111 protein-coding genes (2 of these 111 only partly in view) are annotated in these 111,699 nt (G+C 73.3%); 62 read left to right on the top strand and 49 right to left on the bottom strand.

Features of this window, described 5'->3' with window-relative positions; translation table 11 throughout:
• Nucleotides 1-699, top strand: partial view of a lytic polysaccharide monooxygenase auxiliary activity family 9 protein gene (locus tag ACN27D_RS21295; protein WP_421499815.1) — the 3' portion only. It extends 198 nt beyond the left edge of the window; the window shows 699 of its 897 coding nt (coding positions 199-897); its start codon lies beyond the left edge, outside the window; it ends in the stop codon at nt 697-699.
• A gap of 1 nt (nt 700) precedes the next feature.
• On the opposite strand, the gene mgrA is transcribed toward ACN27D_RS21295, so the two are convergent.
• Nucleotides 701-1,690: an L-glyceraldehyde 3-phosphate reductase gene (gene mgrA, locus ACN27D_RS21300; protein WP_421499816.1), complete on the bottom strand. Its 990-nt coding sequence runs from the start codon at nt 1,688-1,690 to the stop codon at nt 701-703.
• Between the two features lie 57 nt (nt 1,691-1,747).
• On the opposite strand from mgrA, the gene ACN27D_RS21305 reads away from it, so the two are divergent.
• From ACN27D_RS21305 to ACN27D_RS21325, 5 genes are all read left to right on the top strand, one after another.
• A complete protein-coding gene (locus ACN27D_RS21305) occupies nt 1,748-2,716 on the top strand; it encodes an aldo/keto reductase (protein WP_421499817.1) in 969 nt (322 codons plus the stop codon).
• 70 nt (nt 2,717-2,786) lie between these two features.
• Nucleotides 2,787-4,286: a magnesium chelatase gene (locus tag ACN27D_RS21310; RefSeq protein WP_421499818.1), complete on the top strand. Its 1,500-nt coding sequence runs from the start codon at nt 2,787-2,789 to the stop codon at nt 4,284-4,286.
• A 2-nt stretch (nt 4,287-4,288) separates the two neighbouring features.
• Nucleotides 4,289-6,244, top strand: coding sequence for a vWA domain-containing protein (locus ACN27D_RS21315; RefSeq protein ID WP_421499819.1), 1,956 nt, complete (start codon nt 4,289-4,291; stop codon nt 6,242-6,244).
• Nucleotides 6,245-7,264: 1,020 nt separating this feature from the next.
• The gene (locus tag ACN27D_RS21320) at nt 7,265-7,840 is read left to right on the top strand and encodes a hypothetical protein (RefSeq protein WP_409072955.1); all 576 of its coding nucleotides are present in this window, start codon (nt 7,265-7,267) and stop codon (nt 7,838-7,840) included.
• A 103-nt stretch (nt 7,841-7,943) separates the two neighbouring features.
• On the top strand, nt 7,944-8,438 hold the full coding sequence (locus ACN27D_RS21325; RefSeq protein WP_013284249.1) for a hypothetical protein: 495 nt from the start codon (nt 7,944-7,946) through the stop codon (nt 8,436-8,438).
• 31 nt (nt 8,439-8,469) lie between these two features.
• On the opposite strand, the gene ACN27D_RS21330 is transcribed toward ACN27D_RS21325, so the two are convergent.
• A complete protein-coding gene (locus ACN27D_RS21330) occupies nt 8,470-9,525 on the bottom strand; it encodes a GlxA family transcriptional regulator (protein ID WP_421499820.1) in 1,056 nt (351 codons plus the stop codon).
• Between the two features lie 70 nt (nt 9,526-9,595).
• On the opposite strand from ACN27D_RS21330, the gene ACN27D_RS21335 reads away from it, so the two are divergent.
• Nucleotides 9,596-10,894 carry an MFS transporter gene (locus tag ACN27D_RS21335; RefSeq protein ID WP_421499821.1) on the top strand — a complete coding sequence of 433 codons (1,299 nt, stop codon included), beginning with the start codon at nt 9,596-9,598 and terminating at the stop codon, nt 10,892-10,894.
• Nucleotides 10,895-10,913: 19 nt separating this feature from the next.
• On the opposite strand, the gene ACN27D_RS21340 is transcribed toward ACN27D_RS21335, so the two are convergent.
• From ACN27D_RS21340 to ACN27D_RS21350, 3 genes are read right to left on the bottom strand one after another with little or no spacing between them, the layout of a single operon-like run.
• Nucleotides 10,914-11,636 carry an RICIN domain-containing protein gene (locus tag ACN27D_RS21340; protein WP_120571487.1) on the bottom strand — a complete coding sequence of 241 codons (723 nt, stop codon included), beginning with the start codon at nt 11,634-11,636 and terminating at the stop codon, nt 10,914-10,916.
• Nucleotides 11,637-11,694: 58 nt separating this feature from the next.
• Entirely contained in the window at nt 11,695-11,979 is a 285-nt protein-coding gene (locus tag ACN27D_RS21345) for a DUF427 domain-containing protein (protein WP_121683445.1), read from the bottom strand.
• A gap of 40 nt (nt 11,980-12,019) precedes the next feature.
• The gene (locus tag ACN27D_RS21350) at nt 12,020-12,490 is read right to left on the bottom strand and encodes an aminoacyl-tRNA deacylase (protein WP_120571486.1); all 471 of its coding nucleotides are present in this window, start codon (nt 12,488-12,490) and stop codon (nt 12,020-12,022) included.
• 91 nt (nt 12,491-12,581) lie between these two features.
• Here ACN27D_RS21350 and ACN27D_RS21355 point away from each other — a divergent pair, with 91 nt between their 5' ends.
• The 8 genes from ACN27D_RS21355 (at nt 12,582) to ACN27D_RS21390 (ending at nt 19,884) form a co-directional block, all read left to right on the top strand.
• Nucleotides 12,582-13,967: an FAD-binding oxidoreductase gene (locus tag ACN27D_RS21355; RefSeq protein ID WP_120571485.1), complete on the top strand. Its 1,386-nt coding sequence runs from the start codon at nt 12,582-12,584 to the stop codon at nt 13,965-13,967.
• Entirely contained in the window at nt 13,964-15,307 is a 1,344-nt protein-coding gene (locus ACN27D_RS21360) for a class I SAM-dependent methyltransferase (protein WP_421499822.1), read from the top strand. The genes ACN27D_RS21355 and ACN27D_RS21360 overlap by 4 nt, the downstream gene beginning before the upstream one ends.
• Before the next feature lie 91 nt (nt 15,308-15,398).
• On the top strand, nt 15,399-15,959 hold the full coding sequence (locus tag ACN27D_RS21365) for a winged helix-turn-helix domain-containing protein (RefSeq protein WP_091418858.1): 561 nt from the start codon (nt 15,399-15,401) through the stop codon (nt 15,957-15,959).
• Nucleotides 15,952-16,797: an SRPBCC domain-containing protein gene (locus tag ACN27D_RS21370; protein ID WP_421499823.1), complete on the top strand. Its 846-nt coding sequence runs from the start codon at nt 15,952-15,954 to the stop codon at nt 16,795-16,797. Before ACN27D_RS21365 ends, ACN27D_RS21370 begins: the two co-directional genes overlap by 8 nt.
• Before the next feature lie 60 nt (nt 16,798-16,857).
• The gene (locus ACN27D_RS21375; RefSeq protein WP_421499824.1) at nt 16,858-17,091 is read left to right on the top strand and encodes a zinc-ribbon domain-containing protein; all 234 of its coding nucleotides are present in this window, start codon (nt 16,858-16,860) and stop codon (nt 17,089-17,091) included.
• Nucleotides 17,092-17,094: 3 nt separating this feature from the next.
• Nucleotides 17,095-17,271 (top strand): hypothetical protein, encoded by a 177-nt coding sequence (locus ACN27D_RS21380; RefSeq protein ID WP_158614778.1) that lies wholly within the window; start codon nt 17,095-17,097, stop codon nt 17,269-17,271.
• A 31-nt stretch (nt 17,272-17,302) separates the two neighbouring features.
• Nucleotides 17,303-18,382 (top strand): hypothetical protein, encoded by a 1,080-nt coding sequence (locus tag ACN27D_RS21385; protein WP_421499825.1) that lies wholly within the window; start codon nt 17,303-17,305, stop codon nt 18,380-18,382.
• Nucleotides 18,379-19,884: a hypothetical protein gene (locus tag ACN27D_RS21390; protein WP_421499826.1), complete on the top strand. Its 1,506-nt coding sequence runs from the start codon at nt 18,379-18,381 to the stop codon at nt 19,882-19,884. Before ACN27D_RS21385 ends, ACN27D_RS21390 begins: the two co-directional genes overlap by 4 nt.
• Nucleotides 19,885-19,894: 10 nt before the next feature.
• Here ACN27D_RS21390 and ACN27D_RS21395 read toward each other — a convergent pair whose 3' ends face one another.
• Nucleotides 19,895-20,848, bottom strand: coding sequence for a S41 family peptidase (locus ACN27D_RS21395; RefSeq protein ID WP_421499827.1), 954 nt, complete (start codon nt 20,846-20,848; stop codon nt 19,895-19,897).
• Between the two features lie 78 nt (nt 20,849-20,926).
• Between ACN27D_RS21395 and ACN27D_RS21400 the strand changes: the two genes are divergently transcribed.
• The 5 genes from ACN27D_RS21400 (at nt 20,927) to ACN27D_RS21420 (ending at nt 25,774) form a co-directional block, all read left to right on the top strand.
• On the top strand, nt 20,927-21,424 hold the full coding sequence (locus ACN27D_RS21400; RefSeq protein WP_120571478.1) for an ArsR/SmtB family transcription factor: 498 nt from the start codon (nt 20,927-20,929) through the stop codon (nt 21,422-21,424).
• Nucleotides 21,425-21,553: 129 nt separating this feature from the next.
• Nucleotides 21,554-23,833, top strand: coding sequence for a putative bifunctional diguanylate cyclase/phosphodiesterase (locus ACN27D_RS21405; protein WP_233585456.1), 2,280 nt, complete (start codon nt 21,554-21,556; stop codon nt 23,831-23,833).
• A 130-nt stretch (nt 23,834-23,963) separates the two neighbouring features.
• Nucleotides 23,964-24,596, top strand: a complete 633-nt coding sequence (locus ACN27D_RS21410; RefSeq protein WP_120571477.1) for a hypothetical protein — start codon at nt 23,964-23,966, stop codon at nt 24,594-24,596.
• A gap of 107 nt (nt 24,597-24,703) precedes the next feature.
• Nucleotides 24,704-25,462, top strand: coding sequence for a MerR family transcriptional regulator (locus ACN27D_RS21415; RefSeq protein WP_120571476.1), 759 nt, complete (start codon nt 24,704-24,706; stop codon nt 25,460-25,462).
• 27 nt (nt 25,463-25,489) lie between these two features.
• Nucleotides 25,490-25,774, top strand: coding sequence for a putative quinol monooxygenase (locus ACN27D_RS21420; protein WP_421499828.1), 285 nt, complete (start codon nt 25,490-25,492; stop codon nt 25,772-25,774).
• A 6-nt stretch (nt 25,775-25,780) separates the two neighbouring features.
• Here ACN27D_RS21420 and ACN27D_RS21425 read toward each other — a convergent pair whose 3' ends face one another.
• Entirely contained in the window at nt 25,781-27,292 is a 1,512-nt protein-coding gene (locus ACN27D_RS21425) for an SLC13 family permease (RefSeq protein ID WP_120571475.1), read from the bottom strand.
• Nucleotides 27,293-27,338: 46 nt separating this feature from the next.
• Nucleotides 27,339-28,880 carry a gluconokinase gene (locus tag ACN27D_RS21430; RefSeq protein WP_120571474.1) on the bottom strand — a complete coding sequence of 514 codons (1,542 nt, stop codon included), beginning with the start codon at nt 28,878-28,880 and terminating at the stop codon, nt 27,339-27,341.
• 265 nt (nt 28,881-29,145) lie between these two features.
• Here ACN27D_RS21430 and ACN27D_RS21435 point away from each other — a divergent pair, with 265 nt between their 5' ends.
• A complete protein-coding gene (locus ACN27D_RS21435; RefSeq protein ID WP_421499829.1) occupies nt 29,146-30,303 on the top strand; it encodes a hypothetical protein in 1,158 nt (385 codons plus the stop codon).
• A 6-nt stretch (nt 30,304-30,309) separates the two neighbouring features.
• Here the strand turns inward: ACN27D_RS21435 and ACN27D_RS21440 are convergent, their stop codons facing one another.
• On the bottom strand, nt 30,310-30,882 hold the full coding sequence (locus ACN27D_RS21440; protein ID WP_421499830.1) for a hypothetical protein: 573 nt from the start codon (nt 30,880-30,882) through the stop codon (nt 30,310-30,312).
• Between the two features lie 108 nt (nt 30,883-30,990).
• Here ACN27D_RS21440 and ACN27D_RS21445 point away from each other — a divergent pair, with 108 nt between their 5' ends.
• A complete protein-coding gene (locus ACN27D_RS21445) occupies nt 30,991-32,238 on the top strand; it encodes a phosphotransferase family protein (protein WP_421499831.1) in 1,248 nt (415 codons plus the stop codon).
• Here the strand turns inward: ACN27D_RS21445 and ACN27D_RS21450 are convergent.
• Nucleotides 32,235-33,095, bottom strand: coding sequence for an AraC family transcriptional regulator (locus tag ACN27D_RS21450; protein WP_421499832.1), 861 nt, complete (start codon nt 33,093-33,095; stop codon nt 32,235-32,237). The genes ACN27D_RS21445 and ACN27D_RS21450 overlap by 4 nt on opposite strands.
• A 103-nt stretch (nt 33,096-33,198) precedes the next feature.
• Between ACN27D_RS21450 and yidD the strand changes: the two genes are divergently transcribed.
• Entirely contained in the window at nt 33,199-33,588 is a 390-nt protein-coding gene (yidD, locus tag ACN27D_RS21455; protein WP_233585732.1) for a membrane protein insertion efficiency factor YidD, read from the top strand.
• 110 nt (nt 33,589-33,698) lie between these two features.
• On the opposite strand, the gene ACN27D_RS21460 is transcribed toward yidD, so the two are convergent.
• The 4 genes from ACN27D_RS21460 to ACN27D_RS21475 are packed head-to-tail and all read right to left on the bottom strand — an operon-like array spanning nt 33,699 to nt 36,195.
• Nucleotides 33,699-34,433: a YqjF family protein gene (locus ACN27D_RS21460; RefSeq protein ID WP_421499833.1), complete on the bottom strand. Its 735-nt coding sequence runs from the start codon at nt 34,431-34,433 to the stop codon at nt 33,699-33,701.
• Between the two features lie 4 nt (nt 34,434-34,437).
• The gene (locus ACN27D_RS21465) at nt 34,438-34,803 is read right to left on the bottom strand and encodes a VOC family protein (RefSeq protein ID WP_091045928.1); all 366 of its coding nucleotides are present in this window, start codon (nt 34,801-34,803) and stop codon (nt 34,438-34,440) included.
• Between the two features lie 46 nt (nt 34,804-34,849).
• Nucleotides 34,850-35,248 (bottom strand): hypothetical protein, encoded by a 399-nt coding sequence (locus tag ACN27D_RS21470; RefSeq protein ID WP_120571469.1) that lies wholly within the window; start codon nt 35,246-35,248, stop codon nt 34,850-34,852.
• The gene (locus tag ACN27D_RS21475) at nt 35,245-36,195 is read right to left on the bottom strand and encodes a hypothetical protein (RefSeq protein ID WP_421499834.1); all 951 of its coding nucleotides are present in this window, start codon (nt 36,193-36,195) and stop codon (nt 35,245-35,247) included. Before ACN27D_RS21475 ends, ACN27D_RS21470 begins: the two co-directional genes overlap by 4 nt.
• A 112-nt stretch (nt 36,196-36,307) precedes the next feature.
• On the opposite strand from ACN27D_RS21475, the gene ACN27D_RS21480 reads away from it, so the two are divergent.
• Nucleotides 36,308-38,467: an MMPL family transporter gene (locus ACN27D_RS21480; protein ID WP_121684523.1), complete on the top strand. Its 2,160-nt coding sequence runs from the start codon at nt 36,308-36,310 to the stop codon at nt 38,465-38,467.
• Between the two features lie 22 nt (nt 38,468-38,489).
• Here the strand turns inward: ACN27D_RS21480 and ACN27D_RS21485 are convergent, their stop codons facing one another.
• Together ACN27D_RS21485 and ACN27D_RS21490 are read right to left on the bottom strand one after the other, a co-directional pair.
• Nucleotides 38,490-39,152, bottom strand: a complete 663-nt coding sequence (locus ACN27D_RS21485; RefSeq protein WP_421499835.1) for a response regulator — start codon at nt 39,150-39,152, stop codon at nt 38,490-38,492.
• Nucleotides 39,149-40,366 (bottom strand): sensor histidine kinase, encoded by a 1,218-nt coding sequence (locus ACN27D_RS21490; protein WP_421499836.1) that lies wholly within the window; start codon nt 40,364-40,366, stop codon nt 39,149-39,151. The genes ACN27D_RS21485 and ACN27D_RS21490 overlap by 4 nt, the downstream gene beginning before the upstream one ends.
• 209 nt (nt 40,367-40,575) lie before the next feature.
• On the opposite strand from ACN27D_RS21490, the gene ACN27D_RS21495 reads away from it, so the two are divergent.
• Both ACN27D_RS21495 and ACN27D_RS21500 read left to right on the top strand, forming a co-directional pair.
• Nucleotides 40,576-41,091, top strand: coding sequence for a DUF1772 domain-containing protein (locus ACN27D_RS21495; RefSeq protein WP_421499837.1), 516 nt, complete (start codon nt 40,576-40,578; stop codon nt 41,089-41,091).
• A complete protein-coding gene (locus ACN27D_RS21500; protein ID WP_421499838.1) occupies nt 41,088-41,561 on the top strand; it encodes a hypothetical protein in 474 nt (157 codons plus the stop codon). Before ACN27D_RS21495 ends, ACN27D_RS21500 begins: the two co-directional genes overlap by 4 nt.
• A gap of 25 nt (nt 41,562-41,586) precedes the next feature.
• Here ACN27D_RS21500 and ACN27D_RS21505 read toward each other — a convergent pair whose 3' ends face one another.
• From ACN27D_RS21505 to ACN27D_RS21530, 6 genes are all read right to left on the bottom strand, one after another.
• Nucleotides 41,587-44,661 (bottom strand): DUF3427 domain-containing protein, encoded by a 3,075-nt coding sequence (locus tag ACN27D_RS21505; RefSeq protein WP_421499839.1) that lies wholly within the window; start codon nt 44,659-44,661, stop codon nt 41,587-41,589.
• A gap of 119 nt (nt 44,662-44,780) precedes the next feature.
• Complete coding sequence (locus ACN27D_RS21510) at nt 44,781-45,329, bottom strand: GNAT family N-acetyltransferase (protein ID WP_421499840.1); 549 nt, start codon at nt 45,327-45,329, stop codon at nt 44,781-44,783.
• 26 nt (nt 45,330-45,355) lie between these two features.
• The gene (locus tag ACN27D_RS21515) at nt 45,356-46,159 is read right to left on the bottom strand and encodes an inositol monophosphatase family protein (protein WP_421499841.1); all 804 of its coding nucleotides are present in this window, start codon (nt 46,157-46,159) and stop codon (nt 45,356-45,358) included.
• The gene (locus ACN27D_RS21520; RefSeq protein ID WP_421499842.1) at nt 46,156-46,587 is read right to left on the bottom strand and encodes a DUF5919 domain-containing protein; all 432 of its coding nucleotides are present in this window, start codon (nt 46,585-46,587) and stop codon (nt 46,156-46,158) included. Before ACN27D_RS21520 ends, ACN27D_RS21515 begins: the two co-directional genes overlap by 4 nt.
• 82 nt (nt 46,588-46,669) lie before the next feature.
• The gene (locus ACN27D_RS21525) at nt 46,670-47,449 is read right to left on the bottom strand and encodes a transposase family protein (RefSeq protein WP_421498245.1); all 780 of its coding nucleotides are present in this window, start codon (nt 47,447-47,449) and stop codon (nt 46,670-46,672) included.
• Between the two features lie 43 nt (nt 47,450-47,492).
• Nucleotides 47,493-48,050 carry a helix-turn-helix domain-containing protein gene (locus tag ACN27D_RS21530; protein ID WP_421499843.1) on the bottom strand — a complete coding sequence of 186 codons (558 nt, stop codon included), beginning with the start codon at nt 48,048-48,050 and terminating at the stop codon, nt 47,493-47,495.
• A gap of 242 nt (nt 48,051-48,292) precedes the next feature.
• Here ACN27D_RS21530 and ACN27D_RS21535 point away from each other — a divergent pair, with 242 nt between their 5' ends.
• From ACN27D_RS21535 to ACN27D_RS21575, 9 genes are all read left to right on the top strand, one after another.
• The gene (locus ACN27D_RS21535) at nt 48,293-48,523 is read left to right on the top strand and encodes a hypothetical protein (protein WP_421499844.1); all 231 of its coding nucleotides are present in this window, start codon (nt 48,293-48,295) and stop codon (nt 48,521-48,523) included.
• Nucleotides 48,520-48,762 carry a DivIVA domain-containing protein gene (locus ACN27D_RS21540; protein WP_091418926.1) on the top strand — a complete coding sequence of 81 codons (243 nt, stop codon included), beginning with the start codon at nt 48,520-48,522 and terminating at the stop codon, nt 48,760-48,762. The genes ACN27D_RS21535 and ACN27D_RS21540 overlap by 4 nt, the downstream gene beginning before the upstream one ends.
• Complete coding sequence (locus ACN27D_RS21545) at nt 48,755-49,009, top strand: hypothetical protein (protein ID WP_421499845.1); 255 nt, start codon at nt 48,755-48,757, stop codon at nt 49,007-49,009. Before ACN27D_RS21540 ends, ACN27D_RS21545 begins: the two co-directional genes overlap by 8 nt.
• Before the next feature lie 150 nt (nt 49,010-49,159).
• Nucleotides 49,160-49,987 carry an SAM-dependent methyltransferase gene (locus ACN27D_RS21550; protein ID WP_421499846.1) on the top strand — a complete coding sequence of 276 codons (828 nt, stop codon included), beginning with the start codon at nt 49,160-49,162 and terminating at the stop codon, nt 49,985-49,987.
• Nucleotides 49,988-50,108: 121 nt separating this feature from the next.
• Entirely contained in the window at nt 50,109-51,401 is a 1,293-nt protein-coding gene (locus ACN27D_RS21555; protein WP_421499847.1) for an AAA family ATPase, read from the top strand.
• 75 nt (nt 51,402-51,476) lie between these two features.
• Nucleotides 51,477-51,731: a hypothetical protein gene (locus ACN27D_RS21560; protein ID WP_120571454.1), complete on the top strand. Its 255-nt coding sequence runs from the start codon at nt 51,477-51,479 to the stop codon at nt 51,729-51,731.
• Between the two features lie 55 nt (nt 51,732-51,786).
• Complete coding sequence (locus tag ACN27D_RS21565) at nt 51,787-52,092, top strand: DUF6403 family protein (protein WP_421499848.1); 306 nt, start codon at nt 51,787-51,789, stop codon at nt 52,090-52,092.
• Nucleotides 52,089-53,438 carry a hypothetical protein gene (locus tag ACN27D_RS21570; protein WP_421499849.1) on the top strand — a complete coding sequence of 450 codons (1,350 nt, stop codon included), beginning with the start codon at nt 52,089-52,091 and terminating at the stop codon, nt 53,436-53,438. The genes ACN27D_RS21565 and ACN27D_RS21570 overlap by 4 nt, the downstream gene beginning before the upstream one ends.
• A complete protein-coding gene (locus ACN27D_RS21575; RefSeq protein WP_421499850.1) occupies nt 53,435-54,415 on the top strand; it encodes a hypothetical protein in 981 nt (326 codons plus the stop codon). Before ACN27D_RS21570 ends, ACN27D_RS21575 begins: the two co-directional genes overlap by 4 nt.
• Before the next feature lie 27 nt (nt 54,416-54,442).
• On the opposite strand, the gene ACN27D_RS21580 is transcribed toward ACN27D_RS21575, so the two are convergent.
• Together ACN27D_RS21580 and ACN27D_RS21585 are read right to left on the bottom strand one after the other, a co-directional pair.
• Complete coding sequence (locus ACN27D_RS21580; protein WP_091418947.1) at nt 54,443-55,009, bottom strand: snapalysin family zinc-dependent metalloprotease; 567 nt, start codon at nt 55,007-55,009, stop codon at nt 54,443-54,445.
• 67 nt (nt 55,010-55,076) lie between these two features.
• Nucleotides 55,077-55,847, bottom strand: a complete 771-nt coding sequence (locus ACN27D_RS21585; protein ID WP_421499851.1) for an SDR family oxidoreductase — start codon at nt 55,845-55,847, stop codon at nt 55,077-55,079.
• 99 nt (nt 55,848-55,946) lie between these two features.
• Here ACN27D_RS21585 and ACN27D_RS21590 point away from each other — a divergent pair, with 99 nt between their 5' ends.
• The 5 genes from ACN27D_RS21590 (at nt 55,947) to ACN27D_RS21610 (ending at nt 61,763) form a co-directional block, all read left to right on the top strand.
• Entirely contained in the window at nt 55,947-56,795 is an 849-nt protein-coding gene (locus tag ACN27D_RS21590) for a helix-turn-helix transcriptional regulator (RefSeq protein WP_421499852.1), read from the top strand.
• 133 nt (nt 56,796-56,928) lie between these two features.
• Nucleotides 56,929-57,642 (top strand): hypothetical protein, encoded by a 714-nt coding sequence (locus ACN27D_RS21595; RefSeq protein ID WP_421499853.1) that lies wholly within the window; start codon nt 56,929-56,931, stop codon nt 57,640-57,642.
• Between the two features lie 13 nt (nt 57,643-57,655).
• Entirely contained in the window at nt 57,656-57,916 is a 261-nt protein-coding gene (locus ACN27D_RS21600) for a hypothetical protein (protein ID WP_091418956.1), read from the top strand.
• The gene (locus ACN27D_RS21605) at nt 57,913-58,320 is read left to right on the top strand and encodes a hypothetical protein (protein WP_091418959.1); all 408 of its coding nucleotides are present in this window, start codon (nt 57,913-57,915) and stop codon (nt 58,318-58,320) included. Before ACN27D_RS21600 ends, ACN27D_RS21605 begins: the two co-directional genes overlap by 4 nt.
• A 44-nt stretch (nt 58,321-58,364) precedes the next feature.
• A complete protein-coding gene (locus tag ACN27D_RS21610) occupies nt 58,365-61,763 on the top strand; it encodes an ATP-binding protein (protein ID WP_421499854.1) in 3,399 nt (1,132 codons plus the stop codon).
• Nucleotides 61,764-61,808: 45 nt separating this feature from the next.
• Here ACN27D_RS21610 and ACN27D_RS21615 read toward each other — a convergent pair whose 3' ends face one another.
• A complete protein-coding gene (locus ACN27D_RS21615) occupies nt 61,809-62,663 on the bottom strand; it encodes an ABC transporter permease (RefSeq protein ID WP_358169704.1) in 855 nt (284 codons plus the stop codon).
• On the bottom strand, nt 62,660-63,673 hold the full coding sequence (locus ACN27D_RS21620; RefSeq protein ID WP_120571448.1) for an ATP-binding cassette domain-containing protein: 1,014 nt from the start codon (nt 63,671-63,673) through the stop codon (nt 62,660-62,662). Before ACN27D_RS21620 ends, ACN27D_RS21615 begins: the two co-directional genes overlap by 4 nt.
• Before the next feature lie 346 nt (nt 63,674-64,019).
• Between ACN27D_RS21620 and ACN27D_RS21625 the strand changes: the two genes are divergently transcribed.
• Nucleotides 64,020-65,570 carry a hypothetical protein gene (locus ACN27D_RS21625; RefSeq protein WP_421499855.1) on the top strand — a complete coding sequence of 517 codons (1,551 nt, stop codon included), beginning with the start codon at nt 64,020-64,022 and terminating at the stop codon, nt 65,568-65,570.
• A gap of 59 nt (nt 65,571-65,629) precedes the next feature.
• Here the strand turns inward: ACN27D_RS21625 and ACN27D_RS21630 are convergent, their stop codons facing one another.
• The 4 genes from ACN27D_RS21630 to ACN27D_RS21645 form a co-directional block, all read right to left on the bottom strand.
• Nucleotides 65,630-66,613, bottom strand: coding sequence for an aldo/keto reductase (locus ACN27D_RS21630; protein WP_120571446.1), 984 nt, complete (start codon nt 66,611-66,613; stop codon nt 65,630-65,632).
• A gap of 109 nt (nt 66,614-66,722) precedes the next feature.
• On the bottom strand, nt 66,723-67,577 hold the full coding sequence (locus ACN27D_RS21635) for an aldo/keto reductase (protein ID WP_121684543.1): 855 nt from the start codon (nt 67,575-67,577) through the stop codon (nt 66,723-66,725).
• 118 nt (nt 67,578-67,695) lie between these two features.
• The gene (locus ACN27D_RS21640; RefSeq protein WP_421499856.1) at nt 67,696-68,871 is read right to left on the bottom strand and encodes an endonuclease; all 1,176 of its coding nucleotides are present in this window, start codon (nt 68,869-68,871) and stop codon (nt 67,696-67,698) included.
• A gap of 40 nt (nt 68,872-68,911) precedes the next feature.
• Nucleotides 68,912-69,889 carry a LysR family transcriptional regulator gene (locus ACN27D_RS21645; protein WP_421499857.1) on the bottom strand — a complete coding sequence of 326 codons (978 nt, stop codon included), beginning with the start codon at nt 69,887-69,889 and terminating at the stop codon, nt 68,912-68,914.
• Between the two features lie 38 nt (nt 69,890-69,927).
• On the opposite strand from ACN27D_RS21645, the gene ACN27D_RS21650 reads away from it, so the two are divergent.
• Both ACN27D_RS21650 and ACN27D_RS21655 read left to right on the top strand, forming a co-directional pair.
• On the top strand, nt 69,928-70,809 hold the full coding sequence (locus ACN27D_RS21650; RefSeq protein WP_421499858.1) for a serine hydrolase: 882 nt from the start codon (nt 69,928-69,930) through the stop codon (nt 70,807-70,809).
• A 147-nt stretch (nt 70,810-70,956) separates the two neighbouring features.
• Nucleotides 70,957-71,958, top strand: coding sequence for an MBL fold metallo-hydrolase (locus ACN27D_RS21655; RefSeq protein ID WP_421499859.1), 1,002 nt, complete (start codon nt 70,957-70,959; stop codon nt 71,956-71,958).
• A gap of 9 nt (nt 71,959-71,967) precedes the next feature.
• On the opposite strand, the gene ACN27D_RS21660 is transcribed toward ACN27D_RS21655, so the two are convergent.
• Genes ACN27D_RS21660 through ACN27D_RS21670 form a run of 3 tightly spaced genes read right to left on the bottom strand, consistent with a single transcriptional unit; the run spans nt 71,968 to nt 75,264 of the window.
• The gene (locus tag ACN27D_RS21660) at nt 71,968-72,723 is read right to left on the bottom strand and encodes an FkbM family methyltransferase (protein WP_421501182.1); all 756 of its coding nucleotides are present in this window, start codon (nt 72,721-72,723) and stop codon (nt 71,968-71,970) included.
• A 13-nt stretch (nt 72,724-72,736) separates the two neighbouring features.
• The gene (locus ACN27D_RS21665; protein WP_421499860.1) at nt 72,737-74,452 is read right to left on the bottom strand and encodes a sulfatase; all 1,716 of its coding nucleotides are present in this window, start codon (nt 74,450-74,452) and stop codon (nt 72,737-72,739) included.
• The gene (locus ACN27D_RS21670; protein WP_421499861.1) at nt 74,449-75,264 is read right to left on the bottom strand and encodes a CDP-alcohol phosphatidyltransferase family protein; all 816 of its coding nucleotides are present in this window, start codon (nt 75,262-75,264) and stop codon (nt 74,449-74,451) included. The genes ACN27D_RS21665 and ACN27D_RS21670 overlap by 4 nt, the downstream gene beginning before the upstream one ends.
• A 158-nt stretch (nt 75,265-75,422) precedes the next feature.
• Here ACN27D_RS21670 and ACN27D_RS21675 point away from each other — a divergent pair, with 158 nt between their 5' ends.
• Together ACN27D_RS21675 and ACN27D_RS21680 are read left to right on the top strand one after the other, a co-directional pair.
• Nucleotides 75,423-75,935 (top strand): ArsR/SmtB family transcription factor, encoded by a 513-nt coding sequence (locus ACN27D_RS21675; protein ID WP_252449675.1) that lies wholly within the window; start codon nt 75,423-75,425, stop codon nt 75,933-75,935.
• Nucleotides 75,936-75,967: 32 nt separating this feature from the next.
• On the top strand, nt 75,968-77,059 hold the full coding sequence (locus ACN27D_RS21680) for a serine hydrolase domain-containing protein (protein WP_421499862.1): 1,092 nt from the start codon (nt 75,968-75,970) through the stop codon (nt 77,057-77,059).
• A 13-nt stretch (nt 77,060-77,072) separates the two neighbouring features.
• On the opposite strand, the gene ACN27D_RS21685 is transcribed toward ACN27D_RS21680, so the two are convergent.
• The 4 genes from ACN27D_RS21685 to ACN27D_RS21700 form a co-directional block, all read right to left on the bottom strand.
• Complete coding sequence (locus ACN27D_RS21685) at nt 77,073-78,494, bottom strand: amino acid permease (protein WP_421499863.1); 1,422 nt, start codon at nt 78,492-78,494, stop codon at nt 77,073-77,075.
• A gap of 120 nt (nt 78,495-78,614) precedes the next feature.
• Nucleotides 78,615-79,319, bottom strand: a complete 705-nt coding sequence (locus ACN27D_RS21690) for a YqeB family protein (RefSeq protein WP_120571436.1) — start codon at nt 79,317-79,319, stop codon at nt 78,615-78,617.
• 2 nt (nt 79,320-79,321) lie between these two features.
• Nucleotides 79,322-80,107, bottom strand: coding sequence for an ABC transporter permease (locus ACN27D_RS21695; RefSeq protein ID WP_421499864.1), 786 nt, complete (start codon nt 80,105-80,107; stop codon nt 79,322-79,324).
• On the bottom strand, nt 80,104-81,003 hold the full coding sequence (locus ACN27D_RS21700; RefSeq protein ID WP_121684553.1) for an ABC transporter ATP-binding protein: 900 nt from the start codon (nt 81,001-81,003) through the stop codon (nt 80,104-80,106). The genes ACN27D_RS21695 and ACN27D_RS21700 overlap by 4 nt, the downstream gene beginning before the upstream one ends.
• Before the next feature lie 132 nt (nt 81,004-81,135).
• On the opposite strand from ACN27D_RS21700, the gene ACN27D_RS21705 reads away from it, so the two are divergent.
• From ACN27D_RS21705 to ACN27D_RS21715, 3 genes are all read left to right on the top strand, one after another.
• The gene (locus ACN27D_RS21705) at nt 81,136-82,374 is read left to right on the top strand and encodes a sensor histidine kinase (protein WP_421499865.1); all 1,239 of its coding nucleotides are present in this window, start codon (nt 81,136-81,138) and stop codon (nt 82,372-82,374) included.
• Nucleotides 82,371-83,042: a response regulator gene (locus ACN27D_RS21710; RefSeq protein WP_120571433.1), complete on the top strand. Its 672-nt coding sequence runs from the start codon at nt 82,371-82,373 to the stop codon at nt 83,040-83,042. The genes ACN27D_RS21705 and ACN27D_RS21710 overlap by 4 nt, the downstream gene beginning before the upstream one ends.
• Before the next feature lie 108 nt (nt 83,043-83,150).
• A complete protein-coding gene (locus ACN27D_RS21715) occupies nt 83,151-83,669 on the top strand; it encodes a hypothetical protein (protein WP_393378402.1) in 519 nt (172 codons plus the stop codon).
• A gap of 182 nt (nt 83,670-83,851) precedes the next feature.
• On the opposite strand, the gene ACN27D_RS21720 is transcribed toward ACN27D_RS21715, so the two are convergent.
• The gene (locus ACN27D_RS21720) at nt 83,852-84,631 is read right to left on the bottom strand and encodes a D-Ala-D-Ala carboxypeptidase family metallohydrolase (RefSeq protein ID WP_120571431.1); all 780 of its coding nucleotides are present in this window, start codon (nt 84,629-84,631) and stop codon (nt 83,852-83,854) included.
• A gap of 257 nt (nt 84,632-84,888) precedes the next feature.
• Here ACN27D_RS21720 and ACN27D_RS21725 point away from each other — a divergent pair, with 257 nt between their 5' ends.
• Both ACN27D_RS21725 and ACN27D_RS21730 read left to right on the top strand, forming a co-directional pair.
• Nucleotides 84,889-85,530: a DUF6642 family protein gene (locus tag ACN27D_RS21725; protein WP_091419014.1), complete on the top strand. Its 642-nt coding sequence runs from the start codon at nt 84,889-84,891 to the stop codon at nt 85,528-85,530.
• Between the two features lie 32 nt (nt 85,531-85,562).
• Entirely contained in the window at nt 85,563-86,027 is a 465-nt protein-coding gene (locus tag ACN27D_RS21730; RefSeq protein WP_030272926.1) for a PPOX class F420-dependent oxidoreductase, read from the top strand.
• Nucleotides 86,028-86,043: 16 nt separating this feature from the next.
• On the opposite strand, the gene ACN27D_RS21735 is transcribed toward ACN27D_RS21730, so the two are convergent.
• Both ACN27D_RS21735 and ACN27D_RS21740 read right to left on the bottom strand, forming a co-directional pair.
• On the bottom strand, nt 86,044-86,685 hold the full coding sequence (locus ACN27D_RS21735) for an NAD(P)-dependent oxidoreductase (RefSeq protein WP_421499866.1): 642 nt from the start codon (nt 86,683-86,685) through the stop codon (nt 86,044-86,046).
• 55 nt (nt 86,686-86,740) lie between these two features.
• Nucleotides 86,741-87,973 carry a serine hydrolase domain-containing protein gene (locus tag ACN27D_RS21740; protein ID WP_421499867.1) on the bottom strand — a complete coding sequence of 411 codons (1,233 nt, stop codon included), beginning with the start codon at nt 87,971-87,973 and terminating at the stop codon, nt 86,741-86,743.
• A gap of 55 nt (nt 87,974-88,028) precedes the next feature.
• Here ACN27D_RS21740 and ACN27D_RS21745 point away from each other — a divergent pair, with 55 nt between their 5' ends.
• The 5 genes from ACN27D_RS21745 to ACN27D_RS21765 all read left to right on the top strand — a co-directional run bounded on the left by ACN27D_RS21745 (nt 88,029) and on the right by ACN27D_RS21765 (nt 93,048).
• Nucleotides 88,029-88,622: a pentapeptide repeat-containing protein gene (locus ACN27D_RS21745; RefSeq protein WP_121686586.1), complete on the top strand. Its 594-nt coding sequence runs from the start codon at nt 88,029-88,031 to the stop codon at nt 88,620-88,622.
• A 177-nt stretch (nt 88,623-88,799) separates the two neighbouring features.
• Complete coding sequence (locus tag ACN27D_RS21750; RefSeq protein WP_421499868.1) at nt 88,800-89,252, top strand: pyridoxamine 5'-phosphate oxidase family protein; 453 nt, start codon at nt 88,800-88,802, stop codon at nt 89,250-89,252.
• Nucleotides 89,253-90,358: 1,106 nt separating this feature from the next.
• Nucleotides 90,359-91,618 (top strand): hypothetical protein, encoded by a 1,260-nt coding sequence (locus tag ACN27D_RS21755; RefSeq protein ID WP_421499869.1) that lies wholly within the window; start codon nt 90,359-90,361, stop codon nt 91,616-91,618.
• Between the two features lie 125 nt (nt 91,619-91,743).
• Nucleotides 91,744-92,649, top strand: coding sequence for a hypothetical protein (locus tag ACN27D_RS21760; RefSeq protein ID WP_358169730.1), 906 nt, complete (start codon nt 91,744-91,746; stop codon nt 92,647-92,649).
• An 87-nt stretch (nt 92,650-92,736) separates the two neighbouring features.
• A complete protein-coding gene (locus ACN27D_RS21765) occupies nt 92,737-93,048 on the top strand; it encodes a hypothetical protein (RefSeq protein WP_421499870.1) in 312 nt (103 codons plus the stop codon).
• A gap of 21 nt (nt 93,049-93,069) precedes the next feature.
• Here ACN27D_RS21765 and dacB read toward each other — a convergent pair whose 3' ends face one another.
• Nucleotides 93,070-94,653, bottom strand: coding sequence for a D-alanyl-D-alanine carboxypeptidase/D-alanyl-D-alanine endopeptidase (gene dacB, locus ACN27D_RS21770; RefSeq protein ID WP_421499871.1), 1,584 nt, complete (start codon nt 94,651-94,653; stop codon nt 93,070-93,072).
• A 316-nt stretch (nt 94,654-94,969) separates the two neighbouring features.
• On the opposite strand from dacB, the gene ACN27D_RS21775 reads away from it, so the two are divergent.
• Nucleotides 94,970-95,251 carry an iron-sulfur cluster biosynthesis family protein gene (locus tag ACN27D_RS21775; RefSeq protein WP_013284340.1) on the top strand — a complete coding sequence of 94 codons (282 nt, stop codon included), beginning with the start codon at nt 94,970-94,972 and terminating at the stop codon, nt 95,249-95,251.
• Nucleotides 95,252-95,253: 2 nt separating this feature from the next.
• Here ACN27D_RS21775 and ACN27D_RS21780 read toward each other — a convergent pair whose 3' ends face one another.
• A complete protein-coding gene (locus ACN27D_RS21780; protein WP_421499872.1) occupies nt 95,254-96,270 on the bottom strand; it encodes a beta family protein in 1,017 nt (338 codons plus the stop codon).
• Nucleotides 96,271-96,538: 268 nt separating this feature from the next.
• Here ACN27D_RS21780 and ACN27D_RS21785 point away from each other — a divergent pair, with 268 nt between their 5' ends.
• A complete protein-coding gene (locus ACN27D_RS21785; protein ID WP_121686001.1) occupies nt 96,539-96,943 on the top strand; it encodes a hypothetical protein in 405 nt (134 codons plus the stop codon).
• Nucleotides 96,944-97,193: 250 nt separating this feature from the next.
• A complete protein-coding gene (locus ACN27D_RS21790) occupies nt 97,194-97,586 on the top strand; it encodes a cupin domain-containing protein (protein WP_013284343.1) in 393 nt (130 codons plus the stop codon).
• A 34-nt stretch (nt 97,587-97,620) separates the two neighbouring features.
• On the opposite strand, the gene ACN27D_RS21795 is transcribed toward ACN27D_RS21790, so the two are convergent.
• Together ACN27D_RS21795 and ACN27D_RS21800 are read right to left on the bottom strand one after the other, a co-directional pair.
• Entirely contained in the window at nt 97,621-98,808 is a 1,188-nt protein-coding gene (locus ACN27D_RS21795) for a threonine synthase (RefSeq protein WP_421499873.1), read from the bottom strand.
• Nucleotides 98,809-98,816: 8 nt separating this feature from the next.
• A complete protein-coding gene (locus tag ACN27D_RS21800) occupies nt 98,817-99,851 on the bottom strand; it encodes a DNA polymerase ligase N-terminal domain-containing protein (protein WP_421499874.1) in 1,035 nt (344 codons plus the stop codon).
• Nucleotides 99,852-99,929: 78 nt separating this feature from the next.
• On the opposite strand from ACN27D_RS21800, the gene ACN27D_RS21805 reads away from it, so the two are divergent.
• Nucleotides 99,930-100,712, top strand: coding sequence for an aldo/keto reductase (locus ACN27D_RS21805; RefSeq protein ID WP_358170047.1), 783 nt, complete (start codon nt 99,930-99,932; stop codon nt 100,710-100,712).
• A gap of 60 nt (nt 100,713-100,772) precedes the next feature.
• On the opposite strand, the gene ACN27D_RS21810 is transcribed toward ACN27D_RS21805, so the two are convergent.
• On the bottom strand, nt 100,773-101,903 hold the full coding sequence (locus tag ACN27D_RS21810; protein WP_421499875.1) for a GH12 family glycosyl hydrolase domain-containing protein: 1,131 nt from the start codon (nt 101,901-101,903) through the stop codon (nt 100,773-100,775).
• A 330-nt stretch (nt 101,904-102,233) separates the two neighbouring features.
• On the opposite strand from ACN27D_RS21810, the gene ACN27D_RS21815 reads away from it, so the two are divergent.
• Both ACN27D_RS21815 and ctaD read left to right on the top strand, forming a co-directional pair.
• Nucleotides 102,234-103,340, top strand: coding sequence for an FAD-dependent monooxygenase (locus tag ACN27D_RS21815; RefSeq protein WP_421499876.1), 1,107 nt, complete (start codon nt 102,234-102,236; stop codon nt 103,338-103,340).
• A 127-nt stretch (nt 103,341-103,467) separates the two neighbouring features.
• Complete coding sequence (ctaD, locus tag ACN27D_RS21820; protein WP_013284349.1) at nt 103,468-105,225, top strand: cytochrome c oxidase subunit I; 1,758 nt, start codon at nt 103,468-103,470, stop codon at nt 105,223-105,225.
• Between the two features lie 331 nt (nt 105,226-105,556).
• Here ctaD and ACN27D_RS21825 read toward each other — a convergent pair whose 3' ends face one another.
• From ACN27D_RS21825 to ACN27D_RS21840, 4 genes are read right to left on the bottom strand one after another with little or no spacing between them, the layout of a single operon-like run.
• Complete coding sequence (locus ACN27D_RS21825; protein ID WP_252454147.1) at nt 105,557-106,798, bottom strand: MFS transporter; 1,242 nt, start codon at nt 106,796-106,798, stop codon at nt 105,557-105,559.
• Nucleotides 106,799-106,837: 39 nt separating this feature from the next.
• Entirely contained in the window at nt 106,838-107,419 is a 582-nt protein-coding gene (locus ACN27D_RS21830; RefSeq protein ID WP_350814083.1) for an isochorismatase family protein, read from the bottom strand.
• A gap of 15 nt (nt 107,420-107,434) precedes the next feature.
• Nucleotides 107,435-108,721 (bottom strand): nicotinate phosphoribosyltransferase, encoded by a 1,287-nt coding sequence (locus ACN27D_RS21835; protein WP_120571413.1) that lies wholly within the window; start codon nt 108,719-108,721, stop codon nt 107,435-107,437.
• A 16-nt stretch (nt 108,722-108,737) separates the two neighbouring features.
• Complete coding sequence (locus ACN27D_RS21840) at nt 108,738-111,410, bottom strand: LuxR C-terminal-related transcriptional regulator (protein ID WP_421499877.1); 2,673 nt, start codon at nt 111,408-111,410, stop codon at nt 108,738-108,740.
• Between the two features lie 193 nt (nt 111,411-111,603).
• Here ACN27D_RS21840 and ACN27D_RS21845 point away from each other — a divergent pair, with 193 nt between their 5' ends.
• Nucleotides 111,604-111,699, top strand: the 5' portion of a protein-coding gene (locus ACN27D_RS21845) for a hypothetical protein (protein ID WP_047892372.1). The gene runs 1,446 nt beyond the window's last position; the window shows 96 of its 1,542 coding nt (coding positions 1-96); it begins with the start codon at nt 111,604-111,606; the stop codon falls past the right edge of the window.

A 111,699-nucleotide genomic window follows, 5' to 3' on the forward strand; every position in this document is an offset into this window, starting at 1 on the left:
AACATCCGGGTGGCCCGGATCGACGGGCGGGACCGGGAACGCATCCCGGACGGGGAACTGTGCAGCGGCGGGCTGTCCGCGTACCGGGGACTGGACCTGCCGCGCGCCGACTGGCCCGCCACCACGCTCACAGCCGGGGCGCGGCACACGTTCCGCTACCGCACCACCATCCCGCACCGGGGCACGTTCCGGTACTACGTCACCACCGGCTCGTACTCGCCGAAGCGTGCGCTGACCTGGGCGGACCTGGAGAAGAAGCCGTTCCTCCAGGTCACCGACCCGCCGATCCGCGCGGGCGCGTACGAGATGCGGGGACGGCTCCCAGCCGGGCGTACCGGCCGGCACCTCGTCTACGTCATCTGGCAGAACTCGGACACCCAGGACACGTACTACTCCTGCTCGGACGTGGTCTTCCGGGCGGCACGCGGTGAGTCGGACGCGTCACCGGCAGCGCCGAAGGCGAGCGCGTCGCCTCCGCGTACCCTCGCCGTGCCGGCGGCCGACGACGAGCCTGCGGTGCCGGTCGCGACGGTGACCGACGGCGGACCGCTGTCCCGGCCGCTCGTGGTCGGCGCGGCGGCGCTCGTCGTCGCGCTGCTCGCCGCGGCGGTGGTCGGACTGCGGCGGACCGGCGGGCCGCCGCCCGGGCGGCCGTGCGGTGTCCGCAACCACCGCGCCGGGCGGCGCCGCATCTGGTGACTCAGCCGAGCAGGCCCTCGATCTCGGCCAGGTCGTTCCCGGCGAGGTCGAGGTTGTCCAGCGCGGCCACGTTGCCCTCCAGCTGCGCCACGCTGCTCGCGCCGATGATGAGGCTGGTCATGCGCGGGTCGCGCAGCGCCCAGGCCAGGGCGAGCTGGGCAAGCGTCTGCCCGCGCCGCTCGGCCACCGCGGCGAGCCCCCGGACCGTCGCCATCGTCTCGTCGTCCAGGTCGCTCTCGTTCAGGAAGACGCTCGTGCGCACCCGCGAGTCGGCCGGGATGCCCTTGAGGTAACGGTCGGTGAGCAGGCCCTGGGCGAGCGGGCTGTACGCGATGCAGCCGGCGCCGACGCGCTCCAGCGTGTCCAGCAGGCCGTCCTCCTCCGTCCAGCGGTTCATCATCGAGTACGACGGCTGGTTGATCAGCAGCGGCGTACCCAGGTCGCGCAGGATCTCGGCGGCCCGCTCGGTCTGCTCCGAGTCGTAGTTGGAGATGCCCACGTAGAGCGCCTTGCCGGAGCGGACGATCGCGTCGAGCGCGCCCATCGTCTCCTCCAGCGGGGTCTCCGGGTCGAACCGGTGCGAGTAGAAGACGTCGACGTAGTCCAGCCCGAGACGGCGCAGCGACTGGTCCAGCGACGAGATCAGGTACTTGCGCGAACCCCACTCGCCGTACGGGCCGGGCCACATCAGATAACCGGCCTTGCTGGAGATCACCAGCTCGTCCCGGTACGGCTTCAGGTCGGTGGCGAGCAGCCGGCCGAAGTTCTCCTCCGCCGAACCGGGCGGCGGGCCGTAGTTGTTGGCCAGGTCGAAGTGGGTGATGCCGAGGTCGAAGGCGCGGCGGACGATGTCCCGCTGTCGCTCGAAGGGGCGGTCCGGTCCGAAGTTGTGCCACAGGCCGAGGGAGATGACAGGCAGCTTCAGCCCGCTCCGGCCGCTGCGCCGGTAGATCATCTCGTGGTAACGGTCGTCGCTGGCGAGGTATGTCACCAGGCCATTCTGTCCGCACCGGAGTGCGCACGCAGCGGCGCGGGTACGTTCGGCCTCATGCGTTACGTGCGGCTCGACACCCCCAAGCCCATTTCCAAGATCGGCCTCGGCACCTGGCAGTTCGGCTCCAAGGAGTGGGGCTACGGCCCGGAGTACGAGCGCCGGGCCGCCGAGATCGTCCGGCGGGCGCTCAACCTGGGCGTGACCCTGTTCGACACCGCCGAGTTGTACGGCTTCGGCCGCAGCGAGCGCATCCTCGGCGCGGCGCTGGGCGACGACCGCGCCAAGGTCGTGGTCGCCAGCAAGATCTTCCCGCTGCTGCCGGTCGCGCCGGTGGTGCAGCAGCGGGCGGTCGCCTCCGCCGCCCGGCTCGGCGTCGACGGCATCGACCTCTACCAGGTGCACCAGGCCAACCCGGTGGTCGCCGACACCACCACCATGCGCGGCATGCGCTCGTTGCAGGACGTCGGGCTGGTCGGCGAGGTCGGCGTCAGCAACTACGGCCTGCGCCGGTGGCGGTTCGCCGAGGCCGCGCTGGGCCGCCGGGTGCTGAGCAACCAGGTCCGCTACAGCATGATCGACCGCGGCCCCGAGGAAGACCTCATCCCGTACGCGGAGCAGGCCGGCCGCATCGTCATCGCGTACTCGCCGCTGGCACAGGGTTTCCTCTCCGGCCGATACGACGCCACGAACCCGCCCGCCGGGGCGGTACGCCGGGCCAACCCGTACTTCCTGCCGGAGAACCTGGAACGCGGCACCCAGCTCATCGCCACGCTGCGCGAGGTGGCCGACGCGCACGACGCCACGCCGAGCCAGATCGCGCTCGCGTACGTGCTGCGGCACCCGAACGTGGTGGCCATCCCGGGCGCCTCCGGGGTCGAGCAGATGGAACGCAACGCGGCCGCCGCCGAGATCGACCTCGCCGACGACGAGTACGCCGCGCTGGTCGCCGCCGCGCACGCGTTCCGCCCGGTCACCGGCCTGGCCGCCGTACCCCGGATGGTCCGCGCCCGCCTCGGCAAGTGAGTGGCGTTCCGGCGGCTTCCCTTGTCGCGACATCGACGACGGAGGCCGCCGGTCATCGGAGCGCGCTAGCGTGGGTCGGGTGACCGCTCCCAACCAGGTTTCCCCGGTCCCGCCCGCCGACCTGCCGAGCACGCTCGGCGAGCTGCGCGCGACCGGTCACCAGTACCGCACGGTCAAACAGGAACTCCGAGACAACCTCCTCGCCCGGATGGGCTCCGGCGAGGAGCGCTTCCCCGGCATCGTGGGCTACGAGGACACGGTGCTGCCCGAGGTCGAGCGCGCGCTGCTCGCCGGGCACGACATGGTGCTGCTCGGCGAGCGCGGGCAGGGCAAGACCCGGCTGATCCGCTCGCTCGGCGGGCTGCTGGACGAGTGGACCCCGGTGATCCCCGGCTCGGTGCTCAACGAGCACCCGATGCACCCGATCACCCCCGCCTCCCGGGCGCTCGTCGACTCGGCCGGCGACGACCTGCCGATCGGCTGGCTGCACCGCTCGATGCGGTACGGCGAGAAGCTCGCCACGCCGGACACCAGCGTCGGCGACCTGATCGGCGACGTCGACCCGATCCGCCTCGCCCAGGGGCGCACGCTCGGCGACCCGGAGACCATCCACTTCGGGCTCGTACCGCGCACCAACCGGGGCGTCTTCGCCGTCAACGAGCTGCCCGACCTGGCCGAACGCATCCAGGTGGCGCTGCTCAACGTGCTGGAGGAACGCGACATCCAGGTTCGCGGCTACCAGTTGCGGCTGCCGCTGGACCTGCTGCTGGTGGCCAGCGCCAACCCGGAGGACTACACCAACCGGGGCCGCATCATCACGCCGCTGAAGGACCGGTTCGGCGCGGAGATCCGTACCCACTACCCGCTCGACCTCGATCTGGAGCTGGCGCTGATCCGGCAGGAGGCCGACCTGGTCGCCGTGGTGCCGGAGCACGTGCTGGAGGTGCTCGCCCGGTTCGCCCGTGACGTGCGGGAATCCCCGTCGGTCGACCCGCGCTCCGGCGTGTCCGCCCGGTTCGCCATCGCCGCCGCCGAGACGGTGGCCGCCGCCGCGTTGCGCCGTTCGGGTCTGCTGGCCGGTGCCGGTGCCGGTGCCGGTGCCGGTGCCTCGGCTTCGGCCGGTGCCGGGTCGGCGTCCCGTCCGGAGGCGCCGGTGGCCCGGATCGGGGACACCGTGTCGGTGACCTCCACGCTGCGCGGCAAGGTCGAGTTCGAGAGCGGCGAGGAGGGGCGCGAGATCGAGGTGCTCGCGCACCTGCTGCGTACCGCCACCGCCGAGACGTTCCGCGCCCGCCTCGCCGGGCTCGACCTGTCCGGCTTCACCGCGATCGTCGCCGAGGGCGGCGCCGTCGAGACCGGCGAGCTGGTCTCCTCGGCCGAGCTGCTGCGCCAGGTCGGCACCGTACCGGGGCTGGCCAAGGTGCTCGACCGGCTCGGGCTCGGCGACGCGCCCAGCCCGGAGGAGGCGGCGGCCGGCATCGAGTTCGTGCTGGAAGGGCTGCACCTGACCCGCCGGCTCGGCAAGGACGTCACCGACTCCGGGCGCACCGTCTACGGGGACCGGGACTGACAGTGGTCGGCGGCAACCGCTTCCGGTACGGGCAGTGGCGCGGCGGACCCGACCCGCTCGCCCCGCCGTACGACGTGCGCGCCGCGGTGGACGCGGTCGGCTCGGACGTGCTGGCCGGCGGCAGCCTGCGCGAATCGCTGCGTGAGCTGCTGCGACGTGGTCCGCAGGGGCGCGGCGGGCTGGACGACCTGGCCGCCCGCGCCCGCCGTCTGCGCCGGGAGGCGCTGCGCCGCGGCGACCTCGACGGCGCCGTCACCCGGGCCCGGGCCCTGCTCGACCAGGCGCTCGCCGCCGAACGCGACGAGCTGCGCGGCCGCGACGGCGACGAGGCCCGGTTCGCCGAGGCCGTGCTCGACAACCTGCCCCGCTCCACCGCCCGCGCGGTGTCGGAGCTCTCCGGGTATGAGTGGGCCAGCGCGGAGGCACGGCAGACGTACCAGCGGATCCTCGACGGGCTGCGCGGCGACGTGCTGGAGCAGCGCTTCGCCGGGCTGCGCGACGCGGCCCGGGCCACCGCCGACCCGGCCGTCCAGCGGCAGCTCGCCGAGATGATGCGCGACCTCAACGACCTGCTCGCCCGGCACGCCCGCTCCGAGGACACCACCGACGCGTTCGCCGAGTTCATGCGCCGCCACGGGGAGTTCTTCCCGGAACGGCCCAAGGACGTCGACGAGCTGATCGACGTGCTGGCCCGGCGGGCGGCAGCCGGTGAGCGGCTCATGCGGTCGCTCTCGGACCGGCAGCGCGAGGAACTGGCCGGGCTGATGCGCCAGTCGCTCGGCGACCGGCTCGCCGGTGAGCTGTCTCAGCTCGACGCCCACCTGCGGTCGCTGCGGCCGGACCTGAACTGGCAGCGCGGCGAGCGGGTCCGCGGCGACGAGCCGCTCGGCTACGGCGAGGCCACCGGCGCACTCGACGAGATCGCCGAACTCGACGAGCTGCTGGACTCCCTCGACCAGGACCAGCCCGGTGCCACACTCGACGACGTCGACGTGGAGGCGGTCGCCCGCACGCTCGGCCGGGACGCCGCCGACGACGTACGCCGGTTGCGGGAGCTGGAACGCGAACTGCGCCGCCAGGGCTGGGTCACCCGGGACGCGGAAGGGCTGACGCTCAGTCCGAAGGCGCTGCGCCGGCTCGCCGGCACCGCGCTGCGGCGCGTCTTCGCCGACCTGACGGCCGGCCCGCGCGGCCAGCACGACCTCCGCTCGGCCGGCGCGGCCGGCGAGGTGAGCGGTGCGTCCCGCCCCTGGGAGTACGGCGACGAGCAGCCGCTGGACGTGGTGCGCACGCTCACCCGGGCGGTACGCCGGGCCGGTCCCGGAGTGCCGGTGCCGCTCGCGGTCGAGGACTTCGAGGTGATGGAGACCGAACGGCGGGCGTCGGCGGCTGTGGTGCTCTGCGTCGACCTGTCGTACTCGATGATCTCGCAGGGGCGCTGGGGCCCGATGAAGCAGACCGCGCTGGCCCTGTCGCACCTGATGGCGACCCGATTCCCGCAGGACGCGTTGCAGATCGTCGGCTTCGGCCGGGAGGCGATGCCGCTCACCCAGCAGGAGCTGGCGGCGGTGGAGCCGGACATGCAGCAGGGCACCAACCTCCAGCACGCGCTGCGGATCGCCGGCCGGCACCTGCGCCGGCACCCGGGTGCCGAGCCGGTGGTGCTGGTGGTGACCGACGGCGAGCCGACAGCGCACCTGGACCCGGAGGACGGCGAGGCGTACTTCCACTGGCCGCCGCTGCCGGAGACCATCTCGGCGACGATCCGGGAGGTGGACCGGCTGACCCGGTACGGCGCCACGCTCAACCTGTTCATGCTGGGCGACGACCCGGGTCTGCGCCGGTTCGTGGACGCGGTGGCGCGACGCTCGGGTGGCCGCATGTTCACCCCGGACCTGGACGACCTGGGCGAGTACGTGGTCTCCGACTACTTACGCTCCCGCCACGGCCGCCGCTGAGTTCCCTCCCGGCACCCTCTCGCTCGCCCCTGTTCGCTCTCTCGTCGATCTTGGAGTCGTGGCGCCCACGATGCCCGACTCGCGGCGTCCCCGAGGCGCCACAACTCCAAGATCGACAGCTCGCCGCCCAAGGCCCCTCCGCGCTCGCCGATCTTGCACTTCGGTGCCCCGCAAACCGCGCGAATGGGACACCCGGAGGGCGCGAACTGCAAGATCGCGCGGGTGCTCCCCGGCACTCGCTCCCACCCCTCGACCAGCCCTGCCCCGGATGGGTCGATCATGAAGTTAGCGGCATTTGGTGTCCGGTTTGTCACCGCCAACTTCATGATCGACCGCCAGGGTGGATGCCCGTGGTGCGACCCGTGCACGCGATTCACTGGATGCTGGCGGTGGGTGGGGCGCCCTGCTGCCTGCCTCCCCCCGCCTCGGCGACCTGAGCCGTCTGTAGATCTTGGTACGAAGTGGCCCCTGTAGGGGCCATTTCGTACCAAGATCTACGGCCGCTCCTGGGGTACGGACGATGTATCTCAGGTGATGGAAGATCACACTGGGCAGCTTGTCGGTGTGGTGTCCGCTCCAAGCCGGGTGAGCGGAGTGTCCGGTTCGGGGGTGGTGGGCGGCACTCTGGGGGTGGAATCGCTGGCGGGTGGGTGGCGTTGTAATCGGGTGAGCGACCGAGTACCTGCCGGCCCTGAGAAGGGGCCGCTGGCTGTGGGAACAGTCCCGGGGCCGGTGGTCGTTGAGTTCGGTTCTGGCGACATGAGCCGCGGGGAATGATCCTGGCGGGCTGGTCGTTGAACACGGTTCCGACGACGTGAACCCCCGCGCCCCTCCGGTGGCGTGCGCCGCCTCGGGAATGGTGGCGGGTGGCGGGTCGTTGGACATGCTTCCGGCGCCGCGCAGAGGCAACCCCCTGCCGCGCGAGCAGCCGAGATCCCCCTTGAAGACTTTCTTGAGCGCCTGACGGTGCCCGCGCATCCCGTCCCCCGGGTGCGTCGACCCCCGAATGGAGCATTTCTGATGAACACGATTCTGCGGAAGAGCGTTCTGGGTATTGCTGGTCTGGCCTTCACCGGTGGCGTCTTCGCCGGCCCGGTGGCCGCTCACGCGGCGGACACCACCCACGCGGTCAAGCCGGTGAGCGTCACGGTGCAGGGTGACAAGCTGATCCCGCACGGTGTGCAGGGCGCCCAGTCCCGTATCGACCTGAACGACGAGCAGACCAAGAATGTGAAGGCGATCATCGCCGCGACGAAGAAGGCCGGCATGGACGAGCGCGCCGCGGTCGTCTCCATCGCTACGGCGTTGCAGGAGTCGAAGCTGGAGAACCTCGGCCACCTCGGTGACCGTAACGACCACGACTCGCAGGGCCTGTTCCAGCAGCGCCCCTCCTCCGGTTGGGGCACGGTCGAGCAGATCACCGACCCCGAGTACTCCACGACCGCGTTCCTGAAGGGTCTGAAGCAGGTCGACGGCTGGCAGGACATGCCGCTGACCAAGGCCGCCCAGACCGTCCAGGTCAGTGCTTACCCGGACCACTACGCCCAGTGGGAGCAGCAGGCCGCCGACCTGGTCGCCGAGCACTGGAACAAGTAAGAGACACGAAGGCCGGCACCCCGAACCAAGGGGTGCCGGCCTTCACGCGTCCGGGTGAACCGGGCGCGGTAGCAGGGGTGGTCCCGGCCGCGGCGAGGGTTGGATGCGGGGCATGGACGAGGTGGACGCCCCGGCACTGCGGCAGGCGTACGAGGAGTTGTTCGCGGAGATCGACGCGGGCGGGTTCGGGCCGCCGCCGGAAGGGCAGTTGAGCGCCGAGCAGATCGTCGCGCACCTCGCCGCCAACGACGAGCTGATGAGTGAGGCGACCGAGGCGGTGCTGGCCGGCTCGCCGTTCGCCTACTACGACCTGGACACCATCCACCGTCCGCAACTCGACGCGTTGGTCTCCGAGTGCGGCGGGCTGGACGGCCTGGCCGCGTTGTTCCGGGCAACCAGCCAGAAGCTGTGCGCGTTGGCGGAGCGGCTCGGCCCGGCGGCTGAGACACCTGTGGACACGGTGCTGCGCGAGGGCTTCGACCTGGACGTGGATGACTCCCTGCCCTGGGGCAGAGCGCTGGACCTGCACATCCGCGTACACCTGCCGCTGCACCTGGCGCAGCTCCGCGCCCTGCGCCGCCAGCCCCACCTAGCCTGACCGCCAGACCGCCTGACCGCCAGACCGTCGATCAAGGAGTTGTGGCGGTGGACAACTCCGACACGTCCGGCCTTCCAGGCGCCACAACTCCAAGATCGACGGAAGTGGAGCGCGGGGCAGGAGACGGGCGGAACGTTCGGCGGTAGGCGGTGGGGGATACACCGACCCGGGCGTGGAAGTGCTGGCGCAGCGCGGCCGTGGTGCCGAAACCCGCGTCCCGGGCGATCCGGTCGACGCTCAGATCCGTCGTCTCCAGCAGCACCCGGGCGTGCTCGGTGCGCTGCTGGAGCAGCCACTGGGCCGGGCTGAGCCCGGTCTCCGAACGGAAGTGCCGGGTGAACGTACGGACGCTCATCCGCGCGTGCGCCGCCATCTCGCGCAGCGCCACCGGCTCGTGCAGCCGCTGCCGCGCCCACTCGCGGGTGGCGGCGGTGCCGTTGTCCGCGCCGCGGGGCACCGGCCGCTCGATGTACTGGGCCTGCCCGCCGTCGCGCCACGGCGGCACCACGCAGCGCCGGGCCGCCCGGTTGGCCACCGCGCTGCCGTGGTCGGTGCGGACGACGTGCAGGCACAGGTCGATGCCGGCGGCCACCCCGGCCGAGGTGAGCACGCGACCGTCGTCGACGAACAGCACGTCGGGGTCGAGCCGTACGCCGGGGTGCAGGCGGCGGAAGCGCGACGCGTACGCCCAGTGGGTGGTGGCCGGACGGCCGTCGAGCAGGCCGGCGGCGGCGAGCACGAACGCGCCGGTGCAGATGGACATGACGCGGGCACCCCTGTCGTACGCCGCCCGCAACGCGTCGGCCACCTCGACCGGAACCGTGCCGTCGGAAAGCGGCGAGCCGGCGTGGATGCCGGGGACGATCACCGTGTCGGCGCTGCCCAGCAGTTCGAGGCCGTGGTCGGGGAGGACCTGGAAGCCGGCGCTGCTGCGTACCGGCAGGCCGCCGGGAGTGCAGGTGGCCACCGCGTACAGCGGGGTGCGGTCGTCGGCGCGGGCGGCGCCGAGGACCTGGGCCGGGGTGCCGAGGTCGAGCGCCACCACGCCGTCGAGGGCGAGGACGGCGACCCGGTGCGGTACGGACATGGCCCGATTATTGCGCACGATGGCTTTCCGGCCACTCGTCGGAGGAGCCGCCCGGCCCGAGACTCGGCTGGTGAAGCGATCCCGCCTGCATCCGGCCTGGCTCGTCGCCGCCGTCGCCTTCGTCGCGCTCGTCGGCGCGGCCGGTTTCCGGGCCACCCCCGGCGTGCTGCTGCACCCGCTGCACGGCGAGTTCGGCTGGCCGCTGGCGACCATCTCCGCCGCCGTCTCGGTCAACCTGCTGCTGTACGGCCTCACCGCACCGTTCGCCGCCGCGCTGATGGACCGGTTCGGCATCCGCCGCGTGGTGGCCGGCGCGCTGGTGCTGGTGGCCGCCGGCAGCGGCCTGACCGTGGGGATGACGCAGAGCTGGCAGCTCATCCTGTGCTGGGGCGTCCTCGTCGGGCTGGGCACCGGCTCGATGGCCCTGGCGTTCGTGGCGACGGTGACCGGGCGCTGGTTCGTCGAGCGCCGCGGCCTGGTGACCGGCGTGCTCACCGCGGGCGGCGCGGCCGGGCAGCTGGTCTTCCTTCCGCTGCTCGCGGTGCTGGTGCGCGACCACGGCTGGCGCACGGCGGCACTCGTCGTGGCCGGGGCCGCTCTGGCGGTCGTACCCCTTGTGGTGTGGTTGTTGCGGGAGCACCCGGCGGACCTGGGGCGGCCCGCCTACGGCGCGACGGAGGTCGTGCCGCCGCCGCGGCCGGAGGGCGGCGCGGCGGCCCGGGCGGTCGGCGCGCTCGCCGCCGCCGCGCGGACGCGGCCGTTCTGGCTGCTCGCCGGCGGGTTCGCGATCTGCGGCGCGACCACGAACGGCCTGGTGGGTACGCACTTCGTGCCCGCCGCGCACGACCACGGCATGCCGGAGACCACAGCCGCCAGCCTGCTCGCCGTGGTCGGGCTCTTCGACATCGCCGGCTCGATCGCCTCCGGCTGGCTCACCGACCGGGTCGACCCCCGGCTGCTGCTCGGCGCCTACTACGCGCTGCGCGGGGCGTCGCTGCTGGTGCTGCCGAGCCTGTTCGCCGGTACGGCCCGGCCGAGCATGCTGGTCTTCATCGTCTTCTACGGGCTGGACTGGGTGGCGACGGTCCCGCCGACAGTGGCGCTGTGCCGGGAGTGGTTCGGCGCATCCGGCGCCGTGGTGTTCGGCTGGGTGTTCGCCGCACACCAGTTCGGCGCCGCGCTGGCGGCCACCGGCGCCGGTCTGGTCCGGGACCGGCTCGGTGACTACGCGATGGCCTGGTACGTGGCGGGCGCGCTGTCGGTCGGCGCGGCCGGACTGTCGCTGCTGCTGCGCCGCCGCGGCGCCGGCGAGCGCGCGTTCACGTTGCCGGTGGCAGCGGGCCGGCGGGCCTGGAGCTACCGGGGTTGACCGGTCGGCGCTACCGGGGTCAGCCGGCCGCCCACTGCTGCTCGGGAGCGCCGCTGCACGGCGCCTGCTCCAGCTCGCGCCCCGGCTCGGTGCCCGCGTCGTCGACCTGCGCGCACTTGCCGCTGTGCACGGCGACCAGCAGCGCCGCACCGTTGCCGGCCGACTGGAACCGCCACTGCTGGTTGGCCTGCCCGTTGCAGGACCACTGCTGCACGTCCGCGCCGTCGTCGGTCTTCGCCTCGTTGACGTCCAGGCACTTGCTGCTGGCCGCGTTCACGAGCAGGTAGGTGTCGTCGGTGACCGGCGTGACCACCCACTGCTGCTCCGGCCCGCCGGTGCAGTCGGCGAGCGCGGCCTGCGCACCCTCGGCCTCGTCGCCGGTCACGCCGAGGCAGCGCCCGGACGGCACGCCCCGGATCACCTTCGGCGTCGCCACCGGCGCGGCGGGTGTGCTCGGCGCGGCGCTCGGCGAGGGCGACGACGACGGCGTGGGCTCCGCCGTCGGTTCCGCGCTCGGCTCGCTCGGCTCCGCTGTGGGCACCGCGGCCGCCGGCACCACCGGCCGGTCGCCGCCGCCGCCGAGCACGCCGGTGGCGAAGAAGGCCCCGAGGAGTACGCCCGCCACGCCGACGCCCAGCGCGACCCGCATCAGCGGGTCCTGGGGCAGCCGGACGCCACGGGCGCGGCGCGCGCCGCGGGCGCCGTAGACGGTGCCGGACGGGTCGGAGTGCGGGTCGGCCATGGGGGCATCCTGACCCACCGGGGCCGCCGGGTGCCAGTCGCCCCGGCGGCACGGTGACTCAGTCGACGACCCGGACGTCCTTCCAGAACGCCACCCGGTCGCGGACCATCTCCGCCTCCGGCTTGGGGTCGGGGTAGTACCAGACGGCGTCCGGGCTGGTGGCGCCACCGTGTTCGAGCGTGTAGTAGGAGGCCGTGCCCTTCCACGGGCAGACCGTGTGGGTGTCGGACTCCCGGATCAGGTCGTCGCGCAGCGCGGCACGGGGAAAGTAGTGGTTGCCCTCGACCACCACTGTGTCGTCGCTCTCGGCGACGACGAGGTCGTTCCAGACGGCTTTCGGCATGTCCTCCACGCTATGCCCGTGGTCGCGTGCCGGCCACTGCTCAGCGCGTCGGCTCCTCGTCGGTCACGTCGGCGACCGTCGCGCCGAGCGCGGCCAGCACGGTGTCCGCGTCGACAGCGACGGCCAGGCCGTGCTCGCCCGCGCCGAGCGTGATCTCCCGGCCGCGCAGCCGCTCGTCGGCGACCACCGGCCAGGCGGTGGTGGAGCCGAACGGGGTGATGGTGCCGCGCGCGTACCCGGTGGCGGCCTTCGCCGCCTCGGCGTCGGGCATCGACAGCCGGCTCACCCCGAGCAGGGCGCGCAGCTTCGGCCAGGAGATCACCCGGCCGCCGGGCGTCAGCACGAAGAGCAGGTCGCCCTCGCCGCGGCGGACCACGATCGTCTTGACCACGTCCGGCACCTCGACGCCGCGCGCCGCGGCCGCCTCGGCGAGGCTCGCGACCGGACCGTGGCGGATCACCCGGTACGGCAGGCCGGCGTGGTCGAGAGCGGTCAGCGCGGGATTCGCCATGGCGGTCACGGTAACGCGCGAGTCGACCGCGAGTCGGCGAGGCCACCGTGGACGTCCCACGAATTGTCGTACCCGCGCGTAAGGTGATCTCATGCACGCTGTCCGTGATCATGAACGGGCGGTGGACACGCTGCGGCGCTCCTACGCCGCGGTGCCCGCCGGGGAACCCGTACGGCTGGCCAAACACACCTCGAACCTCTTCCGGCCGCGCTCCGCGCCGCGTGCCCCGGGCCTGGACGTGAGCGGCCTGACCGGGGTGCTCGCCGTCGACCCGGCGGCCCGCACCGCCGACGTGCAGGGCATGTGCACGTACGAGGATCTGGTCGACGCGACGCTGCCGCACGGCCTGATGCCGCTGGTCGTGCCGCAGTTGCGCACCATCACGCTGGGCGGCGCGGTTACCGGGCTGGGCATCGAGTCCACCTCCTTCCGCAACGGCCTGCCGCACGAGTCGGTGCTGGAGATGGACGTGCTCACCGGCGCGGGTGAGATCGTCACGACCCGGCCGCGGGGCGAGCACGCCGACCTGCACCGGGCCTTCCCGAACTCGCTCGGCAGCCTCGGCTACGCCACCCGGCTGCGCATCGAGCTGCAACCGATCCGCCGGTACGTGTCGCTGCGCAACATCCGGTTCACCCGGCTGGAGGAGCTGGTCGACGCGATCGGCGAGGTGGTCGCTAAGGGTGCCTGGGGCGGTGAGCCGGTCGACGCCATGGACGGGGTGGTGTTCAGCCCCGGCGAGGCATACCTCGTGCTCGGCACGTTCACCGACGAGGCCGACGAGCGTCCGTCCGACTACACCGGCCAGGAGATCTACTACCGCTCGCTGCGCCGGCGCACCCGGGACACGCTCACCGCGTACGACTATCTCTGGCGCTGGGACACCGACTGGTTCTGGTGTTCGGCGGCGTTCGGGGTGCAGCACCCGGTGGTGCGGCGGCTGTGGCCGCGGCGCTACCGGCGCAGCGACGTCTACCACCGGATCGTGCGGCTGGAGCACCGGCACCAGGTGGCCGCCCGCGTCGACAGGTGGCGGGGCCGCCCGGCCCGCGAGCGCGTGGTGCAGGACGTGGAGGTCCCGCTCGACCGCACGCCCGAGTTCCTGCGCTGGTTCGCGGCGAACGTGGGCATGACGCCGGTGTGGCTGTGCCCACTGCGGCTGCGGGAGCCGTCCGGTCCCGGGTCGGCGAAGGCGTGGCCGCTATATCCGCTCCGACCGGGCGAAACGTATGTGAACATCGGCTTCTGGGGAAGCGTGCCCATCGCGGCCGGCGCCGCGGACGGCGACGTCAACCGCCAGATCGAGCGCATGGTGTCGGAGGTGGGCGGCCACAAGTCGCTCTACTCCGACGCGTACTACGACCGGGGCGAGTTCGACCGCCTCTACGGCGGGGACACCTGGCGTGCCGTGAAGGACCGCTACGACCCGGACCACCGACTCACCGGACTGTACGAGAAGGCGGTATCCCGAGCATGAGTCTGACCGACCGAACACCGGGGGCGGCGAGCGCCCCGGCCGGCCCGCCGGCGGGCGGGCGGCGTACCGGACCCACAGTCGCGGACGTGGTCCGCGCGGTCACCACCGGCGACCTGCCCGTCCGGGTCACCGGCTACGACGGCAGCGCGGTGGGCCCGGCCGACGCCGGGATCACCCTGGCGATCCGCACCGAGCGGGGCCTGTCCTACCTGCTCACCGCGCCGGGCGACCTGGGCATGGCCCGGGCCTACGTCAGCGGCGACCTGGGGCTGGAGGGCGTGCACCAGGGTGACCCGTACGAGGCGCTGCGGGTGATCAAGGACGAGGTGCCGCTGCGGCTCCCGGCGATGAGCGAGGCGCTCGCGCTGGTCCGTGGGCTGGGCTGGGAACGGCTGCGTCCGCCGCCGCCCCCGCCGCAGGAGGCGGCGCCGCGCTGGCGGCGGCTGATGACCGGCCTGCGTCACTCGCGTACCCGGGACAGCAGCGCGATCTCCCACCACTACGACGTGTCGAACGCCTTCTACGAGAAGGTGCTCGGGCCGTCCATGACGTACACCTGCGCGGTCTTCCGCAGCCCCGGCGACACGCTCGAAGAGGCGCAGCGGAACAAGTACGACCTGGTCGCCGGCAAGCTGGCGCTCAAGCCGGGGATGCGGCTGCTGGACGTCGGCTGCGGCTGGGGCGGCATGGTCCGGCACGCGGCCCGCGAGTACGGCGTCAAGGCGCTCGGTGTGACGCTGTCGAAGGCGCAGGCCGACTGGGCGCGCGCCGCGATCGAGCGGGAGGGGCTGAGCGAGCTGGCCGAGGTGCGCCACCTGGACTACCGGGACGCGCCGCGCGAGCAGTTCGACGCGATCTCCTCGATCGGGCTGACCGAGCACATCGGGGTGCGCAACTACCCGGCCTACTTCGGTGCGCTGCGTTCCCGGCTCAAGCCGGGCGGGCGGCTGCTCAACCACTGCATCACCCGCGCCGACAACCGGGCGCCGCACCGTTCCGGCGCGTTCATCGACAGGTACGTCTTCCCGGACGGCGAGCTGGCCGGGCCGGGCCGGCTGATCAGCGAGATCCACGACGCCGGGTTCGAGGTGCACCACGAGGAGAACCTGCGCCAGCACTACGCGCTGACGCTCGCCGGCTGGTGCCGCAACCTGGTCGAGCACTGGGACTTCTGCGTCGGCGAGGTCGGGCCGGGCACCGCGAAGGTGTGGGGGCTCTACATGGCCGGCTCCCGGCTGGCGTTCGAGCGCAACGGCATCCAGTTGCACCACGTGCTCGCCACGAACAACGGTCCGGACGGGGTGAACGGGTACCCGCTGCGTCCGGACTGGACGCCCTGACCGGTCGTACCGACGAAAGGCCGCGCGGACCGCGCGGCCTTTCGTCGAAGCCATTGACAAAGAAGTTTTGTACGTACAAACTGATTTTGCCATGAGAGACGTCCTGTATCTGGAACAGCGCGAGCAGGCCGAAGTCCTGCTCAAGCCGCAGCGCATCGAGGTGCTGCGGCAACTGGCCGAGCCCCGCACCTGCACCGAGGTCGCGGCCCGGCTGGAGCAGACGCCGCAGCGCGTCTACTACCACGTCAAGCAGCTCGTCGCGGCCGGGCTGGCCGAGCAGGTGGCGCAGCGGCAGGTACGCGGCATCACCGAGGGCATCTACCAGGCCGTCGCCCGGTCGTACTGGCTCTCGCCCCGCCTGGTCGGCCGCATCGGCGGCACCCGTCGGGCCCGCGACGAGCTGAGCCTGGGCTACCTGCTCGACCTCATGGAGGAGGTCCAGGCCGACATCGCCGCGCTGGACCGCACCGCCCCCGAACTGCCGTCCATCGGCGTCTCCGGCGAGATCCGGGTGCCCGCCGAACGGCGGCAGGAGTTCCTGCACGACCTGCAGACGACGCTGCAGGACCTGTTCACGCGCTACGGCGGCGCCGAGGGGGACGCCTTCAAGCTCGCCGTGGCCTGCTACCCGAAAGGCGACAAGCATGACTGAGCCGATGACCATCCGCGCCCGCCTCGCCGCGCCGGTGGCGACCGTCCGCCGGGCCCTGACCGACCCCGCCGAGCTGCGCGTGTGGCTCGCCGAGCACGCCGAGGTCGAGCTTCCCCGGCGGTACGAGTTCTGGGGCCGCTACACGCCCGAGGGCGACGCGCCACACCAGCGGCTGCTGCACGTCGACGACCGGACGCTGCGCTTCGCGTGGACACTCGACGGGGTGGAGACCACCACCGAGTTCGAGCTGGAGCCCGACGGTGACGGCACCATACTCACGCTGCGGCAGAGCCACTTCAGCTTCGAGGAGGCGATGAGCGGCAGCAGCATCCGCGGCGTGCTCCAGACGTACTGGTACCTGGCGCTCGCCAACCTCAACGACCACCTGGACGGCCGGCCGCTGCTGCCGCGTACCGACTTCACCTCCGCCGACCTGCGCGGCGAGCTGCTGATCGACGCGCCGATGGACAAGGTGTGGACGTCGCTCACCGACTCGGAGCAGGCGGGCGCCTGGTTCGGCTACCCGATCGGCATCGAGCCCTGGGAGGGCGGCCGGTACGCGATGGGCGGCTTCGACGCCGGTCAGGCCGCGAAGGTGTTCGACGTGACGCCGGGGCGAGGGCTCTCCATCGACTGGGGACCGACCGGCGTGACCTCCTGGGAGCTGGACGAGTCCGAGGGCCGGACGAAGCTGACGTTCGTGCAGTCCGGCTTCGACGAGGGCAACCCGCCGTACGGCGCCTGGACCGGCATCGTCTCCGGGTTCGCCGAGCTGCGGCGCTTCCACGAGGTGCCGGACTGGAAGCCGATCTGGCTGACCGACGAGGTTCCCGCCTGACCTTCCGGTGACCCGCCCGGGGCCCGCTTAACCCGGGCCCCGGGTGGGTAATGCCGGGCGATGTTCTTCATCTTCGGGCTGCGGACCAAGGTCGCCAGGTCCGGCGTCGTCACCCAGGTCTGCCGCAACTGCGGCAACCAGGCCGCCCAGGTGATCACCCGCCGGGTCACCAGGTTCAGCCTCTTCTTCATCCCGCTGATCCCGCTGCGCACCCGGTACGCGCAGCAGTGCACGTTCTGCGGCGCCCAGTACGACATCTCGCGGGCCGAGGCCGAGCGCCTCCCGGTCGGCTGACCGGTGACCCGCTTCCTCTGCTGGCTGATCGGCCGGCAGCCGGTCACCCCGCCCGCCGTGCCGGTGCACACCGCCGCCCGACCGCCCTGCACCCCCGGACGCCGGCACCGCCGCCGCAGCCGCCGGGTCGCGGGAGCGCAGTCGCCCCGCTCGCCCTGGAACCGCTCCGCCGGCCGCTGAGTCCCCGGGTGCGCACACCTATTCTGGGATCATGGGTGGCGTGGAGGAGCGGCTGGCGCAGATCCGGGGTGGTGGGCCGCCCCGGCGGCACAACGCCCGCACCATCGCCGCGCTGACCGGCAACCCCGGCTGCACCCGGCGGGCCGTGCTGGACAGCGCGGGCGCGGACAAGCCGGCGCTCGCCGGGCAGCTCGGCTTCCCGGCCCGGTTCGGCCAGTCCCGCTTCGCGATCACCCGCGGCAACGCCTTCGAGGCCCAGGTCAAGGCCGACGGCGGGGCGGAACTGCTGCGCCTGGTCGCGGAGCGGCTCGGCGTACCGGTTCCGACTGATGCCACCTGGACCGACCTCGGTGCCGACGAGGACCGGCCGGAACGGTCGCGGGCGGCGCTCACCGCGGGCGGCGACGGTCCGGCGCTGTTCGACCATCCGCTGCTCGGCCTGGACGTGGCTGGTACCCGGGTGCACCTGGAACCGGACCTGGTCGCCGCCCGGCTGGCCGGACGGTTCCACGTCGTGGAGATCAAGTCGTTCCCGGTGATCGACGGGCAGGCCGACCCGGGCAAGGTGGCCGCCGCCGCGATCCAGTCCGCCGTCTACGTGCTGGCGCTGCGCGAGCTGCTCGCCGCCGGGGGACGCGACCCGGAGCTGGTGTCGCACGAGGTGGTGCTGGTCTGCCCGCGCGACTTCGCCAACCAGCCGGTGGCCAGCCTGCTCGACGTGCGCCGGCAACTGCTGGTGCTGCGCCGCCAGCTGGCCCGGATGGCCCGGGTCGAGGAGTTGCTAGCCGCCGTGCCGGCCGGGTTCACAGTCGACCCGGCGGCCGATCCGGCCACGCTCGCCGCCGCGCTGCACCAGGTGCCCGCGCGCTACGCGCCCGACTGCCTGGCCGCCTGCGAGCTGGCGTACTTCTGCCGGCACGAGGCGCGCGGCCGGACCGGCGCGCTGGGCCGGCCGGTCCGCGAGGCGCTGGGTGGCGTCGAGGACGTCGCCGACGTGCTGGCCCTCGCCGAGGGCGTGGCCGCGCCCGAGCCGGAGCAGGCGGAGGCCGCCGCGCTGCTGCGGGCCGCCGCGCGCCTGCGCGCCGACGCCCTCGCCGGGCACCCCGCGTGAGTACGCTTCGCGCGCTCGCCCGGGCGCAGGCGGTCGCCACCGGGCGGGCCCAGCCGGTGGCCACCGTCCGCCACCTGCACCTGTCGGAGCGGCCGCTGGTGCTGGTGCCGCTCGCGCTGGCCGGTGAGGCGAACGCCCCGCTGGCCGCGATGGTGGGCGCCGCGCCCGACGAGGCTCGGCTGCTGGTGGTGCCGCAGCCACGCAACCGGGACCAGCGGTTCGCGTTCGCCGCCGAGCTGGCCGGGATCGTGCTGCCGTACCTGGACGAGTTCCGTGACCTGACCGAGGCGGTGCCGGTGGACCGGGGTCGCGACGTCCGCCACCGGTACGTGGACGCGCCGCAACTGCTGGTGCCGAACCCGGCCGGGATCACGTTCCTGCGGTTGTTCGGCCGTTCCACCCGGTTCCGCCGGACCGACGGCGACTATCCGGTGCACCCGTCGGTGCCGCTGCTCGGCCGGTGGCTGACGTTCTTCGCCGAGCGCGCCGAGCAACCCGGCTCGTCGGCGCTGCTGGCGCTGACCGACGCGCTGACGCTGCACTGGGCGACCGGGCACAGCGTGGTCGAGGATCTGCACCTGCCGGCGGTGCTGGGCTGGCTGGACCCGCCGGCCGGGCTGACCGGCGCCGAGGCGGCGGCCCGCGCCGAGGATCCGGCGCACTGTCCGCCGGCCGGGCCGGCCACCGACCCGGACTTCGACAACCGCCGGCTCGCCCCGGCGATCGAGGCGTACACCCGGGCCGAGGACGACCCGGTGGCCCGCGCGGCCGCGTACGACGAGCTTGCCGGCCTGTTGCGTGACCAGCTCGCGCCGACCTGGGAGCTGATGTGGCGCGGCGTCGGGCTGCTGCGGACGCTGCCGGCCGGCACGCGGGTGGCCGGCCGGTGGGCCGGTGACCGGGACGCGTTCACCGCGCACGCCGAGCACGTCGACGCCGGGGGCGGCCCGCAGCCGCGCCGCGACGGCGCGGTGGCGGCAGCGCTGCGGTTGCAGCGGCTGGAACGGGCGTCGACGGCGTGGGCGGTGCAGCGCGCCTACGACGATCCGCTGGTGATGGCCGAGCACCGGCTGTCCGGGGAGGCGTTCGTCGGCGAGGTGACGCTCGCCGACCCGGCGCGGGTGGACGACTCCGGCAAGCGGCCGGTGCTGCGCCCCCGCATCCAGGTGGTCACCACCGAGCCGGTGCCGATGCCGGTGGGCGCGACGCTGTACTCCCCGGCCCGTCCGGGCCAGAAGGCGAAGGTCGTGTTCGTGACGCCCGGCGGCGACGGCAAGACCGAGGTGGTGCTGGAACTGTCCGGCGGGATGGGCCGGGGGTTGACCGCGCCGCCCGGCAGCGTCCCCGAGGTGGGCGAGCGGATCTGCCTGACCGGCCTCTCCGACGGCTTCCTGCCGGGTGGCGCGTTCCCCGCGCCGGAGGAGACCCCGTGGACGCACGGCGGGCCGCCCGGCACGGCCGTCGCGCCGCAGGATCCGGCCCCGGCGGAGGACTGGTCCTGACCGGCGCGGCTCAGCCCAGGGCGGCGAGGGCCCTCCGCGTCTCGGCCGCCGTCGGCCGGTCCGGGTCCGCCGCCAGCAGCGCCTCCAGGCTCCGGCGGTACGCGACGTCGTGTGCCCGGTCGGCCGGGGTCTCCACGTCCGGGGCGACGCCGCAGCCCTCCCAGTTCGTGCCGCTCGCCGCGTGCACGGGGCGGGCCACCGGCACCGTCAGTTCCAGGTGCGGGTGCAGCCGGTGCCCGATCCGGGGGTGCGCGCCGCCCCGGGTCGGCTCGCCGACCACGGTGGCCCGGCCGAACTGCTGAAGGTCGTACGCCAGCTCCTCGCCACCGGAGAACGTCGCCGGACCGGTGAGCACGTGGACCGGCTTGTCCGGCGCGTACCGGGGGACCGGCAGCCAGGCGGCGCTGAAGAACTGGCGGGTGGCGCCGGAGCGTTCGTGCATGGTGTGCAGGTGCGTCGGCTCGGCGAAGAACCAGCCGCAGATCAGCGCCACCCCGTCCGGGCTGCCGCCCTCGGTGCCGCGCAGGTCGAGCAGGAGCGCGTCGGTGCCGGCGAGCAGCCGCAGCGCGGTGGTCAGCGCGTCGCCGGCCAGGTCGGGCGGGAACACGTACGGCTTGATCTCCAGCAGCCCGACGTTGCCGGGCAGCCGTTGCACCCGGGTCACGCCGCCCATGCCGAGCGCGGCGAGGCGCGCGAAGTGCTCCCCGGTCGGGTCGTCGGCCTTGTCGGACAGCGGCTGCTCGTGGTGCTTGAGCCGCAGGTGCAGGTCGCCGTTGACCGACTGGAGGTCGGCGGTGACGAGCGCGCCGAGCGCGGCGGGATCGCCCGCGCCGGCGTACGCCCCGGCGCGCAGCCGCTCGCGCAGGTGGCCGGCGAGCCGGTCGGCGACGTCGGGAAGGACGTACTCGTCGGCGACCAGGCCGGCGGCCCGTTCGACGACGGTGGTGACGTCTTCTGGATCCATCGGTTCCCCGTTCTCGTGGTGGGTGAGAAGTAGAGCAGCCGGTTGACAAAAGCGTCAAGAGAAATAGACGCTTTGGCGGTGACCGACGATCCGCTGGAGATCCGCGAGCCGGCCCAGTTCAAGGCGCTGGCCCACCCGTTCCGGCACCGGCTGCTGTTCGCGCTCGGGGCCGGACCCGCCACGCTCAGCCAGCTCGCCGGCCGCCTCGGCGCGGCGAAGGGCACGGTGGCCCACCATCTCGGGGTGCTGACCGAGGCGGGCATGGTCCGCCCGGCGCACAGCCGCCAGGTCCGGGGCGGCACCGAGCGCTACCACGAACGCACGTTCCGCCGCCTCGTCGGCACCGACACCGACGCGGGCGCCACCGCGGCCCTGCTGGGCGCGTACGCCGAGGAACTCGCCGGCGACCCCGACCCGCTCGTGCACCTGCGGCACCTGCGGCTCACCCCGGCCCAGGCCGAACGCCTGCGGTCCACGCTGGACGAACTGGTGGGCGAAGCCGAGGAGGCGCCGCCGGGACAGGCGCGCTACGGCGTTCTGGTCTCCCTCTACCGGCACCCGCCTGCGGTCCGCTGACCGACAGTCGCCGACTCTGGCGGCCGTCCCCGGCGCTGACTAGGCTTGCGCCGTCCGTCGTCCGGTCCTCGTCGTCGAGGGTGCACGTCTGGAAGAGAGCCGGAGCGCATCGTTGTATCCCAGCACGACGTGAGCCTCGCCGCCGCGGCACCGGCCCGTCATCCGCTCGTCGGCCGTGTCGGACTCGTCGCGGCCGCTGTCGTCGTACTCGGCGAGATGGCCTGGCTTGCCGCCCGGCTGCCCGGCGCGGCACTGGTGAGCGACCTCGGCGCGATGGCGGTGTCGAGCTGGGCGGCGGTGCTCTGCGCCGGCGCGGCGCGACGACAGCCGGCCGTGCTGCGCCGGTTCTGGGAACTGCTCGCCGCCACCATGGCCCTCGCCGCGCTCGGCCGTGCGGTGTGGACCGTGGAACGGCTCGGCGGTCTCGGCCTGCCCCACACGCCGCTGGTGGCGGGACTGTTCGCCGCCGGCATCGTCACCGGCACCGCCGCGCTGCTCTGCTCCCGCACCGGTCCGCGCAGCGTGATCGGCCGGGCCCGCACCCTGCTCGACGGGGTGATCGTCGGGCTGGCCCTCATCCCGATCGGCTGGGTGGTGGTGTTCCACCGGATCACCGATGCCGAGCTGGCCGACCCCATGCGGACGTTCGGGCTGCTCTACCCGATGTTCGACCTGATGCAGCTCACCATCCTGGTGGCGGTCGCCGGTCCGGGCCGGCCGATGTGGCGGGCGCTCACCGTGATCGGTGCGGGCCTGGCGATCCGGTCCGGTGCGGACGCCGTCTACGTCTCGCTGGTCGCGCGCGGCGACTACACGCCGGGTCACCCGGTCGACGTCTGCTGGCCGCTGAGCTACCTGCTGGTCGGCCTGGCCACCCGCTACCCGCCGCCGAACGACGGGGACGGCGAGGACGACCTGGTCGACTCGCCGCTGCCGCCGTGGTGGCGGGTCGCGCTGCCGTACCTGCCGGTGGGCGGTGCGATCGTCGCGGTCCTGCTGTCCCGGCAGCCCAGCGGGCAGACCCCGCAGGTGGTCTTCGTCGGCATGATGGGCCTGCTCGGAGTGCTGGCGCTGCGCCAGGGGCTGGCCGCGAACGAGAACCTGCGGCTGGTCGGCCGGCTGCGCCGGCTCGCGTACTCCGATCAGCTCACCGGCCTGCCCAACCGGCTGACGTTCGTACGGCGGCTGCGGCGGGCGCTGCGCAGTGGCGGGCCGGTCGCCGTGGTGCTGCTCGACCTGGACGGCTTCAAGCAGGTGAACGACAGGTTCGGGCACGCCGCCGGGGACCGGCTGCTGACCGCCACCGCGGAGCGCATGCGGAACGCGGTCGGCCCGGACGGGATGATCGCCCGGCTCGGCGGCGATGAGTTCGCGGTGCTCGTGGCCGGGGAACGCCAGGTGTCGCCCGAAGGGCTCGCGGTCCGGCTGCTCGCCGCCCTGGAACCGCTGCCCGGCGAGGAGGATCTCGGCGTCCACCCGTCGGCGAGCATCGGCATCGCCGAGTACGGGCCGCAGCACACCTCGCACACCGACCTGCTCCGCGACGCCGACATCGCCATGTACGCGGCGAAGGCGGCCGGCAAGGCCGCGTACCGCACGTGCACGCCGGAGCTGCGCGAGTCGGCGGTCAGCCGGGCCGAGCTGATCGCCGACCTGCGGCGCGCGGTGGACGAGGGTCAGTTGCTGATGGAGTTCCAGCCCATCGTCGACCTGGACACCGGCACGGTGCGCAGCGCCGAGGCGCTGGTGCGCTGGCGACATCCCCGGCTGGGCGTGCTGACCCCGGCGCGGTTCCTGCCGCTGGCCGAGGAGACCGGGCTGATCGTGGCGATCGACAGGTGGGTCATCCACGAGGCGTGCCGGGCCGCGGCCACCTGGCGCGAGCACGCGCCGGACGTGACAGTCGCGGTGAACATCGCCGCCGCCCACCTGTGCCGGCCGGACCTGATCGCCACCGTCACCGGCGCGGTGGGCGCGGCCGGTCTGCCGCCCCGCGCGCTCACCCTGGAACTGACCGAGTCGGCGCTGATCGAGGGCAGCGAGTCGGTGCTCGACCGGTTGTCCCAGCTGCGCGACCTCGGCATCCGCATCGCCATCGACGACTTCGGCACCGGGTACTCGTCGCTGAGCTACCTGCACCGCATCCCGGCCACCGAGCTGAAGATCGACAGGTCGTTCGTGTCCCGGCTGGACGCCGGCGACGCCCGCGCGTACGCCACGGTCGAGATGGTGAACCGGCTGGCCGGCGCGTTCGACCTGGCCGTGGTCGCCGAGGGCGTGGAGACGGTCGCGCAGCACGCGGCGGTCACCGCGATCGGCTGCCGGCAGGGCCAGGGCTGGCGGTACGGCCGTCCGGCCGCCCTGCCGGACCTGCTCCCCGCGTTGTCCGCCGCGGGCACCGGGCGCTGACCGGCCCGGGTCCACGGGGGCCGAAGGTCCCGGACCAGACAGGGGATTCGACCCTGCTCACCGGCGGTCCGCCGCGGCCATGATGGTTCTCGTCAACAAGACGAACACACCCTCCACACGGGAGCTCGATATGAAGCGACGGACGCTCGACCTGCTGTTCAGCATCGGTGGGCTGGGCCTGGCGGTCCTGCTGCTCGTCGTCGGCGTCGTCCTGACGACGAACGCCAACTTCGCCAACGACTACGTACGCGACCAGCTCGGCGCGCAGCACATCACCTTCACCCCGGCGGACAAGCTCTCCGACGAGGAGAAGAAGTCGGACTGCCTGCGCGAGTACGCCGGCCAGAAGATGACCACCGGCAAGCAGGCCGAGTGCTACGCCAACGAGTACATCGGCCTGCACCTGAAGAACATGGCCGGTGGCAAGACCTACGCCGACCTGGGCGAGCCGCAGACCGCGCTGCGTGAGCAGGTGGCCCAGGCCGAGCAGAGCAACGCCGCGAACCTGGCCGACCTGCAGAAGCAGCTCGCCGAGGTGACCGCCCAGCGGGAGACCGTGTTCAAGGGCGAGACGCTGCGCGGCCTGCTGCTCACCTCGTACGGCTTCAGCGAGTTCGGCCGTAAGGCCGAGCAGGGCGCCCTGGCCCTCTACCTCGGCGCGGGCCTGCTCCTGCTGCTCTCGGCCGCCGGCCTGGTGCACGCCTTCCGCACCCCGCCGAACGCGACCTTCGCCGCCCCGGAGAAGGAGAAGGTCACCAACTGACCGCACCGACGACGCCCCCGGCCGATCCTGGTCGGGGGCGTCGTCGTGTCCGGCTTGACCCTCACGCAGCGGCAGGCGGGAGTCTTGGTCGCGGAAGGGAGGGAACCATGGCGTACACGGTGGGTCAGGTGGCGCGGGCGGCCCGGGTGACGGTCCGGACGCTGCACCACTACGACGAGATCGGGCTGCTGCGGCCCAGCGGGCGCACGCCGGCGGGCTACCGCCGCTACGACGAGGCCGACCTGGACCGGTTGCAGCTCATCCGGTACTACCGCGAGCTGGGGTTCCCGCTGGAGGAGATCGCCGAGATCCTGGACGACCCGGACGCCGACCCGGTGGCGCACCTGCGCCGGCAGCACGAGTTGCTGTCCGGGCGGATCGGGAAGCTCCAGGAGATGGTCGCGGCGATCGAACACGCGATGGAGGCGAGGACGTTGGGGATCCAGTTGACGCCGGAGGAGCGGTTCGAGGTGTTCGGGGACTTCGACCCGGACGAGCACGCCGAGGAGGCCGAGCAGCGCTGGGGTGACACCGAGGCGTACCGGCAGTCGCAGGAGCGCGCGGGTCGCTACTCGAAGGAGGACTGGCTGCGCAACAAGGCGGAGAACGAGGACTGGGGGCGGCGGTTCGCCGCGCTCATGGACTCGGGCGCGCCGGCCGACGGTCCGGAGGCGATGGCGCTGGCCGAGGAGCACCGGCAGCTCATCACCAAGTGGTGGTACGACTGCTCGTACGAGATCCACACCGGCCTGGCGGACATGTACGTGGCGGACCCGCGGTTCACCGCGTACTTCGAGACGCTGCGGCCCGGGATGGCCGCGTACCTGAACGAGGCCATCCACGCCAACGCGATCACCCGCGCCTGACCCGGGGCCGGTGGCAGGATGGCCGGCATGCTCATCGTCGCCGGCACCCTCTACGTCGATCCGGCCCGGCGGGACGCCTACCTGGCGTCCTGCGAGGCCGCCGTCCGCGCGGCCCGCGCCGCGCCCGGCTGTGTGGACTTCGCGGTCAGCGCGGACCTGGTCGAGCCGGGCCGGATCAACGTGTACGAGCGGTGGGAGTCGGACGAGCAGCTGCTGACGTTCCGGGGCTCCGGCCCGGAGGCCGAGCAGGTGACGGAGATCCTCGGCGCCGAGGTGCACAAGTTCCGCATCTCCGGCGTCGAGGCTCCCTGACCGTCGCTAGATGAAGACGTCGAGCAGCAGGACGCCGAGGAAACCGACCACCGAGATGATGGTCTCCATCACCGACCAGCTCTTGATGGTCTGCCCGACGGTCAACCCGAAGTATTCCTTCACCAGCCAGAAGCCGGCGTCGTTGACGTGCGAGAAGAACAGCGACCCGCAGCCGATGGCCAGCGCCAGCAGCGCCACCTCGGGGCCGGCGAGCGTGGCGGCCAGCGGCGCGACGATGCCGGCGGCGGTGATCGTGGCGACGGTGGCCGAGCCGGTGGCGACCCGGATGCCGACCGCGACCAGCCAGCCGAGCAGCAGCGGGGAGAGGTTCGCGCCCTCGGCGGCGTCCGCGACCAGGTTGCCCACGCCGGCGTCGACCAGGACCTGCTTGAAACCGCCGCCGGCCGCGACGATCAGCAGGATGCCGGCGATCGGCGGCAGCGAGCCGCCGAGGAAGCCGGAGACCTGGGTACGGCTGAAGCCGGACCGGTAGCCCAGGAAGATCATGGCGAAGATGACGCCGGCGAGCAGGGCGATGATCGGGGTGCCGACGATGTCCAGCGCCTTGCGGCCGGCGGTGCCCTCGCCGAGCGTCAGCTCGCCGATGGCCCGCAGCAGCATCAGCACCACCGGCAGCAGCACCGTGACCACAGCCGCCCAGAGCGCCGGGGACCGGCGGGAGCGCCGCCCGGCCGGCTCGTCGATCGCGCCGCCGGGCCGTCCGGTGCCCGGGTTGACCAGGTCGTCCTCGGTGACCAGGTCGCCGTCGGCGTCGAGCCGGCCGTCGCCGGGCCGGGTCGGGCTGCGGTCGTCGGCGGCGTCGCGCCGGGTCGGCAGCAGCGCGGCCGGGGCGGTGGCCGGCACGTACCGGGCGATGAAGTTGCCGAAGACCGGACCGGCGATGATCACCGTGGGGATCGCCACCAGCAGGCCCAGCGCCAGCGTCTGACCCAGGTTGGCGCCGAGCGCGTCGATCGCCACCAGCGGCCCGGGGTGCGGCGGCACCAGGCCGTGCAGCACCGACAGGCCGGCGAGCGCGGGAATGCCGATCTTGATCAGCGGGACATTGACCCGCAGCGAGACGAGCAGCACGATCGGCACCAGCAGCACCACGCCGACCTCGAAGAACAGCGGGAGGCCGATGAGCGCGGCCACACCGGCCATCGCCCACGGCAGCGCGGTGCCGGAGACCCGGCCGACCACCCGTTCGACGATGCCGTCCGCCCCGCCGGACTCGGCCAGCAGACCGCCGATCATCGCGCCGAGCGCGATCAGCAGGCCCACGCCACCCACTGTGGAGCCGACGCCGCCGCTGAACGAGGTGACGATCTTGTCGACGGGTACGGCGGCGACCACGCCGAGCACCGCGGCACCCAGGATCAGCGCCAGGAAGGGGTGCACCTTGCCCCAGGCGATGAGCACCACCACGGCGGCGATGCCGAGCAGGGCGGCGGCGACGAGCTGGGCGTCACCGGCGTTCGTGAGCGGTTCCGCCGGTGCGGCGAGCAGTGTGACCACGGCAATCACGACCTTCGGTAGTCGTCCGTGCCTCCGGTACGGGCGATCACTGGGGAGGAGCGGTGGGTGGTGGCTCCGGCGGAAGGCTCGGTGCCAGCCGCCGCAGCGACGCGAACGTCGGCACGAGCGCGTCGTACAGCTCGGAGAACAGCGGCAGCAGGGCCGCGTACGTGGCGGCGGAGGCGGGGTCCGGGCGGACCGTCTCCTCGATCCGGACCAGGTCGGCGGCGACCTCGATCGACTCGATGAGGCCGAGTGCCTGCATGCCGAGCAGGGCCGCGCCGAAGCTGGAACCCTCGTGCCCGGCCGGGAAGCGCACCGGCATGCCGAGCGCGTCGGCGAGGATCTGCCGCCACAGCGGGCTGCGGGCGAAGCCGCCGCTGGCGCGGATCTCGCGTACCTCGTTGCCGGCCGCCCGGACCGAGGCGAGGACCAGGGCGAGCTGCTGGCAGACCCCCTCCAGCGCGGCCCGGACCAGGTGCGCCCGGCCGTGCCCGTGGGTCAGCCCCACGTACGCGCCGCGGGGCAGCGCGCTCCAGTGCGGCGCCCGCTCGCTGAGCAGGTACGGCAGCATGATCAGCCCGCCGGAGCCGACCGGCGCCGTGGCGGCCAGGTCTAGCAGCTCCTCCTCGGCGTGCTCGCCCAGCTCGGGGGCGAGCGCGTCGCCTGCCCACTGGAGCACGATCCCGCCGTTGTTGATCGCGCCGCCGACCACCCAGCGGTCCTCGGTGAGCGCGTAGCAGAACACGCCGCCGAGCGGGTCCACGCCGGGGCGTTCCACCATCACCCGCATCGCGCCGCTGGTGCCGATCGAGCAGGCCACCACGCCGGGGCGTACCGCGCCGAGCCCGAGGTTCGCCAGCGGCCCGTCGCCGGCGCCGACCACGAGCGGGGTGTCCGCCGGCAGCCCGGTGGCACGCGCCGCCTCGGCGGTGAGCCCGGGCAGCACGTGGGTGGTGGGTACGAGCTGGGGAAGCTGCTCCTCGGTGATGCCGGCGATGCGGAGCGCCTCGGTGTCCCAGGCCAGCTTGTGGATGTCCATCAGGCCGGTGGCGGAGGCGACCGAGTGGTCGGTGACGAGCGCGTCGGCGAGCCGCCGCAGCACCAGATCCTTGATGCCGGCCCAGTGCGCGACCCGCTCGTGCAGTTTCGGTTGCTGCTCGGCGAACCAGACCAGCTTGGGCAGCGGTGCCATCGGGTGCACCGGGGTGCCGGTGCGCCGGTGCAGGGCGAGCCCGGACGGCGCGGCGCGCAGGCGTTCGGCCTGCGCGCTGGCCCGCGAGTCGGCCCAGGTGATCGACGGGGTGAGTGGGGTGCCGTCGGCGTCCAGCCCGATCAGGCTGTGCATGGCGGTGCTGAACGACAGGCCGGCGATCGGACGGCCCAGCTCGTCGGCCACCGCACGGATCCCGCCGAGGACGGCCTGGTAGATCACGTCCGGGTCCTGCTCGGCCCAGCCCGGGTTCGGCTCCTCCAGCGGGTAGCCGATCGAGTGGCTGGCCAGTTGCCGGCCGGTGGTGTCGAACGCGACGGCCTTGGAACTGGTGGTGCCGATGTCCACACCCACCACCACGGCCGGGTCGCCCACCGGTGCACCTCCTCGCCGCCCGGGGTCGCGGTCCGCCCCGCCGTTGCGGCTGACGTTACCGACGTGTCCACGCGTCCGCATGACGAAGCGGGACCGCCGGGAGCCGGTGGCACGGAACGTGAATCGACGCGGGAGTTTCCGCCGATTGTGTCGGTCAATCAGCCGATCGGTCTAATTGGTGACTTTCGCGTGTCTTCGTACCCCTGCCGCACCGTTGACATGAATGACACCCCGATTGGTGGGCTCGCGCGGCGGAGGAGTCGGCGTGGCGAAGACTGATTCGACGGGTTCCACATGGCGGTACCGGTGGGCGCACCGGCAGAACGAGCGGCGGCAGCGGGCCTTCCGCGCGGCCGACGAGGCGTGGCGACGCCGCGACGAGGAGCTGCGCCGCCTGCGTACGCTCGCGGTGTCCTTCCACGGCTCGGCCCAGGCGGGCGTCGGCCTGCCGATGGAGCTGGCCCCCGGCGAGGTGGTCTTCTGGACGCTTCCCGCCGCGCAACTGGTGGAGGTGCGGCACACCGCCGTGCTGCCCGCCCCCGAACTGACTGTCGACCCCGACCCACCCGTGTTGCGCCCGCGCCGCCCCGAGGGCGTCAAGGTGGTCGACGCCGGGCTGGCCGTGCTCACCAACCGCCGTCTGGTGCTGCTCGGCGGACGCGGCCGGCGCGACTGGGCGTACGGCCGGATGACCGGCCTGTCCCACGACCCCGGCGCCCCGGTCACCCTGATCCAGGTGCTGGACCGGCGGCGTACCTCCGGGTTGCTGCTGCCCACCGGCGCGGCGGCCGACTTCCGGTTCACGCTCACGCTGGCCTTCGCCGACGCGATCGAGCAGCGCGCCGCGGTCGTGGCCGAGCTGGACGAGCTGATCGCGGAGCACACCGCCGCGCGGCCCGAACGCCCCGCGGTGCTCACCCCCGCCCAGGCCCGCGTCACCGCGCTGGTGCCCGGCGGCCGGCGCACGGTGGCGGTCGGCGCGGCGCTCGCGCTGATCGTGCCGGCGATGCTCATCGAGTCCAACCCGCCCACCCGGGCCGGCTCGGAGCGGGCCGCCGCCGCGACCCCGGCGGCCAGCGTGACCCCCGCCCCACCGCAGCACGTCGCGCCCGCCGTCCAGGTCCGGCCCAGCACGAGCCCGGAGCCGTCCCGCGCCCGTCCCGCCCCGCCGCGCGGCACGCCGCAGCCGCCGCCCGAGCGCCGCTGCGGCGCCCCGGCGAACCCCTTCGGGTACGACTTCTGCGGCGGCCAGCGCATCCGCAGGCCGGCCGCCGAGGTCTGCGAGTGGTTCGAGTGCGTGCCCGGGTTCTGGTCCGACCGCGGCTGGCTGGTGCAGTGCCGCGACGGCTCGGTCAGCCGCACCGGCGGCCAGCGCGACGTGTGCGCCGGCCACAAGGGGTTCCGCCGTACCGTCTGGCGGTGACGCCGGTCAGGCCACCGGGCGGGGCGTGACGCGCAGCGGCAGCAGCCCGGCCAGCACCAGCGCGGCGCCCACCGGCAGCAGGTTCAGGTTCACCGCGATCGCCAGGAACCCGGCCAGCACCAGCACCGGCGCCCACACCGGCAGCAGCCGTGCCGCCGCCGCCCGGTACAGCAGCACCAGCAGGCCCAACTCGAACAGCAGCGGTCCGCCGAACAACACCAGCCCGGGCGTGCGCACCGCTTCGGCGAAGCTCGGGAACAGGTCGCCGAGGATCACCCAGACGAAGGCGGCGGCACCGACCAGGCCGGCCAGCGCGGCCACGTCGTCGAGCGTCCGCAACCGCGACGACCGGGTACGCAGCAGGCCGTGCAGCCCGACGATCAGCGCGGCGAAGCCGAGGACGCCGAGCAGGAACAGGGTGTGGCCGGTGTTCCACGCCCAGGCACCCTTGTCGCTGTGCCCGTCCAGGCGGTCGAGCAGGCGCAGCAGGCCGTAGCCGAGCAGCAGCACCGCCGACGCCACGGCGACCGGGCGCAACCACTGGTACGCGGGACGTGTGCGGGAATCGAGAAGGCTCATCGCCTCAGCGTTCCGGGTGCCCGTGCGCGGGACATCGGGGAGCGGTCCCGAACCGGACCCGGATCAATCCGCTCGCCTCCCGTAGGGGTGCCCGGATACCGTCCGGCCGTGTCCCGCACCGTCACGCTGGTCCTGCTCGACTCCGCCGGCCGCCCGCTCGGCGCGCTGCCGCCGTTCGGCGTACAGGAGCCGTGGTGGCAGGAGGCCGGCTCGATCGTCGCCGCCGTCCGGCAGCGCCACGGTCTGGAGGTCGCCGTGCTGCGGCTGCTCGACGCCGACCGCCCTGCGCCGCCGGGCGGTCACGTCCGCTACCTGGCCCAGGTCGTCGACGCGCCGGCCGTACCCCTGGAGCCGGCCGGGGACGCGCTTGGCTCACCCCTGGAACCGGTGGCAGTGGACCTCGCGCCGCATCCGCTGCGCCAGCCGTGGGCGGAGGCGGGCGGTCCGGCCGACAGCGTCGCGTGGGCGACCGGCGAGCTGCGCCGGCTCGGCCACCGGGTGTCGGCCGTGGCGCAGCAGCGCACCTGGAACCTCTCCGCCATCTGGCGCCTGGACACCGACCAAGGCCCGGCGTGGTTGAAGCAGCTCCCCCCTTTCTCCCGCCACGAGCCCACGGTCCTGGCCTTCCCCGATGATCGAGGAGTTGGTGTCGGTGCCGATCTCCCTGGTGACCCGAACTCCTTGATCAACGGGCCGGTGGTGCTCGCCGCCGACGGGAAGGGGCGGATGCTGCTGGCGGACGTGCCCGGGGAGGACCGGTACGGGGCCGGGGAGGAGGAGCGGGCTGCCGTCGCAGCCGAGCATCACGCGGTGCAACTGCGGGCCTGTGGGGTCGTCGGTGAGCTGGTCGCGGCCGGGGTGCCCGACCTGCGCGGGGCGAGGCTGGCGGGCTGGATCCGGGAACGGCTGGCCGGGCACGACGTGTCGGCCGCCGCTGGTCTGCTCGACGGGCTCGACCATCGGTTGCGGCAGGTCGGCGACTGCGGCCTGCCCGACACGCTCGTGCACGGTGACCTGCACCCCGGCAACGTGCGCGGTGACGACGGGCGCCGGACGGTGATCGACTGGGCGGACTCGTTCGCCGGCCACCCCGCCTTCGACATCCTGCGCCTCACCGAGGACGTCGACGCGGACGCCGCCGCCCGGCTGATCGACGCGTGGGCGCGGCGGTGGCGGGCCGACGTGCCGGGCAGCGACCCGCACCGGGCCGTCGACCTGCTCCGGCCGGTCGCGCCGCTGCGGCTGGCCGCCGTGTACTCGATGTTCCTCGCCGCGATCGAGCCGAGCGAACACCCGTATCACGTACACGACGTGCCGGCCGCGTTGGCGCGAGCGGCGGCGGTGGCGCGACCCTAGACGCGGCGGACCGGGATCCACAGTTCGGCGTCGGCGGTGCCGCCGCCCTCGGCGACCCGCACCCGCGAGATCTCCGGCCCCGGACGGGCCTCGTACGGGTTGGACGGGAACCAAGACGTGAACACCGCCCGCCACAGGTGTTGCACCGCCACCGGGAACGCGCCGGAGCTGGAGAACACCGCCCAGTCGCCGGCCTCGACCGGCAGGCTGCGCAGGTCGTCCGGCACGTCCGCACCGGTCACCGCCGCGTACCAGTAGTCCAGCTCGGCGCCCTCGTCACGGGAACCGGTCAGCTCGGCGCTGACGTTGACGATCCCGCGCGGCTCCTGGTCGGACAGCGCCTCGATGCGGCGCACGGTGGCCGGGTCGATGCCCCTGACGAACGCCACGATGTGCGGGTTCATCCCCTCGTGCACGAGCGGCACCCGGGCCGTCAACCCGGCGAGCCGGAAGGCGTCCTTGGTCACGATCCGGTAGTCCATGCTGGTGTTCCCTTCGACGACGAGCCGGAAGGACATCCGGGGCTGGGACCGCAGCACCGCACCGGCCTGCCGGGCCTGTGTCGGCCCGACGCCGTGCACGGCGCGGAACGCGCGGGCGAACGCCTCGTTCGAGCCGTACCCCCACCGGACCGCCACGTCGAGCAGCGACTCCCCGCCGGCGAGCACGTCGGCGCCGGCCAGCGTCATCCGGCGACGGCGCACGTACTCCGACAGCGGCATTCCGGCCAGCGCCGAGAACAGCCGGCCGAAGTGGTGTTCCGACACGCCCGCGAGCCGGGCCAGCGCGGCCACGTCGAGCGGCTGGTCGAGCCGCTGTTCGAGGTGGTCCAACGCGGCGTTGAGCCGATCCAGCACCCGATGTTCCTTCCTGGTGACGACCTCGACGCTAGGCTCCCGGCCGCCCACCGACCCGATCACACCGGACCCGATCCGGTCGCCTCGTTCGACACTGGCGGGCGTGTCGCATCATGACGTGGTGATCTTCCGGAAGCGGCACCACAAGAAAAAGAAGAGCCGGGACTGGTGCAACTGCGACGTGCCCACCTGTGACGGGCCGGGCTGCTGCGACCTGGGCCTCTTCTCGATGCTGCTCACCCTCGGCTCGGTGACCGCCGGCGTCGTGCGCCGGCCCGCCGTGGACCGCGCCGGCCGGGCCGCCATCCTCGGTTACCGGCGCTGGCTGTCGCACCGCTGGCCGGCGACCTGCCGCTACACGCCCACGTGCAGCGCGTACGGGCTCGCCGCGGTCGAGCGGTACGGGCTGGCGGTGGGCGGTCGGATGGCCGCCGACCGGGTACGCCGATGCCGTCCCGACGTGCCGCACGGCACCCACGACCCGGTGCGCTGACGCCACCCGCCTCCGCGCGCGGACGTGCCGGCGCCACCTCGGGGAAGTGGCGGTGTTCCGGTGCGCCGGATGCCGCCACTCCAGCGACCTGGCGTCGACCGACGTGGCGGTCACCCGACCGACGTGGGGCCGCCGAAGACGACCGGGACGCCGGGGGAGTAGAGCACGCTCACCGGCGGCCCGTCCGGCGCCGGCAGGCCACCGGCGGTGACCAGTTCGTCGTCCAGGTGCAGCAGCTCGGCGCGGTGCAGCGGCCACTGTGGATGCCAGTTCGGCACGTGGAGGGTGCGGCCGTACGCGCGGGTGTGCAGGCCCCAGCGCGCGGTGAGGAAGTGTTCCAGCGGTGTCGGCTCGGGGATCGGCGCGCCGACGCGTACGGTCATCCGGCTGGTCGCGCCCGCCGGACCGGGCCAGCGGCGGCGGCACCGGTAGGTGAGCGTGTCACCGGATCGGTCCAGCCGCATCGCCGACCACTTGTACGGCAGGCGCAGGCTCAGTTGCGCCACCAGCACCGGCACCAGCCGGGACGCGTCGAGCGAGCGGAACACCACAGCGCGGCGCCCCGAGCCGTCGACCGAGTAGAGCCGGACGTTCGTCTCCCAGAACGTGCCGAAGTAGGGCACGCCCGGACCACGCCCGAGCCCCAGCCCGACCATCTGGAACCCGATCAGCCCGACGTAGGTGAGCCCGTCGAACGTGTCCGGCCGGGTGCCGGCGGGCAGCAGCGGCGCCACCCGCTCCGGCGGGACCGCCCAGTGCAGGAACGTCAGGTCGTGCCAGCGCTGGGCCAGCCAGGCGAGGCGGATTGCGCGTACCGGGGCGTGCTCGACCGGCTCGATCTCCACGCCCTCACTCCGGGCGGTGGCAGACCGCCTCGACGTTGTTGCCGTCCGGGTCGCGGACGAACGCGCCGTAGTAGCCGGCGTGGTATTCCGGCCACTCCTTCGGCGCGTGCAGCACCTCCGCGCCGGCCGCGACAGCCGCGTCGTGGAACGCCCGGACCGTGGCGCGGTCGGCGGCGGTGAACGCGATGTGCACCGGCACCGGCGTGGCGCCGGAGGGCGCGGGCTCCACCCAGAAGTCGGGCGCGTCGACGCCGTAGCCGATCGGGCCGGGCTCCATCAGCCGCCGCCCGCCCAGCGGGGCGAGGACGGCGTCGTAGAAGGCGCCGCTGGCCGCCAGATCGCGCACCGCTACGGAGAAGTGGTCGAGCACGTCGCCTCCCTGCGATCGTCGATGACCGCCCCAGGCTACGAAACCCCTACGACAATCCGCCGTGGTATTCGACGTACCAGCGAGATCGCTCGGCCACGTCGAACGCCGCCACGTCCTCGGGATCGACAGCCGACAGGTAGGCGAGAACCTCGGCCGCCTCCGCCGTGCCGAGCGTCCGTAGGTGAGCGAGCGTCTGCTCCCGCCCAGCCCCGCACAGCAACTGCCACTCCACCGAGCACGCGGCGTCGAAGCTGGAGTGCTTGGCCTGCCAGATCAGCAGTACGTCGGCCAGGTCACCGTGCAGGAACAACTGCTCGCAGCCCAAGTGGATGAGGGCGCTGTCGTTGTCGGCACCGAGGCGGATCTGCTCGCGCAGCATCGACCGCACCGGCTCGACGTCCGCCGGACGCAGTCCGTGCCGCTCGTACCACTCCTCGTCGTTCACGCGGTCATCCTGCCGGACACCGCGACCATCGGACCGGCTCGCCGTCGCCGGGCGGTGTCCGCGACGAGCAGCAGGCCGGGCACCGCGCCGAGCAGCCAGATCACGCCCACCGGCCAGTGGATCACCGCGCCCACCGCACCTCGGATCTCCGGCAAGTCACCCACCACGTAGGACGCCTCCGGGTCGGTCGTGCGGCAGTCGAGCGTCCACGAACCCGGCGTCGGCACCCGCACGGTCGCCACCCAGGAGTAGGCGGCGGCGTCGCTGCCGTAGTCGCCCGGCGGGACGGAGACCGGCTCGGCCGCCCGCACCTCCGAGTCGTCGCCGGTGACGCGGCAGTCCGGGTCCGCCGGGGAGAAACCCAGCGCGAAGATCCCGTACGCCCCGGCGACCGGTGCCGTGAACCGGCTCGCCGACGTCACGTAAGGGCCCACGCCGCCGTACTCGTGCGGGGGGTGTCCGATCGTGCTGTCCTCGGCGCCGAGCCGTACCGCGGACTGCGCCAGCAGCGCGCCGAACACGACGGCGAGCCCGCCGACCAGGTAGCCGCGCCGCGACGCGGGGCGGTCCCGGCGGGGCAGGCGCCCGCCCACGGCGTACCCGATCAGCGCTCCGGCCACCGCGAGCGCAGCGCCGCCGAGCAGAGCCCGCCCCCAGCGGGCCTCGCCCGTCAGCGGCACGACCCACCGGAAGAAGGCCAGCGACGCCGCGAGAAGTGAGGTCGTGACCAGCGTGGACACGCCCACGGCCGTCGTGGCGCGCCGGGGTTGCCGGGCCGCCAGCACGGCGGCGAGCACCGGCGACGCGAGCACGGGCCACCACAGCGCGGTGGAGACCGGCTGCTCCTCCTCCCACCTGTGGGTCCACTCGTAGACGACGAGCGGGGCCGGCACCGTCGCCGCCAACCAGGCCGCGAGCACTCCGGGACCGGGCAGCCGAACGCTCATCAGTCGATCCTCGGCCACCCGGATCATCCAGGGAAGTCCGCGAGCCGTCCGAAAGGGATTGCTCACACAGCGTAGGATCGCGTGCGACACAGCCGAACACACGGGGGAAACGATGTTCGAGCGCCTGGGCAGATTCGTCGTGGGCAAGGCCTGGTGGGTGATCGGCGGCTGGGTAGTCGCCGCAATCGCGATCATCGCCGCCAGTCCTTCGCTGAGCGACATCACCTCCGCGGACCAGGAGAGCTTCCTGCCGCGTTCCTACGAGTCGGTGCAGGCCACCGAGCTGGCCGCGAAGTCGTTCCCGCAGGCCGCCACCGCCACCGCCACGGTCGTGGTCAAGCGCAGCGACGGCAAGCCGCTGACCCCGGCCGACGAGGCGCGCGTGGGGCAGCTCGCCACCGCGCTCAAGGCCCGGAACATCCCGCAGACCTCCGGCTACCTGACCGGCCCGCAGGCCGTCGCGCCGGACAAGTCGGTGCAGGTGGTCACCGTCGGTCTCGACGCCGACAGCCCCGACGACCCGGGCCTGCTCGACGCGGTACGCGACCTGCGCGCCGCCCTCGGGCCGGACCTGGCCGGCAGCGGCCTGACCGCAGGGGTGGCCGGCGACGTGGCGAGCTTCGTCGACAACGAGGACACGTTCAACGAGGCGTTCGCTGTCGTCGGCGTCGCCACCATCGTCCTCATCATCGGGCTGATCCTGATCATCTTCCGCAGTCCGATCGCCGCGCTGCTGCCGGTGGTGGTCATCAGCGTGGTCATGTCCGTCACCACCGGGCTGGTCGCCGCCGCCGGCAAGGCGTTCGACCTCAACGTCAGCCAGGACCTGCAGACCATCCTGCTGATCGTGCTGTTCGGCATCGGCACCGACTACATCCTGTTCCTGCTGTTCCGCTACCGGGAGCGGCTGCGCGCCGGCGACGACAAGCGCACCGCGATGATCGTCTCGGTGCAGCGGGTCGGCGAGGTCATCACGTCCGCCGCCGGTGCGGTCATCGTGGCGTTCCTGGTGCTGCTGCTCGCCTCGCTCGGCTTCTTCGGCTCACTCGGTCCGGCGCTCGCCATCGCCGTCGGCGTCATGCTCGTCACCTCGCTGACGCTGATCCCGGCGATCGTGTCGCTGCTCGGCCGGTGGGTGTTCTGGCCGTCGAAGGCGTGGCAGCGTCAGCCCAAGGCCACCCTGTCCCGGCGGCTCGGCGCCGTCGTTGGCCGCCGTCCGGCCGTCGTGGCCGCCGCCTCGGGCGCGCTGCTCGTGGCGCTCGCCGCCGGGGTGCTCGGGTACAAGGCCGACTACGACTTCAGCGCCGGCTTCCCGCAGGACACCGAGTCGGCGCGGGCCGCCCAGGATCTCCAGCGCGGGTTCGCCGCCGGGGCGCTCGCGCCCACCGAGGTCTACCTGACCACCGGCAACGGCACCCCGCTCACCGAGCAGCAGGTGAACGACTTCGCCGCCGCGGCCGCACGCGCTCCGGGCGTCGGGCAGGCGCAGCCGCCGGAGCGCAGCACCACCGACCCGAGCGTCGTCCGGATCAACCTGCTGCTGGACGAGAACCCGATGTCCAACGAGGCGATCACGCTCGTGCGCGACGACCTGCGGGACGCGGTGCACGAGGCGGCTCCGCCCGGCACCAAGGCGCTCGTGGGTGGCGCCACGGCGATCTTCGCGGACATCAACTCGGCGAACAACAGGGACCTGTCGGTGATCCTCCCGGTCGCCGCCCTCCTGATCGCGATCATCCTGGCGCTGCTGCTGCGCAGCCTCGTCGCGCCGGTCTACCTGGTGATCGCCGTGCTGCTCAACTTCGCCGCCACGCTCGGCGCCACCGTCTACGTGTTCCAGGGGCTCCAGGGCAACCCCGGCGTGACGTTCCAGTTGCCGATCATCCTCTACCTGTTCGTAGTGGCGATCGGCACCGACTACAACATCCTGATGATCGCCCGGCTCCGCGAGGAGGCGCGCGAAGGCCACGAACCACACCAGGCCGCCGCGATCGGGGTGGAACACGCCGGCCCGACAGTCGCCGCGGCCGGGCTGATCCTGGCCGGCACGTTCGGGGTGCTGATGCTCGCGCCGATCTCGTTCCTCCAGCAGATGGGCTTCGCGGTGGCGATCGGGATCGTGCTGTCCGCGTTCGTCATGTCGATGTTCTTCGTACCGGCACTGACCGGGCTGATCGGCCACAAGGCATGGTGGCCGGGGCACGGCGACGAACGGCGCAACGGCGGCGGCCGGCACGCGGCACCCGAGCCGGCGGACGCGGCGTCGGCCTGACTGCGACCCGCCCCGGCGCGGCTCAGCCCTCGCCGGGGCGGACCAGCCCGCTCTCGTACGCGATCACGACGAGCTGCGCCCGGTCGCGGGCGTTCAGCTTCTGGAGCAGCCGGCTCACGTAGGTGCGGGCGGTGTCCGGGCTCAGGAACAACGCCTGCCCGATCTCCGTGTTGGAACGTCCGGCGCCCACCTGGGCGAGCACGTCCCGTTCCCGGGCGGTGAGTCCGGCCAGCCGCGCCGGGTCGGCCACCGGTGAGCGGGCCGCCGCGGCCAGCACCCGGCGGGTCACGGCGGGGGAGAGCAGCGCGTCACCACCGGCCACCGTCCGGATCGCGTCCCGCAGCGCGTCGGGCGGGGTGTCCTTGAGCAGGAAACCGGCCGCCCCGGCGCGGATCGCCTCGAACAGGTACTCGTCGTCGTCGAACGTGGTCAGCATGACCACCTGCACGCCGTCCAGCGTCGGGTCGGTCAGGATCCGCCGGGTCGCCTCCAGCCCGTCCCCGCCGGGCATCCGGACGTCCATCAGCACGATGTCGGGCTGCTGCTCCCGTACCACGGAGAGGCCGCTGCCGCCGTCGCCGGCCTCGCCCACCACCTCGATGTCCGGCGCCCGGTCGAGCAGCGCGCGCAGGCCGGTGCGGACCAGGTGCTGGTCGTCGACGAGGACGACGCGGATCGGGCTCACGCGGCCACCCCCGCGAGCGGCAGGTGGACCGACACCCGGAAGCCGCCGCTGCCGCTCGTGCCGGTGCCGCCGGTTGCTCGGGTGTCGCCGGTTGCGGCGGTGCCGGTCTGGACGGTGCCGGTTTCGACGGTGCCGCCCAGCAGGGCCACCCGCTCGGCCATGCCGCGCAGGCCCTGGCCCCTCCCGCTCGTCGGCCCGCCGGGTGGGCCGCCGCGGCCGTCGTCCACCACCTCCAGCGCGAGCCGACCGGGCGTGGCGCGGACCGTCACGGTGACCCGGGTGGCCCCGGCGTGGCGCAGGACGTTCGTCAACGCCTCCTGCACGACCCGGTAGACGGTGCTGCCCACCACCGCGGGCAGCGTGTCCACCGGACCCTCGACCCGCAGGTCGACGGCCAGCCCTCCCCGGCGTACGCCGTCCACGAGCGCCGGGAGCTGATCGAAGCCCGGGGCCGGTTCCCGTGGCCCGGGCTCGCGGCGCAGCGTGCCGAGCGTCGCCCGCAACTCCGCCATCGCGCTGCCGCTCGCCGACCGGATCGCGGCCAACGCGCTCTCCGCCTGCGCCGGATCGCTGTCGGCGAGCGCCTCCCGGGCGACTGCCGACTGCAACGTGATCACCGACATGGTGTGCCCGAGCGTGTCGTGCACCTCCCGGGCGATGCGCAGCCGTTCCGCCTCGACCTGACGGGCCGCCTCCCGGTGCCGCTCCTCGTCGGCCGCAATCGCCTGCCGGACCAGCGCCGCCCGCAGCGACCGCCGGTTGCGTACCGCGTCGCCGAGGGCGATGACGGCGAGCAGCAACGCCGCCTCGGAGCCGAGTTCCGTACCGACGACCACCGCGATGTCGTCGCCCTCGGCCAGCCGGGCGACCACCGACACGGCCAGCAGGCTCCCGGCGACCACGGCGGCCGGAACCACACGCCCGCGCTCGGACACCCGGTAGAGGACTGCGGCGGCCGGGGCGGCCACCCCGACGGGCGGCAGGTCCAGCGCGTAGTACCCGAGGATGACGACAGCCGTCGCCAGCAGCGCCGGCAGCGGCCACCGCCTGGCGCCCAGCACCAGACCGCCGAGCACCGCGCCGGCCACGACCGCGAGCGCCGCGCCGCCGGGCGCGGGCCGGTCGGCCGCCACGGCCGCCACGGCCACCGCGACCAGGCCGAGCGTGGCCGCCGCGAGCAGCGCGTCGGCGCGGGTGGGCGAGGTGTCGGGCACGCCTTCGAGCCTAGGTCCGCGCGGACCCTCACCGCTGTCGTCCGCAGGCGTCAGGGTCGACCCCGAGGCGTACGCCGAGAAGCGACATCCGGTCGCGCGACCACGCGGACGACGGCCGAGGGCAGCCGACCTAGCGTCGATGGCGTCCCCGAAACGTGAGGAGAACCCTCGTGCTACGCACAAGACTGACCTGGCTCGCCCTTATTGTCATGGTATGGGCGGCAATGATGTCGTTCGGCGGGGTCGCCGCCGAGACCGTCATGCTCTACCCGAACATCTTCAGCGACGCGCCCGCCTCGCTCGACCGGGCCCGTGAGTTCCTCGTCCACGGCGGCCCGCACGACTACTTCCCGCCGCTCGGCGCGTCGGTGATCCTGAGCAGCGTCGCCGCCACGCTGCTCACCTGGCGCGACCGGCGGCTGCGCTGGTGGGTCGCCGGCGCCACGGCCGTGTTCGTCGTCTGCGAGTTCCTGTTCTCCGCTGTCTTCTTCTGGCCGCGCAACGAGATCATGTTCGTCGACCCGCCCGGTACGCACTCCGCCGAGTACCTGCGTCAGGTCGCCGCGGAGTTCGTCGCCGGTCACTGGGTGCGCTTCGCCGGAGGTGCGGTGACGGCCGTCCTGGCGTTCGTCGCGCTGCTGAAGTTCGTGCGCTCGACCGCGCCGGGCTCGGTGTCGGCTCCCGCACCGACGTCGGCTTCGGCCCCGTCGGAGGTGACGCGATGAGCGCGGGTCGCCGTACCCTCGGGTTCCCCTGGCCGGCGTTGGTCGCGCTGGCCGCGCTGGCCGCCCCGCGCGTGGTCCTGCACGACCTGGATGTGGTGCCGGAGGGCACCGTCGTGGCCGCGCTGCTCGCGGTCGGACCGCCGCTGTGCTGGGTGGCCGCCGTGCTGTGGCGGCGACCGCCACGCCCGTTCCTGACGATGGTGGTGATCGGGGCGTTGTACGGGGTGTTCCTGGCGGTCGGTCACCAGGTGTTCTGGGACTCGTCGCTGGGCATGGAGGCGCCGGGGCTGGCCGGGCTGGAGCCGGGGGCGCGGGAGGCGTTGTTGCGGGGTGCGGCGGTGATGTCGAGCCTGGTCACGGGGACGATGGTCGGAGTGATTGCGGGTGCGGTCGCGGTGCTGTTGTCCCGAGTGCTGCCAGTGCCAGCCCGACGTCGTGAGCGAGCCGACGCTTCCCGCCCGCTCGCCTGACTCGGCGAGCGGGCGAGATCCCAGGTCAGGCAGCGATCGCCCGGGCGGCGGCGTACATGTCGGCGGGCAGCGGAGTCCGCAGCTCCCAGAGGATCCGCATGGGCCGGTCGCCGCTGTGTTCCCGGTACGTCATCGGACCCGCGTACAGGTACGGCGGTGCGCCCAGGTCGCGATCGGCAATCTTGGTCTCGCGGACGAACAGGTGCACCGTCGAGCCCTGCGCGACGTGGTTGACGTACCGCTGCTCGGTGGCCGAGCCCGATGACGTGGTGCTCTGCGACTCCCACTGGAACAACCGATCGGTGATAGCGCGGTCGGCGTACATGGTGGTGGGCGAGTAATGCTCCTCGGACTTGACGAGCGTGACGAAGAACAGATCCGCGCGCTCGTCGGGCAGCCACTTCACGCCCTCGCGCAGCGAGCCGGGGTTGGTCATGCCGAATGCCGCGCACGCCTCGTTGCGGCTGTAGCGGGCGTGCACCCGCAGCGGCACCCGGCCCGGGGCAGGTGGCTCGGTGACCCGATGGATGCGGTCACGCAGCACGTCGACTACCTGCCGCAGCTCGGCGCAGCGCGCCGGTTCCGCCCACAGTCGCTTGAGCCGGGCGTCGCGTTCGGCCAGTGGCACCGACGACCCCCACAGGCTGAAGTGCAGCATGTCGAGCAGCCGCCCGACGGTGGAGGGCTGTCCGGCGGCGACCCGAGCGACCAGATCCAACCTGTCGACATCGTCGATGTGGAGCATCCGGCCGATGGCCCGGCTCAGGTCACGGTCGTCCGGGCCACCTTCGGCCGGGTCGAGCACGGCCAGCCGCCGCAGCCCCGCCCAGCCGCCGATGCTCGCCGATCGGTAGACGTCCTCGATTTCCAGGCCGGTCTCGCGCAGGAAGTCGGACAGACTGACGTCACCGAGCTGCCGTAGCTCGGCCACCAGCGCGTTCTTCGACGTCGGCAGCGCCGACTTGAGGTTGGCGAGGACGATTTCCTTCGCCACCCGGTCCAGCTCGATGTGGCAGCCGCTGGGTAGCGAGGGGAAGTCCTCCCGGACGGCCGCTTCGACCGCCCGCCGGCTGACCCCGGCGAGCGCCCGCCAACGCATGTCGAACCGGAAGTTCGCGTGCTGACCGCCGATGAAGTCGAGGACCGTCAAGCATGGCTTGTCGTCGTCCAGCCGCAGACCGCGGCCGAGCTGTTGCAGAAAAATCGTCGCGCTCTCAGTGGGGCGCAGCATGAGGATGGTGTCGACCATCGGCAGGTCGACGCCCTCGTTGAACAGGTCGACGGTGAAGAGCACCTTCAGCTCGCGCTTGCGGAAGCGGTCGATCAGCACGTGCTGCTCTGGCCGGTTGACCTGCGATGTCACCGCCGCCGAAGGCACTCCGTGCCGGGTGAACCAGTCGGCCATGAACTCCGCGTGGCCGATGCTGACGCAGAAGCCGAGGGCGCGCATCCGTCCGACGTCAGCGATGCGCCGGACCGCGTGCAGGATGAGCCGCGCCCGAGCGTGGTTGCCCGTGTAGACGCCGTCCAGCTCGCCCTTGTCGTACCCCTGTCCGCGCTTCCACCGCACCCGCGTCAGGTCCACGTCGTCGTGCAGGCCGAAATACTGAAACGGCGCCAGCAACTGCCGTTCGAGGGCCTCCCACAGGTGCAACTCCACCGACGCGCGGCCGTCGAACCACCGGCGCACGTCACGGCCGTCGCTCCGCTCGGGCGTCGCGGTCAGACCCAGGAGTACGCGCGGCCGAAGCCGTTCCAGCAGCGCCGTGTAGGTGGCCGCCTCGGCGTGGTGGAACTCGTCGACGATCACCATGTCGTACGCCTCGGGGTCGATCTCCCGCTGGCGCAGCGACTGGATCGACGCGAAGACGTGCTTCCACCCCTGCGGCCGATCGCCGCCCACCAGCGTCTCGCCAAACGTGCCGTCGCCCATGACCTGGCGGAACACCGACCGGCTCTGCCGCAGGATCTGCTCCTGATGTGCGACGAAGAGCAGCGAGTCGACGCGGCCGGCTCGCCGGAGCCGGCGGTAGTCGAGCGCCGCCACCACCGTCTTGCCGGTGCCGGTCGCCATCACCACCAGGTTGCGCCAGCGGCCGTGCACCAGGCGTTCGGCGTCGAGGTCGTCAAGAACCTCCTGCTGGTACGGGAACGGCCGCACGTCCAGGTTCGCGATCTCAGTCGGTGCGTCGTCGGCGCGTTCCCCGCGCAACGCGACACGTAGGCGCTCGCCATCGGCTGCCGGGTCGTAGGTCTCGAACGCCGAGTCGTTCCAGTAGTCGGCGAACGTCGCCTCGAACGTGTCGATGACGTGCGGCTGCTCCAGGTTCGAGATGCGCACGTTCCACTCCACGCCGTCGACGAGCGCGGCCTTGGAGAGGTTCGACGAACCGACGTACGCGGTGGTGGTGCCGTTGTTCCGCCGGAACAGCCATGCCTTGGCGTGCAGGCGGGTGGTCCGCGTCTCGTAGGACACCTTGATCTCGGCACCCAGCTCGGCGAGCCGATCGAGCGCCCGCTGATCGGTGGCGCCCATGTACGTCGTCGTGATGACCCGTACCCGACCCCCTCTGCCGACCAGCTCGGTGATCGCGGGCTCGATGATGCGCAGCCCGTGCCACTTGATGAAGGCGCAGAGCAGGTCCACCTCGTCCGCCGACGCCATCTCGTGGCTGACCTCGTGGCCGATGCGCGGCTGGTGCCGGCCGTTGACCAGGAGCGCGCCGGTGGAAAGCGGCGTCGAGGGGCGGATCGGGAAGACCGGTGCGGCCGGTGGGGTGGGCGGTGAGGCGATGGCGTGCAACAGACGTTGGGCGTCCGCTACCTGGTCCTCGGCGGTGACGGCGCGGGGCTCGGCCTGAGCGATGTGCGCGGCGATGCGGTTCGCCAGGTCGACCTGCCGGGCCAACTTGTTCTCCCCGCCACCGACGCCGAGGAGCGCCCGCCGCGCGAGGCCCGCGATGTGCCGGGCCAGGACGTCATGCGCGTCGGCGGCATCCAGCTTCGCATCCCGGACGAGGGCGCTATCGACATGCCTGAGCTGCGTCGCCAGCTTCTCCGTGATCAGGTGTTCGTAGATGCCCTTCTCAAGATCCCCCACGATGGCAAGCTAGCCGCGATGAACGCCGGGCGGAAGCCGGTGCGATAGGTGTTAGGAGCCTTGTCCGGTGGCCTGTCAGATCATTGACACCTAGAGGTGAAAGGTCGACGCGTTGCCCGTCACCGGCTCGACGCAATGGCTTTGACGCGGACCTCGAACAGCGGTGCTCCCTCCCGCGTGGGCCGGAGCCATCCGGCCGGTTGCCAACCCCAGGAGTCATACGCCTGCTGGGCGGCAACGTTGTCAGGCCGTACGAGCAGCGTGGCCCTTTCCTCCCGCCGCGTGCTCAGGAGCCGATCGTGGAGCGCCCGCGCGATACCCCGGCGTTGCCACGATCGCCGCACCAGCAGTTCGCAGACCGCGTATGTCCGTTGCCCGTCTTCGTCCGTGAAGCCGTCCGGTACCGGCTCGTGGATGCCGTCCCACCAATGCGAATCGGGTCCGAGCGGGAAGCCGTACACGTAGCCGACCAACTCGTCATCGACGTAGGCCGTCACCAGCTCCCAGCCTTCCCGGGGCATGTGCGCGGCGAGCTGCTGTTCGTACCGCTCGGCCGTGTAGCGCGGGCCGTCGTGGGCGTGCGCGTCGAGGTACACGTCCACAAGCTGCTCCACCAGACCCTCGGCCTCTATAGGCGTCTGGTGGCGAAGTCGAAGATTCTCCCGCACGAAGCGAGGATTCCATTAAGAACCCCTCAGGCGGCAGCCGCTTCCGCTGCTGCGCTTCGATACAGGTCGAGTATTGCCGGCATGAGCAGCGGAGACGCGGCCAGTGTTTCCTGAGATGTGCTGTCGTGGGCGTTGCCGTGCCGGTCCACCACTGATGCCCCAGCTTCCCGCGCGATGACGACGCCGGATGCCATGTCCCACAGGTGGTTCGAGAGGGTGATCGCGGCGTCCAGCCGTCCCTCAGCGAGCCATGCGAGGTCGAGTGCGGCGCTGCCCATCATGCGTACGCGTTGGGACCGTGCAGCGAGCTGGGCGGCCAGGGCAAGTCTCATCGCGTTCTTGGCATCGGCGCCAGGCCCGACTGCGTAATCGCCGACGGCGACGATTGCGTCTTTCAAGACGCTGACCCCGCCGACCGTTATCCGCTGCCCGTTAGCGTGTGCGCCGCAGCCTTCCACAGCGGTATAGAGCGAGCTCAGGAACGGCAGCTCGATCACGCCCAGCACTGGATTGTTCTGATGCACGAGTGCCAGCGAGACGGCGCACATCGGCAACCGGCGGAGGAAGTTCGCGGTGCCGTCGATAGGGTCGAGTACCCAACGGAGGTCGGCTCGGCCTGAGTCACCTTCCTCCTCACCGAGGAAGCCGATATCGGGCGTCTCCGCTGCCAGGAAGGCGCGGACATCCCGCTCGATCGCGAAGTCGAGTTCGGAGGCGACGTCGCGGTCGCCCTTGAGGGTGAGTACGCCGGGAGATCCCTGCCGCATGGCCCGAGCAGCTCGCCTAACGGCCTCGGTCGCAACGGGTAGGAGGTCTTGGTAGGTGCTCACAGCGCCTTGCCACGCTGCCAATGCGACTCGAAGAACTGCTCGAACACCTGGTAGAGCCCGGATCGGTGCACGTCGCGCCGAATGACGAAGGCGGGTGAGTCCACCCCTCGACTGTCGGTCAGGTAGGGCTGCGCCACGCACTGATCATCCACGAGCACGATGTTGAAGCGAAGAGTCTCGTCATAGGTGGCCAACTCCAGGCGAGTCCGGAGTTCGACAGGTAAACGCTCGCGGACTCGCAGTAATGTCTCCAGGTTGAGTTTGGTGAGCGCCGCGAGCTGTCCGGAGAGGAATCCCTCCTCCGCCTCGCGCGCCTGGATCGCTGTTCCCGCCGGATCCAGGAACAGGCATCGGGCGTGGGTGCCGCCTGCCAGGAGCGCTTGCCAATGACGGTCCGCGTAGTCCTGGCAGAGCATGTTGAGAGACAACCCGATCGCTCGGACGCGACGCGCGCCGTCTAAGGGACGTCTCGTAACTGGTTGAAGGCGTTGCCCGGCACCGGGCTGGTGGTCAGCCGGCGAGGATGATGTTGTGGAGGTTGGCGATGCCGGAAGCGGCGTCGGCCAATGTGTGGGCGGCGCGGCGGTAGTCGCGCAGGATCTTGAAGCACTTCATCCTGGCCAGGGCGTGTTCGACCCCTGCTCGAACGGTGCGGTGTTCGATGTTGAGGGCTTCTTTCCAGTCCGGCAGAGTGCTGCCGTCGGCGGGCTTGCGGTACGGCATGATCACCTCCGGGTTACCGCGGTAGCCGCCGTCAGCCATCACCGGCCGCCCGTCCAGCTTCTCGGCGATGCCCGAGGTGCGGTAGACGATCGTGTCGTTGCGGTTGCCCGGCTGCGGGTCGCCGACGGCGATGACCAGACGGGTGCTGGCGTCGATAGCGACCTGCAGGTTCGTCGAGTACCGGTAGTTCTTACTCCGGGCGGCCAGCCGGTGATCGCGGGTGGGGATCAGAGTCCCGTCGACGATCGCGATCTGCTCGACCGGCCGTTTACGCACCGGCGCCAGGGCCAGCAGCGGCGCGAGAGTGTCGATGACCCGATGCGCAGCCGAGTGCGACACCCCGAACAGCGGGCCGACCTGCCGCATCGTCAAGTTCGTCCGCCAGTAGGTGGCCACCAGCAGCACCCGATCGGCCAGGTCCAGGGCCCACTGCCGACCCGGCCGGCCGTCAGCGATGCCGTCACCGCCACGCTCGGCGACCAGCCGGACCAGCCTGCGGAACTGGGCGGGCTGCAACCCGGTGAACGGAAAGATCCACTCAGAGTGGGCCGCGGTGATCACCTGCACCCAGGCATCCTGCCCGATCGTCCTCAACAGACAGACACCAGGGTTACGAGACATCCCTTAGGAGACGGTCTGCGGGCAGATGGGCGGTGAGCTGCGACCGGCTCGGATAGACCGCGATCAGACCAGCGAGGTTGTCGGCCGTCGGGCCGATCAACACGTCAAGCGCCAGGAGGACGTCTCCCGGCGGTGTTTCCGTCGTCTCCCAGTCGACGACGCGCTGAGCCGTTGGACTCCACCCGAGGACGGTGCCGAGCAGGCGAGCGAAGGCCTCTGGCGACAGTCCGGCAGTGTTCCGGCCGTCCGCCAGGCGTCGCCGCGCCGCAGCCGCGAGATCGGAGGCGACTTCTGCCGCCACGCGTCCCGCTTGGTCTCGTTGGGTCGAGGCGAAGCGGCTGCGAACGTCCTCCGCTGCCGTACCGAGTGCAGTGTCGAGGGCGGCCTGCATCTCCGGCCGGGGGCAAGCCGCGTCCATCGCGGCCTCCCACTTGGAGACGGTTCGCTCGGCGACGCCGAGGTGTGCGGAGAAGTCGCGAATGCTCATCCGCAGGGCCTGCCGCAACGCCCGCGTTTCCCGGCCCGTCCATTTCTGCACGGTCGTCATTCGCGCCGTCCTCGATCACGGGTAGTTCAGACCTGAGGCAGCGTAGCCCGCATCGGTGCAGTGCAGTTACCGCTGCGGTGCAGTGCGTAGTCGTGTTGCGTGAGGGTGAGGCTGACGAGGCTTTACGCATGGCCCGGGGCGGGTGCTGGGCTCCGGCGGTACCGCGTCCCCCGATCGCGGCTCCCGCCGTCCCCGCCCGCTCCGGCGCCACTCCAGCAGCTCCAACCCGGAGGCGCCTGCCGATGTCCCTCGTACTCGCCGACTTCCCCGTCCTCACCCCGGTCACCGACGAGGACGTGCTCGTCGCCGCGCTGGCCGTGCGCGTACACGTGCCCGAGCACTGGCCGCAGGGACCGCTGTGCCGCAGCGAGCGCGTCCCGTACCCCTGCCGGCTGGCCCGGTGGGGGAGGGCGACGCTCGCCGCGGCCGGGCTGCCCGACGAGGCCGTGGCGGCCGGGACGGCGGCGTCGTGATCTACGTGACCGGGGAGCGGGTGCAGGCGTATCAGGTGCGCAGTGCCTTCTTCGACACCCGCTGGCGTGGGCTGGACCCGGCGCAGGTGCACGACTATCTGTGCCGGGTCGCCGACGAGATGGATCGCCTGCACCGGGAGCTGACCACGGCGCGCACCGAGTCGGAGCGGGTCCGCCAGGCGCTGCGGCAGTGGCAGTCCCGCCACAACGGCTGCCGTCGACGCGGCCACGATGGCTGAGCCGCGCTGGATCGTCCATCTGCCGACCACGCTGACCAGCCGGGAGGCCGCCGTCGAGCTGGCCGCCGCGCTCGCCCGGTCGCTCGGGCATCTGGATGCCGTCGACTTCGGTGAGACGACGCTAAGCGAGGAGGATGTGCAGCACCTGCGGTACCGGGTCTGGTGCGACATGCGGTTGCCCGGCGGCGGGCGCTGCGGACACCGGGATGGTCACGACGGGTCGTGCGGGCCGGTGGAACCGCGGTGACCTCGGCGTGCTTCGGCGTGTCGATCGATGAACGTCCTGGTGACGGGCTGGCCCGCTGGGAGCGGTCCCAAACGGGGCGACCATCCACCCTGTACGGTCGCTACACTCCCCGAAACGCCCGGAAACGCCACACGGAGTCTGGAGACGCCTGTGACCCGCGACAAGGCCGCACCGCCCGGAATCGACGTCACCGTTCCCAGCGTGGCCCGGGTCTATGACTACTTCCTGGGCGGTAAGGACAACTTCGAGGTCGATCGCAAGGTCGCCGAGCACGCCCTGCGGATCACGCCGGACGGGCCGGCCGCCGGTCAGGCGAACCGGGCCTTCCTGCGCCGGGTGATCCGCTACCTCGTGACCGAGGCGGGCATCGACCAGTTCCTCGACATCGGCTCCGGGCTGCCGACCCAGGGCAACGTGCACGAGGTCGCCATCGAGCACAACCCGGCCGCCCGCGTCGTGTACGTGGACAACGACCCCATCGTTCTGGCACACGGGCGGGCCCTGCTGGCCGCGGAGGGCACCGCGACGGTGATCCAGGCCGACATCCGGGAACCGGAGGAGATCCTCAACGACCCGGACGTCCGCCGGTTCCTCGACTTCGACCGCCCGATCGGGCTGCTGCTGTTCGCGATCCTGCACCACATCGGCGACGACGAGGACCCGCGATCGGTGGCTGCGGCGCTGATCGACGCCCTGCCGTCCGGCAGCTACGTCGCGATCTCGCACTTCCGTGACCCGGGCGAGCGGGATCCGGAAGGCTCCCGCAAGGCCCGCGAGGTCGAGCGGGTGTTCAACGAGTCGCTCGGTACCGGCCGCTGGCGTACCGACGAGGAGATCCTCGCCTTCGCCGACGGGCTGACGGTGCTGGAGCCGGGCCTGGTGCCGCTGGCCGAGTGGCGTCCGGACCCGGACGCGCCCGCCCAGCAGCAGATCGACACCTACCACACGTTCGTCGGACTGCTCGCCCGCAAACCGTAGGCGCCTGCCCGCGGGCACCGCGGGCCCCGGGGTGCGAAGGAAGCGCAGGTGCCGGAGCCGCGCCGAGGTGGCGCGTGCTAAGAAAGGGCCCCGCCTTCTTCGAACCCAGGAAGGGCCCGCCGTGCACGAAGCCGAGCAGGTGATCCAGCGTGTGCTGCGGGATCTGCGCGACGGCACGCACCGTGGCGTCGTGGTGGACTCGCCCCCCGGTGCCGGGAAGTCGACCCTCGTCGTCCGCGCCGCGATCGAGACCGCCGCCACCGGCGATCCGCTGATGATCGTGGCGCAGACCAACGAGCAGGTCGACGACCTCATCGACCGGCTCGGCCGCAGGGCGCCGGAGCTGCGCGTCGGGCGGCTCTCCGCGACCGACTACCGGCCGACCGAGCGGGTCACCGCCCACCCGGCGGTCCGCGTCGCCGCGAAGGTCGCCGACCTGGGCGGGCCGGCGGTCACCATCGGTACGGCGGCCAAGTGGGCCACTGTCACCGAGGGGAGCTGGCCCTGGGCGATCGTGGACGAGGCGTACCAGATGCGCGCCGACGCGCTGCTGCGCGTGGCGGGACGGTTCGAGCGGGCGCTGTTCGTCGGCGACCCCGGTCAGCTCGATCCGTTCAGCACCGTCGAGACGTTCCGCTGGACCGGCCTGACCTGGGATCCGATGCAGTCGGCGGTGGCCACGCTGCTGCGGCACAACCCGGAGCTGCCGGTGCACCGGTTGCCGGTGTCGTGGCGGCTGCCCGACTCGGCCGCCCCTGTCGTCTCCGCCGCGTTCTACCCGTTCACCGGGTTCCGCGCCGGTACCGGACCGGCCGACCGGGCGCTGACGTTCACCGAGCCCGGCGCGGGTGACGCCTACGACGCCTCGGTGGAGGTGGCCGCCGCCACCGGCTGGGCGTTGCACGAGCTGCCGGCCCGGCACACCGTGCGTACCGATGGAGAAGCCGCCGCGGCCTGCGCGGAGCTGGCGTTGCGGGTGCTGCGGCGCGGCGCGGTCGCGGTCAGCGAGGCCGCGCCCGGCGGCGCGCCGGTCACCGCGGACCGGATCGCCGTCGGGGCCGCGCACCGCGACCAGGTCGCGGCCATCCGGTCCCGGCTGGGCGCGGTCGGGGCGGGCATCGCCGTGGACACCGCCAACCGGCTCCAGGGCCGGGAGTACGACGTGACGATCGTGCTGCACCCGCTCTCCGGCCGGCGCGACGCCACCGCGTTCCACCTGGAGTCGGGGCGGCTGTGCGTGCTGGCGTCACGGCACCGGCACGCCTGTGTGGTGGTGGCGCGGGCCGGGATCGGTGAGCTGCTCGACGCGTATCCGTCGACCGAGCGGGTGCACCTGGACGTGCCGGTGAAGTTCCCCGACGGGTGGGAGGCCAACCAGACGGTGCTGACCCACCTCGATGCCCACCGGGCGTGACGAGGGGCCGTCGCGGCAGGATCGGCGGACCGTTCGGATCTTCCGGCGTTCGCGGCCGGTGGGCACGATGGCCGGATGCATCCTCACGATCCCTATCAGCAGGATCCGTACCAGCACCAGGCGTACCAACAGCAGGCGTACCCGCAACAGCCGTACTATCCGCCGCCGGCGTACGTGGAGCAGCCGAGCGAGGGGATGGGCCGGTGGGCGATCGTCCTGTGGGTCACGGTGCCGGCGCTGCTGGTGATCCTGTGCTGTGCCGGATGCGTCGTCTCCGGGTTCGCGGGCGGGTTCATGGAGGGCTTCAACGAGGGCTACGAGTCGTCGTAGGTCGCACCGCCGCCCTCCCCGCGCGGCGCTGGCGGCGGTGCGTTAGACAGGGATCATGACCGCGAGCTTGCTGCCCTGGCTGGGCGGGGGTGTGGTGGCGGTGGCCGCCGGTTTCCTCGCCGCGTTGCTGCCCCGGCGCCGCGCCCGGGCCGAGGGCCGGCGGATCGCCTGGTCGTCGGCGCGGGCGGCGATCCACGACGCCACCGTCAGCCGGGACGCGTCCCCGGCGACGGTGCCGGAGGCCGAGCGGCTGCTGGCCCACGCCGAGCTGCTCGCCGCCGGACGCGGCGGCGCCGACGCGGCCTACGCGGCGGCCGAGCACGCCCGCCGCGCCGACGAGCTGTGGCGGGCCGGGCGGTGACGAGGGTACGCCGGGAGCTGCTGCGCTGGTCGCTGCTGGCCGCCGCGGCGGCGGTGCTCGTGGTGTTCCTGGTGGCGCAGCGGCAGAGCGTGGAGGTCAGCTACGGGCGTTCCCCGTCGACAGCCGCACTGCCCGAGGGCTCGGCCGGGGAGTTGAGCGACGCGAGCGTGCCCTCGGTCGAGGAGATGACCGCGCTCGTGGCCGCCGATCCGGTGGTCCGGTTGCCGGGCGCGGTCGCGCGCTGGGACGAGCAGCGGGTCCGGGCCGCCGTCGGTGACCGGGGCACCCGCATCCTGGTCGCCCCGCCCGGTCTGGACGAGGCCGAACGCCGGCGGGTGAAGGACGTGGAGAACGCCGAGATCCGGATCGTCGGTACCGAGGTCAGCGGTGGCCTCTACGTGGCCTCGCCGGACGACCTGCCGGGCTGGCGGGCCCGGTTCGCCACCGGCGACGTGACCGGCCCGCTGCTCACGCTGCTGGCCACGCTGCACGACCAGCCGACCCCGCCGGACGGCGACGGCCTGCGCTGGCGGGAGCCGACCGGCCCGGAACTGGCCCCGGTGGTCGCCGCGCTGCGCGTCACCGGCCGGTACGTGGGCACCGGCGCCACGCTGCCCGAGCTGCCGGAGAAGGCGGCGAGCGCCGCGTTCCCGGACGGCGCCTGGTTCGTGGTGCTGCCCGCCCAGCCGTACGGCGAGCCGCTGCCCGCGTACGGGCCGGCGCTGCACCGGCTCGCCCCGGACCAGCCGCTGGTGGTGATGTACGGCGACTGGATCGAGTACCACGGTCCGGGTGCGGCGTCGTTCGCCGAGGTGGCCGGCGCGAGCTTCTACGCCCAGTTCGGCGGACGGCTCGGCCGTTACGCCTATCCCCAGCAGAACGTGCTCGGCGCGTATCTGGCCCAGGTCACCGACGTGCGGTACGCGGGGCTGTTCGACCGTCCGCTGCCGTACCGGCCGTTCGACCCGCTGCGGGTGGCGTTGCCGGCGCTGCCCTGGATCTTCGCCGGGTGCGTGGCGGGTTTCGTGGTGCTGTCGATCCGTACCGTGCGGGGGTCCGGCCGCCGTCCCGCCGACGTCGGTCCGGGTGGCACGCCGGCCCGGCTGGCCGGGCTCTCCGCGCTGGCTGTGGAGTTGTCGCTGCTCACCGACGCGCGCAGCGACCCGGCGCTGGTCCGGGGGGTCGGCCGGTTGCGGGCGGCCCGGGACGCGTTCGACGAGGGGTTGCCCGACCGGCACGTACGCGAACTGCTCGCCGACGCGGCGGCCGAGCTGGACGACGTGGCCCGGGACGTGCGGATGCCCGGCTACCGGCCGGACGTCTACCTGCGGGCGAGGCTGTCGTGAGCCGCGTCGCGACCCGTCCCGAGCGGACGGCGACCCGTCGTGGCGTGGCGGCGACCGGCCCGCGCCGGCTGCTCGGCCGCCTGGTCGGCACCGCGTTCGGCCGTGCGGTGCTCGCCTGCCTGGCGCTGGCCGGCTGGGCGCTGTGGACCGGAGGCGTCCTGGACGGTCCGGCCGCCCGGCAGGTACGCGGCTCCTCGGTCTACGCGGCGCCCGGAGTGGACCTGGACCGGGCCGCCGCCGAACGGGTCATCGGCAACCGGCGGCTGGTGGTGCTGATCATGGAGCCGGGCGCCGACCTGCGGGAGGCGTGCGACGACACCGAACGCGCCACCCAGGGCACGCTGGTGCTGGCGATGAGCCGCGACGGCGAGGACTGGGACACGTACGGCTGCTCCCGCCTCGGCGGCGACGGCCCGCGTGACCTCGGGCGGGCCATGGTCGCCGAGACCACGATCAGCCGGGGCGCCGATGCGTTCGTGGACCGGCCGGTCGAGGCGTTGAAGGTGATCGTGCTCAACTACGACCGGCTGGTCCGGGCCGGTCTGGTGCCTGACGGCGCCCGTACCATCAGCCCGTCGCTGCCCCGGTATCTGCTGGCCGGCGGCGCGGTGGCCGGGGTCGTGGCCGGTGCGGCGGTGCTCTGGATGGGCGGCCGGCGGGCCGGACGCCTGGCCGACGCGCGCCGGGCCGGGCGGGACGCACGCGCCGACGAGCGGGCCGCGCTCGGCGCCGCCACCGCGGTTCTCGCCCAGCAGATCATCGACCTGGACCGGTACGCCGGGCCGGTCGCCCCGGCGCACCGGCGGCTGGCCGCCGACTACGTCGGCCTGCTCGACGAGGTGTCCGAGGTGGACGACGACGCCGGAGCCGTGCGCCGGCTCCGGGAGCGGGTCGAGGAGCTGAGCCGCCGCGCGTCGGATCTCGCCGACGACGCCGCGTCGGGTCGGCGCGGGACGCGCGGACGGGGCCGGCGGTGACCCGCCGACCCCGTCGTCACTGCGTCGTCAGCGCTGGGCGCCCACCGTCGAGGCGGCCGGCCAGCTGCCGGTGAAGACCTGGGCGGGCGTCGCGCTGCGGGCGGCGAAGCCGAACAGCGAGTCGACCCGGGCGGCCTCGGTGGAGCTGGGGTACGGGTTGGTGCAGCTCGTGCCGGCGCTGCCACCGGACATCAGGATGGCGCAGTTGCCGTTGTAGTTGTCCGGCAGGCCGAGGATGTGGCCGATCTCGTGCGTCATGATGCGCAGTGCCGAGTACTGCTGGGCCTGGTTGTAGTCGATCACCACGCGGCCGTTGCCGAGGCTGGTGCGCTGGGCGTAAGAGCCGCCGCCGTAGGTGTAGGTGATCCGCAGGTTGGACCCGCACTGGGCCATGTTGATGTTGTTCGTGTAGTTGTTCCAGATCGCCGCCGCCTGCACCGCCGTGTTGGCGAACGGGCCGGCCTGGCTGATGTTGTAGCAGACGTTGCGGACGGCGGCGGAGGCCGGAGCCGGGTTGACGGCTACCGCACCGAGCGCTGCCAGCGTCGCGGCCGCGAGGGTGGCGAGGATCCGGGACAGCTTGGGGTGACGCATGGTTCACACTCCTTGGGATGGGGGGTGAGCGGAACGCCGCCAGCCTATAGATAGCTGTCTATCGATATCAAGAGGTGGACGCGTGCGGATCGGACGCGTTCACGGCGGCGACGACCTCGCCGTAGTCGCCGCGCGCCTCGGCGTGGCGGAGGAACTTCACCCGCTCGACCTGGATCTCCGTCGCGTCCGGCTGCGCCTCCAGCAGCGCCACCACCTCGCTCACGAACTCGTCCAGCGGCATGGCAGTCTCGTTGCTCTCGTGGCCGGGCAGGAGTTCGGTACGCACCGCGGGCGGCACCAGTTCCAGCACCCGCACGCCGGTGCCGGCCAGGTTCAGCCGGATCGACTCGCTGAGCATGTGCACCGCGGCCTTGGAGGCGTTGTAGCTCGGCGTGACCCGCAGCGGCACGAACGCCAGGCCGGACGAGACGGTGACGATCGTGGCGTTCCCGCGCCGCCGCAGGTGTTCGACGAAGGCGGCGATCAGCCGGATCGGGCCGAGCACGTTCGTGGTCACCACCTCCTCGGCCGAGGCGAGGAACGTGTCCGGCGAACGCCAGTCCTCGATCCGCATCACGCCGGCCATCGTCACCAGGACGTTGAGATCCGGGTGCTTCGCCAGCACCTGGTCCGCGGCGGCGGCGATGCTCGCCGGGTCGGCGGTGTCGATCGTGACGGTGGCCAGGCCCGGGTTGGCGGCGGCGATCTCGTCGAGCAACTCGGTACGCCGGCCCCCGACGATCACCGTGTTGCCCCGGTCCCGCAGGGCGAGCGCCAGGGCCAGGCCGATCCCGCTGGTGGCGCCGGGAATGAAGATCGTGTCTCCGGAGATGTCCATGCGGCAAGCCTGCGGCGTCCGGCGGGGCGGGTGAAGAGACCGCTGATCGGGGGATCGCGGATCCCTGGTTCCCGGCGGAGCGCGGCGGATACTCGGATCATGGACCGCCAAGCCCTGGCCGAATTCCTGCGCCGCCGCCGCGAGGCGCTGCGCCCCGGCGACGTCGGACTACCGGAGGGCGCCCGCCGCCGGGCGCCCGGCCTGCGGCGGGAGGAGGTCGCGTCGCTCGCCACCATGTCCACCGACTACTACACGCGGCTGGAGCAGCGGCGCGGCCCGCAGCCGAGTCCGTACCTGCTCGGCGAGCTGGCCCGGGCGCTGCGGCTCACCGCGCACGAGCGCGCCTACCTGTTCCGGGTCGCCGGGCACAGCCCGCCCGAGACGGTCGCCACCAGCGGGCACGTCGCGCCGGCACTGCTGCGGGTGCTGGACCGGCTGGCCGACACGCCGGCGCTCATCCTGTCCGACCTCGGCGAGACGCTGGTCCAGAACCGGTTGGCGGCCGCGCTGTTCGGGGACCGCTCCGGCCACACCGGGCTCGCCCGCAGCGAGGTGTACCGCTGGTTCACCGACCCGGCCGAGCGGGAGCACTATCCGGTGGAGGACCGTGACCGGCAGAGCCGGGCTCAGGTCGCCAACCTGCGGGCCGCGTACGGATCGATGGGGCCGCGGTCCCGCGCGGGCGAGCTGGTGCGAGCGCTGCGTGCGGCCAGCAGCGAGTTCGCCGAGTTGTGGGAGCGGCACGAGGTGGCGCAGCGCTTCGCCGACCACAAGACGCTGATCCACCCGGAACTCGGACCGATCGAGCTGGACTGCCAGGTGCTGTTCACCGAGGACCAGTCGCAGGCGCTGCTGGTGCTCACCGCCGCGCCGCGCAGCGAGGCCGAGGAGAAGCTGCGGCTGCTCGCCGTGCTCGGACACGAGCGGTTCCCGTCCACCACCGCGTGAACGCGGCACAGGAACCGTCGTTCACGCCGCCGGGTATCCCCGGTTTTCCTGTCGACCTCCCGTCACGCAGGGTGTTTTTCTGATCGCTTCCGGTCGATAGCGTCGGTCCACTGCCGTCGACGAAGGGCCGACGATGAACGACAACGGACAACCGCTCGACCGTCGGCGACTGCTCGCCGGCGCGGCGGCGGCCTCGGCGGTCACAGTGACCGGCCTGGCCGTCGCCTCCACCACCGGCGCCGCGGCGGCCGCACCGGGCCGCCCCGCGACGCCGCTCATCACCCGGGACCGCATCGCCACCGCCGCGCTGCGCGCACCCGACGGGTCCGCGCTCCCGGTCGCCGTCCAGGCCGACTTCCACGCCCGGCTCGCCGCCTGGCTGGCGTTCTGGTCGGCGAACTCGCCGTCGGCCTGGAGCGTGCCGGTGCAGGTGGTCGCCCGGATCGAGGCGGGCGGCGACGCGCTGGTGCTGCACGGGATCCGGCACCGCCGCGACGACGAGCTGCGCGCCGGCTTCGCCGCCGGCCGGCGCGACGCCACCCACCTGGCCACGCTGGCCAGCCTGCACCACCACTTCCCGAGCGTGCGGGTCCGCCCGGACGGCACGATCCGGGTCGCCGACGGACCCGCCGGGTTCACCGGCGCGCCGGAACAGGTCGCCTTCGCGGTCGCCGCCTGCCGCGAACTGTGGGGCGACGCGTCGGCGACCGCCGACCGCTGGACGGAGCACGCCGCCCGGGTGCTCGCCCGCGCCGGCCACCGCACCGACGCCGCCTCGCACGCCGGCTGGGCGGCCTTCACCCGCACCAGCCTGCGTCGCGGGCTGGGCACCGAATCGTACGAGTGACCGGAGGTAGCACATGGCCCGCAACGAGTTCCGCTTCGTGGTCGACGGCGTCGACCTGAGCCCCGAGCAGCAGACCCTGATCGCGGCGGAGATCCAGAAGGCCGGCCTGGCCGCGCTGCGTACCGCCGACGCCAGGCTGACCAACCCGCTGACCGTCGGCCACGGCAACATCAAGCTGCGTCCCGAGTGGTACGGGCTCTGGGTCATCGACGGCCCGTTCGCCCAGGACCTCGGGCAGAAGATCAACGACATCGGGTTCTGGATCCAGCGGTGACCGACGCCGCCCGGCCGGCCGGCACGCCGGAGCGGATGTGCCCGAGCACCCCGGCGTCCAACGCCACAGTGTTCCTCGGCATGATCACTCCGGCGGGCCGGGTGGCCTACGTGACTCCGGCCGTACCGGCCGAGGTGGCGCTCGCCGGGCTCGGTGACTCCGACGAGCCGATCGAGTCGCGGGCCCGGCTCGCCGGCCCGTGTGTCACCTCGTCCTGCGGCTTCTGGACCGGCTCGCACTGCGGGCTGGGCGCCCGGATGGCCGCCTCGTACGCCGAGACCGCCCCGCCCGCCGAGGAGACGCTGCCGAAGTGCGCGATCCGGCGTACCTGCCGGTGGTTCGCCGAGCAGGGACCGGCCGCCTGCCCGGCGTGCGCGCACGTCGTGACCGACGCGCGGCTCTGAACGCGTCCCTGTTTGTCGGACCCTTCGACTAGCGTCGTGAGGTCATGGAGCCGAGGTTCGGCGAACACATCATCGGGCGGGAGCATCCCGCTGCGCTGCTGCGCGCCGAAGTGGCCCGGCTGGTCGACAGCCACGGCGGTCTCGTCCTGGTCACCGGCGAGCCGGGCATCGGCAAGACCACACTGGTCTCGGCCGCCGCCGACGAGGCCCGCCGCAGCGGAGCGCTGGTGCTCGGCGCCGCCTGCTGGGACTCCGACACCGCCCCCGACTACTGGCCCTGGGTGCAGGTGCTGCGCCGCCTGTCCCGGTCCGCCGACGACCCGCGCGCGGTGCGGGAGGCAGCCGACGCGGGCCTGGCGGCGCTGCTGGGCGAGCAGGCGGCGGGCGACGCTCGTCGCGGCGGGCCGGCACCGGGAGGCGACGTGGCGGCCGAGCCGGGCGACCTGCGCGCGGCGGGCGACATGACCGGGCCGGGCGACGCGGCCGAGCCGGGTGACGCGGGCCGGGCCGAGTTCGACAGGCACGACGCGGTGACCGCCGCCCTCGTCGCCGTCGCCCAGCACCGGCCGGTCGCCGTGATCCTCGACGACCTGCACTGGGCCGACCCGGCGTCGCTGCGGCTGCTGCAGTTCGTCACCCAGCACGCCTGGTTCGAACGGTTGCTGCTGATCGGCACCTACCGGGACGCCGAAGTCGAATCCGGCGAGCACCCGCTGCGGCAGTTGCTGCTGCCGCTGACCGCCAAGGCCACCACCGTCACGCTCGCCGGGCTGGGCCGCGCCGAGGTGGCCGCGCTGATGGCTCGCACCGCCGGCCGGGAGCCCGCGGCGAGCCTGGTCGACGAGGTGCACCGGCGCACCGGCGGTAACCCGTTCTTCGTGGAGCAGACCGCCCGGCTCTGGCACACCCACGGCCTCACCGACACCGTCGCCCCGGGCGTGCGGGAGGTGGTGCGCCGCCGGCTCGACCAACTGCCCGCCCCGGTGGTCGAGGCGCTCACAGTGGCCGCGGTGCTCGGCCGCGAGTTCGACAGGGGGACGCTCGCCGCCTGCGTACCCGCTCCCGTCGCGCAGGTCGACCGGCTGCTCGGCCGCGCCGCCGCGGCCCGGCTGGTGCTGCCCCGCAGTGACGGCCGGTTCGTCTTCGTGCACGACCTGGTCCGCGAGACGCTCTACGACGGGCTCGCCGAGGACGAACGGCGGGCCCGGCACGCGGCTGTGGTCCGGGCCGTCGACCGGTCGGACGCGCTCGCCGGCCCGCTCAGCCCGGCCCACCTGGCCCGGCACGCCTGGCTGGCCGGCGCCGAGCTGGAGCCGGAACGCGCCGGTGACCTGCTGCTGGCCGCCGCCCGCGACGCCGGGGGCCGGATCGCGATGGACGAGTCGGTACGGCACTACCGGCGCGCGCTCGAACTGACCGGCGAACCCGGCCGGCGGGTCCGGGTGCTGCTGGAACTGGCCGGGCTGCTGCACCACGCCGGCCCGCCGGCCGAGGTCGAGCGGCTGCTGGCCGAGGCCGCCGCGCTGGCCCGGGAGCTGCCCGATCCCGGCGTGCTGACCCGGGTGGCGCTCATCGCGCACCGGCAGCACTCCGCCACCCGCCGCCGGCTCGACGCCGCCGAACTGGTCCGGGAGGCGTACCGGCGGTTGATCGCGGAGCCGGACCCGGAACGCCCGGTACGCGCGCTGGTCACCGACCTGATCACCGCCACCGAGACGCTCGCCCGGCACGGCCGCGACGACGAGGCGCTCACCTTCAGCCTGTGGGCCCGCCACGACACCACCTGGGGTCTCGGCACCGCGCAGGAACGGGCCGTCGTCACCGCCGAGATCCGGGAGGTGGCCCGCCGCAGCGGCGACCGGGAAACCGAGCTGTGGGCCACGGCGCTGCGCTGGGTCGCGCTGCTGGAGCTGGGCGATCCGGGCTACCGGCAGGAGCTGACCGCGTTCGTGACCGGCGCGCGACGCGACGACGTGGCCCGGCAGCGGGTGGCGGCGATCGCGGACACCGCCATCATCGCCGCCTTCCAGGGCGACCTCGCCGCCGCCGAGGCGGGCTTCGCCGAGGCGGAGAGCTACCGCGAGCCGGGGCACTCCGACCACGCGTTCATGACGCACCACATGCGCTGGTCGATTCTGCTGCTGTACGGCCGCCTCGCCGAGGCCGAGGCGGTGCTCGACCGGGTGGGCACCGGGCACCCGCAGGCCGAACTGCTCCGGGCGATCACCGCCGTCGAGCGCGGCGACGCGGCCACTGTGCTGCGGCTCACCGCCGCGATCGAGGCCGCGGGCACCGCGTACCCCCGGTCGGTGTCGCCGTTGTGGCTGCGCCTGCGGGCGCAGGCGGCGGCCGTGGACGGCGACCCGGCGCGGTGCGCGGCGGTGCGGGCCGACCTGGCCCCGCACCGCGGGCAGTGGGCGGCGGCGTTGTTCGGCTGCGACATCGGCGGCCCGGTCGACCTGTGGCTGGCCATGGTGGACGCGGCCGAGGGCCGGTGGGACGACGCGGTTGACGGCTGCACCGCGGCCCGGGACGCGGCCGACCGGCTGGGCGCCCGGCCCTGGTCCGTGCTGGCCCGGGCCGCACTGGTGGGCGCGCTCGCCGGGCGGGACGGTCCGGGCGACGCGGCCGGGGCGCGGCGGCTGCGTGCCGAGACGGTGGCCGAGGCGCGGACGCTGGGCATGGTCCAGGTGGTGGACCGGCTGGGCGCGGCGGATCCCGCCCCGGCGGCGGCGTCCGCCCTGGTCGCGCCCCCGGCCGCCCGGCTCGGCGCGGGCGCCCCGGCGCTGGTCGCCGCGTCGTCGCCGGCCGGCCGCCGGACCGCGTCGGGTCTGTCCCGGGCGGGTGTGGTCCACGGGCGGTCGTCCGACCCCGGCGCGGGCGGTGCGGACGTGGTCCGGCCCGAGTTCCGGCCGGACGGGCCGGTGTGGCGCCTCGCGTACGACGGTGTCGTGGTGCACCTGCCCGACGCCAAAGGGCTGCACGACCTGCGCCTGCTGCTGAGCCGGCCCGGCGCGGACGTGCCCGCCGTCGAACTGCTCGACCCGGCGGCCGGTCCGGAACTCGTCGCCGCGCGCCGCCTCGGGGCCGACCCGGTGCTCGACGACGAGGCGAAGGCCCGCTACCGCCGGCACCTGCGGCGGCTCGACGACGAGATCGACCGCGCGGCGGCCCGCGACGACGGGCGGCGGCTGGCCGAGCTGGACGCCGAGCGCGCGGCGCTGCTCGACCAGTTGCGGGCCGCCGCCGGGCTGGCCGGGCGCACCAGGCGTCTCGGTGACCAGGCGGAACGGGCGCGCAAGGCGGTGACCGGCCGGATCCGGGACACCCTGCGCCGCATCGACGAGCGGCATCCGGCGCTCGCCGCCCACCTGCGCGAGTCGATCACCACCGGCGGCGCCTGCCGCTACCGGCCGGCCGAGCCGGTGCCCTGGCGGCTCTGACCGCCGAGGTGGCGGGGCCGCGCGGACCCCGCCACCGTCGTCACGTCAGCGGCGGTTGTAGCGGTACATCGTCAGCGTGCCGAACACGACCACGAAGAGGATGCTCCAGAGCAGCATCCACATGGTGCTCGGGCCGTCCATCGAGCCGGCCATCGCCGCGCGCACCGAGGTGACGAGCTGGGTGATCGGGTTGACCTTGACGAACGCCTGCAGCCAACCGGGCATGGTGGACGGGTCGACGAACACGTTGCTCAGGAACGTCAGCGGGAACAGCACCATCATGCTGGTCCCCATCACCGACTTCTCGCTGCGCAGCACCAGGCCGAAGAACGTCCACACCCAGGAGAACGCGAACGAGAAGACCACCAGCAGCCCGATCCCGGCCAGCACCCCGAGCAGCCCGCCGTCGGGACGGAAGCCGAGCACCACGCCCACGGTCAGGATGACCACGGCGGCCAGGACGTAGCGCAGCACGTCGCCGAAGATCATCCCGACCAGCGCCGCGGGCCGCCAGACCGGCAGCGTACGGATCCGGTCGAAGACGCCCTTCTCGATGTCGCTGTTCAGCCCGACCCCGGTGTACATGGTGATCATCACGACGCTCGTGACCATGATGCCGGGCAGGAAGAACTGGAGGTACGCACGCGGGCTGTCGGCGAGCGCGCCACCGAACAGGTACGTGAACATCAGCACCATGATGATCGGGAACGCGGTCACGTCGAACAGCTGCTCCGGCACGTGCTTGATCTTCAGCAGCGCGCGCCAGCCGAACGTCAGCGACGCCGACAGCGCGCTGGGCCGGGCCGGCCGCTCCGCCGGGGCGAGCACAGTGGCCAGCGCCTCGGCGGATGGCATGTAGACGGACGGCGCCCGCCCGGTGGTGATCGCGGTGTCGCTCATCGCGCCGCCTCCAGTTCGTCGTCCCGCTCGTCCGCCGGGACGGCCGGGTGGTCGGTCAGGGCCAGGAAGACCTCGTCCAGGCTGGGCTGGCCGAGGGAGAAGTCGTCCACCACGATGCCGGCGGCGGCCAGCTCGCCGAGCGCCCGCGCGGCCTGCGTACCGGCCTCCAGGTCGGTGCCGTGCTCGCCGACACGGGCGGTCAGCGCCGCCGGGTCCGCGGCGAGCTGCACCGGTACGCCGAGCGACGTGCGCAGCACCTGCTCGGCCTGCGGACGCTGCCCCGGATCACGCAGCCGGATGTGGACGCTGCCCGCGCCGATCGACGCCTTCAACTCGCCCGGGGTGCCCTCCGCGATCACCCGGCCGTGGTCGACCACAGCGATCCGGCCGGCGAGCTGGTCCGCCTCGTCCAGGTACTGCGTGGTCAGCAGCACAGTGGTGCCGTACGCCACCACCGCCCGCACGATCGCCCACACCTGGTTGCGGCTGCGCGGGTCCAGCCCGGTGGTCGGCTCGTCGAGGAAGAGCAGATCCGGGGTGTTGAGGATGCTCGCGGCGATGTCGATGCGCCGCCGCATCCCGCCGGAGTACTTCTTCACCTGCCGTCCCGCCGCCTCGGTCAGCCCGAACGCGGCCAGCAACTGCTCGGCCCGGTCCCGGGCGCCCGCCCGGCCCAGCCCGAGCAGCCGGCCCAGCAGGACCAGGTTCTCCGCCCCGGTCAGGTCCTCGTCCAGCGAGGCGTACTGGCCGGTCAGGCTCACCCGGGCACGCACCGCGTCGGCGTCACGCACCACGTCGTGCCCGAAGACCCGGGCCGTGCCGCCGTCCGGGCGCAACAGCGTCGCCAGCACCCGTACGGCGGTGGTCTTCCCGGCGCCGTTCGGGCCCAGCACGCCGTAGACGGTGCCGGCGGGAACCCGCAGGTCCAGCCCGTCGAGTGCCCGGGTCGAACCGAAGGACCGGACCAGGCCCTCGGCCTCGACGGCCAGGCCGGTGTTCCGGTTGCTCATGAATCGCTACCTCTCCTCGTCGGTGTCCTCGACAGGCGGCGTGCCGCCAGACCGATCGCCTGTTTCAACGAGGCCGGAAAGCCGTAGTCGTGCCGGCCTCACCCCGGAGGCGCCAGGTGGCCTGCCAGATCCGATCTGGCGGTGGCGATTCCCGGCCGACGGTGGCCGGTACGGGAGGAAGGCGGGTTATGACCGTTCCCGCGGCGGTCCGCCGGATGACCGGTCGCCGACAGCGCCCGATCGATCGTCTGCCATATGCTGCGCCGGCATCCGACGCACGGGGGGCGTGTCCCGGTTGTGGCTACGCGGACGCCTCTCCGTGCATTGAAACCGAGAGGGGTCCACCGTGTCCATCGTCCGAAGAGTGCTCGGCGCACTCACCGTGGCGGCCCTGGCCGTCACCGTCCCACCCGCCGCGGCCGGCGCGGCCGAGGAGCCGGCAGGTGTCCTCCACCTGACCGTCACCGCGCCCGACGGCTCCCCGAGCCCGGGCAGTGTCGACGTGGTGGCGGCGGACAGCAGCTACGACGTCCAACTGCTCCAGTTGGACGAGGCCGGGCAACTGCGCGTGGAGGTGCCGGCCGGCGACTACAAGATCGCCATCAGCCCGGCGTACGTCGACCCCGACCTGCCCGACGACTCGCTGCGGCAGTGGGTGCCGGGCCGGACGGACTGGGCGGGGGCCGGAACGGTCCGGGTGTCCGCGGGGGGCACGACGGACGTCTCCGAGCGCCTGCTCACGCCCAGCCCGTTGACCCTGCGGGCGCGTGACGCGGTCACCGGCGCCCCGATCGACCGCGTCTGCGTGTACGTCGACACCCGCCGCAACCTGTGCGACGACGGCGAGGTGACAGTGCCGCCGCTCGTCCCCGGTCCGCAGGAGGTACGGGTCTACACCGACGGTGATTCCCACCTGCCCCGCGACACCACCGTGACCGTGCTGGCCGACGGCAGCGGCAGCGCGGTGGTCGACCTGACCCCGGCCGCGCACGTGGTGTCCCGGGTGGTCGACGCGGCGACCGGCGCGCCCGTCGCCGGGGCCTGTGTGACGCCGGCGCCCGCCGGTACCGGCGAACTCCCCCACAACCCGGGACGGTACTGCTCCGACGCCTCCGGGAACGTCCGCGTCGGCCTGGTCGAGGCCGGCTCCTGGAACCTGTTCGCCCGCCCGGCCGGCGGATCGGCGTACGGCGCGCAGTGGGTCGGCGCGACCGGCGGCACCGGTGACACGAAGCAGGCCCGGGTGGTCACCCTCCGGGCCGGGCAGACGGTCACCGTGCCCCCGATCCGGCTCGACCGCGCCGGTGTCGTCACCGGCACCGTGACCAGCGCGGCCACCGGCAGGCCGGCGACCTCCGGCGCCGTGACGCTCGCGCCCGAGTCGGGCTTCTTCCTCAATTGGGGTGTAAAGCTGGACGCGCAGGGCCGCTACCGGATCGACTGGCTCGGCCCGTACGCGTGGCCGCTGCTGTACACCACCGCCGACAACGCCACCCAGTGGTCCGGCGGGTTCGCCCTGCGGGGCAAGGCCGTGCCGGTCACGGTCCGGGCCGGCGCCACCACCGTCTACGACCTCGCCGTACGGCGAGGCGTCCTGGTCACCGGCCGGCTCGTCGACCCGGAGGGCCGCCCGGTGGTCGCCGAGCTGACGGTGCGCAACGCGCGTACCCGTGAGGTCATCGGCTACACGTTGGATCTGGATCGCGACGGCGAGTACGCGCTGCGCGTGCTCGGCCCTCAGCCGGTCACCGTGGGGTGGCTGTGGACGCCGCCGTACGTCAGCTACGCCGGCTGGTACGACGGCGCGGCCCGTCCGGCCGACGCCACGGAGGTGACACTGCCGGGCAACGGAACGCTTCGGCTCGACGTCCAGGTCGACCGGTACCCGGCCGGCTGAGCGACCCCGGTCGATCGGCACGGGCCGGGTGGCGTCTGAGCCTCCCGGCCCGGCGCCGGTCAGCGTGCCGAGTCCAGCCGGGTCCGCTGCTCGGCGGTCAGCTCCAGGTCGACAGCGGCCAGGCTCTCCTCCAGCTGCGCCACCGAGGAGAAGCCGACCAGCGGGATCGACGGCTGGTCCCCGCCCATCAGCCAGGCCAGCACTACCTGGTTCACTGTGGCGCCGGTCTCGGCGGCGACCGCCCGAAGCGCCGCCAGCCGGGCCGGGGTGGCGGGCACCACGTACTCCTCGCCGAGCCGCTCCGGCCGGACGTACGCGCCCTTCAGCAGCGGCGAGTACGCGACCAGCGTGAGCTGCGGCTCCGTACGCAGGTAGCTGAGCAGGTCCGGGCCGACCCAGCCGACGTCGCCGTCCGGGTCCAGCTCGCTCGGCACGTCCAGCCGCCGGGGCAGGTAGCTGCGGTGGTACTGGAGCACCTCGTACCCGGGCAGGCCGGCCGCGGCGGCGAGCGCGCGGGCCCGCTCGACCCGCCAGGCGCGGTGGTTGCTGGCGCCCAGCAACCCGACCGTGCCCTCGGCGACCAGCTCGGCGAAGCCCTCCACGGTCTCCCGCATCGGGATCGTCCGGTCCTCGATGTGGGCGTAGAGCAGGTCGATCCGCTCGACGCCGAGGCGCTCCCGGCTGCGTTCGGCGGACTCGCGGATCACCTTGGCCGACAGCCCTTCCGGGTTGTCGACATAGCTGGTGCCCGGCGCGAGCGGGCGGGCACCCAGCTTCGTGGCGATGACCACCTCGCCGCCGATGCCGCGGCTGCGCCGCCAGCGGCCGAGCAGCTCCTCGCTCTCGCCACCCTGGCCCCCGTTGTGCCAGAAGGCGTAGTTGTCCGAGGTGTCGATGAAGGTGCCGCCCGCCTCGACGTACCGGTCGAGGATGGCGAACGAGGTGGCCTCGTCGGTGGCGGTGCCGAACAGCATCGCGCCGAGACTGAGCACACTGACCTCGCGGCGGGTGGCCGGGTCCGTGCCGATGGTGCGGTAGCGCATGTCTTCCTCCCCGTCGGAGCTTTGCCGGTCACCCTGCCCCTTCGAGTGCGCGCGAAGTCAACAAGCGGAGGGGCCCCGGTCTCCCGGGGCCCCTCCGACGTGTGACTGCTCAGTTCGGGATGTAGTCGAACTCGTCCGGGTTCGGGCCCGTCCGGCCGGCCTCGCCCCGGTCCAGCGAGGTGAGCCGCTCCATCGCGGCGTCGTCGAGCGTGAAGTCGAAGATCGCGAAGTTCTCCTCGATCCGCTTCGGGGTGGTCGACTTCGGGAAGACGATGTCGCCGCGCTGCACGTGCCAGCGCAGTACCACCTGGGCCGGGGTCCGGCCGACCTGCTCGGCCACGTCGACGACTGTCGGATCGTCGAGCACCTTGCCCTGCGCGATCGGCGACCACGCCTCGGTGAGGATGCCGTGCGCCTTGTCGTACGCCCGCACCTCCTCGTTGCCGAGGTAGGGGTGCGCCTCGATCTGGTTGACCGCCGGCACCACGTCCGCCTCGGCGGCCAGCCGCTCCAGGTGCGCGACCTGGAAGTTGGACACGCCGATCGACCGGACGGTGCCCTCGCGCCGCAGGTCTTCGAGCACCTTCCAGGTGGAGACGAAGTCGCCGTCGTAGCGGGTGGGCAGCGGCCAGTGGATCAGGAACAGGTCGAGGTAGTCGAACTTCAGCTCCCGCAGCGACTGCTCGAACGCCTTGCGGGCGTCGTCCGGGCGGTGGAAACCGTTGTTCAGCTTGCTGGTGACGAAGACCTCGCCGCGGTCCAGCCCGGAGGCGCGCAGCGCCTGGCCCACCTCCGCCTCGTTGCCGTACATCTGGGCGGTGTCGATGTGCCGGTAGCCGACCTCCAGCGCGGTGCCGACCGCCCGCACGGTGTCCTTCGGCTCGATCTGGAAGACGCCGAAGCCGAGCTGCGGGATGGTGTTGCCGTCATTGAGTGCGATGTCCGGAATGCCGTTCTGGGCCATGAGAGCCTCATCTCCGATCGTGCGATGCCCGGGGGCGCGTCCGTGCCGACTGCCCCCCGGCCGTGCCAACCGGATGTCTCTACCCGCTCGCCACGCTTCCTCACATCGGGGACGAGCGTCAACCCCAGATCGAGCGCGCCCACTCGGGGTGGTCGACGAACGGGTTCCGGTTGCCCTGCCAGCGCTCGTAGATGCGCTGGTTGCGGCGCTTCTCGAAGGCGTCCGGCGGATCCTGGTCGTTCCAGGCCAGCAGCTTCGACAGCCGCCCGAGCCGGGGCGCGGAGCCGTTGGAGACCGAGTCGTTCGGTTCCAGGTCCGGCCAGCCGTCGCCGCCCTCGTACCGGATCGCCATGTAGAGGATCATGCGGGCCACGTCGCCCTTGACCGCGTCGCGCGGCTCGAACGAGTCGGCGTCGGTGTAGCAGCCGGGCGCCTCGGCCACCGCGCCGCCGCCGGCGTCGAAGTCCTTGTTGCCGCGCGACGAGTTGACCGACACGTCCTCCGGCCGCAGGTGGTGCACGTCGGTGCCGGGGCCGGTGGCGGTGCCGAAGTCGCCGTGCGACTTGGCCCAGACGTGCTCGCGGTTCCAGTCGTTCGCGCCGCCGCCGTTGCTGGTCTTGCTCTGCGAGCGTCCGCTGTAGAGCAGGATCACGTTGGCCGGGTTGGCCGGATCCTGGTCGGTGTCCTTGAGCGCGTCCCACACCTGGTCGTAGCTGAGCTTCGTCTGCACCTTGATGATGCCGTGCAGCGCGGTGCGCAGCGCCGGCCCGGTCCGGCCGGCCGCGGCCGCGTAGTACGCGTCCGGCACGGCGGTGCCGGTCGGGCTCGGGGTCGGCGTGGGGCTCGGCGTGGCGCCGCCGCCGAGGCTCATCGCGGTCGGGTTCTTCAGGCCGCCGTGGCTGAAGTACGCGGTGAGCGCGCCGGTCGCTGTGACCTGCCGCCCGCGCAGCGACGGGTTGGTGAGCAGCCCGAAGGTGCTCCGCCAGGCGGCTGTCACCTGCACGTACAGCATCCGGCTCGTGCCGGTCTCGCCGGCCTGGTCGGCGAGGGCGATCGCGGTGTCCGCGGTGAAGCCGGAGGTGAGCACCGTGGTGGTGGCGGTGGGCTGGCCGATGACGTAGCCGGTGACGGTGGCCGTCCGGCCGTCCTGGGCGGCGAGCGCCTGCGCCACGGTCAGGGGCGTCGCGGCCGACGCGGCGCCGGTCACGCCGAGCGGGATCCCGACCGCGACGGCGAGCACGACCGCCGCGATCAACCGCCCGGGTCGCGAGCGGGTGACGCGCTTCATATTCATGATCAGCGATGCTAGCCGCAATGCGGTGAACTGCGGGAGGTCAGCGGGCCGACTTTTCGTCCCGGCCGGCCTCGAACAGCACCGGCCACGGCCGGGCCGCCGGGGCGAGGAGTGCCGGTCCGCCCGGTTCGTCGGGCGCGGCGAGCGTCTCGGTGGCGAGGTGGCCGAACATCGGCGCGGCCGGGTGCGCCGCCCGGCTCGGCCAGGCCGCGGAGATCCGCCGGACCAGCGGCGTACCGGTGATCGGTCGCCACGCGACACGTGGTTCCCGGCGGGCCAGCGCGGCGGGCTCGACGGCGACCGCGCCGCCGGCCAGGAGCAGACCGAACAGGAACTCCGGGTTGCGCGCGGGGCGGACCCGGGCCGGGGCGAAACCGTGCTGCCGGCACACGGTCAGCAGATGCTCGTGCCAGCCGGGCGCGGTGACCGGTGGCGCGGTGACCAGGTCCATGCCGGCCAGATCGGCGAGCGCGATCTCCCGCGGCCGGACCAGCGGCGAGGCCCGGGGCAGCAGCACACCCACCGGTACGTCCACCGGCTCGCCGAAGCGCAGCCCGGCCCCGTCGACCGGATGGTGCAGCAGGCCGACGTCCAGCCGCCCGTCCGCGAGCATCCGGTGCTGCTCGGCGCTCGTCAGTTCGTGCAGGTCGAGGGCGAGCCCGGGTGCGCGGGCCGCGAGCGCGTCGAGCAGCGCGCGCAACGTCACGGCCGGGGTCTCCGGGGGTACGCCGGCACGCAGCACCCCGAGCGCGCCCCGCCGGACCCGCTCGGCGAGGTGACGCAGCCGGCGTTCACCGGCCAGCAGTTCGTCGGCCTCGCCGAGCAGCAACTGGCCGGCGGTGGTGAGGCCGACCTGGCGCTGCGACCTGTCGAACAGGGTGACGCCCAGCTCCCGTTCCAACCGCTGGATCGACTGGCTCAGCGGTGGCTGCGCCATGCCCAGCGTCTCGGCGGCCCGGCCGAAGTGCAGTTCCCGGGCGACCACCACGAAATGCCGCAGGTGCCGCAGCAGGTCCATCCGGGCACCCTAGCGTCGCCGCTGGTTACCGTGTCGGCGTGGATGCGGGGGAGCGGGTCGCGGAGATCTTCGGGCGGGCCGGGTTGCGAGGTTGCCTGCACGTCGTGGACGTGGACGACCCAGCCGGCGGTGAGGTGGCGCTGCGCGCCGACGAGCAGATCGTCATCGCGTCCATCTTCAAGATCATGCTGGTGCTGGAGTTCGCCCGGCAGGCCGCCGCCGGGCAGCTCGACCCGACCGAACGGGTGGTGGTCGGTCCCGCCGACCGGCTCGGCGGCTGGGGTGTGGCCGGCTGCGCCGACGACGTCGAGATCTCCCTGCGTGACCTCGCGTACCTGGCCATGTCGGTGAGTGACAACACGGCGGCCGACCTCCTGCTGCGCCGGGTCGGCGCGGACGTGCTGCCGATGCTGGCCGCGGAGCTGGACCTGCCGCGCACCCGGATCGTCGGCGGCCCTCGGCAACTCGTCGAGACGATGCTCTCCGACGTGGGCGCACGCACCGAGGCGGACTTCGCGCGGATCTTCCCCACCCTGTCGCCCGAACGGATCCGCGCGATGCGGGTCTTCGACCCCGAGCACACCAGCTCCAGCACCGCCCGCGAGCTGACCCGGCTGCTCCGTCTGGTGTGGCGGGACGAGGCCGGGCCGGCGCCCGCGTGCGCCATGGTCCGGGAGCTGATGGCACGGCAACTCTTCTGGACCCGGCTGGCCGCCGGCTTCCCACCCGGGGTCCGGGTCGCCGGGAAGACCGGCACCCTGCCGGGGCTGCACCTCGAAGCCGGCGTCGCGGAGTACCCCGACGGTCGCAGGTATGCGATCGCGGTGGCGGTACGTACGCAACGGCTGGCCGCCCGCCGGATCGACGTGGACCTGGCGATGGGGGAGGCGGCCCGGACCGCCGTCGATTCATTGCGTTGATCCGGACCGGGCCACCGGCCTGGCCTGCGGTGATATCGGTCCGGATATCGGTCGTTGCGCTCGTCGATCTTGGACATCGACGCCGGCGGGGTGGTGGTCTGGGCCTACCGATCACCGATCACCGATCCCGAACGGGGAGGACGACACATGCCCGAGAACCGGCCGTCCGGCTACGCCCGCCGTCGATTCCTGCGCGACACCGCCGTCGGCGCCGCCGCCGTCTCCACCGCCGGCCTCGTCGCCGCCGCCCCGGCGGAAGCGGCCGGGCCGAGCCCTGCCGCCGCGCCGAGCCGCGCCGCCGGCGGTACGCGACGCGGCGGCGCGGTGACCTTCCGCTGGTGGGGGACCTCCGGCTGGCGCATCGACATCGGGGACCGGACGGTGCTCGTCGACCCGTACCTGAGCCGGTACGACACCGGGCTGTTCCGGAAGCCGTTCAACCCCGACACCGGGCTGACAGTGGCCGCCGACGTGGTCGACCGGCTCGCCGACCGGGCGGAGAACATCTTCGTCACCCACACCCACTGGGACCACTTCAACGACGTGCCGCACATCGCCGCCCGGACCGGCGCCCGGGTCTTCGGCACGCTCACCGCCTATCACCTCGGCCTGGCGTACGGGCTGCCGACCGGGCAACTGGCCCCGGTCAAGGGCGGCGAGGTGCTCGACTTCGACGGGTACACGGTGGAGGTGGTCGGCTCGCTGCACAGCCGGAATCCCACCTGGTCGATGGCCTTCCCCGGGGTACGGGTCAGCCGGCCGCCCCGTCCGGAGACGATCGCCGACCTGCCCGAGGGCGACACGCTGGCGTACCAGATCCGGATCGACGGCGGCCCGGCCGTGTTCTTCATGGGTGCCAGCGACTTCGACGAGCGCAAGCTGAGCGGGCTCGCCCCGGACGTCGCGATGGTCGCCTCCGCCGCCACCACGGCGACCGCCGACTACGTGCCCCGGCTGATGGCCGCGCTGGACCGTCCGAAGGTCGTGGTTCCGGTGCACTGGGACAACTTCGAGACGCCGCTCACCAACCCGCCGACTGTCGCCGACAGCGACCGGGAACGCCTCGACGCCCTCGTCGCCGAGGTGCGCCGGGTCTCGCCGCGCAGCCGCGTGCTGGTGCCGGAGTACCACACCGCGTACCGGTTCTGACGGCGCCGCTCAGGAGGCCGCCAGCCGGGCGTAGACGTCGCCGGAGCGACCGGCCGGGCGGTACGTCTCCAGCAGGCGTACCAGCCCGGCCGCGTCCAGCCACCGGTCGCTCGCGAACCGCATGGTCTCCACCGGCGAGTAGTTGTAGCGGTAGCCGCCCGCCGTCGCGCCCAGCCGTTCCACCAGCTCCAACGCGGCCAGCGCGGCGTCGTGCGCGGGCGGCAGGTACTCGAAGGACAGCCCGCGCACCGGGTGACTCAGGCCGGACAGCACGTCGACCTCGAAGCCCTCGACGTCGACCTTGCAGAACGCCGGTACGCCGTGCCGCGCGATCAGGTCGTCCAGCGTCACCACCGGCACCTCGACCGACCGGTCCCAGCGGACCCCGGCGAAGCTCGGGTCGGCGGTGACCGACTCGATCCACGACGACGACATGGTGGACACCGTCGGCGTCGCGCTGGACAGCTCCAGCCGCGCGCTCCCGGACCGCGCACCGACCGCCGTCGGCTCGATCGTCACGTCGGCGTCCCGCCCGAAGCCCAGGCGCAGCACCCGCAGGCAGTCCGGCTGCGGCTCGACAGCGACCACCCGCGCGCCCAGCCGCCGCCAGGTACGCACCCGGCCGCCCACGTGGGCGCCGATGTCGAAGCCGAGGTCGCCGGGGGAGAGGAACTGCCCGTAGAGCTGCCGGGCACGCCGGTGCTTGGCCGGCTGACCGTGGTAGACGGCCAGGGAACGGGTGATCCCCCAGGCCCGAGCGAGCATCGTCACGACATCCCTAACTGTGAGTGGTGGACTTCGGTCCGTACGCGTTCAGGAACCGGTCGCGGAACGACTCCATCGGCCAGACCGGGGCCTGCGGGCCGGGGTTGAGGCCGTCCTGCCACCCCCACCCGGCGATCCGGTCGAGCACTGCCGGGTCCTTCGCGACGACTGTGATCGGCACGTCCTTGCCGGCGCCCTCGCCGGTGACCGCCCGGGCCGGCTGGTGGTCGCCGAGGAACACGAGCACCAGGTTCTCGTCGCCGTACCGCTGGACGTAGGAGATGAGCGTGCGCAGCGAGTAGACAACCGCGCGCCGGTACGCCTCCCGGGTGCCCTCCGCCGAGCGGTCGGCGCGTGCGGTCCCCTTGTACACCGAGCCGTCGCCGACGTCGTCCCAGTCGACGAGCGGCGGTACCGGCGTCCACGGCACGTGGCTGGACAGCAACGGGATCTCGGCCATCACCGGGGCGTGCCCGGGTCCGCGCTCGCGGCGCTGGAACGTCGACAGCGTGTACTGGTCCGGCGGTGAGGAGAAGCTGAACAGCGGCCCCCGGTAGCCGAGTTCCTTCATGCCGTACACCTGGTCCGGGGAGAAGAAGTCGGCCTCCGGCCAGGCGCGGGTGAGCGCCGGCATGACCAGCGTGGTCCGCCAGCCGGCGCGCTTGAACGCGCCGTTGAGGGTCAGGTGGTCGCTGCGGACCAGGTTGGTGTAGCGCAACTGGTTGTCCGCCCGGATGCCGCTCATCAGCGTGGCGTGCGCGAGCCAGCTTCCGCCGCCGGTGGTGGACGAGGTGAGGAACGCGCTGCGGCTGCCGTATCCGGCCGCGCGCAACTGCCGGGTGCCCTCGTCCAGGACGGCGTCCACCTCCGGCGCGAGGTCCGGATCCTCCAGCGCGACCCGGCCGTAGCTCTCCACGAACGTGAACAGCACGTCCTTGCCGCGCAACGCGGTCAGCAACTGCTCGCCCGGCACGTCCTGGAACGGGTCGCCGGCGAGCTGCGTGTTCAGCGTCTCCTGGTCGTTGAGGCCCGCCCGTACCTGCCGGGCCCGGTCGTAGAGACCGGCCGCCACCGTGTCGGCGGCGACCGGGACGCCCGGCACGATCTGCGCGCCGAGCACGGCGCAGACCACCCAGGCGGCGGCGAACGCGGTGGTCGCGCGCGCGGTCACCACCCGGTGGCCGGCCACGACCCGGGTCACCCGCCGCACCGACAGCGTCACCAGCAGCGGTACGGCGAGGACCGCGACCACTGCCAGCGCCACCGCGCCCACCTCGGCGGCGCGACCGTACGACTCGGACAGGAACTCCGCGCCCGCGCCGAGGAACGTCCAGTCGGCGATCAGGTCGAAGGGGCGGTCCAGGACCAGCGAGAACCCGAGGTCGGTGACCTTGAGGACGAGGACCAGGCCGAGCAGCGCGCCGAGAACCGTGGCCACGACCCGGCGCGGACGTGCCGGCAGGACCAGCAGCAGGGCGACGGCGATCAGCCCTTCCACCGGGACGCGCAGGAACGCGCCCGGGCTGAACTCGTTGACGTCGCTCGGCGCGACGAGTGCCACCAGCACGAGCGCGGCGGCGAGCGCGGTGACCGTGGCGGCGAGCACCCGCCGGGCGCGCCGCCGCCCCGGCGCCGGCGCGTCGCCGGTCGTGGTGCCGGTCTCGTTGTCGTCGGTTGTGGTGGCGTCCGGGGCGTCGTCGCCGTCCGCCGGGCGGGACAGGTCGGTCACCGGTGCCGACCGCCGACCTCGGCGGGCTGGCGCGCGATCCGCACGCCCGGCGTCCACTCGGGCCGGTGGCCCGCCGGGGCGGGGGAGACCGGCGCGGCCGGGAGCGCGCGCGGCGCCGGGCGTACGCGGTGCCGCCACAGCCAGCCGACGTCACGGCCGAACGACTCGACCAGCAGCGCGAGCGCGCCGAGAAGCACCGCGACGGCGAGCGGCCGGGGCAGGACGCCCGCCGCCACCACCGCCAGCGCGATGCCCTGCGTGGCGGCGACCACCTTGCGCCAGTAGCGCGGCGGCAGCGACCCGCGCATCCACGGCAGCACCCAGCCGGCGGCGACGAAGACGTACCGCATCGCGCCGATCACCAGCACCCAGGCGCCCACCTGGTCGGCGACGTACCCGCAGAGGACCAGGACGAGGAAGGAGTCGACCTCCATGTCGAACCGGGCGCCCAGCGCGCTCACCGTGCCGGTACGGCGGGCCACCTGCCCGTCCACCCAGTCGAGCGACAGCGCCACCGCGCTCAGCGCGACCAGGACCGGCACCACGATCGGCTCGCGGAACGAGTCGACAGTCAACGCGGCCACACCGCCGGTGAGCGTCGCCCGGGTGAGCGTCACCCAGTCCGCCGGCCCGAGCCGGTCCGCGCCCGAACGGCGCAGCCCGTATCCGAGCGCCGCGACCGTCACCACCCCGAAGAGCAGACCGGTCAGCCAGCCGTACGCGCTCAGGCCGACCGTGCCGGCCAGGGCCGCGAGTACGCCAACCTGGAGAATCGCCCCCGCGAATGGATCAGTTCGAAGTGCGGACACCATGCCTCCGAGGTAGACGTCACGAACCACACCTGTGTACGGAGAACATGCCCGAACAGTTCGTTCTGATACCGGAAACGCGCCAGCAGAAGCAGCGGCACCCGCAGCTCCCCGCGTTTGTTCGCTTGAACGTAAGTACGTACTTCCGTACTATCGCTGCCATGGCAAGCGTGGAGGAACGGCTCGCGGCCCTGGAGGCGCAGGTGGCCCGGCTGGCCGGCGAGCGGGACGCCGGAGCCGGCACGCCGGCCGGCGAGGCCGCGCCGACCGACGCCCTCTGGGCACTCGGCGGCCTGAAGCAGCGAATTCCCGCCGACGGTGCCGGTGCGGTGCTCTACACCGGCACCGTCCGCACCGGGGACCGGAACTACGACTGGCAGTACGGCGCCACAGTCGACGACCTGCTCGACGACGACTGGCCGGCACTGGCCGGCACGCTCACCGCGCTGGCGCATCCGGTGCGGCTGCGGCTGCTGCGCGAGATCCTCGGCGGGCGGCGCGGCACCGCCGAACTGGCCGGCCTCGACGGGATCGGCACCACCGGCCAGCTCCATCACCACCTGCGCCAACTCGCCGCCGCCGGCTGGCTGCGCAGCGGCGCCCGCGGGCGCTACGACATACCGCCCGAGCGGGCGGTGCCGCTGCTGGCCATCCTCACCGCCGCCCGCCGCTGACCCGGCCGGCCACTTCGACGGAAGGCAGCGCCATGCGTACCCCGATCGTTCTCGCCGTCGCCGCCGGCCTCGCCGCCTCGGCCGTGGCGGCGGTCCGGAAGCCCCGGCCGCCCCGCCTGGGCCCGCAGCGGACCGGCGACGCGGACCTGGCCGCGACCGTCCGCGCCGCCGTGGACGACCCCGAAGGACTGCGCGGCCTCGCGGTGGCGGTGATCGAGGGCGACCGGGTCCGCGTCGCGGGCCTCGGCGACCGGGCTCGCGGCGGGCCGGCCGTCGAACCGGGCACACCGTTCGAGATCGGCTCGCTCGTCAAGCCGCTCACCGGGATGCTCCTGGCCCGGCAGGTGGCGGCCGGTGCGGTCGACCCCGACGACCGGCTGGCCGCCGTCCTGCCCGGCGTGACCGGTCCGGCCGGTGAGGTCACGCTCGCCGAACTGGCCAGTCACCGGGCCGGGCTGCCCCGGCTGGCGCTCGACTCCGCGGGCGCGATGGTCCGCACCTGGTGGGCGGCGTCCACGGCCGGAAACCCGTACGCCGGTTACGACGTCGACCGGATCGTCGCCGTCGCCGCGAACACCGAGCCGGGCGGAGACCGCGGCACCGTCTCCTACTCGAACTTCGGCGCGGCGCTGCTCGGCCAGGCGCTGGCGGCCCGGGCCGGCGTCGGCTATCCGGAACTGCTGCGCCGGGACGTGCTGCGTCCACTGAAGATGAACGCCACGCTGGCCGCCACCGAGGCCGGGCACCTGCCGGGCGGGCGGGCCGAGGGCGCCACCGCCGCCGGCCGGGCCGCCGACCCGTGGCTGGGCGCGGGCTACGCCCCGGCCGGCATCGGAATCTGGTCCACGGCTGAGGACCTGGCCCGGCTCACCGCCGCGATGCTCGCCGGCACCGCCCCCGGCGCCGACGCCGCCACGCCCCGCTTCGACGCCGGGAAGGACCGCCGCGTCGGGTACGGCTGGTTCACCAGCCGGTACGGCGACCGGGAGATCGTCTGGCACAACGGGGGCACCAGTGGCTTCCGGGCCTTCCTGGGCTTCGACCGGGCCGCCGACCGAGGTGTGGTGGTGCTCGGCAACACCACACGCGACGTGGACCCGATCGGCCTGCGACTGCTCGTCTGAGGTGACGCGGCGGTCACCGCGTCCGGTCGGCGGTGTCCTGCTCGCGCCGGGCCAGCGCCGAACGGCGGTAGCCGTACAGCGCGTAGACGATCGCGCCGAGCAGGAACCAGGCGCCGAACCGCAGCCACGTCACCGGGTCGAGGAACGTGATCAGCCAGATCGAGAAGATCACGCCGAGGGCCGGGACCACGGGCATGCCGGGGAGCCGGAACGTACGCGGGGCGTCCGGGCGGCGGTAGCGCAGCACGATCACCGCCACGCACACCACCACGAACGCCAGCAGGATGCCGATGTTCGTCAGCTCGGCGGCCTGCCGGATCGGCAGGAAACCGGCGATCAGCGCCGAGCCGACGCCGACGATCCAGGTGACCCGGGTCGGTACCCGGCGTACCGGGTGGACCTTGGCGAACCAGCCGGGCAGCAGCCCGTCCCGGCTCATCGAGAACCACACCCGGGTCACGCCGAGCATGAACGTGAACATCACGGTGAGGATGCCGATGATCGCCCCGACCGCGATCACACTGGCCAGCCCGGAGAGCCCGACCGAGGCGAACGCGGAGGAGAAGCCGCTCTCCGGGTCGATGTCCCGGTAGTTCTGCATGCCGGTGAGCACCAGCGTGGCCAGCACGTACAGCACCATCGAGATGACCAGCGACCAGATGATCGCCTTGGGCATGTGCCGGCGGGCGTCCCGTGACTCCTCCGCGGCGGTGCTCATCGCGTCGTACCCGAAGACGGCGAAGAAGACGGTGGCCGCGCCAGTGACCGCGCCGCCGACGCCGAACGGGAAGAACGGCGAGTAGTTGGCCGTCTTCACGTGGAAGAAGCCGACCACGATCACCAGCAGCACGACGGCGACCTTGAGGCCCACCACGAACGTCTCGAACCGCGCGGCGGCCCTGATGCCCCGGGTCAGCAGGAACGCGATGAGCAGGCAGAGCGCCACCGCGAACAGGTCCACCCGGTGCCCGTCGCCGGTGCCGGGCGCGCCGAGCATCCACGCCGGCAGGTCCGCGCCCAGCTCGTTGACGAGGAAGCCGAAGTAGCCGGAGATGCCGATGGCCACGACGGCGACGATCGCCGTGTACTCCAGCAGCAGGTCCCAGCCGATGAACCAGCCGACCGCCTCGCCCAGCACCGCGTACCCGTAGGTGTAGGCCGACCCGGCCTTGGGGATCATGCCGGCGAACTCCGCGTACGACAGTGCGGCGGCGGCGCTGGCCAGACCGGCGATCAGGAACGACACCAGCACGGCCGGGCCGGCGGTCTCGTTCGCCACCGCCCCGGCCAGCGCGAAGATGCCCGCGCCGATGATGCCGCCGACCCCGATCGCGGTGAGCTGCCACAACCCCAGTTCACGGGAGAGGCCCTCGTCGGTCTCGTCGGCGATCTGCTCGACCGGCTTGCGCCGGAAGATGCCCTGTCCCACCGCCATGCCGGCCCCTCCCCGTCGCCCGCGTCGTACCGCCCCGGGGCCACCGCGTCCGACGAGCCGCGACCCCGCCATGGACGAACGTAAATCCTCGGCGCGAAGATCGCAGCGCGACGGCAGCGATCACCCCGGCGGCGGACCGGCGACCAGCCGCCAGTACTGCCGTTTGCCCTCGTCGCGGACCACGACGCCGAGCCGGGCCAGCTCCCCGTGCAGCTCCCGGGTCTCGGCGTCGTGGCCGCCGTCGAGCGCCCGCTGCCGGGCGCGCAGCAGGGCGTCCGCGCCGGGCGGCAGGCCGGGCAGCCCTTCCACCCAGCGCCTGTACGCGTCCCGGTGCGGGTCCTGGCCGGTCCACGGCCAGCCCTGCCGGGTGAAAGCCGCGCGCAACCGCTCGGCGTCCAGGTCGGACTTCTCCCGGGCCAGCTCGCCGCCGGCGGTGTCCAGCAGCACCAGTGCCCTGCCGTCGACGAACACCCCGGCCACGTCGGCGCGGGCGAGGTCACGGCCGTGCCCGTCGCGGTGCAGCCGTACCGACCGGTGGCCGACCGTGACGGTCAGCCGCTCGCGGACCGCCACCACCGCCAGGATCAGGCCGCCGAGCACGCCCACCCCGATCCCGATCGGGTACGACCGCTCGTCCGGCCACCGGGCGAGCAGCTCGAACAGGCCCTGGAACGGGAACCAGGCCAGCCCGGCGATCCAGCCGGACAGCGCGGTCAGCCCGGCTGCCAGCCCCGCCCCGAACAGCGGGAATCCCGCCCAGAACAGCACCAGCTCGCCGCGTCCGCCGTCGACGACGACATCCTCCCCGGGTTGCCAGGCGGCCACGGTCAGGACACCTCCCGGCGCATGGTGCGGACCAGGCCGGCGGCCAGCGGCAGGAGCACCCAGACGGCCAGCGATACGCCGAGCCGGCCCCACTGCCCGCCGGTCATCTCGGCGCCGAGCAGCGGCTCCATGGTGAGCGAGGTGTCCAGCCAGCGGGCCGGCTCCCGCAGCGCGGAGATCATCGCGGACAGCAGGCTCCACACGGTGGGCAGCAGCAGGTAGGTGACGATCGCCAGCGGCGTGTTCAGCAGCAGCAGGCCGAAACCGGCACCCATCAGCACGTTCACCACCTGGAACACGGCCGCGTGCGGCAGCAGTCGCCAGTCGAACGTCCAGGCTCCCGCCCCGCCGGTGGCGCCGGCGGCGAGCGTGCCGACGGCGGCGACCGCCAGGCTGACGAGCACCGAGGCGAGCGCGGCGAGCACCACCGCGGCGAGTTTGGCGACGATCACCCGCTCCCGGCGGGGCACCAGCGCGAACGTGGTGAGCGCGCTGCGCTGCGACCACTCGCCGGTGATGGAGAGGATGCCGAGCACCGGCAGGAGCAGCCCGACCGGCAGCAGCGACGGCGTGAAGAACGCGGTGAACGTCTGGTCCGGCGCGTCGAGGACGAACAGCTGCACCACCACGATCACGGCCGCGATCAGGCCGATCGCGATCAGCAACCAGCGCCCGGCCCGGGTGTCGGCGAGCTTGCGCAGCTCCACGGCGGTCAGCCGGGCCAGCGTCGGTCCGGCGACGGCGACCTCGGGTCGCGGTGGTGCAGGGCTGCGGGTGGCGGTGGTCATCGGACGGCCTCCTTGGTCGACGCGCCGGCGGTGAGGGTGAGGAAGAGCTGTTCCAGGCCGCCGCTGCCGGCCGGGCGCAGCTCGGTGAGGACCAGTCCGGCGTCCGCCGCGGCCTGGCCGACCTCGCCCGGCTCGGCCCGGACGACGAAGCCGCCGTCGGTGCCGGCGGTGGCCGGCAGCGCGGCCCGCTCCAGCGTCAGGCGCAGGGCGTGCGCGTCGCGGGCGCGGACGAGCGTGCCGGCACCCGCGAGCAGCTCGTCCTTGCCGCCCTGGGCGACCACCCGGCCGCCGCCGATCACCACCAGCCGGTCGGCCACCGCCTCCACCTCGCGCAGCAGGTGCGAGGAGAGCAGCACCGTGCCGCCCCGGTCGGCGAAGTCGCGCAGCAGGCCGCGCATCCAGAAGATCCCCTCCGGGTCGAGGCCGTTGGCCGGCTCGTCCAGGATCAGGACCCGGGGGTCCCCCAGCAGCGCCAGCGCCAGGCCGAGCCGCTGCCGCATGCCCAGGGAGTACGCGCCGACGCGGCGCCGGGCCGCGGTGTCGTTCAGTCCGACCTGGTCGAGTGCCGCCGCCACCCGCCCCCGGTCGACGCCCATGGTGCGGGCGGCGAGCGTGAGCGTCTCCCGTCCGGTCCGCCCGGTGTGCTGCGCCGAGGCGTCGAGCAGCACGCCGATCTCCCGCCCCGGGTTGGGCAGCTGCCGGTACGGGCGGCCGCCAACTGTCGCGCCGCCCGAGGTGGGCGGCGTCATCCCGCAGATCATCCGCATCGTGGTGGACTTCCCGGCGCCGTTCGGCCCGAGGAAACCGGTCACCGAACCCGGTTCGCACCGGAACGTGACGTCCTCGACGGCGGTGTGCGGGCCGTACCGCTTGGTGAGCTGGTCGACTTCGATCATGCCGTCGAGCCTGCCGGGGTCATCCGGTCACGCGCTGCGGCCGGCGGTCTGCGCCGCCGTCGACCTCGGTTCACCGCAGGCGTCGACTTTGGTAGCTGGTAGCCGGTCCGGACGGCTTCCTAGCATGGACGGGTGACCAGCGCCGCCGTACCCGATCATCCCTGGCTCCTGCCGGGTTCCCTGGTGCCCGCCCGGGCCGCCCGTCGGACGCCCCGGGACTGGTTCGTGGACGGCGTGCTGTTCGTGGCCTCGCTGCTCTGGGTGCTGATCGCGCACGGCGACGTGACCAGCGCCACCCCGGAGTTCGGGCTCAACGCCGGTCCGGCCTGGCTGGAGGAGGTCGACCTGCTCGTCGGCCTGCTCGTCAGCGGCGCGCTCTGGCTGCGCCGGCGCTGGCCGGTCGGGCTGGCGGTGGCGACCGCGCCGCTCGTGTTCTTCTCGGTCACCTCCGGCGTCGCGTTGCTCGTCATCACGTTCACCGTGCTCGTGCACCGGCCGCTGCCGGTGGGTCTGGCCCTGGCGGCGTGGAACGTGCTGAGCCTGCCGGTCTACCTCGCCGTCCGGCCCGACCCGACGATGCCGTTCTGGGGTTCGGTGATCTGGACCGCGCTGTTCATCGGCGTGGTGGTGGCCTGGGCGCTGTTCGTCAGGGCCCGCCGCCAGCTGGTGCTGTCGCTGCGCGACCGCGCCGAGCGGGCCGAGGCCGAGCAGCAACTCCGGCTCGACCAGGCCCGGCAGCTCGAACGCGGCCGGATCGCCCGCGAGATGCACGACGTGCTCGCGCACCGGATCTCCCTGCTCAGCCTGCACGCGGGCGCGCTGGAGTTCCGGCCGGACGCGCCGCCGGAGGAGGTGGCGCGGGCGGCCGGGGTGATCCGGGCCAGCGCGCACGCCGCGCTCCAGGACCTGCGCGAGGTGATCGGCGTGCTGCGGGCCGAGGTCGGCTCCGAGGCCACGCCGGAACGGCCGCAGCCCACCCTCGCCGACGTGCCCGCGCTCGTCGCCGAGAGCCGCGACGCCGGGGTACGGGTCGGCGTGGTCGACGAGGTGGCCGAGCCGGAGGCGGTGCCCGCGGCGATCGGGCGCAGCGCGTACCGGATCGTGCAGGAGGGGCTGACCAACGCCCGCAAGCACGCACCGGGCGCGGTGGTGACGGTCCGGCTCGCCGGCGGCCCGGGGGAAGGGCTGGCGGTGGAGATCGTCAACCCGTGGCCCGTCGGTGCGCCCGCGACCGCTATCCCGGGCACCGGCACCGGGCTGGTCGGGATCGCGGAGCGGGTCACGCTCGCCGGTGGCCGCCTCGAACACGGGCGGGACGCCGACGGCGCGTTCCGGCTGACCGCCTGGCTGCCCTGGGCGGCGGCTCAGTGAGCGCGCCGGTGCGGGTGCTCATCGTCGACGACGACCCGCTGGTCCGCGGCGCGCTGTCGATGATCCTCGGCGGCGTACCCGACCTGGCTGTGGTCGGCGAGGCCGCCGACGGTGCCGAGGTGCCGGCGGCGGTCGCCGCACACGCCCCGGACGTGGTGCTGATGGACATCCGCATGCCCCGCGTCGACGGGCTGGCCGCCACCGAGGCGCTGCGTGCCACAGCCGAACCGCCCGAGGTGCTGGTGCTCACCACCTTCGACGCCGACGAGCAGGTGCTGCGGGCGCTGCGCGCCGGGGCGAGCGGATTCCTGCTCAAGGACACCCCGCCGGCCGAGATCGTGGCCGCGGTACGCCGGGTCGCGGCGGGGGAGGCGACGCTGTCCCCGGCGGTGACCCGCAAGCTCATCGCGCACGTCACCGGCACCGCGCCGGTGCCCGGCGCGGACCCGAAGCGGGAGCGGGCGGTACGGCTGCTCGACGGGCTCTCCGAACGGGAACGGGAGGTCGCGGTGCTGCTCGGCCGGGGCCGGACCAACGCGGAGATCTCCGCCGAGCTGTTCATGAGCGTGGCGACCGTGAAGGCGTACGTGTCGCGGCTGCTGACGAAGCTCGATCTGAACAACCGCGTGCAGGTGGCCCTGCTGGTCCAGGACGCCGGCCTGGTCTGACTCGCCGCACGGCGGGATTGAACTGCTGCCGTTCTCCGGCCGTACCAGTGGTCGAGGATGTGGTGCGGCCGTTCCGCCGTACCGCTGCCGAGCTGCGGGAGGCCTGCCGTGCGAGTTGGTGAGCAGTCGACGGACCCCATCGACCAGATCCTGGGCGAGGTGCCGGTACCGGCGCCGTTGACCCCCGAGGACGTCCGCCTCGCGGTCCGGGCGGTGGTGGTGCACGCCGCCGAGGAGTGGCCCGCGGGGCCGAAGTGCCGCAACGACGGGTCGTCGTTCCCCTGCCGGTTGCATCGCTGGGGCCGGCGGGTGCTGGAGACACACGGTCTCAACGACCGTCAGATCGACGCGCTGATCCGGCACGGCAACCCGTTCGTGCACGTGCCCTTCCCGTTCGTGCTGACCGGCCCGTCCGGCGCCCGTCCGGCCGCCGGTCAGGTCGCCCGTCCGGCCGGTCAGGCGGGTCGGCCGGGCGTACCCGGTCAGGTCGCCCGTCCCGCCGCCGCGGCCCAGGCGGCGCGCGGTCCGGTCCCGCGGGTCGCGACGCCGCCGGTGCGGCCCGGTCTGCGCCCTGTCGCCGGGCGGCCGGCTCCCGCCGCCCGGCCCCGCTGGCCCCGGGCGAGCTGACTCCCGCCGCCCGGTTCCGGGCCGACCGCCCCCGGGCCCGCCGGCCCGGGTGAGCTGACGCCCGGCGCCCGGTTCCGGTCGCGTCGACGCCCCGTCGCGGAGCGGCGTCGGTCGTGCCGGAGCATGCCGGCGGCGGCCCGGCCGGGGAGCCCCCACCCCCGTGCCGGGCCGCCGTCACCGTGTCACTTGACGCCGCAGTCCGGGGCGGACCAGTCCCTGGTGTTCGGCGCCTTGTCCCGGTTGTTCTCCCGCCGCGAGTCCACGTGCGTGTGGTCGTCGTGGTCCGGGTAGCCGGGCCCGTAGATGCCGCTGAAGCCCTGGTCACGAGCGGATCGGGCGATGTCGCAGAGGCTGCGGTGCTTGGCGATCAGGTCGGCCGCGTTGCCGTAGAGGTGCTGGCTGTCCGCGGCGCCGCCGACCTGCCGGTTGCAGGCGATGCTGCGGAACCCGCTGGTCACGTAGAGCGGCTTGTCGCCGAGGCTGCGCCGCAGCGCCTCCAGCTTCCACATGGTGCGCAGCGCGTTCTCCCGGGTGGCCGACGAGGAGAGCGGACCTCCGGCCCACCCGCCCTTGCCGCAGCCGTTGTCCAGCTCGGCGTAGCTGAAGTGCTTGGGCGTGCAGTCGCTGTCCTTCTGCAGGTCGTAGATCTTGGCGAACGTCTGCGGCCCGGCCACGCCGTCGGCGCGCAGCCCGTACGCGGCCTGGAAGCGCTTGACCGCGGCGGCCGTCTCCGGGCCGTACACACCGTCGACCCGGACGATCCCGCCGTACGCGGCCCAGCCGGCCACCCGGATCTGGAGCTGCCGGACCTCGGCGCCGGAGCTTCCCTGGGACAGCGTCCGCTTCCAGGTGTAGCAGCCGTCGGCGTGCGCCGGTGGCGCGGCCACGACTGTCGCCACGGCGGCCCCGGGCAGGGCCAGCGCGAACGCGACCGCCGCCCGCTTCAGGGTGTTGACGCGCACAGAGTCCTCCCGATGTCAGAGCGGAACTGGGATGGGACGGGCACATCGACCGGTACGTCCCGTCTCTCTCACCGTGACAGGTGCGAGGATTCTTCGTGGTGATTAGCCGAAATTGTTCTCACTTCGGCGGTTTGCTGGATATTGCCGGTGAATAGTGCCTGTTTGCGTACGCGCCGCCGGGTGTCGCCCGTCGGAGGTGAGCGGTAACGTCTGCTCCCGGACCCGGGCGGCGACCTCGACGGGCGGGGAGGTGGGCGTTGGCGCGTGGCGGCGTGTTCTGCGTCGAGGGGCAGTGGCACCGCGACCTCAACGAACGAGGATCCGTCCTGCCCACGCTCGACCTGCTCGAACGGCTCGGCCGGATCCGCTACATCCACAAGGACGCGGCCACCCGCGACGAGCTGTTCTACTTCGTCGACCGGTGGCTGCTCAAGCAGTACGCGGATCACCGGGTGGGCTTCTTCGCCATGCACGGCGAACCGAGCCGGCTCTGCCTCACCGACTGGGACTCGGTCGAGCTGTCGGACGTGGCCGAGCGGATGGCCGGCCGCTGCGAGGGCCGCCGCCTCTACTTCGGCAGCTGCTCGGTGCTGCGCGCCTCCGACGCCACGCTGCGCGAGTTCCTCGACGTCACCGGCGCGGCGCTGATCTGCGGCTTCACCCGCGAGGTGGACTGGGTCGAGTCGGCCGCCTTCGAGACCGTGCTGCTCGACGTGCTGGCCAACGGTCAGCGGCACAACGCCGCCGAGGTGCGGATGCGCTCGGCACACTGGGCGCCGCTCGCCGCGTACCTCGGTTTCCGGGTCATCTACGCGAACGGCCGTGCCTGGCGGCCCTCGGCCCGCCCGCGCGTGCCGGAGCAGGTCACCGCGCAGCGGGCCGCCGGACGTCCGCGCTGAGATCGACCGGCGGGCCTGGTAGAACCGAGGGCATGGCACGCAGCATCGCGAAGAACACCCGGGTCGACCGGGACGCCCTGATCGAGTTCCTCCGCCCCCGCCACCACGTCGTGCTCATGACCACCCGCTCCGACGGTCGTCCGCAGTCCTCCCCGGTGGCCTGCGGCGTGGACGCCGAGGGCCGCCTGGTGATCTCCACCTATCCCGAGCGCGCCAAGGTCGCCAACATCCGCCGCGACCCGCGCGTCTCCGCGTGCGTGCTCTCCGACGACTGGAACGGCCCGTGGGTGCAGGTCGACGGCGTGGCCGAGGTCCTCGACCTGCCCGAGGCGCTGGAGCCGCTCGTCGAGTACTTCCGCAGCATCTCCGGAGAGCACCCGGACTGGGACGAGTACCGGTCGGCGATGGTCGCGCAGGGCAAGTCGCTGATCCGCGTCACGATCGAGTCCTGGGGTCCGATCGCCACCGGCGGCTTCCCCGCCCGGCTGGCCGACTGAATCCGTACGCGCCGGATCAGTACGCGACGGTGAACCGGGTGTTGCCGAACCGGGGATTCTCGATCTCGTCGACGATCGCCACCGCCAGGTCCTCGTAGGTGAGCACCGAACGGCCCTGCGCGTCGGTCACCGGGTGGTCGGTGCCGGTGCGGTAGTGACCGGTCCGCTCGCCCGGGTGGAACTCCAGCGGCGGCGGGGAGACGTACGTCCAGGTCACCCCGTCGGCGCTGGAGCGGTAGAACTCCAGCGCGTCGGCCTGGCCGTGCGCCGAGTCCCGGTACTCCTCCGGGAAGTCCGGCTCGTCCAGGTAGCGGGTGCCCTTCGGGGTGAGCAGCGTCGAGCCGCCGCCGACGTGGATCACCCGCGGCGGATCCGGCACCTCACGCAGCGTGCCGACCAGCGTCCGCGCGGCGTCGCGCCACAGGTCCCGCTCGCCGCCGCCGATGGCCACCACCAGCACATCCGCATCCTCGGCCAGTTCGCGTACGCTCCGCGCCGAGGTCGCGTCGCCGGTCACCGTGCGTACGCCGGTGGGAAGGTAGCCGACCGCCTCCGGACGGCGCACCGCCGCTGTCACCCGGTGCCCCCGCTCGACCGCCTCGGCGGCGATCCGCGAGCCCGCCGTCCCGCCGGCGCCGAACACGACGATGTCGCTCATGCCTCACAGGCTAGGCAGCCCACCGGCGGGCGGCGGGGAGTTCCGCCGAACCGGCTCAGTCGACGATCGCCGAGTAGACGAGCTGGCGAAGCTGGCTGCGCAGCGGGTACGTGCTCGACGGCATCAACTGGGTGAACAGCAGCGCGGTGACCTCCTCCACCGGGTCCACCCAGAACGCCGTGCTGGCCAGGCCGCCCCAGTAGAACTCGCCGACGCTGCTCGGCACGCGCGACGGCACCGGGTCCAGCACCACCGCGAAGCCCAGCCCGAAGCCGATCCCGTCGAGGACCGTCTCGGCGAAGCCCTCCGGCGAGAACGAGGCCAGATCCCGGTCGCCCGGCAGGTGGTTGCGGGTCATGAAGCGCACCGTGCGGGGGCCGAGCAGGCGCACCCCGTCCAGCTCGCCGCCGCGCAGCAGGAACTGGGTGAACCGGTGGTAGTCCGCCGCGGTGGAGACCAGCCCGCCGCCGCCGGAGTGCCAGGTCGGCTCCGCCAGCGCGGCCCGGCCCACCCCGTCGGCGCGTACCGCCTGGCCGGTGGCCGGGTGCGGGGCGTAGAGGGCGGCCAGGCGCTTCGCGTCCGCCGCGTCCACCCACCAGCGGGTGTCGGTCATCCCCAACGGGCCGAGGATCCGCTCGGCGAAGAACGCGTCCAGCGACCGCCCGGAGATCACCTCGACCAGGCGGCCCAGCACGTCGGTGGAGACGCCGTAGTTCCAGCTCGTGCCCGGCTGGAACAGCAGCGGCAGCCGGGCCAGCCCGGCCGACGCCGCCGCCAGGTCCGCGCCCGCCGGCACGCCCAGGTCGAAACCCGCCGCCCGGTACAGGCCGTCGACCACCGAGACCTGGGCGAAGCCGTACGTCAGGCCCGCCGTGTGGGTGAGCAGGTGCCAGATCCGGATCGGCTCGACCGCCGGCACGGTGTACGGCTTGAGCACCGAACCCCGGTCGTAGACGCGTACGTCGGCGAACTCCGGCAGCCAGCGGCTGACCGGGTCGTTCAGCTCGAACCGGCCCTCCTCCCAGAGCATCATCGCCGCGACCGAGGTGATCGGCTTGGTCATCGAGTAGATGCGCCAGAGCGTGTCCGGCTCGACCGGCGTACCGGCCTCCCGGTCGCGCAGCCCGTACGTCGAGGAGTGGGCGACCTCGCCGCGGCGGCTGACGACGATCTGCCAGCCGGCGAGCCGGCCGTCGTCGACGTACCGGGCGAAGTGCTCGTCGATCCGCGCCAGCCGGGCGGGATCGAATCCGACACGGCCGGGGTCGGTGCTCACGGTGACACTCACGACGCGAACCTACCCGCAGGTACGGCGGCCGGGAAGTGTCACTACTGTCGGTGGCATGCCTGAGCCGGTCGAGGACGTCACCTACCGCCAGCAGGACTGGTACGCCGAGGAGCTGGCCGACCGGCACTTCGTGCGATGCGAGTTCTTCCACGTCGACCTGACCGAGGCGGTCAGCCGGGGCGCGGTCTTCACCGACTGCGTGTTCGGCAACGTCGCGTTCAACGCCTCCCGGCACACCGACTCGGCGTTCACCAGGTGCTCGTTCAGCAAGTGCAACCTCTTCGAGGCCGAGTTCACCGGCTGCAAGCTGGTCGGCAGCACGTTCGACCGCTGCGACCTGCGCCCGCTGCGGGTCGACCGGGGCGACTGGTCGTTCGTCACGCTCGCCGGGGCCGACCTGCGCGGAGCGCGGATCACCGACGTACGGATGCGGGAGGTCGACCTGACCGGCGCCGACCTCACCGGCGCGACGCTGACCGGCGCGGACCTGTCCGGCGCCCAGCTGCACGCCGCCAAGCTGATCCGGGCCGACCTGCGCGGCAGCGACCTGTCCTCGCTCGACCCGACGGCGGTGCAGCGTGCCGACGCGCGGATCGACGCCGAGCAGGCCGTGGTGCTGGCGCAGGCGCTCGGTTTCCAGGTCGGCTGAGTCCCCGGGCCGGCTGGGTCGTCGGGCCGGTTGGGTCGTCGGGCCGGTTGGGTTGCCGGGCTGGTTGGGTTGCCGGGTTGGCTGGGTTGCCGGGTTGGCTGGGTTGCCGGGTTGTCGGGTCGGCTCGGCAGGGAAAGATGTCGCGGGTTGTCAGGTTTTCCGGACACACTCGGGCGCATGACATGGTGGTCCGACCTGGTGGCGGCCGAGCCCGAGTTCGCGGCGCGGGTGCGCGCCCGCTTCGCGGTCCGCAAGCACGGCACGATGGCGACAGTGCGGCGGGACGGCTCGCCGCGGATCAGCGGCACCGAGTTCGACTTCGGTGACGACGGGCAGCTGCGGCTGGGCAGCATGGCCGGCGCGGTCAAGGCGCTCGACCTGCGCCGCGATCCCCGGGTGGCGCTGCACAGCCCGACCGAGGACGCCCCGCCGGACGACCCGTCCACCTGGGAGGGGGACGCGAAGATCGCCGGCCGGGCGCACGAGGAGCCGCCTGGCGAGGACGGCTCGCACCGCTTCCGGATCGAGCTGACCGAGGTGGTCCTCACCCGGGTAGGCAACCCACCCGACCACCTCCTGATAGAGAGCTGGCACCCCGACCGAGGCCTACAGCAACGCACCCGCCACTGACCACAACCCCCGCGTCCCTCCGGCCCCGCACCCCTCCGGCCCGCGTCGATCATGAAGTTAGCGGCGTTCGGCGTCCGATTTGTCGCCGCCAACTTCATGATCGACGGGGCTGTCCAGGGCGGGCTGACGCGGGCGCGCTCGGCGCGCCCAGCCGGCGGGGGTGGGCGCCTCAGCCTGGGCGATCATGAAGTTGGCGGTGTTTGGTGTCCGGATTGTCGCCGCTAACTTCATGATCGACGAGGCTGTGCTGTGCTGGGCCGGGGTGGGTGCGTCCGTCGCGCCGGGGCGCGGGAGAGCTTGGTATGAAGTGGCCCCTATGGGGGCGTGATTGTTCCAAGATCTCTTCCGCGGGGCGGCTCGGAGCCGCTTGGGGCGTGGGAATTGCGAGGGCTGATGCCTTCTGCAAGATCGCGGTCTGTGTCATTCTCCCTACGGCGAGCCACGGGGCGGGCCGCTCGCCGCCGGTGGCCGAGGGAGGGGCGGTGGCTGAGGACGACGTCGCACGGACCGGGATCCGAGTCGGGGGCTGGCTGCCCACGCCGGACGAACCGGCCGATGAACCGGAGCGACCCGCAGGTCCACGTCGCCTGCCCGGTGACACCGATCCCACCGTGCCCCGGACGGTGACCCCCCGGGACGCGGACCGTCAACCGGCCGATCTGGACGATCCGGTGCCTGCGGGGAACCTGGAACCGCCCGGTACCGCTGTCTGGCCGCCTCCGCGCCATTCCGGCCCGGCGAACCGCGATCTCCCCGCCGCAGGCGCACTCGCGGCTGGTCCCGTAGCGCACGACCCCCTTGGGGCGGCTACCGTCGCGCCCGGTCACCTCACGCCCGGCGCATTCCCGGCTGATCCCGTCGCACCCGGCCCACTCGCGCCGGCGCCGCCCGCCCCGGGCCCGCTCGCGCTGAGGGCGCCCGACCCAGGCCCACTCGCGCCGGCGCCGCCCGCCCCGGGCCCGCTCGCGCTGAGGGCGCCCGACCCAGGCCCACTCGCGCCGGCGCCGCCTGCCCCGGGCTCGCTCGCGCCAGTACCGCCCGCCCCGGGCTCGGTCACACTGGGGGCGCTCGACCCGGGCCCGCTCGCTTCCGGGACGTCCGCGCCGGTGCCCGAGCCGCGTCCGAGTCTGCCTGGCGGCCGGGTTCCGCTGGTCGGGCCGGCCCCGATCGGCCTGCACCTGTCCGGTCCGTCGCCGGCCCGGCCGGTCACCGCCCACAAGCCGGGCGATCCGGCCGACCTCGGGCCGCTGCAAGAGACGGATGCGGAGGCGAGACCGGGCCGTCACTCCGCCCGGGAGAGTCTGCGGGCACGTCTGGCCGACCTGACCGGCCTGACCGGCCTGACCGGCCTGACCGGTGGGCTCGGCGTCCGGCTGCGCTCCGCAACCCGGGCGGCGAAGACCCGGCTGAGCCGGATCCTCGCCCCGATCGCCGGCCCGCTGCGACCCCCGCCCGACGCCCCGGCCACCCGGGTCGCCGCCGCACGAGCCCGCCGTCGGCGCCGGCGCGCCGTGCTGACGGCAATCACGGTGACCGGACTGGTGGCGGCGCTGGCATACGCGGCCCGGTCACCCACGCAACTCCCGCTGACCGGGGGAACCGCGCCGGTGGCAGCACCAAGCGAACAGGCACCCGGCGGGCAAGCCCCGAACAACCAAGCCCCGAACGAGCAATCGCCGAACAACCAAGCCCCGAACGAGCAAGCCCCGAACAACCAAGCCCCGAACAACCAAGCCCCGAACAACCAAGGCCCGAACGAGCAAGCCCCGAGCGGGCAGGCATCGAGCGATCAGACGCCGGCCACCGGCGACCCGGTCGCACCCGGCGGACCGCTGCTCGACGTGGACCTGGCACCGTTGCCGGGGGCGCTGTCGCTCACCGCGCTCGGTACACGGGACTGGCGGCACTGGGGCGGCGCCGGCGCGGACAGCTTCCATCGCAAGGCGAGCGGTACCGGCGAGATCCAGGACCCGGGCGGCGAGCGGCTGGAGCACAACGCGGGCGCCTGTGATCTCCGGTGGACCGACGGCGCGCCGACGGCGCGTCAGGACGGCACCCGGGCGGGTGTCTTCCAGCGGGGCGCCGGGAAGAGCTTCACGCTCGGGGTGGCCGGGAGCGGCGATCTGCGGACGGTCCGGTTGTTCGTCGGCACGTTCTCGGCCGGTGCGCGGCTCGACCTGTCGCTGTCCAGCGGTGGCGATCCCGCCGTCCGCGAGGTCGCCCTCGCCGCGGGCGACCGCTTCTACCAGTACGTCATCCGCTTCCGGGCGGCCCCGGGGGAGCGGCTGCTGATCAGGTGGCATGCCCTGACGGTGACCGGCGGGCAGAACGACGGGGTGGCGTTGCAGGCGATCACGGTAAGCTGAGCGGCCGGTCCGGCGAGCGGTCGCCAGGTAACGAACTGGAAACGCCCGTCACTCGACATATGGCGCAAAGGGCCGTGCGGTGACACCGTGAAGCCCGTCGCACACCTGTCGTATCCGGCGGTGTCGTGACCGAAGTGGAGGGTGTGGTGGGCCAGGAGGACCGTCCGCGTACCGGCCCCGGCTCGCACCGGCACGGCCTTCCGCGTACCCGGTCCGCGTTGCGCCGACTGCGCCGCCGACGGCGGCTGATGCTGGAAGGGCTGGCCGCGTTCCTCTGCCTGGCGATGCTGGCGGTCTACCTCGGCGTCGAGCGGCACGACACGCCTGGCGAGGAGCACGCCGGAGTGCCGGTGGCGCCGCCCGGCCGGGTCGGGCTGCCGAACGAGGCCGACGACACGGTGGTCAACCCGGGGCTGCGTCCCCGGCAGCGGCCACCGTCGCCGAGCCCGACGCCGTCCACGCCGTCGCCGTCACCGACGCCCGCGCCGCCGCCGACCGTCGCCGTGACCCGCGCCGAGGTGCCCGCCACCGTGGACCTCACCGCCGCCGGCCCCACCGACTGGGTCCACTGGGGCCTGACCGGCGCGGACCGGACGGTCCGCAAGCGGGGTGGCTCCGGCGAGATCCGCGACGAGGGCGGCCGAGGGCGGCGGGAGAGCTTCGACAACAACCCCGAGGCGTACGCCTGGCGTGACGGCAACCCGGTCGCGTCGGCGAGCGGCACCATGTCCGGGGTCTACACCTGTCACCGGGGCAGCGGGTTCAACCTGTCGGTGGCCGCCGACGGGCAGCAGCGCACGGTGCGTCTGTACGCCGGGCTCTGGATGGCCCGTGGCCGCCTCGACGTGCGCGTCTCCGGCGGCGGCCCGGTGACCACGCTCCGGATGGAGGATCCGCACACCGCGCTCACCACCGAGTTCACGGTCAGGTTCCGCGCCCCGCGCGGCGCGAAGCTGCTGCTGAACTGGACGGTGGAGGAGTCGCTGGGCGACTGCGGCAACGTGAGCCTCCAGGCGGTGGCGCTGCGCTGAGCGGGGACAGTTTGTCCGTCGCGTGCCGGGCGGGACGTCGTACGTTTCGGTTGTCCCGTCCGACCATCCTCTGTGGAGGCCCGACCGATGACCGGCCCTGCCCCCGTCGCCCCCGCCCGTCCGCGCACCGACTGTGACGTGCTGCGCGAGATCCCGATGCCGCCGTACGTCACGGTCGAGGACGTCCAGTTCGCGGTGCGGGCGGTGGTGGTGCACGCGCCGCGGACCTGGTCGGGCGGGACGATCTGCCGCAACGACGCCAGCCCGCACCCGTGCCGGCTGCACGTGTGGGGCCGCCGGGTGCTCACGCTGCGCGGACTGCCGTCGGCCGAGATCGACGCGCTGGTCGAGCGCGGTGACCCCGCGGCCGACCCGCGTCCGTACCGCCCCGGCGCCTGAGCGCCGGGGCGGCCGGGCCGGTCAGCAGAGCGCGGGCTTCACCCAGGAGCACTCCCGCCCCTCCGGTACGCGCGGCGACTCGGGCGCGGCGGGCACGGTCCGCCGGGCGGTCGCCGTCTCCTTCTCGGTGTACGAGGCGAGCGCGATCGCGATCTGGTCCTCCAGCCCCTTCACCGACGAGGTGAGGTAGTTGTTCAGCACGATCGAGAAGGCGAGCAGCCGCCCGTCGGCGTCGGTGACGTAGCCGGAGAGCGCCGACGCGCCGGTCAGGCTGCCGGTCTTGGCGTGCACGTTGTTCGCGGCGGCGGTGCCGCCCATCCGGCTGCGCAGCGTTCCGCCCACGAACCGGTCCGGGTTGCCGGCCACCGGCAGCGCGGCGTACCAGGTGTCGAACCACGGTTCGGCGCGGACCGCCGAGAGCAGCGTGACGAACTGGGCCGGCGGGACGAGGTTGCGCCGGGACAGCCCGGACCCGTCGCGCTGGCGCAGCGTGCCGGTGTCCACGCCGGCGTCGCCCACGTACCCGCTGATCGCGGACAGCCCGGCGGCCCAGGTGCCGGATCCGGAGAGCTGCCGGCCCAGTTCCTTGGTGAGCACCTCGGCGTGCCCGTTGTTGGAGAGCTTGAGGAACGGCACCATCAGGTCGGCCAGCGGCATCGAGTCGTGCCGGGCGAGCGGCTTGGCGGTATCAGGGGTGGCGGTGCCGAGCACGGTCCGGCCGAGCACCCGTACGCCGTGTCGCCGCAGCGCGGAGCGGAACACGTCGGCGGCGTACCCGGTCGGCTCCCACACGGTCACCCAGTCGCTCTCGGCGGCCTGGCCGACCGCGATCTGGCCGGTGACGACCACCGTGTTGCCGCCGTGCTCACGTTCGAAGGAGATGGTGGTCTCGCCGTCGGCGACCGTCTCGGCCCGGTTGTCGATCCGCAGCCAGCCGTTGTCCGGGGTCATGGTGATCTTCGGCCGGGCGCCGGCCCGGGTGCCCGGGGCGGCGTGCACGATCACGGTGCCGGCGTCGTAGTCGGTGTCCGGGGCGACCGTCAGCGCCGACACCTGGGCGGCGTAGTAGTAGGGCTCGTCGTCCCAGGTCCAGTCCGGACCGAGCCGGCCCTTGTCGTACCGGGTGTCGTCGGCGACCAGGTCGCCCGCGACCACGCGTACGCCCGCCGCGGCGACCTGCTCGGCGAGCCGGTCGTAGTCGGCGGCGAGGATGGTGGGGTCGCCGCCGCCGCGCAGGTAGAGGTCGCTGGAGAGTATCCCGGCGCGGCGCGGCCCGTCGGCGCTCACCTCGGTGGTGAAGCGGTGACCCGGTCCGAGCAGTTCCATCGCCGCCGCCGAGGTGAGCAGCTTGGTGTTGGAGGCGGGGATGAGCCGCCGGGTGCCGTTGCGGTCGTAGAGCGTGCGGCCGCTGGCGGTCTCGACGACGACCACGCCCGCCTGCGCCCCGTCGAGACGGCTGTCGGCGAGGACCGCGTCGATTGTGGCGTTCAGCCGGGTCTGCGCCGGGGTGGGCGCTTCGGCCGTGGCGGTGGTGGTGCCGGCGGCGGCCGCGGTGGCGACCAGCGCCAGCACCGCGAGTGCCCGGGGAAATAGGCGACGATGCATGGGAAGATGCTGCCACGGAGATTTCCTGCGGAAAAGACTCCGGAGTGAAAGGTTATTTGCGGCCACCGGCGGTGGCGCCGCAAATCCCCGGGTGTTCCCGCTTCGGGCCGGGGAAAACTCCTGCTCACCGAGGAGCGGCCGATCATCGGGTTCCGTTTGACGGATGACCGGGCAGCGGGCACGGTGGGGGTGAGGGCCGTGCAACAGCCCTGCTTCCAGTGCGGCGAGATGGTGTCTCGCCCGCTTCCGGGTCGCGAGCCGACCGCGTGGGCCGTTCGCCCGCGAAACCCGACACCCAGCCATGAGGAGTTCAGCCATGCTGACCATGACCGACAACGCCGTCCTGGTGATCCGTGACCTCGCCGCCCAGCAGGACGTCGCCGACGCGGGTGGGCTGCGCATCGCCGCCGACACCGACGCCGGTTCGCTCTCGATCGAGCTGGTGCCGCAGCCGGTGCAGGGCGACCAGGTGGTGGACACCGAGGGTGCGCGCATCTTCCTCGACTCGGACGCGGCCGAGCTGCTCAACGACACGTCGGTGGACGCGATGGTCGACGAGGAGGGCGTGGTCCAGTTCGGCTTCACCGAGAAGGAGTGAGTTCAGCCGGCGCGCTGGTCCGGTTCCGGCCGGACCAGCGCGGCCAGCACGTGCGCCAGGTGGTGCGACGTACTCCACGCGATCCAGTTGGCCGGTGAGCCCGCGCCGGCGCCCCGCCGGGCCCGCCGGACGATCTCGTGGTCGCCCCAGGAGAAGCCGGCCCCGGCGGGCGACCAGTGCGGCGCGGCGGTGAGCGTGCGGCACAGGTCGGCGAACCGCTCGTCGCCCCGCCCGCCCCGCCGCGACCAGCGGTAGACCCACCACGCGTCGTCGGCGGCCCAGCGCAGCGTCGGTGTCCGGTCGCCGGGCTCGTCCGCGTCCCGCACCGCGCAGCCCACGCCGTAGTCGCCGTACCCGAGGCGCAGGTCGGCCAGACGCCGCCAGAGCGACCAGTCGTAGCGGTCCACGCGGACCGGTTCGTCCACCGGCAGCCGGGACAGGGCCGGCGGCATCCCACCGGCCGCCGTCGTCACCGAGCGCCAGGCGTGCCGCCGGGCCCACTGCGCGGCACGCCGGATCCGTGGCTCGGCCAGCCGGACGTCGGCCCGGCAGCACACGTCCCCGGCATCGAGCAGCAGGTCGCACTGCTCGGGCAGCAGACCCGTCACCCGCCACACCCGTTCCGCGGCCGCCGTCGCGGCGTCCGGCCCGGCCCGGTCCGGGCCGAGGCGCAGCCGGACGACCGCGTGGTGCGCCCAGGCCCGGGCCGCCACGCCGTGCGCGGCCAGCCGCCGGTCGCTGTCCGCGAGGCCGATCACCGGCACCAGCGGTACGCCCCAACGGACCGGGTCGTGTTCGGTGGCGTCCGGCAGGGCCGACACGTCGACGGCGGGCAGCAGCCCGGCCGGAAGGCGTCTCAGGGCGTCCACGATGGACGGTGTGTCGGCCGGGACGTCGAGGACCGGTGCGAGCAGCGCGGCCGAGGTGTCGTCGAGCCGGGTCAGCGCCTCCAGCTCTCCGCGCCGTGCGGCCAGCACCGGGCGGTAGACCGGCGGTCGACCTCGGAGCGGCTGCACCATACTTCAATGTAGCCAGATGATTGCGCAGCGTCATGGTTTCCGGGCGGCTCCGATGCGGCAACGGGCCGTCCCAACCGGCGGCCGATCGATGATCAGGTAGACGTTTCCGCAGCTCAGAGCCGTCCAATGTCCTTGATCGGACAGTTCTCCGGGTGGTTGCCGGGCGGTGCGCCGACATAGCGTCGGAATCATCGAGGGTGATCGCCGACGATCGCCCGGAAGCGTACGAACGCCTCCGGCCGGCGTACCGGCGGGAGAGAGGATCACCATGCCCAGCCGTAGAGCAAGGAGGGAGACCACCGGCCAGCCGATCCCGAGCATGCGGGATGCCGCGCGCGCCGACACCGAGATCAACTCGTGTTCGCCGGTCGGGCTGCCGGCCACCGCGCGCATGCTGTTCGCCGTGGTCGACGCCAACGGAAGGCTCGTCCGCGGCCTCGGCGCCACCTCGGCCACCCGGCTCGCCCCCGGGATGTACCAGGTCGCGTTCGACCAGGACGTGGCGGGAGCGGCGTACGTCGGGACGGTCGGCCCCGCGACGGCGAACGGGCTGGTCCCGCAGGGTGTCATCACGGTGGCGCCGCGCTCGGGGATCGCCAACGCGGTGTTCGTCGAGACGCACGGCACGAGCGGGCACGCGGACCGCCCGTTCCACCTGGCCGTGCTGGCCTGACCGGACCCGCAGACGAGCGCACGGCGCCGCACGACCTCCGGTCGTAACGTCGCCGCGCTCCGGCCGTCTCCCACCACCGCAGCCGTACGGCGGTACGCCGGCGGGGACCTGGCTCGACCGGCCCAGCAGTGCGCCGGTCTTGTCGGCAGCACATGCCCCTTCCGAGGGCATCCAAACCGGATCGGCGTGGGGAATTCCACCATCTGCGACTCCCGGCGTGGCGGGCGCGTGATCGGGGTATGAGCGGGCCATGGAGCATTTCACTATCGCGACAGTCGCCGAGAAGAGTCCCGACTTCCGCCGCGTGCTCTGGACCGGGGAGCACACCCAGCTGGTCATCATGACCATTCCGCCGGGCGGCGAGATCGGCGAGGAGGTCCACGAGGGCATCGACCAGATCCTCACGTTCGTCAGCGGCACCGGCGAGGCGCGGGTGGCCGGGGAGAAGAAGGAGGTCGTCTCCGGCGACCTGGTGGTCGTACCGGCCGGCACGAAGCACAACTTCGTCAACACCGGGCCGAACCCGCTGGTGCTCTACACCGTCTACGGCCCGCCCGAGCACGCCGACGGCGCGGTGCACAAGACGAAGGAGGAGGCGGACGCCGCCGAGGAGGCGGGCGAGGACGAGCCGCCCACCTCCTGACCTCCGGTCGAGCGGGGCGCCACGACCTCGCCTGTCACACGGGCGCCCCGCTGTGCACCAGGCCCGGATACTTGACGCCGGCGCCGGTGTTGAGCACCACCACGCGCTCACCCGGCCGGATCCACCCGCCCGCGCGCAGGTGCCGGGCGGCGGTCAGGCAGGCCGCGCCCTCCGGGCAGAGCAGCAGCCCCTCCCGGGCGGCGAAGTCGCGCAGGTCGGTGAGGATCTCCGCGTCGTCCACGGCGATCGCGGTGCCGGCGCTGTCCCGCAGCGCGGACAGGATCAGCTCGTCGCCGAGCGGGGCGGGCACCGTGATGCCGAACGCGACGGTGCGCGCGTCCTCCCACGGGGTGGCGCGGTCCTCGCCGGCCGCGAACGCCCGCACGATCGGCGCGCACCCGGTGGACTGCACCGCGACCAGCCGGGGCAGCCGGTCCTCCACCCAGCCCAGCTCGCGCAGCTCGTGCAGCGCCTTGTGGATGCCGATCAGCCCGACGCCCCCGCCGGTCGGGTAGACGATCACGTCGGGCACCTGCCAGCCGAGCTGCTCGACGATCTCGTACCCCATGGTCTTCTTGCCCTCCAGGCGGTACGGCTCGCGCAGCGTGCCGGCGTCGAAGATCCCGCCGTCCGACCCGGCGATCAGCTCGGCGATCTCCCGGCCCGCGTCGTTGATCAGGCCGTCGATCAGCCGCAGGTCGGCGCCGGCGGCCAGGCACTCCTCGCGGCAGATGGTCGGCGCGGCCAGCGGCATGGCGATGGTCGCGCCCATCCCGGCCCGCGCCGCGTAGGTGGCCCAGGCCGCGCCGGCGTTGCCGTTCGTGGGCATGGCGATCCGCCGCACGCCCAGCTCCCGGGCCCGGCTCACGCCCACCGCCGCGCCGCGCGCCTTGAACGACCCGGTCGGGGTCAGCCCCTCGTCCTTGACGATCAGATCCGCGATGCCGATCTCGTGCCCGTACGCGGGCGCGCGCCACATCGGCGTCCAGCCCTCGCCGAGCGTGGTGACGCACCGGGGGTCGGCCACCGGCAGCAGCTCCCGGTAGCGCCACAGGTCGGCCGGGCGCAGCCCGAACTGCTCCGGGGCGACCGTGGCGGCCACCGCGGCGAGGTCGTAGCGGGCCAGCAGCGGCGAGCCGCAGCCGCAGCCGCACAGGTTCTGCAACACGTCGGCCGGGTGTTCACGACCGCAGCGCGGGCACTCCAGGTGCGTCAGGTGCACGGTGGTCCTCAGCTCGCGTCGATGCTCAGCCAGTGCCGGCTGCGCCGGCCCGGCTCGTACGGGGAGTCGAGGCGTTTCGCCACCACTCCCGGGAGCCCCTGCTCACGGGCGGCCCGCAGGGCGTCCGCACCGACTCCCGGGAACCACGGCGGAGTCTGCCAGTGCGGACCGGTGAGCGCCAGACCGTCGAGCAGGTCACGGCGTTGCGCGTACGGCACGTCGAGGCTGGACACGCCCTCCAGCCAGAGCAGGTCGACGGCGAGGAACTGCCCGTCGCGCCGGGTCGGCGGACGGACCCGCCCGGCCGGGTCGATCCGCACCAGCACGCCGTCGAGCACCGCCTCGGCCGGGGCCAGCGCCTCGGCCATCGCCCGCGCCCACGGGTACTCCCCGGTGATCTCCGTGTCGTCGCCGTCGAGCAGCCGCAGCCGGCCGCCCGAGACGTACGCCATCGCGCGCACGCCCGCCCAGCGCAGCTCGTACCCCCAGGCGGCGGCGTCGCGCGGCAGCCGCCCGCCGCTGGCGGGCCGCATCGGGCGGACCAGCTCGGGCATCGGCGTCCAGCCCTCCGGCGCCGGGTCGGTGCGCCTGATCATCCAGTCCCGCCCCCGGCCGCCGGTGGCGAACAGCACGTACCGGCCCTTCGTGCGCTCGCCGTCGAGCACCACGATCACCTCGTCGTCGCGCCACTTCTCCGCGCGGTAGGTGCCGGTGTCGTGCACTGTCATCCGCCCGCCGCCGTACTCCCCGGCGGGGATCTCCCCGTGGAACGTCAGGTACTCCATCGGGTGGTCCTCGGTGTGCACGGCCAGGTGGTTGCGGCCCGGGTCGCGGGGCAGGCCGCGCGGCACCGCCCAGGAGGCCAGCACGCCGTCGTGCTCCAGCCGCAGGTCCCAGTGCAGGCTGCGGGCGTGGTGCTGCTGGATGACGAAGCGGGGTGCGCGCCGCGCGGACCGCTTCCGCCCGGCAGCCCGCTCGGGCACCGGTTCCGGGGTACGCGCGGCGTCCCGTTTCCGCCGGTACTCCTCCAGCCGGTCCGCCATCCCCGCATCCTCCCCCAGACCCGCCGTGCGCGCCGGGATGCCGGTGTGTGTGCGGCGAACCGGGGTAGAACGGGGGACATGGACAGCGACCAGCCCACCCTCCCGCTCACCGGCGACGTCCGGATCCCGCTGCTCGGCTTCGGCACGTGGCAGGCCACCGGCGAGGCCGGCTTCCAGGCGGTGCTTGCCGCGCTGGACGCCGGCTACCGGCACATCGACACGGCCACCATGTACGGCAACGAGAAGGAGGTCGGGCGGGCGGTCAGGGAGAGCGGGCTGCGCCGCGAGGACGTCTTCATCACCACCAAGCTGCCGCCGGACCGGGTGGGCCGGGAGCGGGAGACCATCGAGGCCAGCCTGGCCGCCCTGGACACCGACTACGTCGACCTGTGGCTGGTGCACTGGCCGCCGTCCGCGCCGGGCGACAGCATCCCGGTGTGGCGGGAGATGCTCGCCGCGCGGGACGAGAACATGGCGCGCGCGGTCGGCGTGAGCAACTACTCGATCGGGCAGATCGACGAGCTGATCCAGGCCACCGAGGAGACGCCGGCGGTCAACCAGATCCGGTGGAGCCCGTCGCTGTACGACAGGCAGACGTACGCCGCCCACCGGGACCGGGGCGTGGCGCTGGAGGGGTACAGCCCGTTCAAGACCAGCGACCTGTCCGACCCGGTGCTGGTGCGGATCGCCCAGGCGCACGACGTGTCACCGGCTCAGGTGGTGCTGCGCTGGCACATCGACCACGAGATCGTGGTGATCCCGAAGTCGGTCACGCCGGAGCGGATCCGGGCCAACGTCGACGTGTTCGGGTTCTCGCTCACCGCCGAGGAGATGCGCGACGTCGACGCCCTCGCCGGCTGAGGCGTACACGTGCAAGGGGCGCGGTCCGCTGCGGACCGCGCCCCTCGACGTGCGCGGTGGTCAGCCCCGGGCGCAGGTGGAGCCGTTGAGCGTGAAGCTGCTCGGCGCGGAGTAGCTGCCGTTCAGCGTCGCCTGGTAGCCGAAGCTGGTGGACGCCCCGGGTGCCAGCGTGCCGTTGTAGCCGGCGTTGCGGGCGGTCACCGCCGAGCCGCTCTGGCTCACGGTGGCGTTCCACGCGTTGGTGACGGTCTGCCCGGAGGGCAGGTTGTAGTTCAGCGTCCAGCCGTTGATCGTGCCGGAGCCGGTGTTCTTGACGGTCACGTCGGCGGTGAAGCCGTTGTTCCACACGTTCGCCGCCTTGTAGGTGACGGTGCAGGACGCGCCGCCCGACGGCGGGGGCGTGGTCGGGGCCGACGTGGTCGGCGGGTTCGAGCCGGTGTTGACGCTCTGCGAGAACGAGTTCACCGCCAGCCCGACGCCGCCCTGCCACGGCTCGAAACCGGCCTGGATGCTGGTCAGATACCAGTCGTTGGTGATCGCACCCCGGTTACGGGTGTCGTTGATGAACGCCAGCGCGTCGAAGCTGAAGCTGGGGATGGCCGACGGCGACAGGTACGAGATGACGTTGTTGGAGCCGTTGCTGCCGCGCCAGACCTCCCAGGTGCGGCCCGCGATGCTGGCGGTGCCGACCGGCGAGCCGATGGGCTGGATCGAGCCCTGCCGGTTGAGCCAGATCATGATCTCCATCTGGTTTACGCCGTCGCGCTTGGGCGACGGGTCGAGCCAGATGTCGTACGACGCGTTGAAGATCGCGCCGCTGACGTAGTTGTAGCTGATGCTGGACGGCGCGCTGCTGATGTTCTTCACCTGCACCGGCAGGTTCGTGCCGGGTGAGCAGTTGGTGTAGTGGCAGCCCACGAAGATCGACGGGTACGCGACCGGCGCCCCGTTGGTCGGCGCGGAGCCGTCCGCCCGGGTGATGGAGAAGCCGGTCGAGGTGACGTTGATGCACTGCTGGGCGGTGGTGCCCCAGCGGTTGTTCTGCACCACGTACTTGCCGCCGATCGTGGTCGAGCCGTACTGCTCGCAGATCTGGGTGTCGGCGGAGGCGGTGCCGCCGAGCGCGACGGCGACGAGGGTGCCGGCGGCGAGCAGTCCGGCCGCCGCGAGGGCCCTGAGTGGACGCTTCATGATGCTCCTTGGCTCGGCGCGGGGGCGGCGCCGGTTCGGTCGGTGGTACGGGCGGGAGCGCTCCCACGATGCAAGGAACACATTTACATGTCTCGAATCATTGCGCAAATGCGCCGGGCTCGTTAACGCTCCGCGTCCGGCCGGTGGCGCCCGGGGTCGCCGCGAGCGTCCCCTTCCCCCAGATGGAGGCGGGATTCCTGCCGGTGGGACGGGGTGCGCCGCCGACCGGCGTCCCGCGCCGGGGCGCACGGGCACTTCCGCCGCCTGGTTGCGGCGAGTAATGTCTTGCCTCCAACGCGTTCCGATCCCCCTCCGGAGGCGTACCCCGTGATGGGTGGTTCCCCCCTGCGCATCCTCGTCGTCGGCGCGGGCATCGCCGGCCTCGCCGTGGCCCGGGCGCTGCGCCTGGCGGGGTTCCGGCCCGACGTCACCGAGCGGCTGCCACCCACCGAGTCGATCGACTCCGGCCTCTACCTGCCGGGCAACGCCGCCCGCGCGATGCGCCGGCTCGACCTGGACGGGCCGCTGCGCCCGCTCGGCCAGGTGATCCACCGGCAGCGCTTCCTCGACGCCGCCGGAGCGCCGCTGTGCGAGGTCGACCTCGACGCGCTCTGGGCCGGTGTGGGGGAGTGCCGGGCGCTGCCCCGGGCCGAACTGCACCGTGTGCTGCTCACCGGCGCCGGCGGCGCGGTGCGCCACGGCGCCGAGGTGAGCACCGTCGACCCGCTGCCCGGCCGGGTCGCCGTCGGCTTCACCGACGGCACCAGCAGCGAGTACGACCTGGTCGTCGGCGCCGACGGGCCCCGCTCGGCGGTACGGACGCTCGCCGCGCTCGGCGGACCGCCACGCCCCGCCGGGCAGGTGGTCTACCGCGCCCTGGTGCGCGGCGGCCCCCGCATCGCGGACTGGACCGCCCTGCTCGGCCAGCGGGCCGGGTTCCTGGTGGTGCCGCTCGGCGCCGGGAGGCTCTACTGCTACGCCGACGAGGCCGGCACCGAGCTGCCCGCCGACCCGCTCGCCCGCCTGCACGAACTGTTCGGCTCCTACGGCGGGCCGGTGCCCGAGGTGCTGGCCGCGTTGGAGACCGTGTCCGTCGAGCGCACCGAGGAGGTCGAGCTGGGACGCTGGTTCCACGGCCGGGTGCTGCTCGTCGGTGATGCCGCTCACGCCACCGCGCCGACCCTGTCCCAGGGCGCGGCCATGGCTCTGGAGGACGCCGTCGTGCTCGCCGAGTCGCTGCGGGCCGCCGGCAGCGTCGACGCCGCGCTGATCGCGTACGAGAGCCGTCGCCGCCCGCGTACCCGCTGGGTGCGGGACCGGACCCGGGACCGCAACCGCACCCGCGACGTCCCGCCGGCGCTGCGCGACCCGTTGCTGCGCGGACGCGGCGGACGGATCTTCCGGGAGCACTACCGGCTCCTGACCGGCCCCCTCTAGAGGGCGGGAGATCGTAGCCGCCCACCCCACGCGGCGGGGCCACCTACCGGGGACTATCCTCCTTGCGGATGACGGCTGCGCCGATGACCAGCGCGCCGAGCGGGACAACCAGAACCGGAGGCCACTCGTGACCACCGTCGCACCCAAGCCGGTCGTGACCCGGCCCTGGCCGGTCCGCGAGCCGGTCAAGGGGTCGGCCATCGCGCGGCTGCTGCGCACCACGGACGCGAAGCAGATCGGGATCATGTACATGGTCACCGCGTTCGTGTTCTTCATGATCGGTGGCCTGATGGCCCTGATCATGCGCGCCGAACTCGCGCGACCGGGCCTGCAGTTCCTGTCGCCCGAGCAGTACAACCAGCTCTTCACGATGCACGGCACGATCATGCTGCTGTTCTTCGCGACGCCGATCGTGTTCGCCTTCGCGAACTACGTGGTGCCGCTGCAGATCGGCGCGCCGGACGTGTCGTTCCCCCGCCTCAACGCGTTCGCCTACTGGCTGTACCTGTTCGGCGGCACGCTCGCCACCGCGGGCTTCATCGCCCCGGGCGGCGCGGCCGACTTCGGCTGGACCGCGTACACGCCGCTGAGCACCGCCGACCACGCCCCGGGCGTGGGCGCCAACATGTGGGTCGTCGGCCTGGCCATCTCCGGTCTGGGCACGATCCTCGGCGCGGTCAACCTGATCACCACGATCCTGACCCTGCGCGCGCCCGGCATGACCATGTTCCGGATGCCGATCTTCACCTGGAACATGCTGGTCACCAGCCTGCTGGCGATCCTGGTCTTCCCGCTGCTGGCCGCCGCGCTGTTCGCGCTCGCCGCGGACCGCCTGATGGGCGCCCACGTGTACGACCCGGCGACCGGCGGGCCGATGCTGTGGCAGCACCTGTTCTGGTTCTTCGGTCACCCCGAGGTGTACATCATCGCGCTGCCGTTCTTCGGCATCATCAGCGAGATCATCCCGGTGTTCTCCCGGAAGCCGATCTTCGGCTACAAGGGCCTGGTGGCCGCCACCATCGCCATCGCCGCCCTGTCGATGAGCGTCTGGGCGCACCACATGTTCGCCACCGGCCAGGTGCTGCTGCCGTTCTTCAGCTTCCTGAGCTACCTGATCGCCGTGCCCACCGGTATGAAGTTCTTCAACTGGATCGGCACCATGTGGCGGGGCCAGATCACGTTCGAGACGCCGATGCTGTTCTCGATCGGCTTCCTGGTGACCTTCCTCTTCGGTGGTCTCACCGGTGTGCTGCTGGCCAGCCCGCCGCTCGACTTCCACCTGCACGACTCGTACTTCGTGGTGGCGCACTTCCACTACGTGCTCTTCGGCACGATCGTGTTCGCCGTGTTCGCCGGCATCTACTTCTGGTTCCCGAAGATGTTCGGCCGGATGCTCGACGAGCGGCTCGGCAAGATCCACTTCTGGCTGACCATGATCGGCTTCCACACCACGTTCCTGGTGCAGCACTGGCTGGGCAACGAGGGCATGCCGCGCCGGTACGCCGACTACCAGGCCGCCGACGGCTTCACCACGCTGAACACGATCTCCACGATCGGCGCGTTCATCACCGGTATCTCGACGCTGCCGTTCATCTGGAACTGCTGGAAGTCGTACAAGACCGGCCCGGTCGTCGAGGTCGACGACCCGTGGGGCCACGGCAACTCGCTCGAGTGGGCCACCAGCTCCCCGCCGCCGCTGCGCAACTTCGACCGCATGCCGCGCATCCGCTCCGAGCGGCCGGCGTTCGACGCGAAGTTCCCCGAGCTGGCCGCCGGGCAGAGCCTGGCCGGTCCGCCCGAGGGTGGTGCCAAGCCGCTGACCAGCGAGGTCAACGGTGGCGCCAGCTACCAGGAGGACACCGCAGGCAACCTCGACCAGCGCTGACGCACCAGTCCAAGGCCGGGCGCCGCACTCCCTGACGGGGGCGCGGCGCCCGCCCTTTTCCCTCCCGCCCTGTCCCGCCCCGTCCCGCCCCGTCCCGTCCCGTCCCCGCCCTCCCCCGCCCCTCCCGCCTGTCCCCGTTGATCATGAGGTTGGCGGCAGTTCGTGTCCGATTTGTCGCCGCCAACCTCATGATCGCCGAGGTGAGGGCGGGGTCGCGGCGCCAGTTCGGGGGAGTGGGGGTGTCCGGGGTGCGTGGACCTAGCCACTTCCCCGTACTGGTTTCGGCCCCGCCTCGGGGAGACACGGACTCCTTGATCACGCCGGGCGGGGGTCAGCGGGAGGCGAGGGCCAGGTCGGGGTCCACGGGCGGGGCGTCGACCGGGGTGCGGCGGTGGCGCAGCTCGATCGGGAGCACCGCCAGTGCCACCAGCGCGCCGATCGCGCCGGTGACCACGAAGCCCCACACGGGCGCGGTCGCGTCGATCACCGCGCCGGCCAGCGGTGCGCCGAGCGCGATGCCGACCGTCACCGCCGAGCCGTGCAGGCCCATGGCCAGGCCCCGGACCGAGGGCGGAGCCAGCCGGCTGACCGCGTCGGAGGTGGACGCGATGGTGGGGGCGCAGAGCGCACCGGCCGGGATCAGCGCGAGGCAGAGCAGCCACCAGTGCGACCCGCCCAGCCCGACCGGGATGGTGGTGAGGCTCAGCGCGGCCATCAGTGCCAGCGGGGAGAACGAGCGGCGTACCGCGCCGTAGGCGAAGCCACCTGCCAGCGACGCGACCGCCCAGGCGGCCAGCACGGCGCCGGTCCAGCCGACCTCGCCACCGGACCGGAGCACGGCGACCACCGCGACGTCGGTGCCGCCGAGCACCAGCGTGGCGGCGAGACTGACCGCCAGTACGGCGAGCAGGCGCGGGGTGAGCCACTCGCGGCGGTGCACCGGGCGCGGCGGCCCGGCGGGCTCGTCGGCGGCCCGGATCGGCGGGTTGAGCAGCCAGAAGCAGATGCCGGAGGCGACGATCCCGGCGCCGACCGCCCAGAGGGTCAGGCGCGGCGTGACGGCGGTGGCCAGGGCCACGGCGAGCGCCGGGCCGACCATGAACGACAACTCCACCGCCATCGAGTCCAGCGCGTACGCGGGGCGGCGCTTCTCGACCGGCACGAGCGCGGCGATCGACTGGCGGACCATCGAGAAGATCGGCAGGGCGAGCAGCCCGGCGAGGAACGCGGCGGGGAGCAGCACCGGGTACGGCAGCGTGGGCGCGGCGGACCAGAACAGCGCCTCGGCGACTGTGGTGAGCACCAGCACCGGCCGCAGCCCTCGGCGGTCGATGAGCCGCCCGAGCAGCGGGGCGCCGAGTGCCGCGCCGATCGTGGACGCGGCGCCGACCAGGCCGGCGGCGCCGTAACCGCGGCCCAGGTCGAGCACCACGTAGAAGGTGAGCGTCACCCCGGTGGCGGTCAGCGGCACACGGGCCAGCACCGACACCAGCAGCAACGATCGGAGACCGGGCAGCGCGAGCGCTTCCCGGTAAGGCTTCAGATTCACGACGGACCGTACCTCCGGCGCCATCCTGGGGCCGGGGTACGACACCCGCAACCGATTACCCGGTCAAGCGGTCCTGATCACAGGCTCGCCCACCATGCTCACCCCGGCGCCGTCGAGCGCCCGCAGCGCCACGTCGAGCGTGTCCGGCGCGACAGCGGCGGTCAGGTCGAGCAGCACCGTGGTCCGGAAGCCCTCCCGGGCGGCGTCCAGGGCGGTGGCGCGCACGCAGTGGTCGGTGGCGATGCCGACCACGTCGACCCGGTCCACGTCGTGCCGCCGCAGCCAGTCGGCCAGGCACTCGCCGTCGGGGGCGTGCCCCTCGAAACCGGAGTACGCGGCCGCGTGCTCGCCCTTGTGGAAGATCGTCTCCACCCGGTCGGTCGCCAGTTCGGGGTGGAACTCGGAACCGGAGGTGCCGACCACGCAGTGCCGGGGCCAGGAGTCGACGTAGTCCGGCGGGTCGCCGAAGTGCGCGCCCGGGTCGACGTGGTAGTCCTTCGTCGCGACCACGTGGTCCCACCGGTCCGGCTCGGCGGCGAGCAGCCGGGAGATGCCGGCGGCCACGCCGGCTCCGCCACCGACCGCGAGGGAGCCGCCCTCGCAGAAGTCGTTCTGCACGTCCACGATGATCAGGGCGTTCGCCATCTGACGGGTTCCTCCTCAGCTCGCGGGTACGACGGTCACCGGTACGGCCGGATCTCCGGCGGAGAGCTTGAGCCCCTCCCACGGGATGGAGATCAGGCACTGGCGCAGGTGGTCCCGGGACTCCTCCAGCGTGGGCAGCGTCTCCGGCTCGCCGGACACCACGTACGAGTGCTGGAGCAACCGGTCGTTGGGCTGCCGGTCCGGCACGCCCTGCGGCACGATGACCTCCTCGGTGGCGGTGCCGGTCGGCTTGTGCCGGCGGACCGCGACCTTCCGGCCGCCGATGGTGGCCTTGTGCTCGGAGCGCTTGACCACCGGCCGCCCCTCCACCTCGACCAGCTTGTAGACCAGGCCGGCGGTGGGCGCTCCGGAGCCGGTCACCACGGCGGTGCCGGCGCCGTACATGTCCACCGGTTCGGCGGCGAGCGCGGCGATGGCGTACTCGTCGAGGTCGCCGGAGACGATGATCTTCGTCTCGGTGGCGCCGAGCGAGTCGAGCAGCTCGCGGGACTGCTGGGCGATCACCGCGAGGTCGCCGGAGTCGATCCGGACCGCCCGCAGCTCCGGCCCGGCCACCGCGATGGCGTTGCGGATGCCCTGGGCGATGTCGTACGTGTCGACGAGCAGCGTGGTGTCCTTGCCCAGCGTGGCGACCTGGGAGGCGAACGCGGCCCGCTCGTCGTCGTGCAGCAGCGTGAAGGCGTGCGCGGCGGTGCCCGCGGTGGGGATGCCGTAGCGCTGCCCGGCGGCCAGGTTGGAGGTGAACCGGAACCCGGCCAGGTACGCGGACCGCGCCGCGGCGACGGCGGCCTCCTCGTGCGCCCGGCGGGAGCCCATCTCGATCAGCGCCCGGCCCCGGGCGGCGGTGACCATCCGGGCCGCGGCGGCGGCGACCGCGCAGTCGTGGTTGAGCACCGACAGCACGAGCGTCTCCAGCACCACGCACTCGGCGAACGTGCCCGACACGGTGAGGATCGGGGAGCCGGGGAAGAACAGCTCACCCTCGGCGTAGCCGTCGATGTCGCCGGTGAACCGGTAGTCGGCCAGCCATTGCGCGGCCGGCTCGTCCACCACTCCGGTACGGCGCAGGAAGTCGATCTCCGCCGGGTCGAACCGGAAGTCGCGGATCATCTCGATCAGCCGGCCGGTCCCGGCGACCACGCCGTACCGGCGCCCGGCCGGCAGCCGCCGGCTGAACACCTCGAAGACGCAGCGTCGGTCGGCCGTGCCGTCACGCAGGGCCGCGCTGACCATGGTCAGCTCGTAGTGGTCGGTCAGCAGCGCGGGACGAAGGGTGCTCACCGCCCCAGCCTAGAGTTCAGCCCGGATCCGCGCCGTCGTGCCCCGGCATGGACCGCAGTGCGGCCCGCAACTCGCCGCGCCCGGCGACGCCGAGTTTGCTGTAGACGCGCTGGAGGTGGTTCTCCACCGTGCGCGTGGACAGGAACAGCCGTTCGGCGATGGCGCGGCTGGTCACGCCGTCGGCGGCGAGGCGGGCGACCTCCCATTCCCGTTCGCTGAGCGTGGGGCGCAGCAGCCGCAGCGCCGGGGTGGAGATCTCGTCGCAGCGGCGCAGCAGATCGGCCAGGCGTTCCCGGATCGGCCCGGTAGCGCCGCCCCGGACGTGTCGTGTCCGGTGCAGCGCCAGGGCGGTCGCCTCGGCCGCGTACACGGTCAGTTCCCGGTCGGCGAAGCCGTCGGCGACGGCGAGCAGCGCGTCCGGGGAGCCGTCGACTGCGGCCCGGCCGAACCGGGCGACGAGCGGCGGCAGCACGCCGTCGACCTGCTCGGAGAGTTCGGCCAGGCGCTGCGCCACTCTGCGCCGGCCACCGTCGGTGCAGGTCGGGCCGACCGGCGCGGCGGCCTGGTCCAGCCGGACCAGGTCGAGCAGGACGAGCAGCTCGTGCCCGGCCAGGCCGTCCTCGCGCAGCCGGTCGGCGAGCGCGCACAGGTGCTTGGTCGCGGCCGGCAGGTCACCCGTGGCGGCCTGGACCGCGCCCCGGGCCTGCTCCAGCCACGGGTACAGCACGGCCATCCCGGGTGCGTGCGTCCGGTCCGCCTCGGCCATCGCCTCGGCCGCGTGCGTCGCGTCGCCGCGCAGCGCGGCGGCCTGGGCGCGCTCGGCGTGCGCGAGGCCCGCGTACACCCGGCTGGTGGCGAGTACTGCGCACGCCTCCAGGCTGGTCCGCAGCGCGTCGTCGCCGCGCCCGCGCAGCCGCGCCGCGTACGCCTGGAGGATGGCCAGGTAGCCGGTGCCGAGCCGGAAGTCGCCGGCCCCGGCCAGGTCGGCGAACTCGTCGGCGACGATCGCGTCGATGCCGGGCAGGTCGCCGGAGAGCGTCAGCCGGGTGCCCCGGGCCAGTTCCATGGCGAGCTGGAGGTAGGGCATGTCGGCCCGCCAGCACGCGGCCTCGGCCTGCACCCGGGCGATCGCGGTGGCACTGAGCTGGTATTGCCCCTGCGCGGCCTGCAGGTGGGCGAGCGTGCAGCGGGCCAGCTCCCGGGCGGCCATCGGGGCGGCGGGCCGGTCCAGCACCTCCTGGGCCAGCCGGACCGCGACGTCGACGTCGAGCCGGTGCAGCCGCATGATGGCCTCGAAGGCGCGTACGCGGGCGCGGTCGGCGGCGTCGCTCAGCTCCTCGCCGCGCGCGGCGATCTCCTCCACAGTGGACTCGCGGTTGAGTCCCCAGTAGCTGACCATGCCCCGGACGGTCAGCCACCGGCTGCGCCGCCGTTCGTCGTGGATCTCACCGGCGACCTGGTCGAGCACGCCGAGCGCCTCGTCCGGCCGGTCGCCGAACATCAGGATGGTGGCGAGCAGTTCGGCCGCGTCCGTGCCGCCGCCGGCCTCCAGCGCGGCCCGGGCCAGCCGGGTGGCCAGCGGCACGTCGTACCGGCCGAACGCCTGCACCGCCGCTTCGAGCAGCAGGGCCACGTCCTGCGCCGTACCCGAGTCGAGCCGCCACACCGCGACGCGCAGCAGGTCCTCCCGGCGGCGCTTGCCGACCTGTTCCAGCAGCCCGGCCAGGGTGGCCTGGAGCCGGCGGGTGCGGCTGACCGGGCAGTGCCGGCGCATCACCTCGCCGTAGAGCGGGTGCGCCAGGCGGACGTTGAGCCGCCGGTCGTCGTGGACCAGCGCGATGAGCCCGCGCTCCTCGGCGGTCTCCACGTCCGCCGGGTCGACCGCGCGTTCCAGCAGTTGCAGGCCCAGCGGCTCGCCGAAGGCGACCAGCTCGACGACCGCCCGGACGCCGGGGGTGAGCTGGCCGATCCGGGTGTCGATCAGTTCGGTGAGGCTGGGCGCCAGCTCCAGCCGGCCGGTCCACGTCCAGATCCCGTACCTGCGGTTCAGCTCGTCGTCGGCGGCCAGCACCAGCTCCCGCAGCAGCAGCGGGTTGCCCGCGGAGAGCTGGAACAGCCGGTCCGAGGAGCCGGCGTCGACGGGACCGCCCAGGATGGCGGCGAGCAGCCCGGTGGTCTCGCTGCGGCACAGCGGGGCCAGCTCGACCAGGTCGGCCAGGTCGTCGGTCCAGAGTGCGCGGATCGGCAGCGGGACCTGTTCGCCGTTGCGCAGCGTCCCGATGACGTACGCGTTCTCCGAGCGGGCGACCATGTGCACGAGCGCCGCCGAGGGCGGGTCGAGCAGATGCGCGTCGTCGATGGCCAGCACGATGGGCCGGCCGGCGGCCTGTTCCTGGAGCACGTCCATGGCCCAGCGCAGAATCCCGGCGGGGGACAGGCCCTGCGGCTGCGAGGCGGGCAGCACCTGGACCAGCCCGCCGAACGGCAACGCGGCGGTGGTGGCGCTGGCCGCGATGGACCAGATCGCGTACCGCTCGGGGGAGAGCGCGGCCACTCCCTCGCGCAGCAGGCGGCTCTTGCCGACCCCGGCGTCGCCGCTGAAGAGCAACCCGCGCCCCTCCGGGCCGCCGACCGCCGACAACAGACGGTTGAGTTCATCAGTACGGCCGACGAACTCCCACCTACTCATCGATGCAGCATATCGACCGTGTTCCGTCCGCGTCCGCACCGTCACGCAGTGAAGTTGAGTAATCTGTTCATTACCCGTGAGTACCGGATGTGTTGGTTGTCGGATGGCCGACACCCGTACTCTTCCGGCAGTCCCTGCAACCAGGGAAAATCCGCGACCGGTACCCCGGTCGCCCGACCGGGAGGCCCACCTGATGACACCAGGTCCGCTCCCTTCGGTCGACGTGCCCGACCCAGGCCGGCAGGCCGAGCCACCCGGATCCGCCCCGCTGCCGACCCGGCTCGGGGTG

Source organism: Micromonospora sp. WMMD1274 (assembly GCF_049179035.1).
In the GTDB taxonomy this organism is placed as follows: domain Bacteria; phylum Actinomycetota; class Actinomycetes; order Mycobacteriales; family Micromonosporaceae; genus Micromonospora; species Micromonospora tulbaghiae.

What these genes read in the sequence shown, in the direction of transcription:
- ACN27D_RS21305 (WP_421499817.1), top strand. Translation starts at nt 1,748, where the DNA reads ATGCGTTACGTGCGGCTCGACACCCCCAAGCCCATTTCCAAGATCGGC.
- ACN27D_RS21320 (WP_409072955.1), top strand. Translation starts at nt 7,265, where the DNA reads ATGAACACGATTCTGCGGAAGAGCGTTCTGGGTATTGCTGGTCTGGCC.
- ACN27D_RS21325 (WP_013284249.1), top strand. Translation starts at nt 7,944, where the DNA reads ATGCGGGGCATGGACGAGGTGGACGCCCCGGCACTGCGGCAGGCGTAC.
- ACN27D_RS21330 (WP_421499820.1), bottom strand. Translation starts at nt 9,525, where the DNA reads ATGTCCGTACCGCACCGGGTCGCCGTCCTCGCCCTCGACGGCGTGGTG.
- ACN27D_RS21340 (WP_120571487.1), bottom strand. Translation starts at nt 11,636, where the DNA reads ATGGCCGACCCGCACTCCGACCCGTCCGGCACCGTCTACGGCGCCCGC.
- ACN27D_RS21345 (WP_121683445.1), bottom strand. Translation starts at nt 11,979, where the DNA reads ATGCCGAAAGCCGTCTGGAACGACCTCGTCGTCGCCGAGAGCGACGAC.
- ACN27D_RS21350 (WP_120571486.1), bottom strand. Translation starts at nt 12,490, where the DNA reads ATGGCGAATCCCGCGCTGACCGCTCTCGACCACGCCGGCCTGCCGTAC.
- ACN27D_RS21355 (WP_120571485.1), top strand. Translation starts at nt 12,582, where the DNA reads ATGCACGCTGTCCGTGATCATGAACGGGCGGTGGACACGCTGCGGCGC.
- ACN27D_RS21360 (WP_421499822.1), top strand. Translation starts at nt 13,964, where the DNA reads ATGAGTCTGACCGACCGAACACCGGGGGCGGCGAGCGCCCCGGCCGGC.
- ACN27D_RS21365 (WP_091418858.1), top strand. Translation starts at nt 15,399, where the DNA reads ATGAGAGACGTCCTGTATCTGGAACAGCGCGAGCAGGCCGAAGTCCTG.
- ACN27D_RS21370 (WP_421499823.1), top strand. Translation starts at nt 15,952, where the DNA reads ATGACTGAGCCGATGACCATCCGCGCCCGCCTCGCCGCGCCGGTGGCG.
- ACN27D_RS21375 (WP_421499824.1), top strand. Translation starts at nt 16,858, where the DNA reads ATGTTCTTCATCTTCGGGCTGCGGACCAAGGTCGCCAGGTCCGGCGTC.
- ACN27D_RS21385 (WP_421499825.1), top strand. Translation starts at nt 17,303, where the DNA reads ATGGGTGGCGTGGAGGAGCGGCTGGCGCAGATCCGGGGTGGTGGGCCG.
- ACN27D_RS21395 (WP_421499827.1), bottom strand. Translation starts at nt 20,848, where the DNA reads ATGGATCCAGAAGACGTCACCACCGTCGTCGAACGGGCCGCCGGCCTG.
- ACN27D_RS21410 (WP_120571477.1), top strand. Translation starts at nt 23,964, where the DNA reads ATGAAGCGACGGACGCTCGACCTGCTGTTCAGCATCGGTGGGCTGGGC.
- ACN27D_RS21415 (WP_120571476.1), top strand. Translation starts at nt 24,704, where the DNA reads ATGGCGTACACGGTGGGTCAGGTGGCGCGGGCGGCCCGGGTGACGGTC.
- ACN27D_RS21420 (WP_421499828.1), top strand. Translation starts at nt 25,490, where the DNA reads ATGCTCATCGTCGCCGGCACCCTCTACGTCGATCCGGCCCGGCGGGAC.
- ACN27D_RS21440 (WP_421499830.1), bottom strand. Translation starts at nt 30,882, where the DNA reads ATGAGCCTTCTCGATTCCCGCACACGTCCCGCGTACCAGTGGTTGCGC.
- ACN27D_RS21475 (WP_421499834.1), bottom strand. Translation starts at nt 36,195, where the DNA reads ATGAGCGTTCGGCTGCCCGGTCCCGGAGTGCTCGCGGCCTGGTTGGCG.
- ACN27D_RS21480 (WP_121684523.1), top strand. Translation starts at nt 36,308, where the DNA reads ATGTTCGAGCGCCTGGGCAGATTCGTCGTGGGCAAGGCCTGGTGGGTG.
- ACN27D_RS21495 (WP_421499837.1), top strand. Translation starts at nt 40,576, where the DNA reads ATGGTATGGGCGGCAATGATGTCGTTCGGCGGGGTCGCCGCCGAGACC.
- ACN27D_RS21500 (WP_421499838.1), top strand. Translation starts at nt 41,088, where the DNA reads ATGAGCGCGGGTCGCCGTACCCTCGGGTTCCCCTGGCCGGCGTTGGTC.
- ACN27D_RS21530 (WP_421499843.1), bottom strand. Translation starts at nt 48,050, where the DNA reads ATGACGACCGTGCAGAAATGGACGGGCCGGGAAACGCGGGCGTTGCGG.
- ACN27D_RS21535 (WP_421499844.1), top strand. Translation starts at nt 48,293, where the DNA reads ATGTCCCTCGTACTCGCCGACTTCCCCGTCCTCACCCCGGTCACCGAC.
- ACN27D_RS21545 (WP_421499845.1), top strand. Translation starts at nt 48,755, where the DNA reads ATGGCTGAGCCGCGCTGGATCGTCCATCTGCCGACCACGCTGACCAGC.
- ACN27D_RS21560 (WP_120571454.1), top strand. Translation starts at nt 51,477, where the DNA reads ATGCATCCTCACGATCCCTATCAGCAGGATCCGTACCAGCACCAGGCG.
- ACN27D_RS21565 (WP_421499848.1), top strand. Translation starts at nt 51,787, where the DNA reads ATGACCGCGAGCTTGCTGCCCTGGCTGGGCGGGGGTGTGGTGGCGGTG.
- ACN27D_RS21580 (WP_091418947.1), bottom strand. Translation starts at nt 55,009, where the DNA reads ATGCGTCACCCCAAGCTGTCCCGGATCCTCGCCACCCTCGCGGCCGCG.
- ACN27D_RS21585 (WP_421499851.1), bottom strand. Translation starts at nt 55,847, where the DNA reads ATGGACATCTCCGGAGACACGATCTTCATTCCCGGCGCCACCAGCGGG.
- ACN27D_RS21590 (WP_421499852.1), top strand. Translation starts at nt 55,947, where the DNA reads ATGGACCGCCAAGCCCTGGCCGAATTCCTGCGCCGCCGCCGCGAGGCG.
- ACN27D_RS21595 (WP_421499853.1), top strand. Translation starts at nt 56,929, where the DNA reads ATGAACGACAACGGACAACCGCTCGACCGTCGGCGACTGCTCGCCGGC.
- ACN27D_RS21600 (WP_091418956.1), top strand. Translation starts at nt 57,656, where the DNA reads ATGGCCCGCAACGAGTTCCGCTTCGTGGTCGACGGCGTCGACCTGAGC.
- ACN27D_RS21610 (WP_421499854.1), top strand. Translation starts at nt 58,365, where the DNA reads ATGGAGCCGAGGTTCGGCGAACACATCATCGGGCGGGAGCATCCCGCT.
- ACN27D_RS21615 (WP_358169704.1), bottom strand. Translation starts at nt 62,663, where the DNA reads ATGAGCGACACCGCGATCACCACCGGGCGGGCGCCGTCCGTCTACATG.
- ACN27D_RS21620 (WP_120571448.1), bottom strand. Translation starts at nt 63,673, where the DNA reads ATGAGCAACCGGAACACCGGCCTGGCCGTCGAGGCCGAGGGCCTGGTC.
- ACN27D_RS21630 (WP_120571446.1), bottom strand. Translation starts at nt 66,613, where the DNA reads ATGCGCTACCGCACCATCGGCACGGACCCGGCCACCCGCCGCGAGGTC.
- ACN27D_RS21635 (WP_121684543.1), bottom strand. Translation starts at nt 67,577, where the DNA reads ATGGCCCAGAACGGCATTCCGGACATCGCACTCAATGACGGCAACACC.
- ACN27D_RS21640 (WP_421499856.1), bottom strand. Translation starts at nt 68,871, where the DNA reads ATGAATATGAAGCGCGTCACCCGCTCGCGACCCGGGCGGTTGATCGCG.
- ACN27D_RS21645 (WP_421499857.1), bottom strand. Translation starts at nt 69,889, where the DNA reads ATGGACCTGCTGCGGCACCTGCGGCATTTCGTGGTGGTCGCCCGGGAA.
- ACN27D_RS21655 (WP_421499859.1), top strand. Translation starts at nt 70,957, where the DNA reads ATGCCCGAGAACCGGCCGTCCGGCTACGCCCGCCGTCGATTCCTGCGC.
- ACN27D_RS21660 (WP_421501182.1), bottom strand. Translation starts at nt 72,723, where the DNA reads ATGCTCGCTCGGGCCTGGGGGATCACCCGTTCCCTGGCCGTCTACCAC.
- ACN27D_RS21670 (WP_421499861.1), bottom strand. Translation starts at nt 75,264, where the DNA reads ATGGTGTCCGCACTTCGAACTGATCCATTCGCGGGGGCGATTCTCCAG.
- ACN27D_RS21675 (WP_252449675.1), top strand. Translation starts at nt 75,423, where the DNA reads ATGGCAAGCGTGGAGGAACGGCTCGCGGCCCTGGAGGCGCAGGTGGCC.
- ACN27D_RS21680 (WP_421499862.1), top strand. Translation starts at nt 75,968, where the DNA reads ATGCGTACCCCGATCGTTCTCGCCGTCGCCGCCGGCCTCGCCGCCTCG.
- ACN27D_RS21685 (WP_421499863.1), bottom strand. Translation starts at nt 78,494, where the DNA reads ATGGCGGTGGGACAGGGCATCTTCCGGCGCAAGCCGGTCGAGCAGATC.
- ACN27D_RS21695 (WP_421499864.1), bottom strand. Translation starts at nt 80,107, where the DNA reads ATGACCACCGCCACCCGCAGCCCTGCACCACCGCGACCCGAGGTCGCC.
- ACN27D_RS21700 (WP_121684553.1), bottom strand. Translation starts at nt 81,003, where the DNA reads ATGATCGAAGTCGACCAGCTCACCAAGCGGTACGGCCCGCACACCGCC.
- ACN27D_RS21730 (WP_030272926.1), top strand. Translation starts at nt 85,563, where the DNA reads ATGGCACGCAGCATCGCGAAGAACACCCGGGTCGACCGGGACGCCCTG.
- ACN27D_RS21735 (WP_421499866.1), bottom strand. Translation starts at nt 86,685, where the DNA reads ATGAGCGACATCGTCGTGTTCGGCGCCGGCGGGACGGCGGGCTCGCGG.
- ACN27D_RS21745 (WP_121686586.1), top strand. Translation starts at nt 88,029, where the DNA reads ATGCCTGAGCCGGTCGAGGACGTCACCTACCGCCAGCAGGACTGGTAC.
- ACN27D_RS21750 (WP_421499868.1), top strand. Translation starts at nt 88,800, where the DNA reads ATGACATGGTGGTCCGACCTGGTGGCGGCCGAGCCCGAGTTCGCGGCG.
- ACN27D_RS21765 (WP_421499870.1), top strand. Translation starts at nt 92,737, where the DNA reads ATGACCGGCCCTGCCCCCGTCGCCCCCGCCCGTCCGCGCACCGACTGT.
- dacB (WP_421499871.1), bottom strand. Translation starts at nt 94,653, where the DNA reads ATGCATCGTCGCCTATTTCCCCGGGCACTCGCGGTGCTGGCGCTGGTC.
- ACN27D_RS21775 (WP_013284340.1), top strand. Translation starts at nt 94,970, where the DNA reads ATGCTGACCATGACCGACAACGCCGTCCTGGTGATCCGTGACCTCGCC.
- ACN27D_RS21780 (WP_421499872.1), bottom strand. Translation starts at nt 96,270, where the DNA reads ATGGTGCAGCCGCTCCGAGGTCGACCGCCGGTCTACCGCCCGGTGCTG.
- ACN27D_RS21785 (WP_121686001.1), top strand. Translation starts at nt 96,539, where the DNA reads ATGCCCAGCCGTAGAGCAAGGAGGGAGACCACCGGCCAGCCGATCCCG.
- ACN27D_RS21790 (WP_013284343.1), top strand. Translation starts at nt 97,194, where the DNA reads ATGGAGCATTTCACTATCGCGACAGTCGCCGAGAAGAGTCCCGACTTC.
- ACN27D_RS21800 (WP_421499874.1), bottom strand. Translation starts at nt 99,851, where the DNA reads ATGGCGGACCGGCTGGAGGAGTACCGGCGGAAACGGGACGCCGCGCGT.
- ACN27D_RS21805 (WP_358170047.1), top strand. Translation starts at nt 99,930, where the DNA reads ATGGACAGCGACCAGCCCACCCTCCCGCTCACCGGCGACGTCCGGATC.
- ACN27D_RS21810 (WP_421499875.1), bottom strand. Translation starts at nt 101,903, where the DNA reads ATGAAGCGTCCACTCAGGGCCCTCGCGGCGGCCGGACTGCTCGCCGCC.
- ACN27D_RS21815 (WP_421499876.1), top strand. Translation starts at nt 102,234, where the DNA reads ATGGGTGGTTCCCCCCTGCGCATCCTCGTCGTCGGCGCGGGCATCGCC.
- ACN27D_RS21825 (WP_252454147.1), bottom strand. Translation starts at nt 106,798, where the DNA reads ATGGCGCCGGAGGTACGGTCCGTCGTGAATCTGAAGCCTTACCGGGAA.
- ACN27D_RS21830 (WP_350814083.1), bottom strand. Translation starts at nt 107,419, where the DNA reads ATGGCGAACGCCCTGATCATCGTGGACGTGCAGAACGACTTCTGCGAG.
- ACN27D_RS21840 (WP_421499877.1), bottom strand. Translation starts at nt 111,410, where the DNA reads ATGAGTAGGTGGGAGTTCGTCGGCCGTACTGATGAACTCAACCGTCTG.